Raw genomic sequence first — 115343 nt, forward strand, 5'->3', positions numbered from 1 at the left:
CGCGACGGCGAGATCCAATTCCTCGACGACGGGGTCGGCGGCGCGATGAGCCGCAAGCGCTCATGGTGGACCGAAGCCGGGGCCTGGGCGGTCTACGCGAGCTGACCTACTGTGTAGTACGCAGGTACGAACCGGCATCCGGGGAGGACGTTTCAGTGGCACCGGTGGAGGACGAGGACGCCGACCGCGTCTACGTCCCGGGCACGTCCAGCAACCCCGCGCCACCTGACCGCGACGTGGAGCCGTTCTGGGCGCCGGAGGAACTGGAAGCGCCGGTGCACGGGCGGCCCGTCCCCCACGACACACCGCCGCCCGTTCCGCTGCCGCACTCCCCGAACGGCGCCCCCGGCATGTATCGACCGGGCGAACGGGTGCCGGTCCCACCACCCCATGCCGTACCGGTGCCGCCGCCGGCCCACGTCCAGGTGCCGGCACCCCGCCCGGCCACTCATCCGCCGGGCGCTCATCAGCCTGCCGCGCATCAGCCGCCGGCTGTTCATCAGCCGCCTGCCGCCTATTCGCCGGCCCAGCCTCCACATCAGCCGGGCCCGGCGCCCACGCAGGCCTGGCCCAACCTCGAGCCGCACGTCGAGCCGCCCGCCGCCGAGTCTCCACCCGCCGAGCCGCACCCTCGTGCGGCCGTTCGCCCGGCAGCGGCCCCGGTCTCCGGCTCGGCCTCCGTGCCGCCCTCACCGTCCGTCCCCACCTCGGCCGCCCCCGCCTCAGCAGCGCCCATGTCTCCCGCGGGCTGGGTCGAGGACGAGTCCGGCGTGCACAGTTCACCCGATTCGCCGTGGTCACAGCCACCCCACCGCCCGGGCGCGCAGAGCGCAGCCAGTTCACCCGCGGAGCAACCCCGGCCAGGCGCCACTCAAGTGCCGGCCCAGCGGCCGCCCGGCACCGCCTCGACGCCGGCCCAACGGTCGCATTCCGGTACAGCCTCGACGCCGGCCCCGAGCAACGCCTCCGTACCGGCTCCTCGTCCCGAGCTGAAGACGTCTCCGTCCGATCCCGCCGACGAGGAAGGCTGGGCAACCGGCGCGGAGTCGTCGAACAGCGCGGTCTACCGCCCGGCCGCGCAAGGTGCCGCCGTCGTCCCGCCGCAACCGGGACCGCGTACGCATCCGGACCAACCGGGGCCCCACTCGAGCCCGGACGCGGAGGAGTTGGGCCCCCGGCCCGATCAACTGCGCCCGCACGCCCAGCCCGGTCCCCACCTGCCGCAGCAGGCTGGTCAGCCCGGACCGCACGGGGCACAGACGTACCCGCAGCCGGGACCGCACGCCGCGCAGGCGCAGCCGGGGCCCTACGGGCAGCCGTACCCGCCGCAGAACTACGGGCCGCCACCGGTGCCGCCCGGCCCCTATCCGCCGAGCATGAGTGCGCACCCGCCCGCGCCGGCCCAGCCCGCCACCGACCCGTTCCAGGATCTGCCGTGGGTTTCCGACGGCACGCCCACGGCCGAGGAGTTCGCCCGTCGCCGCATGGCCAAGCCGGCCGACCCGGTGGCCACCCAGGGCGCCCGCGCGATCCTCCGCAAGGGCACGATGGGTCTGGTCAAGCTGGCCCCGGGCAAGCGCGAGCAGGAGTACAAGCAGGACGTCGAGATGGTCCGCCGCAACTTCGGCGGGCTGCGCCAGGTCACCGTGGTCAACCCCAAGGGCGGCGCCGGCAAGACCGTGGCCGTGCTGCTGCTGGCGATGACGTTCGGTCAGAAACGCGGCGGTTACGTGCTGGCCTGGGACAACAACGAGACCCAGGGCACCCTCGGCATGCGCGCCCAGCAGGACTTCCACGCCCGTACGGTGCGCGACATGATGCGTGACCTGCACCTGTTCCGCGGTTCGCACGGGCGGGTCGGCGACCTGTCGCAGTACGTGCGGGCGCAGGGCGAGGGCATGTTCGACGTGCTGGCGTCCGACGAGTCGGCCACGGCGGGCGAGATGCTCACGGCGGACGCGTTCGGCGAGATCCGTGAGATCGTCAGCCGCTTCTACAAGCTGATCTTTGTGGACACCGGCAACAACGTACGGGCGCAGAACTGGCAGGCGGCGATGGACGCCACCGACCAGCTCGTGATCACGATGTCGGCCCGTAACGACTCGGCCGAGACCGCGGCCCGCATGCTCGACCACCTGGAACAGACCGGCCGCCAGCGCCTGGTCCGCCAGGCCGTCAGCGTCGTCTCGATGCCCCCCACCCGCAAGGACATCGACCTGCCGGCGATCCAGCGCCACTTCGCCGCCCGCACCCGAGCCGTCCTGCTGGCCCCCTACGAGAAGCTGATCGATTCCGGCGAGCCCATCCGCTACGGCCACCTTTCGAACAACACCAAGGACGCCTGGCTCAAGATCGCCGCAGCCGTCGCGGAGGGCCTGTAGGAGCAACCGGACCGCGGGGCCGTAGCCGAGGGCCTGTGGAAGCCGAACGGCGAGAGCAGTAGCCACCCGCGATTCGCCGCCGGTGAGTTGGGCCTCGAATCCCGGACGCCCGTCGGTTCTTGCGGGCGGCCGGAAACCGCGGCCCAGCTCACCGGTCCCCAGGCGAATCGCACGCGGAGCGAAGCGAAGCCAGAAAGACAGTTGCGTTCGTAGTCCCCCTACGCCAGGCGTAGCCCCACGTCAGGGCGTGGTCCCCTACGTCAACGCGTCGGCGGCCGCCGGGTCGCTGTCGCGGAGGAACTGGGCGCAGCGGGCTGCCTCGTCGGCCTCACCGATCTCGGCCGCGGCCTGCGAGAGTGAGTGCAGACACCGCAGGAAGCCCTGGTTGGGGGCGTGCGACCAGGGGATCGGGCCGTGCCCCTTCCAGCCGTTGCGGCGCAGCGCGTCGAGGCCGCGGTGGTAGCCCGTGCGGGCGTACGCGTAAGCGGTCACCGGCTCGTCGGCGGCGAGGGCGTCGGCGGCCAGGGCGGCCCAGCCACCGCTGTACGCCGGGTGGGCGGCGGCAACGGTCTTGAGGGCCACGGTGTTGCCGCTGGCAAGGGCGTCGGCGAGGGCCTTGTCGGCTTCGGCGTCGGCGGGCAGCTTGGTGGCCGGAGGCTCTGGAAGCAGGTTCTGCATGACCTTATTCAACCGGTCCGACCCCGATGCATTCCGCCGGGGCACCGGAGATCACCCAAGATTTCGCCGGATGTTCGAGTCGTCCCAGGCGGTGGCGAGGCGGGCGATGCGGTCGGTGTATTCGATTTGGTCACGCCAGGGCGCGGGCCATGCGTCCAGGCCGAGCGCCGCCCCCGCGAACGCCCCGGCCAGGCAGGCGATCGAGTCGGAGTCGCCGGAGGACGCCGCGCCGCGGCCCAGCACGGCCACCGGCTCGTCGGGCGAGATCAAGTAGCAGTACAGGGCCGTGGCCAGCGCTTCTTCGGCGATCCAGCCTTCGCCGGTGGCCAGGCAGGGGTCGCCGGCGAAGTTTCCGGCAGCGAGCGCCGTGCGCACCCGGTCGAGCGCGGCGGCCGTCTCGTCCCAGCCGCGGGCGATGAATTCCGAAGGCGTGCCGACCCCGTGCTGCTGCCACAGGTCGCCCAGCCAGTCCTCGCGGTAGACCTTGCGCTGGCCGTCGCAACGGTCGCGCAGCGCCTCGAGCAGATCACCGGGGGCCAGGCCGTCGGCGAGCCACCGGCACGCGTACGCGGTCAGTTCGCTCGCCGCCAGCCCGGTCGGATGCCCGTGGGTGAGCCCGGCCTGCAACTGGGCGAGGCCGGCGCGCTGGTCGTCGTCGAGCGTGGGGTGCAGGCCGACCGGGGTGACACGCATGTTGGCGCCGCAGCCCTTGGAGCCGGCCACCGTCGCCTGCTGCCACGGCCGCCCGTCGCTCAGCGCCGCGCACGCCTGGAGGCAGGTGTTTCCGGGGGCACGGTTGTTGTCGGGGCTGATCGCCCAGTCGAGGAAGGCCTGACGCAGCAGCGGCTCGATCACCACTGGGGTGATCGACAGCGCGGCCAGCATCGCCTCGCCGACCGCCAGCGCCATCTGGGTGTCGTCGGTGACCAGCGCGGGCCGCCCGGTCAGTTCGCGCGGGCCGCCGGGGCCGTAGCGGGCGACGATGGTGGCGTAGTCCTGGAACTCGGTGGGTTTGCCGAGCGCGTCACCGTAGGCCAGTCCGTAGAGCGATCCCGCGACGTTTTGCACGGTGACTACCCTACGGTCATGCCCGGCGACCCTCTCCAGCCCGTGCTCGGCGGCCCTGTTCCGTTCGACGCCACCGCCTCCGAGGTCGAATCGCGGGCCGAGCTCGATCACCATCTGGCCGAGAAGTCGCTGGCCGACCTGGTGATCCTGGGGCTCCGGCTCGATCTCGACCCGCCCGACCTGACCGACGTCGAGGTGCGGGGCGCCCTGTTCGTGGGTTGCCGGCTGGCCGACGCCGACGTCGAGATCGATCTGATCCGGCGTGGGGCGCACGTGATCCCGCCGTTCACCGCGCGGCCCTATCCGACCCACCCGGCGACGCTGTACACGCCGGAGGACCTGTCGTTCGGGTTCGCCACCGGGGGCTTCGCCGGCATGTACGACACGATGATCTACGACCATTTCCTGGCGCACGGCGGCGCGGCGCCCGACATCCGCGAGGCGATCGCGCAGCGGCTGCACGACGCGGGCATCGACAACGCGCTGGGCAAGGCGCTGGCGGCGTGGGTGCAGGAGAACGGCCGGGCCGGGGCCGTCGGGGTCATGGGCGGGCACGCGGCGGCACGCGGCTCGGCGGCGTACCGGATGGCGGCGAACCTGTCGTGGCGGCTCGCCTCGGCTGGTCGGCTGGTGGTGACCGGCGGCGGTCCGGGGGTGATGGAAGCGGCGAACCTGGGGGCGTACTTCTCGACCCGTACGGCGGACGAGCTCGAGGCGGCGATCGAGCAGCTGTCGGCCGCGCCGCATTTCGCCGATCACGAGCCGTACACTGCGGCGGCCCTCGCCGTACGAGCGAAGTATCCCGCCACCCCGGCTCTGGGGCATGGCGGTTTGGCCCTGCCGACCTGGCTGTACGGCCACGAGCCGGCCAATCTGTTCGCCGGGCAGATCGGCAAGTACTTCTCCAACGCCGTACGGGAGGATTCGATCCTTCGTCTCTCGCGGGGCGGCATTGTGTTCGCGCCGGGGTGGGCCGGCACGGTGCAGGAGATCTTCCAGGCGGCGACGAAGACGTTCTACCGCACCGACGGGCCGTCCGGCGCTTTCGTCTTCCTCGGCGTCGAGCATTGGCGGCAGCTGCCGGTGGAGGAGCTTCTGCGTCCGTTGCTGGCCAAGAGCCCGTACGGGGATCAGTCGCACCTGATCGTGGTCACCGACTCGCTCGACGAGGCGATGAACGCCCTGGCGGCCGGGTCAGGCGACGTGGACGCGCCGCCAGTTGGTCACGGGTAGCTCGTCCTCGGGCACGTCGGTGATGCCGTTCTCGTCCATCGCGTTGTAGATCGCGAGCCGGGCGCCGTCGAACAGGAACTCGACGGCGTGCAGGACCCGGGGCCGCCACTCGGCCACCGTGACCAGCTCGATGATGTTGACCGCGCGCAGGACGCAGCCGCGGGCGTGGCGCAGGGCGGCGTGCGGGTCGGGTCGCCAGTCGAAGTGCTCGTACCAGTCGATCGGCACGTTGAGGTCGATCTGGTCCCAGGTGATGGCGCATTCGTCGAACTTACGATGCGTAATCTCGACGTGGGTGATTCCAAAGTCGAGGATCACCGGGCCGTCGGCGAACCAGCCCCGCTCGGCCATGTCCCACATCAGCCAGCTTGATCGCAACTTACGCCCGATGAGCCGCACAAACCGGGTGCGGTGAACGGCTGCGAGCGCGTCGGCATCATGGTGCCATTCGGGTTCATAACCCTCGATGCCGAGCACGATCTTGATCCTCCTCACCGGGGAAGGATCGATCGTATACATACCGCTGAGTAACCCGGCAACACGAAGACGGCCGGTCCCCCGGGATGGGGACCGACCGTCGTCGCATGATTACTTCGCGAGGGTGGTGCCCGTCGAGCGCAGGTGCTCGCAGGCCTCGACCACGCGCTGCGCCAGGCCGGCCTCGGCCAGCTTGCCCCAGGCGCGCGGGTCGTACGCCTTCTTGTTGCCGACCTCGCCGTCGATCTTGAGGACGCCGTCGTAGTTCTTCATGATGTGGTCGACCACCGGGCGGGTGAACGCGTACTGCGTGTCGGTGTCGATGTTCATCTTGACCACGCCGTAGTCCAGGGCGCCGTGGATCTCGGAGAGCAGTGAGCCCGAACCACCGTGGAAGACCAGGTCGAACGGCTTCTCCTTGCCGTACTTGGCGCCGACCGCGTCCTGGATCTCCTTGAGGATCTCGGGGCGCAGCTTGACGTTGCCCGGCTTGTAGACGCCGTGCACGTTGCCGAAGGTCAGGGCCGTCATGTAGCGGCCCTTCTCGCCCAGGCCCAGGGCGGCCGCGGTGGCCAGGCCGTCCTCGACGGTCGAGTAGAGCTTGTCGTCGATCGCGGCGGAGACGCCGTCCTCCTCGCCACCGACCACGCCGACCTCGATCTCGAGGATGATGTGCGCGGCCGCGGCGTCCTTGAGCAGTTCCTCGGCGATCTGCAGGTTCTCCTCGACCGGCACGGCCGAGCCGTCCCACATGTGCGACTGGAACAGCGGCGCCTTGCCGTTGGCGACGCGCTCCTTGCTCAGCGCGAGCAGCGGGCGGACGTACCCGTCGAGCTTGTTCTTCGGGCAGTGGTCGGTGTGCAGCGCGATGTTGACCGGGTAGTTCTTGGCGACCTCGGTGGCGTACTCGGCGAGCGCGACCGCACCGGTGATCATGTTCTTCACGGTGGGGCCGGAAGCGTACTCGGCGCCGCCGGTGGAGATCTGGACGATGCCGTCGCTGCCTGCCTCGGCGAAGCCCTGCAGCGCCGCGTTGAGGGTCTGCGAGGACGTCACGTTGATCGCCGGATAGGCGAACGCGCCGGCCTTGGCGCGGTCCAGCATCTCGGCGTAGACCTCGGGAGAAGCGATGGGCATCGGTGCGCTCCTTGCTCTTTGCTTAGCTTTCGACTGCCGGAGACAGAGGGCAGGACCGCGCTGTCCTCCAGCTAGCCAGTATTCCGTAGGCGCTGCGACGATGGGAAATGACCCCGGAACCTTCCAGGGAATCCGGCGCACCCGACATAGAGGGCGATTTACGCTCCGTGCATGCAATCGTTCTGCCGGGCGCTCGCGGTCTTGCTGTTCCTGCCTCTGCTGCCGCCGAACCCGGCAACCGCGGCGGCGGCCGAACCCGTGACCGAGCCGCGCCTGGGCCGGATCACGGTGGCCCCGGGCGGCCCGCCCAAGAGCACGGCCCTCACGATCACCATCCGGAACGTCACGCCGGGCACGCCGCACCGGCTGGAGGCGACCATCGACCTGGGCGGGGCGACCGCCTTCGCCGACGTCGCGGCCGGTCCCGGCTACACCGACGCCGCGAGCCTCGCCCGGACCCTCGCCACCACCACCCGGAGCAGCGAGGAACGGTTCTGCCGCCGTACGGGGGAAAGGGTTGTCTGCTCCTGGACATCGACGCTGTCGGACGAGCTGTTCCAGATGCCGACGACCCTCACCGTCACGGCGAAGAAGTCGGCCAAGGCCGGCGACAGCGCGACGGTCACGGTGGCCACGCGAGTCGACAACGGCCCGGAGAGCACCACCCGGTCCCTGATCCAGGTGGGCCAGGGCGTCGACCTCGTGGCGGCCGGCCGCGGAGTCGTCAAGGCGTTGCCGGGGCGGGCCGCCCAATTCCGCCCGCAGGTCCGTAACGACGGATCCGCCCTGGCCACCGGCGTCGTCCTGGCCGTCCAGGCCGACCCACGGCTGCTCCGGAAGACGTCGTTCCGGAACTGCCGCTACGGGTACGCCATGGTGTGCTCGTTCGACGCCTCGCTCGCGTCCGGGCAGGCCTATGCCGTCTCGTCACCGCTCGTGCTGCGGCCGCCGGCCGACACGGTTCCCGGCAGCGCCGCGGTGGTGGCCTCGCAGTGGTTCACCCAGGCCGACCTGGAGGACCACGGATTCGACGACTACGGCGCGGCGGGCACGGGCGCCCCGCTGACCCTGCAGCCGGTCACCGCCGCCCGGAGCACCCCGCAGACCGACGTCGCCACCACGAACGATTTCGTCTTCACCGAGCTCCGGGTCGGTGGCACCCGGCGACCGGCGATCGCCGCGGCCGGCGTCCGGAGCACCGCCACCCTCGGCGATCACCTGACCCTGCGAGCCGGGCTGGAGAACTTCGGGCCGGGCACTTTCCGCCCCAGCCTCTTCCCCAACAACGCGCTGACGGCTGTCGTCGAACTGCCGGCCAACGTCGCGAACCGGAGCGAGCTGGACTGCGACGACGGCTACTGCCAGGTCGAGATGGAGGGTGACCTGGCCGCCGGGCAGCGGGTCACCTTTCCCGTCGAGATCGAGGTCACGACCGCGTGCGGAGAACCCGGCCGGGTCGTGATCGGCGGGGTCGGCGGAGGCACGCTGAGCTCCGCCCCGTTGTCCGTGAACGTCGACGGCGCCACGTGTGCCGCCGTGGCGCTGCCGATCACCGGGCCGGGCGTGGGCCGGACGGCGGTGATCGGTCTCTTGCTGCTCGTGGCGGGAATTGTGCTGACCGTAGTGTGTGCCCGGCGGCCGGTTTGCGAGCATGCTTGAGGGGAATGTTGGCCGGACCGCGATCGGAAGGACGCACCCCTATGACGCAGCCGCGCAACGTCGGCCTGGAAACGCCGGAGGCGGACGCCGCCGAGCAGTGGACCGACGTCGTTCCCGACGACGACGATCGTGCGCCGAACCCGCCCGGCGTCGAGACGCCCGAGTGGGACGCGCAGGAGCAGAACGAGGTCGTCCAGGACGAGGACGAGTACCGCTGATATCGGTCGCCCGGATCGGGGCGAGCGCTCATCATCTAGGGCGTGCTTCTCACCCTGACGACCACGCGCCCGCCGGCCACCGATCTCGGTTATCTGCTGGTCAAGCATCCCGACCGGGTGCATTCGTTCGACGTGCCCACGGGTACGGCGTACGTGATGTACCCCGAGGCGACCGAGGACAGGTGCACGGCGGCGCTGCTGCTCGACGTCGACCCGCAGCGCTTGCGTGGCCGTCAGGACGCCTTCGAGCTGGGCCAGTTCGTCAACGACCGGCCGTACGCGGCGTCCAGCCTGCTCGCGAGCGCGCTGGCCAAGGTGTTCCGCAGCGCGCTGCGCGGCGCCTCCAAGGACCGTCCCGAGCTGGTCACGACTCCCCTGCCGCTGCAGATCCGCGTTCCCGTGCTGCGTGGCTCGTCCGAACTGGCCGCCCAGCTGTTCGAGCCGCTCGGCTGGAGCGTGACGGCCACCGCGATCCCGCTCGAGCCGGCGCTGGGTGGTGACAGCCGCTACGTCGAGCTCGAGCTGAGCGGTGAGCTCACGCTGTCCGCCGCTCTCAACCACCTGTACGTCCTGCTGCCCGTGCTCGACGACGCCAAGCACTACTGGGTGGCGCCCGACGAGATCGAGAAGCTGCTGCGCTCGGGCGCGGGCTGGCTCGCGGGCCACCCCGAGAAGGTGCTGATCGCCCGGCGTTACCTGGCCCACAAGCGCGCCCTGACCACCACGGCCCTGCAGCAGCTGGAGGGTGAGGACGCCGAGGAGCCACCGGCCGAGGAAGATGCGGAACTTCCCGTCGTACGCAAGCAGCCGCTGGCCGAGCAGCGACGCGACGCGGTGCTGGCCGCCCTGGCCGAAGCCGGCGCCACCCGCGTGCTCGACCTCGGCTGTGGCGGTGGCGCGCTGCTCACCGCCCTGCTCAAGGACAGGCGCTACACCGAGATCGTGGGCACCGACGTGTCGGCCCGGGCGCTCGAGATCGCGGCTCGCAAGCTGCGGCTCGACCGGTTGTCCGAGCGGCAGCGGGCCCGTCTCAAGCTGTGGCAGACCGCGCTGACGTACCGCGACGATCGGCTGCGGGGCTACGACGCGGCCGTGCTCATGGAGGTCATCGAGCACGTCGACCCGCCGCGGCTGCCCGCGCTCGAGTCGAGCGTGTTCGGCCACGCGCGTCCCGGCACAGTGATCGTGACCACGCCGAACGTCGAGTACAACGTCAACTACGAGGGCCTGACCGGGCTGCGGCACTCCGACCACCGCTTCGAGTGGACGCGGGCCGAGTTCGCCGATTGGGCCGGGCGGGTCGCTTCGACGTACGGCTATGCGGTTTCCCTGCATCCCGTCGGCGACGACTCCGCGGCCGGCTCCCCGACCCAGCTCGCCCTGTTCTCCCTGGAGGTGACCCCGGCATGATCGAGATTCCGGAACTCGCGCTCGTGGCCCTGGTCGGCATCTCCGGCTCGGGGAAATCCACCTTCGCCCGTACGCACTTCAAGCCCACGCAGGTGCTTTCGTCCGACTTCTTCCGTGGCCTGATCGCCGACGACGAGAACGACCAGTCCGCCTCGTCCGACGCCTTCGAGGCGCTGCACTACATCGCGGGCAAGCGCCTCGCCGCGGGCCGGCTGACCGTGGTCGACGCGACCAACCTGCAGCCGCACGGCCGGGCCGAGCTGGTGCGGGTCGCCCGCGAGCACGACGTGCTTCCGGTTGCGATCGTCCTCGACGTGCCCGAGGCGCTGGCCTGGGAACGCACCGAGGCGCGGGCCGACCGTCACTTCGGCCGCCCGGTGCTCACCCGCATGCACCGTGACCTGCGGCGTTCGCTGGGCTCGCTGGCTCGCGAGGGATTCCGCAAGGTGCACGTGCTGCGCGGACCCGAGGCGATCGCGGCCACCGAGATCCGTTACGAGCGGCTGTTCAACGACAAGCGGGACGTGACCGGCCCGTTCGACATCATCGGGGACGTGCACGGCTGCCGGGCCGAGTTGGAGACCCTGCTCGAACGGCTCGGCTACACCCTCGTACGGGATGGCTCGGGGCGCCCGGTCGACGCCGCGCACGAGTCCCGGACGGCCGTTTTCGTCGGCGACCTGGTCGACCGGGGCCCCGACTCCCCGGGCGTGCTGCGCCTGGTCATGGGCATGGTCGCGAACGGGCATGCGCTGTGCGTGCCCGGCAACCACGAGCAGAAACTGGCCCGCAAGCTCAACGGGCGCAACGTGCAGCTCACCCACGGGCTGCCCGAGACGCTCGAGCAGCTGTCGTCGGAAAGCCCGGACTTCGTGGACTCGGTCAAGACCTTCATCGAGGGCCTGGTCAGCCACTACGTGCTCGACGGGGGCGACCTCGTGGTGGCGCACGCCGGGCTCAAGGAGGCGTATCACGGGCGGGCCTCGGGGCGGGTGCGCAGCTTCGCGCTCTACGGGGAGACGACCGGCGAGACCGACGAGTACGGGCTCCCGGTGCGCTACCCGTGGGCGCGTGACTACCGCGGGTCGGCGGCCGTCGTCTACGGGCACGTCCCGACACCGAAGCCGGAGTGGATCAACAACACGATCTGCCTCGACACCGGTTGCGTCTTCGGCGGCTCGCTGACGGCGCTGCGCTGGCCGTCCCGCGAGCTGGTGTCGGTGCCGGCCGCGCGGGAGTACTACGCGCCGGTGCGGCCGCTGCTGCCGCCCGAGCGCCCCGACTCCGAACTGGACATTTCGGATGTCACCGGCCGGCGGCACCTGGACTACGGGTACGGGCGGGTCACCGTGGCCGCCGAGAACTCGGCCGCGGCGCTCGAGGTGATGAGCCGGTTCGCGCTCGACCCGGCCACCCTGGTGTGGCTGCCGCCGACCATGGCGCCGTGCTCGACGTCGACGCTGGAGGGCTACCTCGAACACCCGGCGACGGCGTTCGAGGACATGCGTTCGGCCGGCGTCACCCGGGTCGTGTGCGAGGAGAAACACATGGGTTCGCGGGCGGTCGTACGGGTGTCGCGCGCGGGAAGCGACCGGGACGCGATCTGGACCCGTACGGGAAGGCCGTTCTTCGGACCGGAACTCGACCAGCCCCTGCTCGACCGGGTACGCGCCGCCTGCTCCGGGCTCTTCGACGAACTCGCGACCGATTGGCTGCTCATCGACGCGGAGCTGCTGCCGTGGTCGGCCAAGGCGGCGGGGCTGATCCGCGACCGGTACGCCGGAGTGGGCGCCGCCGGACGGGCCGCGCTGCCTGCTGCCCTCGACGTGGTCGACCGGGTCGCCGCGCGCGGACTCGACGTGGCGGGGCTGCGGGACCGGCTCGCACTGCGGTCGGCCGAGATCGACGGCTACACGGCGGCCTATCGCTCGTACGTGAAACCGACCGACGGGCTCGAGGGGGTCACGCTGGCGCCGTTCGCCGTTCTGGCCGGCAACGGGATCTCGTACGCGGATCGGGACCACGGCTGGCACCTGGCTCTCGCCGACCGGCTCGTCGCGGCCGACCCGGAGCTGTTCACCCCGACCCGGCGCATGATCGTCGACGTGGCCGACCCGGCGTCGGAGGCGGCCGCGACCCAGTGGTGGCTGGAGCTGACAGCGACCGGCGGCGAGGGCATGGTGGTCAAGCCGTGGACCGGGCTCAAGGCGACCGACGCCAAGGGCCGGCTCATCCAGCCCGGGGTGAAGTGCCGCGGCCGCGAATACCTGCGGATCATCTACGGTCCCGAGTACACCCGGCCCGAACAGCTGGAGCGCCTGCGCCGGCGCAACCTCGGGCGCAAGCGGAACATGGCGCTGCGGGAACACGGGATGGGGCTGGCCGCGCTCGACCGGCTCGCCGAGGGTGCGCCGCTGTGGCGCGTCCACGAGGTGGTCTTCGCGATCCTGGCCACCGAGTCCGAGCCGGTGGACCCGCGGCTGTGAGCCTTTTGGCCGGGTCTTCGCTCACGAACGGCTCTCAGAGGTGTATCAATCTGCCGGTACTCTGACTCCTCGTGGATATCCGCGCTCTGGGCGAGAACCTCGCCTTCAACCCCATGGATCCGAAGGATCTGCTGCACACCTTCGGCCTCATCGGGGTCTGGGTGATCATGTTCGCGGAGACGGGCCTGCTGGTCGGGTTCTTCTTCCCGGGCGACTCGCTGCTGTTCCTCGCCGGGGTCGCCGCCTCCCCGGTGGCCGACTCGATCTTCGGCGAGGGCACCCAGCTCTCGTACGTGGGCCTGCTGATCGGCGCCCCGATCTGCGCGATCATGGGCGCCCAGCTCGGCCACTGGCTGGGAGCGCGTTACGGCACGCGCATGTTCGACAAGCCGGAGTCGAAGCTCTTCAAGAAGGAGTACGTCGAGAAGGCGGAGTACTACTTCCAGAAGTTCGGCCCGGCCAAGGCGGTGGTGCTGGCGCGCTTCATCCCGATCGTGCGCACGTTCCTCAACCCGGTGGCGGGCACACTCGGCATGCCGGCCAAGACGTTCTTCCTGTGGAACGTGGTCGGCGCGATCCTGTGGACCGACGGCATCATCATCGTCGGGCACGCGCTGGCGCAGCAGATCTACGACGCCATCGGCGACCACATCGACCGGTACATCCTGCCGGTGGTGGCGCTGATCGTGCTCATCTCGCTGCTGCCGATCATCATCGAGGTGCTGCGTGAGCGACGTCACAAGAAGAAGGCCGGACCGTCCGCGCCGCCGGAGCCGTCCGCCGCGATCGGCGTCGTGGCCGCAGCAAGCATCGCCGGCCTGGTCGAGGCCGCCCGCCACGAGGACGAGGACGACGACCGCACCCCCCGCTCCCACCGCCGCTCCTGACCCAGAGCCCACCCACGCACAACGCCCGGCGACCCCTCTGCGGGGTGGCCGGGCGTCGGTGTTTGCGGGCCTGATCGGGCCCGTTGGTGGGGATGCAGGTCACGGTCCGGGCCGGGCCCGGGCCGGCCCGTTCGCTCGTGCCCGTCGGGGGCGGGGCAGCGAGCGGCCGGGCTGAGGTCAGACTGTGACGGCGCTGGAGCCGTACAAGCGGTCGAGGAACTCCTCGGGGCAGTCACGGAGGTTTTCCAGGCGGCCCGCGGCGAGCGCCCGGTAGGTGAGCTCCGCCGCTTCCTCGAGGTTGCGTGCGCGTTTGTGCGCGATCTCGATCGAGTCGCCCAGCACCACGCACCCGTGCTGACTCAGCACGAGACAGTCGGTGCCGTCGGCGGCCATCGCGGCTGTCAGCGCCGCCAGCTCGGTCGTCCCGGGCAACCGGAACGGAACTGTCGAGACCCGGCGCAGGTAGTACGCGTGGTCGGTGGTGACTATGCGAATGTGCTCACCCAGCGCATCGAGCAGCAGTGCGGTCTGCGGATGCAGGTGGATGACGGCGTTGACGTCGGGGCGCGCCCGATACAACGCCAGATGCAGCGCGAGTTCGCTGGTCGGTTCGATCGCGGGCGGCGGCACGTTGCCGACCGTCGCGGGCGAGCCGTCCGAGATCCGTACGGCGGCGAAAGTGGCCCGGCTCAACCGGCCCATCCACGAACCGCCGCCGGTGACCCAGATGGCGTCCTCGTCGGGGATGCGAGCGGAAAGGTTCCCGCCCGACCCGGCGACCAGGCCCGCCTGGACCACATCGAAACCCACGAACGCGAGCTGGTCGCGCAGATCGCCGTGGACGTAGTTCACCCGTTACTCCTGAAGGTCCTGGGGGTGGACTTGGAGGCGGAGAGGGTCTGCTGCCTGGCGTCACGCCCCACGTGATGCCGGTGACGCCAGGCGATTCCCTGCGGAGCGGTCAGCGCGCCTTCTTGGTGGCCCGCTTGCGAGGCGGGGTCAACAGGTCCGCGATGGTCGCGATTGCGGTGGGCACGAGGCGGTAGTACGCCCACACGCCCCTCTTCTCCCGCTCGAGCAGTCCGGCCTCGGTCAGGATCCGCAGGTGGTGACTCACCGTTGGCTGAGACAGCCCCAGGGGAGCCGTCAGGTCGCACACGCACGCCTCGCCGTCCGTTGCGGACTGAATGAGGCTGAGAAGCCGAAGCCGCGCCGGGTCGGCGAGGGCCTTGAGTACACCCGCCAGACGCTCGGCGTCGGCACGTTCAATTGGCTCGCCGGCCAGCGGCGAGATCTGAGGCATTGTCATTTCCGCCAACGCAGTTCCCACGATCTCCATCCTTCCACCAACTGCATCGATTCTCCTGCATGTGCGCAGGAACGAACCGGCTAACTTTCAGGCCGTAAGGCCGACGTCGATCACCGGGTCGGTCGGTCCGGAGTGGCCGGCTTCCCGAGCCCTCGAACCCACCGATACCGCCGTACCGACTTCGGTCTCTGCCTCCTGCAACGCCTCAGCCGCCGTCTGGTCGCTGCCCATCCGTGTCGAGGTCTCGCTCCCCGCCCCGGGAGTGAGACGCCCCACATTGTCAATTCCTCGATCTTTTTCGGACCGCTGATCCGTTTCGCCCGAAGCCCGCACCAGCCCTGACGACGTCATCGAACGGTCCCACGTGATCCCCTGGACCGGGCGGCCCGGCGCCAGAAGTTCACGACCCGATGAAAGCACGGCGCCACGCTGCGCGACGGACAATTCAGTGATGAATTTACGCAGGTCGTGGCGTGCTTGCATGTATCGAGCGTACTGGCTGGAACGAAACCGGAACCTTTCGCCCCGGCGGTGCGGAACGTAACTATTGACGCACAGCATTGGGTCGATCTAAAAACAAACCTTACAGATTTGGCGGTCCCTTTCGCCCGTTGCCGGGAACATCGATGCAGCTCAAAGCTCCTATGCCCCGCGTCACATGCCTGATGCCCGACAGATCACCCGGTCGAGGTGCTGAGAAGCTCCTGTGAATCATCGGATGCGACGTTTACCCATCCAGCGAAAAACCCCCTCCGACCGGCCACCGGCGCGCTATCCGGACAGCCGATAGAGGGACGTCTCCGGAGAACAAAGCTACCCGTTCGGGTGACCCATACCCATCAATGTGAGGGGTCACTCCATCAATGTGAGGGGGTAACTGGCCGGTAACAATCGGAGCCCCGCGTGTCCGGAACTCATCATCGGACCGCCGGCCTTGTCCGGACGTCGACACCCTACCCACTCAGCGGCGGGCCGCCCGACCCGACCGGCAGGGGTCGGCGGCCCGGCCTCAGCAGCCGCATAGTCCGGTCTGGAGGGCTTGCGCGGCGAGCTGTTGCAGGGGACGGACGGTCGTCGGATCGGATCCCTTGGAGTCGGCGTTTCCTCAGGGCGTGGGCGGCTTGGGCGTGCCGGCTCCCTGGTCGGCCTCACCAGACGTCGCCTCGCCGGCGGACGGCCGGACCTCGAAAGCCTCGCCCGCATCCGGCTGCTCGACCGCGGAGGGCGGCGTCGGCCCGGCCGGGAGGTCCGCTGCCTCCGCAGCGGGTCGGACCTGACCCGCTGCCGGCGTGGTCTGTGACGCCGCGGGGTCCGTCGTCGGCGCGGGCTGACCTGTGACGGGTACGACCCCTTCGGGCGGCGCAGGTGCTGCTGTGGGCACGGGCCGATCTGCGGCGGATGGCGGAACACCGGGCCCTTCCGGTGCCACGGGTGCTGCCGGCGGCGCGGGGGCGGACTGCGTGTTGGCGGGTGCGGGCGTCGGGCGGGCGTACGGGGAGTTCGGGTCGGCCGGTGGGTTCTGTGACGTCGTGGTGGTGTCCGGGTCCGGCGCGGCCGTGTCCGCATGGGTCTGCGGCCGGGCGTAGGGCGAGTCAGGGTCGGGCGGGGGCGTGGCCGGCATCGGCGGGGCCGCGGGGGCCTGCGACGCGAACGCCGCATCGGGGGCCTGGTCGGCAGGGCGGGCGTAGGGAGACGCGTCCGGGGCGGGCTGGGCGTAACCCGGGGCCGGGTATCCGGCGGGACCGTAGCCGGGGTAGGCCGCACCCGGATGACCGGAGGCCGGTTGCGGGTCCCAAGGATGCTGCGGGCCGGCCGGGTCCCACATCGGCTGGGCGCCGCCCGGCATTGCCGAGGCCGGCGCACCCGGGGGAAATACGGGCGGCAGGTGGCCCACAGACCCGGCACCCGGGTGCCCGGCCGGGTAACCGCCAGAGGCAGCGGCCGGGTAACCGGCGGGGGCGGCCGGGTAACCGACCGGTCGGCCGGGGCCGAAGGCGGGCAGGGAAGCTCCGAACGCCGGAGTCGCGGGCCTGCGGAAGAAGGCGCGCGGCGCGGTGAGGACGAGGATGCCGACCAGCGTGTACCCGAGGATCTGGGCCACCGCGAGAGCCGCGTTGGTGCCGATCCAGCCGCCCGGGTAGGCGTCGGAGAGCTGGGATCCCAGCGAGGACGGGTCCGCGTCGCCGCTTTGCTGGGCGGCGAGGGTCAGGACGGCCGCGCCGCCGCCGAGGATGCCGAGGACGCAGACGACCAGGGTGGTGATGCGGGCCGTGTTGCTGCCCCGGCGCAGCGAGAGACCGACCACGACGAACAGCGCGAAGGCGATGACCGCCAGGGCCAAGGCGACCGCGGCGCCCAGCCAGACCACGGCGACGTAGTACTCCGGGTCGGAGTTGTCGCCGAAGCGCTGGAACGCCTGCGGGTTGCCGGTGACGTCACGGAAGCGGTCGACGGTGCCGGGCACGATCGCCAGGGTCGCGATGGCGTACACCAGGCCGACGCCGGCCATCAGCCAGAGCAGGGCGGCCGCGAAGGCCACCGTGGGCGGCCGGCCCGCCGGGGAGGGCGGTGGCACGGTCGCGGCCGGCGGTGGCTGGACTGCTGGGTATGACATCGACGACTCCCCGCGGTGATCCGTTGCGCCCGAACCTACCCGGACGCAACGGATAGCGGGGTGCGAACCCGGTCAGGCCGGGTCGGTGGGCGGCTTGGGCGGCGGCTGCTCGCCCTCGGGAGGCGGCGGGGGCGTGGACGAGGGCGATCCGGGATAGGGCGGCAGCCCAGGCGCGGGCTGTCCCGGCTGCCCGTGCTGACCAGCACCGAAGCCAGGATCCGAGGGCGTCCCGGAACCAGGACCACCGGGGTAGGGAGGCTGCCCCGGATAAGGCTGCCCGGCGGGAGGCTGTCCGGGATAAGGCTGCCCTGGTGAGGGCTGTCCCGGATAGGGCCCCGGCGCCGGCGGATAGCCCGGCGCCTGCCCCGGGTAAGGCGGATAGGGCACCGACGGATCCCAGGCCGCCGCGGCCGCCGGCTTCCGGAAGAAGTCGTTCGCAGCCGGCAGCGCCAGCAGGATCACGGCGCCCAGGATCGCGAGCAACGCGACGACGGTCAGCGTGGTGGTGGCCGGCGTGAACCAGGAGGGCATGGCCTCCTCGATCCGCCGCTGCACCTCGTCCTGCGAGGGCGCCCCGGTTGTCGTGCCGCCGGCGTCCATGCTGCCCACCAGCGCCGTCCCGCCGAGGTTGATCCCCAGGCAGCAGAGCGAGATGCCGCCGATCACCCAGGTCACGATCCGCGACGCGTTCTTGCCGCGGGAGTCGAAGAACCCGAGCACGGCGAACCCGGCGCCGAGCAGCAGGTTGATCACCGCACCGCCGAGGAAGGCGATGCTCACGATCGACTCGGCCCCCTCGGCCTCCGTGCCCGCGTACACGTCACGGACGGCGTCGGTGAGGCTGCTCGCGATGGAGAAGGTCAGTATCGCGTTGATCACTTGGATCGCGGCCACCACGTACAGCAGGTAGGCCGCCACGGTCACGACGGTCGGGCGCGTTCTCGCGCTGTCGGCTGGGTAGCTCGGAAAGCTCACAATGCCCCCAAATCTTGATCCATTCACGGTATCGGGCGACCGCCAGATCCGCGACCGAGCCGCGGATCGGAGAGGTTTGTGGCAACATCGGACGACGATGCCCGATTTATCCGTAAATAGGTCGCTCGATCAGGGGGCGACACGGGTCGAACGTGGTCCCTACACTTCACCCGTGGCACCGACGCGGCAGCAAAGGCCTTCCGCGATGCCGCCTGCCCGCCTCACGAGTCGCCCGCCCGCCATCCGGGCCGAGGCAGACCGTTCGAGCCGGGCGAAAGTCCCGTTACGCCGGCCGCGTGACCACTCCGCGGCGGCCCCAGACCTGTTAAGGACCGGTGAGTCCCATGCCCCACGCCGACACTCTGACCGTCGTTCACCATGACGACACGAGGACCCGATTCACAGACGTCCGATATCAGCTCCACCGCGACGGCATCCGCATCTGGTCCGACAAGGGGGAGCAGGTCGTCACCGACGTCCTGATGACCCAGGCCTACCGGCAGAGGCCGGCCACAAGTTAATCCACACAACTGAAGACGCGAGGGGCCCCGGGCGATCGAAAGATCAAAACCCGGGGCCTTTTCCCGTACGGGGTCAGCCGCGCGAGACCCGCAGCCCTTCCTTGCTGCCGGCCAGGTCGACCACGACCCTGTCGCCGTCCCTGATCTCCCCGGCCAGCAGCGCCTTGGCCAGCGCGTCCCCGATGGTCGACTGCACCAGCCGCCGCAGCGGACGGGCGCCGTAGATCGGGTCGTACCCGTGCTCGCCCAGCCAGTCGATCGCCGTCCCGCTCACGTCGAGGGTGAGCCGGCGCTCGGCCAGCCGGGTCCGCAGCCGCCCGAGCTGGATGTCGACGATCGCGGCCAGGTCGTCGCGGGTCAGCGCGTGGAACACCACGATGTCGTCGAGCCGGTTGAGGAATTCGGGCTTGAAGTGCCCCCGTACGACGGCGAGCACCTCGTCCCGTCGTTCCTCGTCGCCCATCGTGATGTCGGCCGTCTGCGAGCCCAGGTTCGACGTGAGCACCAGGATCGCGTTGCGGAAGTCGACCGTACGGCCCTGCCCGTCGGTCAGGCGGCCGTCGTCGAGCACCTGCAGCAGCACGTCGAACACGTCGGGGTGGGCCTTCTCGACCTCGTCGAGCAGCACGACGCTGTACGGCCGGCGTCGCACCGCCTCGGTGAGCTGCCCACCCTCCTCGTAGCCGACGTAGCCGGGCGGGGCGCCGACGAGCCGCGCGACCGAATGCTTCTCGCCGTACTCACTCATGTCGATGCGAACCATGGCCCGCTCGTCGTCGAAGAGGAACCCGGCCAGCGCCTTGGCGAGTTCGGTCTTGCCGACGCCGGTGGGGCCGAGGAACAGGAAGCTGCCGGTCGGGCGGTCGGGGTCGGCGATCCCGGCCCGGGCTCGCCGCACCGCGCCCGCCACCGCGGCCACCGCCTCGGCCTGGCCGACGACCTTTTCGCGCAGGGATTCCTCCATCCGCAGCAGCTTGGCCGTCTCGCCCTCCATCATCCGGCCGGCCGGGATGCCGGTCCACGACGAGATCACCTCGGCGATGTCGTCGGCGCCGACCTCTTCCTTGACCATCGGCGGCTCGGCCGCAGCCTCCTCGTCGGCCGCGGAGGCGGTGCCGAGCTCCTGCTCGAGGGCGGGAATCTCCTGATACTGCAGGCGGGAGGCCTTTTCCCAGTCGGCGTCGCGCTGCGCCCGCTCCAGCTCGGCGCGCGTCTCGTCCAGCTGCTTCTTGAGTTCACCGACCCGGTTGAGGCCGCCGCGCTCGCGTTCCCATCGGGCGTTGAGGGCCGTGAGCTCCTCTTCCCGGTTGGCCAGGTCGAACTCCAGCCGGGTCAGCCGGTCGCGGGAGGCGGGGTCGGTCTCCTTCTCCAGCGCCAGCTTCTCGACGCGCATGCGGTCGACCTGGCGCTGCAGCTGGTCGAGCTCGACCGGCCGGGAGTCGATCTCCATGCGGAGACGGGACGCGGCCTCGTCGATCAGGTCGATCGCCTTGTCGGGCAGGAACCGGTCGCTGATGTACCGATCGGACAGCGAGGCCGCCGCGACCAGGGCGGCGTCGGTGATCTGCACCCGGTGGTGCGCCTCGTACCGCCCCTTGAGCCCGCGCAGGATGCCGATGGTGTCCTCCACCGTCGGCTCGCCGACCACGACCGGCTGGAAGCGCCGTTCGAGCGCCGGGTCCTTCTCGATGTGCTCTCGGTATTCGTCCAGGGTCGTGGCGCCGACCATGCGCAGCTCGCCGCGGGCCAGCATCGGCTTGAGCATGTTGCCGGCGTCCATCGACCCCTCGCCCTTGCCGGCGCCGACGACCGTGTGCAGCTCGTCGAGGAACGTGACGACCTGGCCGTTGGAGTTGCGGATCTCTTCGAGGACGCTCTTGAGCCGTTCCTCGAACTGGCCGCGGTACTGCGCGCCGGCCACCATCGCGCCCAGGTCGAGCGAGACGAGCTTCTTGTCCCGCAGGGTCTCGGGCACGTCCCCGGCCACGATGCGCTGGGCCAGGCCCTCGACGATGGCGGTCTTGCCGACGCCGGGCTCACCGATCAGCACGGGGTTGTTCTTCGTACGCCGGGACAGCACCTGCACGACGCGGCGGATCTCGGCGTCCCGGCCGATCACCGGGTCGATCTTGCCCTCGCGGGCCAGCGCGGTGAGGTCGACGCTGTACTTCTCGAGGGCCTTGTACGTCTGCTCGGGGTCGGCGTTGGTGACCCGTCGCTCGCCCCCGCGCACCTGCGGGAATGCGGCGACCAGGGCTTCCTCGGTGGCGCCGACGTCCTTGAGCGCACGGCCGACGGCGCCGCCGACGCGGGCGAGGCCGGCCAGCAGGTGCTCGGTCGAGATGTACTCGTCGCGCAGCGGCTGGGCGATGAGCTCGGCCTCGCCGATCGCGTTCACGAACTCGCGGGAGAGGCTGGGCTCGGCCGTGCTGGCGCCGCGTGCGGAGGGCAGCTGTTCGACGGAGCGGAGCGCGGCCCGGCGTACGTCGGCGGGGTTGGCCCCCACGGCGCGCAACAGGGCCGGGGCCGTGGAGCCGCCGGTGTCCAGCAACGAAAGCAACATGTGCCACGGCTCGACGGTGGCGTGACCGCGCCGCCCGGCGTCGGCGACCGCCCCCGTGATCACGTCGCGGCTCTTGGTGGTCAAGCGTTCGGCGTTCATCTGCTCCCCTGCTCGGAAGACTTGAGCGTACTCAACTCAACTCTATGCCCGCGGCGCCAGAGCGACAACGCAAGGGGGCGAACCAGCCGTGACGGTCGCCACGGACGCCTCTGAACAGCGGGAAGAGCGCCGTACCGTGGCGAATCATGGCCGTGAAACCCCCGGCGCACGACAGCATGTCGCGGCGTCTGCTTCCGCTCGCCCTGGTTTTCGTGGCGGTCGGGATCTCCACCTCCTTCGTCGGCCCTTACCTGGCTCTCTTCCTCAGCGACGCGGTGCACGCCGGCCCGGTCAAGACCACCGTGTTCCTCCTGGTCGCCCCGCTCTCCGGGGTCCTCATGTCGTGGCTGGTCGGCCGCCTGTCCGACCGCCGCCCGATCCGTCGCCGGCTGCTGATGGCGGGCGCGCTGGCCGGGTTCGCGGGCGCCGCGGCGACGGCCTTCGTTCGTGATTACTGGGTCCTGTTCGCGCTCACCGTCACGCTGACCGCCCTCGCCGGCATCCTCTTCCCGCAAGCTTTCGCGTACGCCCGTCAGGTGCTGCAGCAGGGCGACCCGAAACGGGCGGCGATGGGCATCAGCTCGCTGCGCACCCTGTTCTCGGTTGCCTGGGTGGCCGGCCCGCCCCTGGCCGCGCTTGTCCTGGCCGACTGGGGCTTCACCTACACGTACGGGCTGGCCGCGATCATGTACCTGGTCGTCGCGTTCCTCGTGCTGCGCTTCCTGCCCGAGGTGGGCCCGCCCGCCGCGCAGGTCCGGCACGTCGACCGGGCCCCCGCGCCCGAGGCCGGCCGCTTGACGATCATGCTGCTGGTCGCCGGTTTCACCGTCACGCAGACCGCGCAGGTGCTCGGCGTCCAGGCGATGCCGCTGTTCGTGAGCGACGACCTGGGCGGGTCGGTGCGCGACGCCGGCCTGATCCTGGGGCTCTGTGCCGCGATCGAGATCCCGCTGATGCTCGGCTTCGGCATGCTGTCGACCCGATTCCCCGTACGCGGGTTGATCGTGTTCGGCGTGGTCTGCGCGATCGCGTACCAGGCGACCGCGACGCTGGCCGGCTCGGTCTGGGTGCTGGCCGCGGCCCAGGTGCTCAACGCCGCCTTCATCGCGGCCGTCGGCGGGCTCGCCATCTCGTACATGCAGGATCTGCTGCCGGCCCACCCTGGACGAGCCACCACGATGATCACCAACACGTTCCCGATCGGCCAGGTCCTCGCCGCTCCGGCGTTCGGCCTGGCCCAGCATTTCGGCTTCCGGCTCGCGTACGGGCTGAATCTGGCTCTCTGCGTGCTCGGCCTCGCGCTGATCCTGTTCGCCCGGCCCCGCCCCCGGATCGCCCCGGAAGTGCCGGAGACCGCGCTACTGCGTGGACGCGTGTGACGGCTGGGCTACGGTGGTGATCGTGCGTGTACGAGTGGAACAGACTCCGCTGCCGGGTATCGGCGTCCGCCATGACCTGGTCACCTCCTCGGGCCGTACGGTCGGCGTCGTCTCGCACCGCAACGGCCGCCGTGATCTGGTGCTCTACGACGTCGACGACCCCGACGCGTGCCTGGCGTCGATCCCGCTGACCGACGACGAGGCCGAGGCGCTGGCCGACGTGCTCGGCGCCTCGCTCATGCTGGGCCAGCTCGCCGGGCTCCGGCAGCAGGCGTCCGGCCTGCTCACCGAGCAGATCGCCCTGCCCGCGGGCTCGCCGTTCGTGCGCCGCAAGCTGGGCGACACCCGCGCCCGTACGCGCACCGGCGCCTCGATCGTGGCGGTGATGCGCGACCGTGAGGTGATCGCGTCACCCGGGCCCGACTTCGTCTTCGAGGCGAACGACGTCGTGGTCGCGGTCGGCACCCGCTCGGGCCTGGACGGCGTCACCGCCATCCTCGCCGGCGACGACGACGACTGATGCATGGAACGACGCTCCTCCTGATCGAGGTCGGCGCCCTGCTCTTCGCCCTCGGCATGCTCGGCCGGCTCGGCCGCAGCATCGGGCTCTCCCCCATCCCGCTCTATCTGCTCGCGGGTCTCGCCTTCGGTCACGGCGGCCTGGTGCCGCTGTCGGCGAGCGAGGAGTTCATCGAGATCGGCGCCTCCATGGGCGTCATTCTGCTGCTGGTCATGCTCGGCCTGGAGTACTCGGCCGGGGAGCTGATCAGCAACCTGCGCGCGGCCGCCCCCGCCGGGTTGATGGACGCGCTGTTCAACGCCCTGCCCGGCGCCGCGTTCGCGTTCCTGCTGGGCTGGGACTGGCGGGCGGCCCTGGTGCTGGCCGGCATCACCTGGGTCTCGTCCTCGGGCGTGATCGCCAAGGTCCTCGGCGACCTGGGCCGGCTGGGCAACCGCGAGACCCCCGTGATCCTCTCGGTGCTGGTCATCGAGGACCTCGCGATGGCGTTCTACCTGCCCCTGGTCACCGCCGTGCTGGCCGGGGCGGGATTGATCGGCGGGGCGAAGGCTCTGGCCGTCGCGGTGATCACCGTGCTCGCCGTCCTGGTCGTCGCGATCCGCTACGGCCGGCAGATCAGCGCCCTGATCTCGGCCCGTGACGCCGAAGCGCTGCTGCTCGGGGTGTTCGGCCTGACCCTGTTCGTGGCCGGGGTGGCCGAGGAGCTGAACGTCTCGGCCGCTGTCGGGGCGTTCCTGGTCGGCATCGCGATCTCGGGCCCGGTTGCGCATCACGCCACCGAGATGTTGTCGCCGCTGCGTGACCTGTTCGCCGCGGTCTTCTTCGTCTTCTTCGGCCTCTCGACCAATCCGGCCGACATGCCGCCGGTGCTGTTGCCGGCGCTGGGGCTGGCCGTGATCACGATGCTGACCAAGGTGCTGACCGGTTATCTGGCCGCCAAGCGGGTGGGCATCGCGCTGCCCGGCCGGCTGCGCGCGGGTCTGGCCCTGATGCCTCGCGGAGAGTTCTCGATCGTCATCGCCGGGCTGGCCGTCGCGTCGGGGGTCGAACCGCGGCTCGCTCCGCTTGCGACGGCGTACGTGTTGATCACCGTGGTGTCCGGGCCGTTGCTCGCCCGGTTGCCCGATTACGAGTGGTTCAAGACCTTCATCCGCAGGTGGCGGCAGCCGTCAACGCCCGCCGTACGGCCCCTGACGGCCGAGGACTGATCCCCAGGCTGCATTAAGCTACTGACCAGTATCTGATTGTGAGCCCTTGACACTTTCGCAGGACATCAACTTCGCGCTACCGTTCCCTCCCGACAACTGACTGTTATCAGACTTTCTCGGGCGGCGACGTGGCAGTGCGTGAGTCGACTTTTTACGGGTTCGCAAATCCGGTCGATCCTCGGCCGGAGGAGCTACAGGCGTGGGCCTATCACCCCGAGGCAGTTCCGTTGAGCAGCATGCCCCCCGACTGGGACCTGCTGATCTCCGGCGACGTCCTCGCGCCCACCCTCTTCGAGCTGGCCATGGACAGGCAGTGTCCGGCCCGCCGCTTCGCGCAGCACTGCATGTACATCTACGCCGCCGACGGCGTCCGGCAGAACGCGTCCGGCCAGCGCAAACGCCGGCTCAGGAAGTTCGTCGAGCGGGCCGAGGAAGTCGGTGACGAGCCGATGTCGATCTGGGCGCACAACTGCCGCGTGCTGATGAGCCGGCCCGAGATCTTCGAGTACTCGGACTGGATCGAGGGCGGGCTGGTGCGGCACCCCCGGCGGCTCGGACTGTTCAACCGGCGCTGACCCGCGGCGAAAACGGCCCCGCTCGGCGGGGCCGTTTCCTTTATCTCTCGGACGACCGTCTGGGGCGCCAGACGACAAGTGCTGTCGAGGGGCGCTCCTGGCGCACAAGGTCACGTCCGCCGTACGGGTTCTCCAGCTGGGCGATCCGGGTGTAGGCGTCGTTCAGGTCGTGCTCGAGCTCGGCCACCCGCTGCTGCAGGTCGGCGACCAGTTGCTCGAGTCCGATGATGCGTTTGATGCCGGCCAGGTTGACGCCGTCCTCCTGGCTGAGTCTCTGCACCTCACGCAGCAACGCGACGTCCCGCTCGCTGTACCGGCGACCACCGCCGCCGGCCCGTCCCGGCTGCACCAGCCCGAGACGGTCATACTGCCGGAGGGTCTGCGGGTGCATCCCGGCCAGCCGAGCCGCCACCGAGATGATCAGGACCTTGGCGTCGGAGGTCTGCTCGACCGAGAAGCTGATCTCCTCATGCATAATCCACCTCCTCGTCCCCGACCTAACTGTTCCGGCGCACCCGAGCCTCGAGCCGTTCCCGCCCGGCGGGCGGGGTCAGCTTGGCGAACCGCTCCAGCGCGTCCCGGGCCTCCCCCGTGACACCTCCCGGCACCTGCACGTCGACCGTGACGATCAGGTCTCCGGGTGGTCCGTTCTTGCGCATGATGCCCTTGCCGCGCGCCCGTAGCTTGCGGCCGCTCGGCGTGCCCGGCGGCACCCTCAGGGTGACCGGGCCGTCCAGCGTCGGCACGCGCAGATCCGTGCCGAGCACAGCCTCGGCAATGGTGACCGGCACCACCAGGGTCAGATCATCGCCCGTACGCCCGAACAACTCGTCCGGTCGCACACTGACCTGCACGTACAGGTCGCCGGCGGGCCCGCCCCGATCGCCCGGCTCGCCGCGGCCGCTGAGCCGGATGCGCTGGCCGTCGGCGACCCCGGCCGGGAACCGGACGTTGATCGTGCGGTTCTTGGTGACTCCGCCCGTGCCGCGGCACTCCGGGCACTTCTGGTCGACGATCGTGCCCGCGCCCTGGCAGTCGCGGCACGGCTCCGAGAAGCTGAACGACCCCTGGTTGCGCGAGATCAGACCGCTGCCCGCGCACTGCGGGCAGGTCCGCGGCGAGGTGCCCGGTTTGGCGCCGTTGCCGTGACAGGTCTCGCACTCGCCGGCCGAGCGCAGCGTGAGGGGCAACGTCGTGCCCTTCACGGCCTGCGCGAAGTCGAGCGTCACCTCGGTCTCGACATCCCGGCCGCGGCGGGGACCGCCACGGCGTGCGGCGCCGCCTCCAGGGCCGCCGCCCGAGAATATCGAGCTGAAGATGTCCGAGAAGCCGGCGCCGCCGAAGCGCCGGTCGCCGGCGCCGCCCCCGGCCGCCCCGGCGCCGCTGAACCCGCCGAACAGGTCGGACGGGTCGAACTGCGCGCCGCCACCGGACCGTGCGCCGCGACGGAAGGCGCCCGAGCCGAACAGCGAACGCATCTCGTCGTACTCTTTGCGCTTCTTGTCGTCCGAGAGCACGTCGTACGCCTCGGAGGCGGCCTTGAACTTCTCTTCCGCCTCCTTGTTGCCCGGGTTGCGGTCCGGGTGCAGATCACGGGCGAGCTTCCGGTACGCCTTCTTGATCTCGTCGGTCGGAGCGGACTTGGGCACGCCGAGAACGGCATAGAAGTCCTTTTCGAGCCAGTCCTTCGAGCTCATCCCGCCTCCCCCCTCCTGCGGCAGGTCCCGCCCGCCGCAGAGCGGCAGGCGGGACGAACGTGTGAGATCACTCCGGGTCGGCCACCGCGACCATGGCCGGTCGCAGCAGTCGCTCGCCCAGGCTGTAGCCGCGGCGCATGACCTCGACGCAGGTCGGCTCGGTGACGTCCGCGGACGTCTGGTGAGCGACCGCCTCGTGGCGGTTGGGGTCGAACGGGTCGCCCTTCTCGCCGAAGGCCACCAGGCCCAGCTTGCCGGTCACCGTGGTCAGTGACTCGGCCACCGAGGCGAACGGCCCGACCAGGTCGCCGTGCTCGCGAGCCCGGTCGATGTCGTCGAGCACCGGCAGCAGCGAGGTGAGCACCGCGCCGGTGGTCTGCTCGGCCGCCGCGCCCCGGTCGCGGTCGACCCGCTTGCGGTAGTTGGCGTACTCGGCGGTGACCCGTTGCAGGTCGTGGGTCCGCTCCTCGAGCTCGGTCCGCAGCGCCTCGAGTTCGGCGCCCAGGGCCGGCTTCGGCTCCTCGGGCTTCTCAGCGTCGTCGGCGGTCACAGTCGCCTCGTCCTCGGGCTCGTCCTCGGGCTCGGCCGCGCGGTGTGCGCCGACCGTGGCCTTGCCCTTGGCCGTGGGGGCCTTGGACTCGGCCTTCGCATCGATCTTGCGACGGTCCCGGATGACGACCCGCTCGGTCGCCCGACCGTCGTTCTCGTCGTCCGTGGCGGTCACTTCTTGTCGTCCTCCACGATCTCGGCGTCGACGACGTCGTCGGCGCCACCCGCGGTCGGGCCGGCGTTCGAGGCGCCGGCAGCGCCGGCCGCACCGGTCCCACCAGCGGCGCCGGGAGCAGCCTGCGGGCCGTCGGCGCCAGGAGCAGCCTGCGGGGCCTCACCCTGCGAGTACAGCAGCGAACCGGCCTCCTGCGAAACCTGCGACAGACGCTCGTGGGCGGACTTGATCTTTTCGATGTCCGTGCCACCGAGCGCGCCCCGCAGCTCGCCCAGCGCCTCGCCGATCTTGTTCTTGCTGTCCTCGGGCAGCTTGTCGCCGCTCTCGGCCAGGAACTTCTCGGTCTGCCACTGCAGCTGCTCGGCCAGGTTGCGGGTCTCGGCCTCTTCCTTGCGCTTCTTGTCGTCGTCCGCGTGGTCCTGGGCGTCGCGCATCATGCGCTCGATGTCTTCCTTCGGCAGCGCGGAGCCACCGGTGATCGTCATCTTCTGCTCCTTGCCCGTGCCCAGGTCCTTGGCGGACACGTGCACGATGCCGTTCGCGTCGATGTCGAAGGAGACCTCGATCTGCGGGACGCCGCGCGGCGCGGGCGCGATGCCACTGAGCTCGAAGGTGCCGAGCTTCTTGTTGTACGCCGCCATCTCGCGCTCGCCCTGGAAGACCTGGATCAGCACGGAGGGCTGGTTGTCCTCGGCGGTCGTGTAGACCTCGGAGCGGTGCGCCGGGATGGTGGTGTTGCGCTCCACCAGCTTGTGCATGATGCCGCCCTTGGTCTCGATGCCCAGCGAGAGCGGGGTGACATCGAGCAGCAGGACGTCCTTGACCTCGCCCTTGAGCACGCCGGCCTGCAGGGCGGCGCCGACGGCGACGACCTCGTCCGGGTTGACGCCCTTGTTCGGCTCGCGGCCGATCATGCTCTTGACCAGGTCGGCCACGGCCGGCATGCGGGTCGAGCCACCGACCAGGATGACGTGGTCGACGTCGGACAGCTTGACGTCGGCGTCCTTGATCGCGGACTCGAACGGGCCCTTGCAGCGGTCGAGCAGGTCCTGCGTCATGCGCTGGAACTCGGCACGGCTCAGCGACATGTCGAGGTGCAGCGGGCCGTCCGGGCCGGCCGTGATGTACGGCAGGTTGATGCTGGTGGTGGTGGCGGCGGACAGCTCGATCTTCGCCTTCTCGGCGGCCTCGCGCAGACGCTGCAGGGCCATCTTGTCCGAGCCCAGGTCGATGCCGTGCTCGCCGCGGAACGTCTTGACCAGGTGGTCGATGATCCGCTGGTCCCAGTCGTCGCCACCCAGGTGGTTGTCACCAGAGGTCGACTTCACCTCGATGACGCCGTCGCCCAGCTCGAGCAGCGAGACGTCGAAGGTGCCGCCGCCGAGGTCGAAGACCAGGACGGTCTGCTCCTTGGAGCCCTTGTCGAGCCCGTACGCCAGGGCGGCGGCGGTGGGCTCGTTGACGATCCGCAGGACGTTGAGGCCGGCGATCTCGCCCGCCTCCTTGGTGGCCTGGCGCTGGGCGTCGTTGAAGTAGGCCGGGACGGTGATGACCGCGTCCGTGACCGTCTCACCGAGGTACGCCTCGGAGTCGCGCTTCAGCTTCATCAGGACCCGCGCCGAGATCTCCTGCGGGGTGTACTTCTTGCTGTCGATGTCGATCGACCAGTTGGTGCCGACCTCGCGCTTGACCGAGCGGATGGTCCGGTCGGGGTTGGTCACCGCCTGACGCTTGGCGACCTCGCCGACGAGCACCTCACCGTTGCGGGCGAAGGCGACGATGGACGGGGTCGTCCGGGAGCCCTCCGCGTTGGCGATGACGGTGGGCTCGCCTCCTTCCAGAACGCTGACGCAGGAGTTCGTGGTGCCGAGGTCGATGCCGACCGCACGTGCCATGGTTGGTTCCTCGCTTCGGGGTTGCTCAGTGAAGGTTGAGTGCAACGGACTCAATGATGCCACGGGCGCGCACATCGTCAAGTCGAAGTTGAGTCTCCTCGACGCAACTGCCAGGCAGCTCACAGCCCCGCCCGCAGTTCGGTAGATACCTGTCCGGTCACGGCATACCGGCCGCTGTTGTCCCGGATGCATAGATCGGGCACTCTTTACCCGTGACGACGCACGGTGACGCGGTCGGTCCGTCGGCCCTGTCCGCCGCACCCGCCGCCACGCAAGAGCCCGCCTCCGCCCCGGCTGGCTCGGCGGAGGAGAAAGCGCAGGTCAGCGTGATGGCCGCCGATTCAGCAGACCGCTTCGAGGGTACTGAATCCAGCGTGCCCCGCCCACCTCAGGACATCGAGCCCGGAAAAACGGAGACGGCCGACGCCCGTCCCGCCGACCTGGGCGAGGCCGACGCGCGCAAGGCCACCGAGGCGCCCCCGGCGATCAGCCGGCTCGCCGAGGCCCTCAGCGCGCTCCGCTCGGCGATCGGCGGCACGGCGTACCCCCTGGTCATGCCGTCGGCCGAGGAGGCTCAGCGGGTCGGCGCGGCGCTCACCACCCAGCTCGACGACTACCTGCTGCCCCGGCTGGCCCGGCTCGACGCCCCGCTGCTGGTGGTCGTCGGCGGTTCCACCGGCGCCGGCAAGTCGACATTGGTCAACAGCCTCGTCCGCGCCCCCGTCAGCACGGCCGGGGTGCTGCGCCCGACCACACGATCGCCGGTGCTGGTCAGCAACCCCGCCGACCTGCCCTGGTTCCAGCAGGGTCAGCTGCTGCCCGGGCTGGTACGCACCCGCGAGCCCAGCAACGACGCCGGCGCGCTCCAACTCGTCTCCGCGCCCGCGCTCGGCGCCGGGCTGGCCTTCCTCGACGCGCCCGACATCGACTCGGTGGTCGACCGCAACCGCAAGCTCGCCGCGCAACTGCTGGCGGCGGCCGACCTGTGGCTGTTCGTCACCACCGCCGCCCGGTACGCCGACGCCGTGCCCTGGGAACTGCTCACCACGGCCCGCCTGCGCGGCACGGTGATCGCCCTGGTGCTCGACCGGGTCCCGGCCGAGGCCGCCCCCGAGATCGCCACCCACCTGCAGGACATGCTCAACGTCCGCGACCTGGGCGCGGCCCCGCTGTTCGTGCTGCCCGAGACCAGGCTCGACGGCCAGGGCCTGATCAGCGAGGACGTGATCCGCCCGCTGCAGGACTGGTTCGGCCGGCTCGCCGCCGACTCCCACGCGCGCTCGGCGGTGGTGCGTCAGACGCTGGACGGCGCGCTCGCCTCGCTCGGGCCGGCCGTCGAGGGGTTGGCCGACGCGGCCGACGAGCAGGCCCGCGCGGCCAAGGCGCTGGGCGACAGGGTCACCGCGGCTTATCGCACCGGACGCCAGACGATGGCCGACGGGCTGCGCGACGGCCGCCTGCTGCGGGGCGAGGTGCTCGCCCGCTGGCAGGAGTTCGTCGGCACCGGCGAGTTCCTGAAAACCCTGGAGAGCAAGGTCGGCCAGATCCGCGACCGGTTCGTGGCCGCGCTCACCGGGCGGCCGGCGCCGGGGCGCAACCTGCAGATGGCGCTCGAGTCCCAGCTGGTCACGCTGCTGCGCGGCATCGCGGCGGACGCGGCCGAACAGGCGTACTCGGCCTGGCAGGCCCACCCGGCGGGGGCGGCTCTGCTCGACGCCGGGCTGCAACGCCCCGCCGCCGACCTGCCCGAGCGGGCCGATCGCCTGGTGCGCGACTGGCAGCAGTGGGTGCTCGGCCTGGTGCGGGCCGAGGGAGCCGACAAGAGGGTGGTGGCACGCGGGGCGGCGTACGCGGTCAACGGGGCCGGCCTGGCCGTGATGATCGCCGTGTTCACCTCGACCGCCTTCATCCCGACCGGGCTCGAGGTCGCCGCGGGCGCCGGCAGCGCGGTCGCCGCTCAGAAGGTGCTCGAGGCGATCTTCGGAGACCAGGCCATCCGTACGCTCGCCACCCAGGCCCGCGAGGATCTGCTGCTCCGCACGGACAAGCTGCTCGACGAGGAGGCCGCGCGTTTCACCGACCGGCTCGCCGCCGTCGGCCTGGACGCCGAACCGGGGGCCCGCCTGCGACAGGCCGCCGCCGATGTGGAGACTGCCCGTACCGAACTGGCGTTGACGGGGAGCGCATGAGCCTGGTGAAAGACGTTCGCGACGACAAGCGGGTCGACTCCGAGCGGCTGGTGCAGCGGCTCGAGGCACTGAGCCGTTTCCTGCGCCTGGTCGACCCGCATCTGCCGGACAACGACCTGGTGGCCGCGCACACGCTCGTCGAGCGGGCCGGCAACCGGCTGGCGCTCTCGCGTGACCACACCGTCGTCGCGCTCGCCGGCAGCACCGGCAGTGGCAAGTCCAGCCTGTTCAACGCGCTGGCCCGGCTCAAGCTGTCGCCGGTCGGCGTGCGGCGGCCGACCACCGGCGTCGCTCACGCCTGTGTCTGGGGCCCCCTCGAACCGGCCAACAAGCTGCTCGACTGGGTCGGCGTGCTCCCGCGGCACAGGTTCATCCGCGAGAGCGCGCTCGACGGCGACGACGAGGCCTCGCTGCGCGGGCTGGTGCTGCTCGACCTGCCCGACTTCGACTCGGTCGAACGTGGGCACCGCCTCGAGGTCGACCGCCTGCTCGGCCTGGTCGACCTGATCGTCTGGGTGGTCGACCCGCAGAAATACGGCGACCGGATCCTGCACCAGGCCTACCTGTCGCAGTTCCGCTCGCACGCCGCGGTCACCGTCGTCGTGCTCAACCAGGCCGACCGGCTGTCCACCCAGGACACCGAGCTGGTGCTGAACGATCTGAAGCGCCTGCTCACCGAGGACGGGCTGGACGAGGCGCCGGTGCTGGCCACGTCGGCCAAACAGCCCGGCATGCTGGCCGAGCTGCGCGGGTCGCTCGAGACCACGGTGGCCGAGCGGCAGGCCGCGCTGCGCCGGGTTGCCGGCGACGTCGAGACCGTGAGCGAGCCGCTGACCGCCATGATCGGCCCGCCCGCGGCCGAGGACGAGGTCGACCGGGCCACCGTCCGCCAGCTGACCGACGCGCTCGCCGTCTCGGCCGGGGTCGGCGCGGTCTCCGACGCCACCGCGGCGGCCTATCGGCACAGGGCCGCGGCCGCCACCGGCTGGCCCCTGACCCGTGGCCTGCGCCGCCTGCGTCCCGACCCGTTGCGCCGGCTGCACTTGTCGGACAAACCCGCCGAGAAAGTTGCCGACGACGACGCCCCGCGCGTGCCGTCGACCGAGCTCGTGCCGCGCACGTCGCTGCCCGAGGCCGACGCCGCGCAGCGGTCCGCGGTCAGCCTGGCCGTACGGGCCGTCTCCGACCGGGCCGCCGCTCCGCTGCCCGAGGTGTGGAAGCCCGCCCTGACCAACGCCGCCCGCTCCCGGGCAGCCGACCTGTCCGACGCGCTCGACCGCGCGATCGGCACGACCGACCTCGGTGTGGCCAGGACGCCGCTGTGGTGGCGGGTGGCCGGGGCGCTGCACTGGTTGTTCCTGGCGGCCGCGGTCTTCGGCCTGGGCTGGCTGATCCTGGGCTACGCCCTCCGGGCACTCGGACTGCCCGAAATGGACGATCCGCAGATCGGCGTGATGCCGCTGCCGACCGCGCTGATGCTCGGCGGCCTGCTCCTCGGGGTGCTGTTGTGGCTGCTCCTGCGCCCGGCAGTGGAGTGGGGCGCCCGGCGCGCCCGGCGCCGGGCCGAGCAGCGCCTGCGGGCCTCGGTGACCGAGGTCGGGCGGGAATACGTGGTCGCCCCGGTGCGCGAGGTGCTGAACTCGTACGCACAGGCGCGTGAAGCTCTGACCGCCGTGCGTTCGTAGTAGTCCCAGCACGCACCGTGGCGGGTAGGCTCGCGACATGCCCGCACCACAGACTCCGTACGAGGCGGTCCTGCACGCGGCCCGTGACGTGGCGAAGCTCGACTGCGCGCTGGACGCCGAGATGCTGGGAACGGCTCTGCTCGGCAGTGTCTACTCCGTGGCGCACGACGACCGCGCTGCCGCCGTCCGCCGTTTCGTCGGCGAGTTCCTTTCCGCGACCACTCGCCGGCGTACAGCGTCGGCCACCACGATTCGCGAGGTCTTCGCCGTTCTCGTGCCCGACGCCGAGGGCGCTTCCGGGGTGCGGCGGGGGCCTCAGACGCCGGCGTGGGCCGACCAGCTCGGCCGCGTCCGTCCCACCGGCTGTTACGCGTACGGGGATGTCTTCGGTGATCAAACGTCGTACCTGGTGACCTTCGCCTACGACGACGAGCGCGACGGCGGTCCGGAACACGCGGTCGTCGCGCTGGTCGACCACAACATCGGCATCACGAAAGACATCTATGTCGGGCCCTCGGCCGAGCGCATCCTCGCCCAGGTGCGCCAGATGTGCGCGGGCGACGAGCTGACCTGGTTCCGCGAGGAAGATCCGGGCCGGCTGCGGGGCGAGATCGATCGCCACCTCGAGATCACCGACGCCCTGGGCGACCTGCCGAGCGAGGGCTCGCTGGCCACCGACCGGGCCCTGGCCGGCGCGCGGCTGGCCCTGCTGCCGGCGGCCACCACCCCGCCGCTGACCGAACCACCCGCGGTCAACAGCACCGATCTCGTACGGGATTTCCTCGCCTCACCCGAAGCGGCGCGTTTCGGCCTCGACCGGGTGCACGCCGACGACGAGCTGGCGTCGCTGCACTTCTGCCTGAGCCTGATCCTCGACCACGCGGCGAGCCTGCCCGACCCCGATCCGCTGCGCTGGAGTCCCGCCGTGGCCGGGCTGTTCCTGCTCGACTGGGTGCACCGGCGCGCTGTCCTCGACATGGACGACGCGGCGATGCTGCCCCGGGTGACGCGGGGCTGGTCGGCCTACGCGATTCGGCGGCGCGACCTGCCCGGGGCCGCGGCCGACCAGACCGACCAGGTGGTCGAGGAGATGATCCCCGAGTTCGCCCGGCTTTACGCGACGGGCGAGAAACGCAGCCCGGCGACGGCGGCGGTGGCGCAGCTGATCTCCGAAGGGGTCGACCCCAACGACAGCGACGCGATCGACGCCTGGATCGAGGCCAACCGCCACCGTCTCGACGACGCCTGAGGTCACCAGCGCCCGGTCAGATCCTCGCTGTGCTCGGCGTGGTGCCGGCCCACCCGGGAACTGCGCTGCTGCTCGGGGGTCGTCCGGTCGTCGGCGTGGTGCTGGCTGCTCGCCCGATGGCTGCCGCGGTAGGAGCGGTTCTGGTTCTCGTCCGCACGGTCCTGGAGGACGATACGGCCGTGATGCCCGCCCCCGGTGTTGGCGTAGCTGCGCTCGATGATGCTGGACGGTCGGATGTTGTTCGAACGTTCGGCCACAGCTGACCTCCGGCTGTGTTCGGACCGGCCACGTGACCGGTGACGGGCTGTCTTCTTGCTGTGCTTGTTCTCTTCGCACCCGCGGTGGCGGGGCCGGTCGGCGGGCTCGCGATCATGCCGCCGGGACGGCTCGGAGTCGGCGGGGTCGCGGTCGTGACGACCGGTGGGCTCGGCGTCACCGGGATCCTCATGGTCGTCACTCGCACCGTTGTCGCCCGGCACGTCGCTGTCGCCCGGCATATCGCTGTCGCCCGGCATATCGCTGTCGCCCGGCGCATCGCTGTCGACCGGCACGTCGCTGTCGACCGGCACATCGCTGTCGACCGGCACGTCAGGGAGGCCGGGCACGGTCGGCGCCTCGACCTCCGCTTCGTCCTGCTCGTCGGGCTCAGGCACGGGCGGCAGTCCGGGGACGAACGGTTTCCTGCCCCAGTGCGCCGGGTCGTCCCGCCCAGCGCCGGGCTTGCCGCCGCCATCGGACAAACCACCACCATCCCGTACGCCTCCCGGCGCCCCGCCCCTGGAAGGCCGGCCGACACTAGGGCCGTCGTGCCCGGACCCGCCCCCCGAAGAAGGTCGACCATCGCGGGGGTCGTCGTGGGCCGACCCGCCCCCGGGAGGCCGGCTACCGGGGCTGTCCTGGTCCGACCCGCCCCTGAGAACTCGTCCGGTGCCCGAGTCGTCATCGTGCGACCTGCCCCCGGAGGACCAGCCGCCGCCGGATCGGTCACGCTGCCGGGGGCCGCTGTGCTTCCGGCCCGGGTCGACGCGGGGGCCGCCGGACGGCGCGGGACCCGCTTGGCCGAGCAGCTTCCCCGCCCGTACGGCGGCATCGGCGCCCTTCAAGGCCCCACGGACAGCGCCGCTCACCGAATCGGGCGACGGCGACGGGTCCCGCGGCGGCTGTTGCCGGACCGGCCCCGAGGAGGTCGGCGGCAGGAAAGGAATGTCCATGGTGTCCGTTCGCCCGCCGGAAAGCTCGCGCGACCCCGCGGTAATGGCGGCCAGGGTCGGTACCGACGCCAACCCCACCAACATCGCCACGATCAGCACATAACGACGCGTCGGCCCGGAGAACCCGGTGTCGGCCCGGTAGACCCCGTTGAGCCGCTTGCGCATCACCTTCATCGGCGGCACGAGGTGGTCGTCGTCGCGCTGGTCCGGCACGGCCGGGCTCCCCCTCTGCGTCGGCATCAACGGGCCGCGGCCGGCTGCAATGATCAACATTGATCGACCGCGGATACCGAATGAACGACGCATGGGCATGAAGGCAGCGGCGAACATTGCCCGTTCGTACGGTAGTGACCGTACGAAAGCCGCTTATTCGGACAAATAAGGGCACCGATATGACGGACGAATTTCTCGACTGTGATCGACCTGGCCTGTAACGGGGCTCACGTTCTCTGTCAGGATGGGGGCGACGGCACCGCCGCCGTCGCTTCGCCGACCCAGCGGGGCAAGGTGGGGGCCGTCACTCCCCGGCGGGGTCCAGGCCCGCGCCGATACGCCGCGCGGCAACCTCACCCGGGCCAGGCGCGGTGACCAGCGGTCCGCCGCGCGTACGGGTAACACCCGTCGCGGCGCAGAGATGAACAGGGAGACTCGATGGCGAACGGCGAAAGCACGGCTGCGCCGCTACCAAAGCCAGGTCCTTCGGACGGCTTGGAGAACCAAGGCATGGGCGGAGCAGACGCACCGGCAGGCGGTTTCGTCCAACTGCTCACCCCCGACGGTGAACGGATCGACAGCGTCACCACAGCTGACGGCACCACGTACTCCGTCGACTTCACCGACGACGAGTACCGCGAGCTGTACCGCGACCTGGTGACGGTCCGCCGGCTCGACGCCGAGGCGACCGCCCTGCAGCGGCAGGGCGAGCTGGGGATCTGGGCGAGCCTGCTGGGCCAGGAGGCGGCTCAGGTCGGTTCCGGCCGGGCGATGCGCCCCCAGGACATGGCGTTCCCCACCTATCGCGAGCACGGCGTCCTCTACACCCGCGGGATCGACCCGATCATGCCGTTCGGCCTGTTCCGCGGCGTCGACCAGGGCGGCTGGGACGCGAACGAGCACCGCTTCAACGGCTACACCATCGTGATCGGGTCGCAGACCCTGCACGCGACCGGTTACGCGATGGGCGTGACGATGGACGGCAAGACCGGCGGCCCCGACGGCGAGGCCGTGATCGCGTACTTCGGTGACGGCGCGACCAGCCAGGGCGAGGTCAACGAGGCGTTCGTCTGGGCCGGTGTGTTCCACGCCCCGATGGTCTTCTTCTGCCAGAACAATCAGTACGCGATCTCCGAGCCGCTCGAGCGTCAGACCCGCATCCCGCTCTACCGCCGGGCCGCCGGTTACGGCTTCCCGGGCGTACGGATCGACGGCAACGACGTGCTGGCCAGCTTCGCTGTCACCCGGGCGGCGCTCGACAACGCGCGCAACGGCCAGGGCCCGACGCTGATCGAGGCCTACACCTATCGCATGGGCGCGCACACCAGCTCGGACGACCCGACCCGTTACCGCATCGCCAGCGAGGTCGAGTCGTGGAAGGCCAAGGACCCGATCTCCCGTCTCCGCGCCTTCCTGGCCAAACAGCAGCTCGGTGACGACGCCTTCTTCGACGAGGTCGACGAGGCGGCCAAGAAGCTCGCGCTCGACCTGCGCGAGCGCGTGCTGGCGATGCCCGACCCGCAGCCGGTCTCGATGTTCGACCACGTCTACCCGAACGGCTCGCCGGAACTCGAGGCGCAACGCGCCCAGTTCGCCGCCTACCACGCCTCGTTCGAGGGGAGTGACCACTGATGGCGGAAACGATCACCATCGGCAAGGCCCTCAACCACGGTCTGCGCCGCTCGCTCGAGCACGACTCCAAAGTCGTCATCATGGGCGAGGACGTCGGCAAGCTCGGCGGCGTCTTCCGCATCACCGACGGCCTGCAGAAGGACTTCGGCGAGGACAGGGTCATCGACACCCCGCTGGCCGAGGCCGGCATCGTCGGCACCGCGGTCGGCCTGGCCATCCGCGGGTACCGCCCGGTCTGCGAGATCCAGTTCGACGGGTTCGTCTTCCCGGCCTACAACCAGATCGTCGCCCAGGTCGCAAAGATGTTCTACCGCTCGAAGGGCAAGGTGCGGCTGCCCATCGTCATCCGGATCCCGTACGGGGGTGGCATCGGCGCTGTCGAGCACCACTCGGAGTCGCCCGAGGCGTACTTCTCGCACACGCCCGGTCTCAAGGTTGTGACCTGCTCGAACCCGGCCGACGCGTACTGGATGATCCAGCAGGCGATCCGCTCGGACGACCCGATCGTCTTCTTCGAGCCCAAGCGGCGCTACTGGGAGAAGGGCGAGGTCGACCTCGACGGCGACCTGGCCGGGGCGTACCCGCTGCACGAGGCACGGGTGGTCCGCGAGGGCACGGACGCGACACTGCTGGCGTACGGGCCGATGGTTCGCACCGCGCTCGACGCGGCCACCGCGGCCGCTGAGGACGGGCGCAACCTGGAAGTCATCGACCTGCGCACACTGTCCCCGGTCGACTACGAAAAGATCTATTCCTCCGTACGCCGGACAGGCCGTGCCGTCGTCGTGCACGAGGCGCCGGGCAACATCGGTCTCGGGGCCGAGCTTGCCGCGCGCATCACCGAGCACTGCTTCTACTCGCTGGAAGCGCCCGTGCTGCGGGTGACCGGCTACGACATCCCGTACCCGGCGGCCCGGGTCGAAGAGGAGTATCTGCCCGACCTTGACCGGGTGCTGGACGCCGTCGACCGTTCGTTCGGGTGGTGACGCCGATGTCGCGGATCAAGGAGTTCACCCTGCCCGACCTGGGCGAGGGCCTGACCGAGGGCGAGATCCTGGCCTGGCTGGTCAAGGTGGGCGACACGATCGAGTTGAACCAGCCGATCGTCGAGGTCGAGACGGCCAAAGCGGCCGTGGAGATTCCGGCCAAGTGGGGCGGGGTCGTCTCGCGCATCTACGTCGAGGCCGGCACCACCGTCGAGGTCGGCGCGCCCATCGTGGCGATCGACACCGACCCGTCGGCCGGGCCGGTGCCGAGCGATCAGCCGGGTCCCGCGCCGTCGGCCGAGTCGCTGGCCGCGGTCGAGATCGCTCCGACCGAGGGCGCTGTCGAGCCGGGTCTGATCGGTGGTCCGGCGCCGGGCGGCCGTACGGCGGTGCTTGTCGGTTATGGGCCGAAGGTCACCACTGCCAAAAGGCGGCCCCGCGTCGGTACGGCCCCGGCTGCTGTTTCTTCGCCGCCGGTTGTTCCCGATGCCCCCGCGCCTCCCGTTGCTCCTCCGCCACCGCCGCCGGTTGTTCCCGCCGCTCCGCCGGCTCCGGCCGGCCGGACGAATGGGCCTGTGCTGGCCAAACCGCCGGTTCGCAAGCTCGCCCGCGACCTCGGCGTCGACCTCGCGACGATCACGGGCACGGGGCCGCTGGGGTCGGTGACCCGGGACGACGTACACCGGGCCGCCGCAGGCGCGACTGCGGCCGAGGTCGCCGTACCCACCGTGACCACCGCTCCGGCCGCGTTCGACGCGAGTCGCGAGCAGCGGATCCCGGTCAAGGGCGTCCGCAAGCTGACCGCGGAGAACATGGTGGCCTCCGCGTTCACCGCGCCACACGTCACGGAGTTCCTCACCGTCGACGTGACCCGCACCATGAAGACGATCGAGAAGCTGAAGGAGCGGCGGGAGTTCCGGGATGTCCGGATCTCGCCGCTGCTGCTGGTGGCCAAGGCCGTGCTGCTCGCGGTCAAGCGTCACCCGATGGTCAACTCGTCCTGGTCGGCGGCGACCAACGAGATCGTCGTCAAGAACTACGTCAACCTGGGTATCGCGGCGGCCACCGAGCGTGGCCTCATCGTGCCCAACGTGAAAGACGCGGGACGGCTCTCGCTGCGGGAGCTGGCCGAGGCGCTCAACACATTGGTGCAGGTGGCGAAGTCGGGGAAGACCCCGCCGTCCGATATGGCCGGTGGGACCCTTTCCATCACTAATGTCGGAGTGTTCGGCGTGGACACGGGCACGCCGATCCTTCCGCCGGGCGAGTCGGCGATCCTGGCGTTCGGCGCGATCCGGCCGACGCCTTGGGTACACAAGGGGAAGATCAAAATTCGCCAGGTCACCACCCTCGGGCTCTCGTTCGACCACCGGATCATCGACGGCGAACTGGGCTCGAAGTTCCTGCGGGACATCGGCGACTTCCTCACCGACCCCGAGGGGACCCTGCTCACCTGGGCTTAGAATTTGTTAGGCGAAACACGGAAGTGAACCTACGATCCTTAGGCAGGTGCTGCGCGTCACCCCCGTAATCGTTGGCAACTCGTCCCGTTTCGGCGCACAATGGAGTCACACGGGACGAGTACCACGATGAGCCGGCGATCCCGGCTCGAAGGAAGTGACAGAGCAGATGAGCATCGTCGACCGCGTTCGTCAGCGCCGGTTGATCAACCGTCAGAACCGCGCCATCGACCGGGCCTGGATGACCGCTCCCACCCAGTCCATGCGCGATGAGATTGCGATCTTCGCCCAGCGCAAGACCTTCTGACGACCACAGCGCCCACGGCCCGCCCGGAACCCCCTTCCGGACGGGCCGTTCGCATTTTCAGGTCACGCTTAAAGATCTTTTGTTGGTCCCCTTCGGGGCGTACACCGGGATTCCTCAGGCCGCCATCGCCCGGTACGGTTGGGCACGGCATCGAGCCGGCTCGGCCGGTCGGCGCGAGGCCGGGGCTCGACCGAAGCGATTCGGGGTGCCCCGCACGGCCTGGCCTCAGAGCTGGGCACGACGCCGGAGTCTGTCCGCCGTCAGTGCAAAGCTGGCACGGCCGCATGGAATGAGGAGGCGCTCATGACGTCCGAGGGGCACTACGCCGGCTCACAACCGGCCGAGGCCACGTCGGGCGGACCGACGTCGGACGGCTTCCCGCCGGACTCCGACGGCCAACGGGTCTCGGCCCGGGCTTCCGCCCAGCCGCCCGCCGAGGGTTTCCCCAGCTCCTACGGTCCACCACCGCAGGCCACGCCCAACGGCGGGTCGCCGTTCGTCGTTCCCGCCGTGCCCACGTTCGGCCAGGGTCCCGACGCCCCGCGCCCGGCCACCGGCACCTCCTACGGATCGGCTCGCGTGCCCGGCACCGGCCCCGACCTGGGTTCCGCTTCTGGTTCCGGTTCCGCTTCCGCTTCCGCTTCCGGTTCTGGTTCTGGTTCTGGTTCTGGTTCCGGTTCTGGTTCCGGTTTCGGTTCCGGTTCCGCCGAAGGCAACGGGCTGCCGCAGCGCACCCCGGCGCCCGCTCCCGAGGGACTGCCGCAGCGCGGCGCCGCCTCGCCCTACGGGTCGGTCACCCCCGGCAGCGACGGCTCCTACGGCTCGGCCTCGGCGTCGTCCCCGTTCGGCCCGGCCCAGAGCGGCGGCCCGTCCTCTGTCTTCGGCGCTCCGCCCTCCCAGGCTCCGCCGGCTCCCGCGGCGAGCGCCCCCGAGCAGCCGCCGGCCGCGTGGGCCCCGCCGCCCTCCGCGGAGCAGAGCTTCATCCAGCGTCCCGGCGCCCCGCTGCCCCAGCGCAACGCCAATCCCGCCGGCACGGTCGACAGTCTCGAGGGATTCAACGGCTTCGCCCCTCCCGCCGGCCGAGGCACACCCGAGCCGCAGCCGTCGGCAGATCCGTCGGTCGATCCGTCCACCGGCCGTCCGCCCGGCGTCTCCGCCTTCGGCGACCAGCGTGTCCGTGTGCCCGGCGCCACCCTGACCGGCCTGCCCGACGCTCCGCAGCCGAGCCGCTCCGGCGACAGCGGCGGCTTCCCCCTGCGCGGCGGTGGCAGCAGCGGCTCCGCCTTCCCGACCCGCGGTGGCGGCAACGGCGCCTTCCCGCTGCGCGGCACCCCCGGCAACGAGCCCGAGCATCCTTCGGCGGGCCAGTCATCGCCGTTCGCGCCCCAGGCGCCCCTGTCGTCGCATCCTCAGCCGCAAGCCGGCCAGCCGTCGCCGTTCGAGCAACAAGCCAGCCAGCCGTCGCCGTTCGAGCAACAAACCGGCCAGCCGTCGCCGTTCGAGCAACAAACCGGCCAGCCGTCGCCGTTCGAGCAACAAACCGGCCAGCCGTCGCCGTTCGAGCAACAAACCGGCCAGCCGTCGCCGTCGAGCAACAAACCGGCCAATCGTCGCCGTTCGAGCAACAAACCGGCCAATCGTCGCCGTTCGAGCAACAAACCGGCCAATCGTCGCCGTTCGAGCAACAAACCGGCCAATCGTCGCCGTTCGAGCCTCAAGGGGTCCAGTCGTCGCCTTTCCCGCCACAAGCGGGCCAGTCGACGCCGTTCCAGCCGGCCGCGCCTCAGCAGGCCGGTACCCCGCCGCAGGCGCCCGGTGAACTCCCGGTGCGCGGCCAGCAGCCTTTCGGCGCTCCTCAGCTGCCCCCCGCGTCCAGCGACTTCAGCGCGTTCGGCCCGTCCGCCTCCGCGGAAAGCGCGCCGCACCCCTACGGCCGTTCCGAGCCCTTCGCCGACCCGTTCGGCCGCACTCCCGCGGGCGGCTCGCCCGACGCCCTCCACCCCGGCGAGCAGCAGCGCAACGGCCTGCCCGACCCGTTCGGCCGTGGCTCCGGCGAGTCCGCGGGCCAGCCGCCGACGTCCGGCTCGGCCTATGGCAGTGCCCGCCCCGCCGCCCTGTCCGACGCCGACCGTCCGTCGTCACCGGCCTTCGGCTCGGCGCGCCCGGCCGGTGGCCCCTTCGGCCAGTCCGAGGGCAACCCGTCCGACCAGCGTCCAGCCGATCCGTTCGGCCGCTCCGACAACGACGGCAGCGCCTACGGCACGGCTCGCCCCACCTCACCCGCCAGCGGCGCCGCCCGCCCGGCTGGACACCCCTTCGGCCAGCCTGAAGGCGATTTCGGCGGCCGGCCGCAGTCCGAGTCCGGTGCCTTCGGCGCAGCCCGTCCTCCGGGCCAGCGCGAACCCGGTTCCGGCGTCTTCGGCTCGGCCCGTCCCACCGGCGGCCCGTTCGATTCGTCCGGGGGCGAGTCCGACTCCGCCCGGCCGGCCGACCCGTACGGTCGCTCCGGCCACGACGGCAACGCTTTCGGCACGGCTCGCCCGATCTCGCCCGCGAGCGGCTCTGCCCGGCCGGCCGGGGGTTCGTTCGGCGCGCCCGAGGGCGACTCCAGCACACCGTCCCCGTTCGCCCCGCAGGGCGACGGTTACGGCTCGGCTTTCGGCTCCGCCCGTCCCGATGCGGCCTTCGGCGGTGGCCAGCCCGACGACAACGCCTCGCAGTTCGGACCGCGGGCTGAGGGATCGCCCGAGTCCCAGCAGCCCTCCTCGCCGTTCGGCGTGGTGCGCGAGCCCGGCGCGGCTTACGGCGCGGCCCGGTCCGCTTCCCCGTTCGGTCCCGGCGCCGACGATCAGCCCGGCCACGACGACCACGCGCAGTACAGGCGCCCCGAGCCCCCAGCCGAGGACAACTCGGGCGGATACCCCCAGCGGGTGCCGGGTGCCGCGCTCGGGGCGATCGGCTCCCCCGCGTCGGCCGACAACCGCAACGGCTCCGTGCCCGCGCCGCGCGAGCCGTCCGAGAACCCGGGCGCGGTCGGGTCGGCCCGTCCCGTCACGGCCAGCGCCTCCGTGCCCACCACCAACCGCACGGCCCCGGTCGAACCGTCCGAGCTCCCGCCCCCGGCCGCCGCGCCGCAGGCCCGCGTCTACGGGCGACCGGCTCCGGCCGAGCCCGCCGAGGAGGAGCCGTCGCGCGACGCCGAGTCGTCGTTCGGTGCCGGCTCCCCGTTCGGTCCACCACCCGGCGACGACCCGTTCGGCGGTGAGCGTCCCGCGGGCGGGTTCGGCTCGAAGGCGTACGAGCGCCTCTCGGGCGACCACGACGGACCCGGCAGCGAGCCTCACGCGCCCGGCGGCGAGCCGGGCGTGGCTGGTACGCCTGGCGTCGCCCCGCAATCGCCCGCACGCGCCAGTGCCCGCGCCTCGGCCAGTGCCCGCGTGGCCCCGCCCACCCAAGGTGGACCCGGCGGCGCCCTCGGCGGACCCGGTGAGTTCGGCGCCTCGGGCGGACCCAGTGGACACGGCGGCCCTGGTGGGCCCGGTGGGCCCGGCAACCCGCCGACCGGCATGGCTTCGGCTCCGGCCCTGCCCGGCGCGGCGCCTGAACCAGCCTCGCCCGGCTCCCCCTACGCCGACCGTCCCGGAAGCGCCCTCGGCGGTGGCCTGGGAGGCGGACCGGCCGGTGGGCCCGGCAACGGGCGGCCCGGTGAGCCGTACAGCGAGCTGACCACTGACATCGCCGGTCGCGAGCAGCCCTACGTGCCCGCGCCGGCTCTGCCCCCGATGCCCCCCGGCCTGAACGGCTTCGACCCGGCCACCCAGCCGCGCTCGAACAGTTTCGGCCCGCCCGCGCAGCAGCCGTCGAGCAACTTCGGCCCCGGCGACAACGGCGGCTTCCCTAGTCCGGCCAGCCGGGCCACGGTGACGCCACCCACTCCGGAGGAGACGACCAGCTGGCCGGGTGTCGAGGCCGACCAGGGCCGGTTCGACAGCTTCAAGGCGGAGGAAAAACCTGCCAAGCCGGCGACACCCCACGTCCGCATGCTGCCGATCCTGATCTCGGTCGTCGTGGCGGCCGTCCTGTTGCTGGGCATCGGCTTCGGCATCGTCTATCTGGTCGCCGGCGGCAACGACAAGTCGCTGTCCGTGATCCAGGGCGAGTGCGTGAAGCGCGAGGGTGAGTCCGCGGTCAAGACCGAGTGCTCCGAGTCCGGGTCGTACCAGGTGACCTCCATCGTGGCCGACAAGGCCGAGTGCGCCGACCCGGGCCAGCCGCACGTGGTCAACAAGACCACCGACGGCAAGACCCAGGTGCTGTGTCTCAAGCAGAACTGACGGCAGTGTCATCCTGACCACCTTCGTGCCGTGCCGGAACCATGGGTACGGCACGATGGTGTGATGACTGGACGTGTGCGGGCGCCGGAGCTGCGGGGCCGGGGCTGGTTGAACACCGGCGGCAAGGACCTGACCCTGGCCGACCTGCGCGGCAAGATCGTCCTGCTCGACTTCTGGACGTTCTGCTGCATCAACTGCCTGCACGTTCTCGACGAGTTGCGCCCGCTCGAGCAGAAGTACGGCGACGCCCTGGTGGTCATCGGCGTCCACTCCCCGAAGTTCGAACACGAGCGCGACCCGAAGGCGCTGGCCGCCGCGGTGGAACGCTACGGCGTGCACCACCCGGTCGTCGACGACGGCGACATGCACCTCTGGCAGCAGTACGCGGCGAAGGCCTGGCCCACGCTCGCGGTGATCGACCCGACCGGCTATCTGGTCGCCTCGATGGCCGGCGAGGGCCACGCCGAGGGCCTGTCGCGGCTGGTGGACGAGATGATCGAGAAACACACGTCCGACGGCACCCTGCACCGCGGCGACGGCCCGTACGTTCCGCCCGCCCCCGCCGACACGGTGTTCCGCTTCCCCGGCAAAACTATCGAGCTGCCCGACGGCCACCTGCTGGTCAGCGACTCGGCCCGGCACTCCGTGGTCGAGGTCGAGGCCGACGGCGAGACGCTGGTCCGTCGCTTCGGCAGCGGTGAGCGGGGTGACCCGTTCAGCGAGCCGCAGGGCCTGCTGCTCCTCCCCGCCGAGGTCGCGTCCACGGTCGGCTATGACGTGGTCGTCGCCGACACGGTCAACCATCAGCTGCGCGGTCTGCGCCTGGCCGACGGCGAGATCACCCTGGTCGCGGGCTCGGGCCGCCCGTGGCGCTCGACCGTCGACGGGCACGCGCACGACGCCCTGGCCGCCGACCTGTCGTCGCCGTGGGATCTCGCCTGGTACGACGACCGCGTGATCATCGCTATGGCCGGCATCCACCAGCTGTGGTGGTTCGACCCGATCAAGCGCACGGTCGGGGTTTACGCCGGCACGACAGTCGAGTCCCTGCGTGATGGTCCGATTCCCGACGTGTGGATGGCCCAGCCGTCCGGCCTGTCGGTGGGCGGCGACCGGCTGTGGATCGCCGACAGCGAGACCTCGGCGCTGCGTTACATCGAGGCCGGGGTCCTGCACACCGCGGTCGGCCAGGGGCTTTTCGACTTCGGCCACGTCGACGGCCCGGCCAAGGAGGCACTGCTGCAGCACCCGCTGGGTGTGGCCGCACTCCCCGACGGCTCGGTCCTGGTCGCCGACACCTACAACGGCGCGGTCCGCCGCTTCGACCCCCAGGCCGACGAGGTGTCCACGGTCGACTCCGGTCTGGCCGAGCCGAGTGACGTGCTCGTGACCGCCGCCGGCGACGTCCTCGTCGTCGAGTCGGCCGCGCATCGCCTGACCCGGCTTGCCCCAGGCGCCGTGCGTACGGTGGCTGGGGAACGCCACCGGACCGAGCGCCCCGCTTCCCCTCTCGCGCCGGGCGAGGTGACCCTCGACGTGGTCTTCAGCCCGGCGCCGGGCCAGAAGCTGGACACCCAGTTCGGCCCGTCCACCCGCCTCGAGGTCTCGGCCTCCCCGCCCGAGCTGCTGCTCTCGGGGGCGGGCGTGACAACCGACCTGTCCCGCCCGCTGGTGATCAACCCGGACGTGGCGAAGGGTGTGCTGCAGGTGGTGGCCCAGGCCGCGACCTGCGACGTCGACGTGGAGTTCGCCGCCTGCCACCTGACCCGCCAGGACTGGGGCGTCCCGATCGTGGTGACCACGGATGGCCCGGCCCGCCTCCCGCTGATCCTGCGAGGCATGGACGACAACTGAACGGCTTCCGCCTGCGCTGCTCGACATGGACGCATTCTGACGATCCCCACAAGATCATCAGAGTTATCCACATTGCAGGGTTATCCACAAGCGTCCCCGCCAAGATCGGCCGCAGCCACTAAAATGGGCGAGGGTGGGGGTCCCCCGGTGGGGTGGGACTCTGTTCACAAGGGCTATGGCGATCAAGTCACAAGGGGCTGTGGCGATCAAGCAAAAGCGCTGATCAGGCCGCCGTGACGAAGGGACCGACCACCAGGCCGGCAGCCGTCAACCCGGCCCGCACCCGCCCAGCCAGCCGCACAGCCCCCGCGGTATCCCCATGCACACAGATCGACCCCACCGGAGCCGTCACCACCGATCCGTCCCCGGCAACAACCTCACCGTCGACGGCCATCCGCACAGCGCGCTCGACCACCACGTCAGCGTCGTACAGCACGGCCCCGGCCACCGACCGCGGCATCAGCGTCCCGTCGCCCCGATACCCCCGGTCGGCGAACCCTTCCCCCACCACCGTCAGCCCGGCCTCGACCGCCACCCGGGCCAGCGTCGACCCCGGCTGGCACAGCAGCGGCAGCCTCTCGTCGTACGCCCGGACAGCCGCAACCACCGCCCCCGCCTGCCCTTCCTCCACAGCGGCCGTGTTGTAGAGCGCGCCGTGCGGCTTCACATAGCCAACCCGCCCACCCGCGACCCGGCAAAACGCCTCAAGCGCCCCGATCTGATACAGAATGTCGTCCCGCAACTCATCCAGGTCGTAGTCGATCCTTCGACGACCGAACCCGGCGAGATCGCGGTAGCCGACCTGCGCGCCGATCGTGACCGACCGTTGGACCGCGGCCGCGCAGATCCGGCGCATCGTGGACGGGTCGCCCGCGTGGAAGCCGCAGGCCACGTTGGCCGAGGTCACGATGTCGAGCAGCGCTTCGTCGTCGCCGAGGGTCCAGCGGCCGAAGCCTTCGCCGAGGTCGGCATTGAGGTCAATGGAGGGCACGGAACCGCACCGTACTACCCGGCCGGGCCTGCGCGAGCGGTGTCACGTCCTCGACCACGCCGATCACGGGGTAGCCGCCGGTGGTCGGATGGTCGGCCAGGAAGATCAGCGGTTGCCCGTCGGCCGGCACCTGGATCGCGCCCAGCACCACACCTTCGGGTGGCAGTTCACCGCCCCGCGACCGCCGCAGCGCGTCACCCGAGAGCCGGCAGCCGACCCGGTTGCTCATCGGGCTGACCGTGTACGGGTTCTCGAACAGCTCATTCCCCTCGAACCAGTCGTCGCGCGGCCCGAGCCACACCCCAAGCTCCAAGTCGGATAAGTCGTATAAGTCGTGTACGTCGATGGACAGCGAGTGCCCCGTCGAGCTCGCATCCCCGACGGGCAAGCTCATTCCGTCCACCAACCGAGGCGGCCCCAACCCCGACAACGTGTCGGTCGAGCGACTACCCAGAACAGGCTCAACCTCGATCCCCCCGGCGACAGCCACATAGGACCGTACGCCCCGAGTAGCGCGCCCTACCTCCAGAACCGCCCCCGCCGGCACGTCGACCACACCCGAAACCGGCACCTTGTCGACCTTGATGACGGCCACAGCGCCCGTGACCGCAACCCGTCCCGCCCGCTCGAACCGCAGAGCGCACCCCATCAGGGTCGTCTCCAGCCCCGCCGCGTCGACCGGGTTCCCGACCAGAGCGTTGGCACGACGCAGGGCCCCGGTGTCGAGCGCTCCCGATCGAGGCACACCCAGATGCGCGTACGCGGGCCGCCCTTGATCTTGAATGGTGGTCAGCGGCCCGGCCCGGACGACGGTGATCACGCCGCCACCAGACGCACACGGGTGCCTGGCGTGAGGCGGGCCGGGGGGTCTCGGCGTACGTCGAAAAGGGTCTCTGACGTGCGGCCCACCAGCCGCCACCCGCCCGGCGAGGCAGTGGGATAGATGCCGCAGTATTCGCCGGCCAGCCCGATCGAACCGGCCGGCACCCGGGGCCGGGGAGCGTCCAGCCGGGGGACGGTGAGCCCGTGACCGCGCATGTAGGCGAAGCCCGGCGCGAACCCGCAGAACGCGACGGTGAACTCCGTTCCGGCGAGCCGCGCGATGACACCGGAGGGGGACATGCCCAACAGCGACGCCACGTCTTCCAAGTCGCCGCCGTCGAACACCGCCTGGATCTCCACCAGAGGCGCCGGCCGATGCGCGGAAGCCGCCCCGCCCGAGAACGACCATGCGGACACCACAGCCTCTGCGCCGGGCTCCACGCCGTCGAGCAGCAGGGTCCGCGCACCCGGAACGATGTCGATCACACGCAGTTCACCCGTGTCGCGGCGGCGGCAGGCCTCGCGTCGCCAGGCCTCGACCTCGGCACCGTCGCGGCACTCGATCAGCAGCGCGGAGGCGCCGGCCCGTCTCAGCCTCATGGCCTTATCCTGCCAGTGCCACAGCTCACCACCGCCGAAATACTGCCGGGTAACTTACGATACCGTAACCTGGATTTCGTGACGACCTCCGCTCCGTTCCGGATGAAGCCGACCGACCTCGGCAAGCCGCGGCTGCGCGGCCGGCTTCATCAATACGCGTTCTTCGTCGCGCTGGTTTGCGGCATCGTGCTCTGCTCGATCGCCCTCAGCCGACCGGGCATCGAGCCCTTTCTGAGCGTCCTGATCTACAGCCTCACCGTGTGCGGCCTGTTCGGCATAAGCGCGCTCTACCACAGGCGGGTCTGGAGCGAGCGTGGCTACCAGATCATGCGCCGGGCCGACCACTCGATGATCTTCATCTTCATCGCCGGCACCTACACCCCGTTCTGCATCGAGCTGCTGCCGACGGGTAAGGCGACGCTGATGCTGAGCCTGATCTGGGGTGGTGCGCTCGGCGGCGTGGCGCTCAAAACGATCTGGCCGCACCTGCCCCGCTGGGCCGGCGCGCCGCTCTATCTGGCCCTGGGGTGGGGCGCCGTCGCCATCCTGCCCGACGTCTTGCACCGCGGCGGCGTCACCACGCTGGTGCTGCTGGCCGCGGGTGGCGTGATCTACAGCGTCGGCGCGGTCTTTTACGCCCTGCGCCGGCCGAACCCGTGGCCCGAGGTGTTCGGCCACCACGAGTTCTTCCACGCCTGCACGCTGGTGGCCGCCGTCTGCCACCACATCGCGATCTATTTCGCGCTGTACGCCTAGACCTTGACGCCCGGGTTGTCGTAGGCGGCCCGGGCGGCCTGCACGTCCTCGATGTGCATCTCGGCCCACTTCTCCAGCGCGCCGACCAGGTCGAGCAGGCTGCGGCCGAGCTCGGTGAGCTCATAGTCGACCCGGGGTGGTACCTCGGCGTGCACCGTGCGCCCGATCAGGCCGTCGCGCTCGAGCCCGCGCAGGGTCTGCGTGAGCATCTTGGGACTGACCCCCTCGATCCGCTTGGCCAGCGCCGAGTAACGCTGCGGGCCATCGGCGAGCATGATCACGACCAGGACGCTCCACGTGTCGCCGATGCGGTCGAGGATCTGTCGGCTGGGGCAATCTTTCGCGTACGCGCTGACCTCCACCTGGTTACTATCCCTCAGGTGAGTACTGCACTTCAAGGTGCCTTCTATCGTCTGGGAAGTGCGCTCTGAGCAGTGGTGTTAGGACTGGTGGTGCAAGCATTGACTACCAGGAGGACCACCATGACCATCGTCGTGACAGGCGCCACGGGCCACCTCGGCCGGCTCGCCATCGAGTCGCTGATCGCCAAGGGCGTACCGGCGAGTGAGATCGTCGGACTCGGCCGCCAGACCGACAAGATCGCTGACCTGGGCGTCACCGCGAAGCATGCCGCCTACGAGGACAGGGCCGGGCTCAAGGCCGCGTTCGAGGGCGCCGACAAGGTCCTCTTCATCTCGGGCAGCGAGGTCGGACAGCGGATCGAGCAGCACCGCAACGTCGTCGACGCGGCCAAGGAGGCCAACGTGGGCCTGCTGGTCTACACCAGCGCGCCCAAGGCCGACACCACGGATCTCAAGCTCGCCGGTGAGCACAAGGCCACCGAACAGATGATCAAGGACTCCGGAATCCCGTACGTGATTCTGCGCAACAGCTGGTACGTCGAGAACTACAGCGTGCAGCAGGCGATCGAGCACGGCATGTTCGGAGCGGCCGGCGAGGGGCGGATCAGCGTGGCCCCGCGAGCTGACTACGCCGAGGCAGCCGCGGCGGTGCTCACCACCGAGGGGCACGAGGGCAAGGTCTACGAGCTGGGCGGCGAGGCCGTCACGCTCTCCGAGCTGGCCGCCGAGATCGCCCGGCAGTCCGGCAAGCCCGTCACCTACACCGACCTCGGCGAGGAGAAGTACCGCGAGATGCTCGTGGGTGTCGGACTGCCGGAGGCGGCCGCCGCGGTGTACGCGGACGCCGACCGGGCCGCGTCGACCGGCGCGCTCTTCGTGCCCCGCGACGATCTGGAGGCGCTGCTGGGCCGCCCCGCGACGCCGGTGTCCGAGTCCATCGCCGCAGCGCTGAAGGCCTGAAGCTCGGACGCGCGACGCCGGCAGCCGTAGGGGGAGGGGCGGCCGCCGGCGTCGCGAGTCGGTGCGGAGTTACTGGTAGGCGGGCGGCGGGGGCGGCGGAACGTCCTCGCGGCGGGTCTCCCGGTATTCGCTACGGACCTGCTGGTTCGGGTACGCCGAGGCGCCCGCGACCGGCTCGGCCGTCTGGCGCGTCACGACGGTGCGGCGCCGGCTGTTCCAGAACCAGAGCGTGATGACCAGGCCGATCAGGCCGGCCGCCATCAGGATCCAGCCGATGACGTTGATGTCGATCCCGCTGATGTTCGCGTTGACGGCGAACGCCAGGATCGCGCCCAACGCCAGCAGGAAGATGCTTCCGCCGATGCCCATCACGGGCCTCCTTGATCTTCACCGTGGTCAATGCGTCGCTGTGGGGTTTACCCACCCGCTCTCGTCCTCAATCAGGCAAGCTGGACGCATGACCGTCAGGACGCTCGTGCTCCTCCGCCACGCCAAGGCCGAGACGCCCGGTGAGGGCCTCGATTTCGACCGTTCGCTGACCCCGCGCGGAGAGAACGACGCCGACGCGGCCGGAGCCTGGATGGCCGACGAGCGGCTCCATCCGGACCTGGTGCTCTGCTCGTCCGCTGCACGCACTCGGCAGACCTGGCAAGGTGTCTCGATCGCGCTGGCTCAGGCTCGGCAGGGCGGCGGCGCCCCCGAGGTCCGTTACGAGCAGAGCCTCTATCACGGCGGCCCGACCGAGGTTTTCGACCTATTGCGCAAGGTGCCGGACCAGATTCGTACGGTGCTGGTGGTGGGCCACAACCCGACGATGTCCGAGGTGTCCATGTTGCTGCTTCCCGACGACCAGTACGACGGCATCGACGTGATCATGAGGACGTCAGGCCTGGCGGTGCACCGCGCAGACGGCTCGTGGTCCGGCACCGAACCGCGCTCCATGCGCCTGGTCGAGAGGCACACCGCACGGGCCTGAAAAACGGTGAAGGCCGGCGGACGTCATTGTCCGCCGGCCTTCACCGTTTTTCAGGAGAGTGGGCAAAGCGTGGAGGGTGAGGGGGAGCGGGGCGGCTCCCCCTCACCATGGGGGGGTCACCTCAGAAGGCGTCCTCGGAGATGTCCATGATGTCCAGCGTGGCGTTCTCGATGATGCGCCGGTCGGAGCCGATCCGCGGCAGCACCTCGCGGACGAAGAAGCGGGCCGCCGCGACCTTGCCCTCGTAGAAGTTCTTGTCGGCCGCCGAAATGTCGCCGCCGAGCGCCTTGAGGGCCACCTCGGCCTGACGCAGCAGCAGCCAGGCCAGCACCACGTCGCCGAGCGCCAGCAGGACGCGTCGCGAGCTCAGACCCACCTTGTACAGCTCGCGGGTCTCGCCGCCCTGCACCGCGCCCAGCCAGCCCATGGTCGCGCCCAGGATCTGCTGCATCTCGCCGAGCGCCTTGCCCAGCCCGAGCCGCTCCATCTTGAGCTGACCGTTGCCGGCCTCGCTCTCGACGAACGCCTGCATCTCGCCGGCCAGCGTGGCGAGCGCGACGCCCTGGTCCTTCACGATCTTGCGGAAGATCAGGTCGAGGCTCTGGATCGCGGTCGTGCCCTCGTACAGGGTGTCGATCTTCGCGTCCCGCACGTACTGCTCGAGCGGGTAGTCCTGCAGGAACCCGGAACCGCCGAACGTCTGCAGCGCCTCGTGGCCGAGCATCTCGTACGCCCGCTCGGAGCCCACGCCCTTGACGAGCGGGAGCAGCAGGTCGTTGACCTTGCTGGCGGCCTCGGCGGCCTCGCTGTCCCCGGCGGCCCGCGCGATCGCGACCTTGTCCTGCCACGTGCCCGTGTAGACGACCAGCGCGCGCAGTGCCTCCGAGTACGCCTTCTGCAGCATCAGCGACCGGCGTACGTCGGGGTGGTGGGTGATCGTGACCCGAGGCGCGGCCTTGTTGTCGTTCTGCACCAGGTCGGCGCCCTGTACGCGGTTCTTGGCGTACTCGAGGGCGTTCAGGTAACCCGTCGACAGGGTGGCGATCGCCTTGGTTCCGACCATCATGCGGGCGTACTCAATGATCATGAACATCTGCCGGATGCCCTGGTGCTTCTCGCCGAGCAGCCAGCCCTTGGCCGGGGTGCCGTGCTCGCCGAAGGTCAGCTCGCACGTGTTCGAGACCTTGAGGCCCATCTTGTGCTCGACGTTGGTCGCGTAGACGCCGTTGCGCTCGCCCAGTTCGCCGGTCTCGGGGTCGAAGTGGTACTTCGGCACGATGAACAGCGACAGGCCCTTGGTGCCGGGACCGCCCACACCCTCGACGCCGACCGGGCGGGCCAACACGTAGTGGATGATGTTGTCGGTCAGGTCGTGCTCACCCGAGGTGATGAAGCGCTTGACGCCCTCGATGTGCCATGAGCCGTCGGGCTGCGGGATCGCCCGGGCCCGGCCGGCGCCGACGTCCGAACCGGCGTCCGGCTCGGTCAGCACCATCGTGGAGCCCCACAGCTTGTCGACGAAGAGCTTCGCCCACTTCTTCTGCTCCTCGGTGCCCTCGGCCTCGACGACGGAGGCGAAGGACGGGCCGGAGGAGTACATCCACACCGGGGCGTTGGCGCCGAGCACGTTCTCGGCCAGGGCCCACCAGAAAGCACGCGGAGCCAGGGTGCCGCCCAGTGAGGACGGCAGGTCGAGACGCCAGAACTCGCTGTCCATCCACTGCTGGAACGACTTCTTGAACGACTCCGGCAGCGGTGCGGTGTGCGTTGCGGGGTCGAACACGGGCGGGTTGCGATCGGCCTCGACATAGCTGGCGGCGAGGTCCTCGGTGGCGAGGCGGTTGACCTCGGTGAGCACATCGCGTGCGGTGTCCGCGTCGATGTCCTCGTACGGAGCCTGACCGAACGCCTGGTCAGCCCCGAAGACCTCGAAAAGGTTGAACTGGAGGTCCCGAAGGTTGCTCTTGTAGTGACTCATCGTGCTTGGCCCCGCTCTCCGAACGCCGCCGGTGTCTGGAGTTACCCGTCAGTAACACCACTGTATTACCGATCGGTAGGAGCGGACAAGCCACGAGCTGTTTCGTGACCAACCACCCTCTTGCGGGGTCTGTCCGTCGGTTCGCACATCAAACGCCTCCGATCGGATGGCCCGCAGGATGGCCGTTCGGCTATTTGCCGACTCCCCTGCGGTCCTTCACGTATCGGTGCGCGACGCGGCTCGTTGCTCCGGATAGACACGAAGCTTTCGCCTTCGCCAGCCGCCAAAGGGGGCGCGCCATGTTCGCCACGATCAAGAGCCTCATTCCGGAGCCCCGCCAGGCGGACCAGCCGCGCCACTACGTCGGGCGACACCGTCGGCCCGAACCGGTGCCGGCCCCGGTCTCGCCCGCTCCGATGGTCACCACGCCGTCCGAACCGTCCTCGCCGTCCGCAGATGTCGCCGCGGAGGACGAGACGAAAGAGATCGCGGCCTAGCTTCCCGCTGCTCCCACTTCCCAGCTCGGGATCGGCACCGCCGCGTCGTCGTCCCGGCCGGTGTACTCGAGCAGCACCAGCGCGATGTCGTCCTCGAGGCGGCCGTGCACCCAGTCGACGAGGGCCGTCTCAAGCGAGGCCAGCCCGTCGCCGACCGTGCCGTGACCCAGCAGACGCCACGCACGGTCGGCGGTCGGGAAGAACTCGCCGTCCCGTCGCGCCTCGCCCAGCCCGTCCGTGAACAGCAGCAGCCTGTCGCCCGGCTCGAGCCGTTCGACGCGGGCCTTCACCTCGGGCATGAACCCCAGCGGGGGCGCCGGGGCAGGGGGTTCCAGCGAAATGACCTGGCCGCGGCGCAACAACAGCGGCGCCGGGTGTCCACAGTTGACGATCGTCAGCGTGCCGCCGCGCTCCTCGACCAGGGCCGCCGTCACAAAATCCTCGTCGCCGACACTGCGGGCCACGGCCCTGTCCAGGTCGGCCACCATCGCCTTCAGATCGGCCCGCTCGTACGCCACGTGCCGATAGGAGCCCAGCACGATGCTGGCCAGCCGTACGGCGTCCAGACCCTTGCCGCGCACGTCGCCGATGATGATCCGGACCCCGTACGGGGTGTCGAGCGCCTCGTAGAGGTCACCGCCGATGTCAGCCGCGGCCGTGGCCGAGATGTAGCGGCCCGCCACCGCCAACGCACCCACCTGCGGCCCGACCGGTCGTAGCACCGCCTGCTGAGCAACCGCGGCGAGGCGTTGCAGCTCAGCGATCTTTTCGGCCTGACGTTGACGCGTCGTGGCCACCGCGGCGGCGATGCCGGTCGCAAGCAGCACGCCGAGAATGTTGACCGTCCCGGCCAGGTCGGGCGGCCCGGCCGCCCCGACGAACACCATCCCGACGATCGTGGCGAGCACCCCGACGACGGTCACGGTCTGCCAGAACGCGAAGACCGCGGCGAGGAACGGAACGGCTGCGAACAGCCCGACGAAGTCGGCGTCGCTGTTGTCGGCGAGCTCCACCGCGGACACGACAGCGAGCAGCACAATGGCCGCGCCGAGTCCGGCGCGGGATCCAGGGCTCAGCGGGCGGCGGCCCGGCGGCAGATCAGGCATGGCTACGCGGAACAGCATGCCCGATCGAGGCGACAGACTGCACTAACTTGACCCGTAGTCTGAGCGGGTTCTGACCGCGCGGCCCAGTGCGACCCCCACGCGGTGACAGGATGTCCGCGTGACGACCGATCTGCGTGATCATCTGAGGGCCGAATTCCGCTGGACCGACCCCGGCGAGGGCTACCTCGTGAGCGACCGCTCCGGTTGGTGGCGCTCCCCCGCCATCCTCGCCGGCCTCGGCGACGGCCTGGCTGATCTTTTCCGGGCCGAGCGCCCCACCGTGGTCGTCTCCCCCGAGGTCACCGGCTTCCTGATCGGCCCCCTGGTCGCCCGGGCCCTCGGCGTCGGTTTCGTCGAGGCCTACCGCGCCGGCGCCCGGCTACCCATCGCCGAGCCCATGATCTGGGCCGAGGTCCCCGCCGACCATCGAGGTCAAAAACAGCAACTGGGTGTACGCCGTGAGCTGATCACGCCTGAGGACCGCGTGCTCGTGGTCGACGACTGGGCGGCCACCGGAGCCCAAGCGCGGGCCCTGCGTTCCCTGTTCCCCCGTGGCTACGTCGGCACCGCCGTGATCGTCAACGAATGCCCACCCGCCGTGACGGGCGAACTGACCCTGCGCGGCCTGCTCACGGCCGCCGACATCGAGCCGGTCTAGGCCTTCGGATAGTCCTTCAACGCCCCGCGCGCCGGAACCCACCCGGTAGCGGTGTACTCGGCCAGGTTCTGCACCACGTACGGATCCCCAGCCATGATCTCCCAGGCGCGCGCCTCGTCCTCGACGTTGAGCACCACCACCCCGCCGTTCGGAGGGTCCTGCCGCCCGGCCGTCACCACAAGGTTCTGCGCCTCAAGACCCTCCAAAAAGGCCAGGTGCGCCTCCCGAACCGCATCCACCTGCTCCAACGGCGCCAGATACTTCGAGATCATCAAATACACACCCCCAATCCTACGGCCGAATCCTGAATCGCATGACAAGACCGATCGGACGCCTGGAGTTGAGTCCGGGCTCCCTTGAGACGACCATCGATGCGTGTCCGCCAAGCGTGCGATGAAAGCTGAGGTGGCCGGTGAACGGGGTGCAGGATCTCCTGATCAACATCATCGCGGCGGTGATCGTCTTTCTGGCCGGCGTGGGTGTTCGAGGGCTGGTCGGTTTCGCCCGCTCCTGGCGCGGACGCGCGTTCTGGGGTCGGACGATGCTGCACGGACGCACTTATCTTCTCGTCGGCGCTTTGACACGCTTCAAGCACTTGGAACCGACCGACTTCGTCGGCGGTGGTGACAGCCGCGCGGTCCACGAGCTGGCGACAATGATCGGAAAGCTGGGTTCGTCGTTCGAGGTGACGAATGCCGGACGGATAACGGACGGCCTGCAACGGGAGAACCTCATTCTCCTCGGCCTGGAGCAGGTCAACACCCTGGTTCCGAATGTGTTCGAGAAGATCGGGGTCGGCTACGAGGTGGACGTCCCGTCGATGACGATCACGGATCGCGTCTCAGGCGAGACCTATACGCCACAGTGGGAAATCGACCTTCTGCAGGACAATGCCGCGCGCGACCTCGATGGGAGCTGGTTCATTCACACCGATCAGGACGGCGTACGAAGCGTACAGAGCTTCCGCATCGACTACGGCATACTCGTCAGAGGGCAAAATCCATACGCACCCAAACGAGGCCTCGTTGTCATGGCCGGCCTGTACGGATTTGGAACGTGGGCGGCCGCACGATTACCGCTGGACGAAGAGTTCCTTCGTCTCTGTGCCGGATTTCGCAACTTCGAGTGCTTGTTCCGAGTGGAAGTGCACCAAGAAATAATCCTGTCCACCTCCATCATCTCCATACGCTCACTCCCCGATCTGACCACCAAGTTCGACCTGGAGGCGCCGAGTCCACGGCCTTCGACTGACAGCGTCACACCTCGAACAGAGCATGAGCCTGCCGAAGGGCCCCCGACCTCCAGGGTCGATGATCGGCCGGGCCACTGAGTCCTCGTAGCTGCCTTCCATGGTCCGGCACGGGGGAGTTCGGCTTACGCGGTGGGCCAGACGCGGAAGTTGTGCGCCGAGCGGCTCGGGGTCGGGCCGCGTTGGCCCTGGTAGCGGGAGCCGTAGACGGCGGAGCCGTACGGGTGTTCGGCCGGGCTCGACAGGCGGAAGATGCAGAGCTGGCCGATCTTCATGCCGGGCCAGAGCTTGATCGGCAGGTTGGCCACGTTGGACAACTCAAGGGTGACGTGGCCGCTGAAGCCGGGGTCGATGAAGCCCGCTGTCGAGTGGGTGAGCAGGCCGAGGCGGCCCAGGCTGCTCTTGCCCTCGAGGCGGCCGGCCAGTTGCTCGCCCAGCGTGATCACCTCAAGGGTGGACGCGAGGACGAACTCGCCCGGGTGAAGCACGAAGGGCTCACCGTCGGTCACCTCGACGAGGGCGGTGAGGTCGTCCTGCTGTTCGGCCGGGTCGATGTGGGTGTAGAGGTGGTTGTTGAACACCCGGAAAAAACGGTCCAGCCGCACGTCGATGCTGGACGGTTGCAGCAACGCCGGCTCGAAGGGCTCCAGGGCCAGATCGCCCGACTTGATCTCGGAGACCAGGTCACGGTCGGAGAGCAGCATCGGGACACCATACCTACCTGCCCGTTCGGCGTGTTTTAGTGGGCGTGTCGAACGTATGTTCGATAGAATGCCGTCATGCCTTCCTGGTCCGATTTCCTCGCCGCCGAACCCACTCTCGCGGCGGGCATCCGCGCGCTTCTCCAGCAGTACGGTCCCGGCCTGGCCTACCTGGCCACCGTGCGAGCCGACGGCAGTCCACGGGTTCACCCGGTGTCACCGGTGATCACCGACGAGGGCCTCTACTGCTTCATCATCGACTCACCCAAACGACGCGACCTGGAACGCGACGGCCGCTACGCGCTGCACTCCTTTCCCCCGGAAGAGAACGACGACGAGGCCTTCCTGACCGGCCGGGCCATCCCCGTCCACGACCCCCGGGTGATCGCCGACCTGTCCTCCGCCTTGCACGCCTCCCCCGACGTCAACTGGCGCCTGTTCGAACTCACCATCGAGCGGGCAACCCTCCGCACCCACGGCCCCGCCGGCGCCCTGCCCCTGGCCGCGCTGCCGATCGTGACCCCGATGACCCGCACATGGCGCGCCGAGTTATCCCGCCCGCTGGCCGCGGTGAGTTAGTGGCGAGGCAGTGCTCTCCGAGCGGCCCCAATCAGGTACAGTGGTGCCGCCGCGGGTGTAGTTCAATGGCAGAACATCAGCTTCCCAAGCTGACAGTGCGGGTTCGATTCCCGTCACCCGCTCACGTACGGAGGCCCTGGTCGGGACGCATGTCCCACCAGGGCCTCCGTGGTTTGGGTCATACTGAAACAGGCATGGGCCATTAACGGGTCATTAGCTCGCTTCGGCGGCCGGTCTTTCGCCCCGATCCACCCGCTTCGCCTTCCGTTTGCTCGGCTTGCGGCGGGCCGTCTTCACCGCCTGGTCCATCGCATCGACGATCCCGTGGTCGGCGCCTCCCTGTTGGTGTGCTGGTAGATCAAGGCAGCGCGCGGGCTGTCGTGTCCCATCCGCGGCATGATGTCCCGCAGGCTCCCAGAAAATGGCTACCCGTCTTCGTCGCTCCCCAGGGACCTCCGACCGAGCGGCCGGCAACGACGCGGCGCCGTGGTGGCGGCCTGGCCACGCGCAAACAGAGACTGTGGAGGTCAGCGGACCGGGATGCCGTTGGCGAGCGCTGTTGTCAGCACCTCGTGGATCTGCTGGGGGCTGAGCCCTCGCGTGGGCACGTGGACCGATCGGGAGCCGCCCAGGTTGAACACCAGCCGGCCGGCCCGGTGGTCGACGTTTTCAAAGGCGTTCCACCCGTACGTGTGCCGGCTGTCCGCCGTCGACCAGGCCAGCCCGCCGTCGGTGATCTCGATGGTTGCGGGCCCGCCGTCGCGAAACGCTCGCCGGGCGCTTTGGTTGATCAGGAGCATGGGCACCGCAACGGCCAGCACCGCCCCGGCCAGCAGCAACGTGACGTTGAGCCCTTGACCGCTCATCTGGAGCAGCACGGTCAGGCCGAGCAGCGCCCACCCGCCGGCCCGGGCCAGCATCACGGGCCGCCGCGTGTCGTGCCGGGCGGCCGCCGCGGCCAGGTGGGGGTCCCGCTGTGCGGTGATCTGCAGAAACACTCCTGAAAAGTAACTTTTGCGCTACCCGGCGACCATCGTCCGCTAGGCCGACCGCCACCGCTCCGGACAGCAGGGCATGAGGACTGTTTCGCCAGCTTGCAAGCCGACCAGCCATGATCGCCGCAGGGCGGGCAGGGTCTAGGGTGTGCCGTTATGGGCGCGATCAAACCTTGGCACCTGCTGATCCTTTTCAGTTGCTTCATCGCGGTTGCGGGCATCGTCGCGGCCGTCGTCTTTGCCTGGACGCAGAGCCGGCGCAAGCAGGGTGACGACAAGAACCCGCCGACGCTGTAGGTGCTCAGCCGATCTGGATGAAGACGTCGTCGATGGCCCCGGCGAACTGATCGTTGCTCTTGCCGGTGCCTTTGCCGCCGACTCGCAGCGGCTCGGCGTTCGCGATCGACAAGTCCGCGGGCACGGCGACCGCAGCGGCCGGCTTCCCGTCGACGGCCAGCGTCAGTCTGTCCCGCGTACGGGTGCAGGTCAGCGTGTGCCATTTGCCGTCGGCCACGTCGACGGCGGGTTCGGCGCGATGGATGCGGCCCTCGCCGGCCAGCACGCAGCTCGGGTGGCCGAGGCGATGGTCGACCTGCAGTTTGTACTGGCTGATCCCGCCGACCGAGAAGCCCTTCTGCACCACGTTGGCGCCGTCGGCGAGGTCCGCGTACGTCATCCGCACCGAGGCGCCGTACCGGAGCGGCCTTGTCCCGGGGTTGAGCGAGTCATCCCGTACGCCTTCGAGGATCGCTCGCGGGCAGTCGCGTTCGCGGGCCATGCGGCACCGGGCGGGATAGGAAACGGCCAGACCCGACCCCTGCGGCACAAGGCGCAGTGTGCCCCCATTCTGCCCGAGTGGCCGCAACTCGTGGCGACCGCGGTGGTCGGTGATCGGCCGCCCTGTTCCCCCGTCGAAGTCGTAGCGCACGGACACCGGCCCGCTCGCGGTTCTGACGGCGCCGGGTGGCGGCGAGGAGTTCTGCTCGACCGGTTCCCTCATCGGCAACAGGCCGGCCAACGCTCGCACGCCGCCCGATTTGTGTCGCACAGAGGGAGCTTCCCCCAAATTGAACGGAGGGGATCCGGACGGCTTGATCACCGCGAAGGCCGGTCCGGACGACGGCCGCTGAGCGTGCGCCACAGTGCCGACCAGAACCAGCAACCCCGCCAGGGCCAACCACCACCGTTTGCGGAACATAGGGCTATTGTCCGAAATGGCCATCCGACGATCGAATCCGGCCCGCCGAAACCCGGATGCAGCCGGCCGCGTACGCCGAACCGGCCCGATTTGTCGAGACATGTGGCAGCGGACGAGCAGGCCACGGAAGGCCCGATCGCGACCATCGTCATGCCGGTGCCGGCCACCTCGTTGATGAGGGAGTTGGCCCAGGACCCCGCCGCGGGCGCCCGCCCCCGACTTGCCTGCCCGCAGGGCCTGGGTGAGGCGGTGCGAACCCTACGGCCCGAGAACCGGCCCTGACGCCGTCAGCGTGCCGCCGCCGGTGGGGCGATCGGGTGGGCCGGCTCGCCGACCACGGCGTGGATGACGTCATCCAGGGTGATCACGCCGAGTGGGCGGCGGCCGTCGCTGACCAGCACGATGTGCAGGCGGTCGCGGCGCATGGTGAGCAGCAGGTCGGCCAGCGTTGGCTCCGGCGACACCACCGCCAGCGGGCGGATGATCTCGGGCGGGATGGGCCGGGTGCGGCGTTCCGCGGCGTACCCGAGGATGTCCTTGACGTGCACGAACCCGAGCACGCGGCGGGTCTCGCGCTGCACCACGGGAAACCGCGACCGGCCCGTACGGGTCGCTACCGCCTCGACCGTCGCCGGGGACACGTCGTCGGCGATCGTCGTCACGCTTGACCATGGCCGCAGGGTGTCGGCAGCCGTCTTGCTCTGCAGTTCGAGCGCGGCGTGGATCCGGGCGTACTGTTCCGTGCCGAGCAGGCCCTCGCTGCGCGCCTGCGTCACCATGCCGGCCAGTTCCTCGGCCGTGAAGACGGTCTTCACCGAGTCCGTCGACTCGATCGACCAGATCCTCAGCACCAGCCGGGCCGCCCAGCGCATCGCGTTGAGCAGCGGCTTCGTGGCCGTGCAGAACGCCAGCATGAAGGGGCCGAGGATGAGGGCCGCCCGTTCCGGCCCGGCCAGCGTGATGTTTTTCGGCACCATCTCGCCGATCACCGTGTGCAGGAACACGACCACGCCCAGGGCCAGCACGAACGCGACCGGGTGAATGGCGCTCTCGGGCAGGCCGATCGCGTGGAACGGGCCCTCGAGGAAGTGGGCCAGTGCCGGTTCGGCCAGCGCGCCCAGGCCCAGCGAGCAGATCGTGATGCCCAGCTGGGCACCGGCGATCATGAGCGGGATCTGGCTCATGGCCGACAGGGCCCACCGGGCGCGTTGACTGGTCGGGGCGAGCGGTTCCAAGGCCGTACGCCGGGAGGCGATCAGCGCGAACTCACCGCCCACGAACAGCCCGTTACCGATCAGCAGCACCGCGGTGACCAGTAGCTCAGTCATCGGCGGGCTCCGGCGGCACGGACACCCGCACCTGTTCGATGCGGTGCCGGTCGACCGCCATCACGGTGAATTCCCACCCCGCGGTCTCGTACGACTCGCCCACCACCGGGATGTGGCCGAGCCGTGACAGCAGAAAACCCGCGAGCGTCTCGTACGGGCCCTCGGGCAGGACGAATCCGGTCTGCTCCATCAGCTCGTCCTCGCGGAGCAGACCGTCGACCAGGTACGACTTCTCGCCATCGGGCGCCGTGAGCTCCTGCGTCGAGGTCTCGGCCGGCTCGACGTCGTACTCGTCGGCGATCTCACCGACCAGCTCCTCGATCAGGTCCTCCGCGGTCACGACGCCATCGGTGCCGCCGTACTCGTCGACCACGATCGCCAGGTCGGCGTTGGCCTCGCGCAGCGCCGACAGCACCTTGTCGAGGCCGAGGCTCTCGGGGACGTACACGGGCTCGCGGGCGATCGTCGCGACCTGGGTGGCGCCCCGGCGTTCGGGCGGCACGCCCAGGGCGTCGGGCACCCCGACCACGCCGATGACCAGGTCGATCGTGTTCTCGTAGACCGGGAAGCGGGTGTGCCCGGTCTCGCGCGCGACGACGATCAGCTCCGCCACACTGGCCGTGGTCTTGAGCCCGACCACGTCGACCCGCGGTGTCATGGCCTTGGCCGCGCGTTTCTCGCCGAAGCGGATCGTGCGGCGCAGCAACAGGGCGGTCTCGGCGGGCAGCGCCCCGGCGTCGGCGCTGATCGCGGCGAGCAGGCCGAGCTCCTCGGGGGACCGGGCGCTGGCCAGTTCCTCCTGCGGCTCGATGCCCATCCGGCGGACCAGCCAGTTGGCCGACCCGTTGAGGCCGCCGATGAGCCATTTGAAGAGCTTGGAGAAAGTACGCAAGGGGGCGGCGGTCAGCAGCGCGGCGCGCATCGGGCGGGCCAGTGCCGCGTTCTTGGGCACCAGCTCGCCGAAGAGCATCGAGATCAGCGTGGCGACGACCAGGGCGAGCGCGTGCGTGATGCCGTCGGTGGCGTCGCCCGCGATCGGCTCGACGGCCGGGTTGAACAATTTCGAGAGGGCGGGCTCGGCCAGGTAGCCGGTGAGCAGCGCGGTAAGGGTGATGCCGAGCTGGGTGCCGGAGAGCTGGAACGACAGCTCGTGCAGAGCGTGCTGGACCGTGCGCGCTCGGCGATCACCCGCAGCGGAGCGGGCGGCGATCTCGGCACGATCGACGGTGACCAATCCGAACTCGGCAGCCACGAAGAACGCGTTGCCCGCCGTGAGCAGGGCAAACGCTGCTAGCGGGAGCGCCGCGGTCAGGAGTAGGCCGTCCATGATCGGTTCACCTCGCCCTCATTGTGCCGGACCGGGGCGAACCCGGCGTGCCCACCCGAGGTGAGGATTGGCACCACCCGATTCGGGAAATCTTCGGGGAATGAATCTGGTCGAAGAGTTCACGCTGCTCGCGTACGACGACGACGGCACGCCGCTGACCGACGGCACCCACCTGGACCACGGCCTGGGCGGTGGGCTGCTGCTCGAGCTGGCGATGGCGGGCCGGGTCGACGTCGTCGACAAGAAGGTGGTCGCGCTCGACATCAGCCCGACCGGCGACCCGCTGGTGGACGGGGCCCTGATGCGAATCGTCGCCGAGGACAAGCCACGCAAGCCCGGCCACTGGGTGTCGAAGTTCGCCAAGGACACGCGGCCCCAGGTGCTCGGCAAGCTGGTGGACGAGGGCATCCTGCGCGCCGAGAAGGACAAAGTGCTGTGGGTGTTCCCGCGGACGAAGTATCCGGCCGCTCACGGCGTCGAACCCGTGCAGGAGACCGCGGCGCGCGACCGGATGCGGCGCGCTGTACTCGGCTCGGGTGCGGTCGAACCCCGTACGGCGGCGCTGTGTTCGCTTGTCGCGGCGACCGACCTGGACAAGAAGGTCTTCGGTGACCTGGACCAGAAGGTCGTGAGGGCGCGGCTGAGGGAGATCAGCGAGGGGGCCTGGGCGGCCGAGGCCGTGAAGCGGGCCATCGACGAGATCCAGGCGGCCGTGATGGTCGCGATCGTCGCCTCGACCACCGCGGCCACCGCCGGCACGTCCTCGTAGGCCCTAGACCTCCTGTTTCAGCGAGCGCAGGAGGACCGTCGCCACGTCCACGACCTCGACGTTCTCCTGCTCGCCCTTGCCGGTGACCCCGTCGCCGATCATCGTGTAGCAGAACGGGCAGCCCACGGCGATCGTCTTCGCACCGGTGGCCAGGGCCTCCTCCGTACGCTCGACGTTGATCCGCTTGCCGATCTTCTCCTCCATCCACATGCGGGCGCCGCCGGCCCCACAGCAGAAGGAGCGTTCGGAGTTGCGCGGCATCTCGGTGAGCTCGCCGGCCGCCGAGCCGAGCACCTCCCGCGGGGCGTCGAAGACCCGGTTGTGCCGGCCCAGGTAACAGGGGTCGTGGTAGGTCACGCCGCCGTCGACCGGCTGCACGGGCGTCAGCTTGCCTGTCGCCACCAGGTGGGCCAGCAGCTGCGTGTGGTGCACGACCTCGACCTTCAGACCCAGCTGCTCGTACTCGTTGCCCAGCGTGTTGAAGCAGTGCGGGCAGGTCGCCACGATCTTCTTGACGGGGCGGTCCCCGAACGCCTCGTTCAGCGTCTCGACGTTCTGCTGGGCCAGCATCTGGAAGACGAACTCGTTGCCGATGCGGCGCGCGGGGTCACCCGTGCAGGTCTCGCCCTCGCCGAGAATCGCGTAGTCGACACCGGCCTCGTGCAGCAGCTTCGCGACCGCGCGGGTGGTCTTCTTGGCCCTGTCCTCGAACGCGCCGGCGCAGCCGACCCAGAACAGGTACTCGAAGTCCTCCTTCTCGCCGACCCGCGGCACCTCGAAGTCCAGGCCCTTGGTCCAGTCCTCCCGGGTGTTCTGCGGCGCGCCCCACGGGTTGCCCTTGTTCTCGAGGTTGCGCAGCATCACGCCGGCCTCGGCCGGGAAGCTCGACTCGATCAGCACCTGGTAGCGGCGCATGTCGACGATGTGGTCGACGTGCTCGATGTCGACCGGGCACTGCTCGACGCACGCGCCACAGGTGGTGCACGACCACAGCACGTCCGGGTCGATCACGCCCTGCTCGTCCTCGGCGCCGATCAACGGGCGGTTACCCTCGGCCAGCGCCAGCACATCGAGGTGGGCCAGTTGGGCCTCGGTCGCCTTCTCCTCGCCGGTGAGGTCCTTGCCTCCACCCGCCAAGAGATAAGGCGCTTTCGCGTACGCGTGGTCGCGCAGACTCAGCACGAGAAGCTTGGGCGACAGCGGCTTGGCGGTGTTCCAGGCCGGGCACTGCGACTGGCACCGCCCGCACTCGGTGCACGTCGAGAAGTCGAGCAGACCCTTCCAGGTGAATTGCTCGACCTGCGCCACACCGAACTGGTCCTTCTCGGGGTCGGCCTCCTCGAAGTCGAGCGGCTTGCCGTCGCTCATCATCGGCCGCAGCGCGCCCAGCCCGGAGCCCGCCGGCTTCTCGGGCGCGCGTTTGAAGAAGATGTTGAAGAAGGCCAGGAAGCGGTGCCAGGCGACGCCCATCGTCGGATTGAGCGCGATGGTGATCAGCCAGCCCATCGAGATGACCAGCTTGACCAGCGCCACCCAGGTCGGGCCGTCGTGCGCGGCCGGCAGCAGCGAGCCGACGCCGTGCGACAGCGGGGTCGCCCATTCGGGGTATTCGAAGGTGTCGTTGGCCACCTTGAACCCGCGGATGAGGAAACCGCAGACCAGCACGCCGAGGATGACCGCCTCGACGACGTAGGCCTGCCACATCGTCGAGCCGGTGAAGCGGCTGCGCTTCTGCCGCAGGCTGCGCTGCCGCACGAAGATCAGGTAGAGGATGCCGGCCAGGCCGAGGATCCCGATCCACTCGGTGACCAGCCCGTACACGACCCAGTGCCCGATGATCGGGAGCCCGCCCTCGGGGTCGACGACCTCGAAGTACGCCTCCACGACCAGCAGGAACAGGATCATGAAGGACACCATCACGAGCCAGTGAGCGGCGCCGATCGTGCTCCACTTGAGCATCCGCGTGTGACCCAGCGTCTCGACCAGCATGGTCTTCGTACGGGTCGGCTTGTCGGCGAAGCGCGCCGGGTCGGGCTTGCCCTGCCTGATCACGGCCGTGATGGTCAGGACGGCGCGAACGGCGAGCACGACCGCGACGATGGTGATGGCGCCGGCCAGCACGGTGGCGATGATCTGCGCGATGCCCATCTGCGTTGTGCCTCCTTGATCGGCTGTCCGCCGCGGCCCATGTTACCCACGAGTAATAGACGGGCGCACGCCACCGGGTCAAGTGAGGCCGGGCCGTGGGCACGAAGCGCACCCCGGCCACCGGCGCGGGGTGCGCTTTAATCGGACAAAGTCACACTACCCGCGCGTAAGCGGGATCACGGGCTTAACGCCAGCGGGACAGGATGCCCAACGAGGCGACCATGCACCCGAAACCGATCGCCAGATTCCAGTACCGCAGCGACTCCACCGGGTACTGCTGGGACGACAGGTAGTACACGACCAGCCAGGCGATGCCGATCACGATCAGCGCCACAGCACTGATCGGCAGCCACATCGGGCTGGGCTTCTTCGACGCGGCTGTAGCCGCCGGACGGATGTCCGTCGGCGGTGTGTAGACCTTCTTCTTGCGGACCTGAGACTTCGGCACGGTGCTCTCCTGAAGGGCAACAAGTGGTGAACAACCCCACCGCTGAGCGGCTCCGGAGACCCCGAATGCTGCCCGTGGCGATTAATGTTCGACAGCTAGCGTAGTCAAGGCAGCGGGCAGACAGGCACCCGCCGGGCGAGGAAAATGTCCGGCGCGGTTATTTCGAGGGGATACGAGGACGTGGAATACACCACCGGCACGCCCTCGTGGCGGCTCGTTCTGCGGCGCGCGTGGCGTGGGCTCCGGCCCCATCGCCCGACCCTGCGCATGGGCGGCTGGTCGTCCGGTGTCCCATTGATCGCCCTCGCTGCAGGTCTGCTCTTCACCACCTCGGCCACGACGGCCGACGGCACCGCCCTGCGCGACGACAGGCGGCCCCAGCTCACCCAACTGATCGCCGACAAGCGCGACAGGCTCAAGGCCCGTGAGGAAGCTGCGGGCCGGCTGCGCGCCGCCGTCGACCAGGACACGGCCCGCCTGGCGGAGGTCGACGGCCCGGTCGGCGCGGCCCGCAAGACGGCCGAGGGCCTGCGTACGCCCGCGGGCTTCACCGCCCTGCAGGGCCAGGGGCTGACCGTCACGCTCGACGACTCCCCCCGCCGCAGCAACGACTTCGTCGCGGCCAACGCCCCCGACAACGACGACCTCGTGGTTCACCAGGGCGATGTGCAGGCGGTGGTGAACGCTTTGTGGGCCGGCGGGGCCGAGGCAATGTCGATCATGGATGTCCGCGTGATCTCGACCAGCGCGGTACGCTGTGTCGGCAATACGCTGCTGCTTCACGGCCAAGTTTTCTCCCCGCCGTTCAAGATCACAGCAATCGGCGAACCCACAGCCATGCGTCGCGCGTTGGAGTCCGCGGAAGGGGTCAGGCAATTCAGGGACGCGGTCGCTGACTTCGGCCTCGGCTATACGGAAACCGTCGAGAGGAACGTGACAGTGCGGGCGTACGACGGGTCGAGTGACCTTCGATCGGCGCGGGTTGCCGGGTAATGGCCGACAACCCACCCGCGGGGCCCGGCTCTGGACGCCACCGCGCCCCGGACGCCGACGCCCAGACGGCCTACATCCCACGCATCACCGACGCCTCGCCCGACGGCGTGCCCGGGGGTCCCCTGGCGCCGCAGATCGGCCTGGGCGCCGCGCCGACGCTGCCACCGCCGACGCCCTCGGCCGCCGAGACAGCGGTGCTACGCACCGACGAAGAAGTGCAGCAGCGATCGACCGCCGGCGGGTCCCTGGGCGCCGCCGCGCGAGCCCTGAGCCCGGCCTCACCGCCGCCCGGCCGCCAGGAGTTCGACTTCTTCGCCGCCGCCGAGCAGCAGCAGGCGCCCCAGCGCCCGCCGACCGCACCGCCGCCGACGGGCTCGCCCGTGCCCCCGACCGGCGTGGCATCGGCTCCGGCGACCGGCACGGCTTCCGCGCCACCGGCTTTCGCGCCATCGCCCCCCGGCCGGGCCTCCGCGCCGCCGCCCAGCGGCACGGCTTTCCCCACGACGCCTTTCGACTCACCCGTGCCCAGCAGCCCTGCGTCCGGCCCCGTACCGACCGGCTCGCCCGCGCCGCCCTCAGGCCGCGGACAGCTGCCGCCCCCGGGACGGGGGGACGTGCCGCCTTCGGGACGGGGGGACGCGCCGCCCCCGGGACGGGGACACGCGCCGCCTTCGGGACGGGGGGACGAGTGGCCGCACGCTCAGCACGAGCACGGCATGCCGGTCAACGGCCCTCACTACACAGCGTCCTCCAGCGGGTCGCCCGTTGCGGCCGAGCCGCCGTTCCGAGCCGCTCAGCCCACCCGTACGCCGTTGACCGGCGCCGGGACGGCCGGCACCCCACTCGGGTCCCCACGGCCCGCTGACGGGCCGTACGGCGGCGGCGAGCGGGCCTTCGCCCCCGGTGGCCAGGCCTACGGCGAGCCGCGCGCTCACGACCGCCAGTTCGGCAGCTCCCGGCAGGACGGGCGCGCGGCGGACGGGCGTACGGGCGCAAACGGGTTTTTCCCCGGCGCACCCCAAGGGGGATCCGGATTCGGCGAGACCGCGACACCGGCTCCCGCTCAGGCGTTCCGTCCGCCCGCCACCACCGGCCACAACTCGGGCGCCTTCCCGACCGACGGCACGGGCCTCGGCGAGCAGGTGCGCCCGAATGTCCCGGTCAACCCCGGGCCCGCCGTCCGAACCCTGTCGAACTCGCCGCGCGATCCCGGTGAGACTGCCGTGATCCGTACGTCGGACGCACCGACCGGCCTGCTCCCGGCGATACCGCGCCCCGACGAGCAGCCGTCCCCGATCAAGGCACCCACCGCGCTCCTTTCCGCTGTTCCGGGCGTCGCCGCCCAGGCCGCAAAGGCGAAAGCCGATCCCGACGCCGCCCTGGGCGCCGCCTCCGTCTCCCCGGCCGGGCCAGGCGTTCCGAAGCCCCCGGCCGAGGACGAGGTGGCGCCGGAAGCGCCCAGGCGTGGCGAAAAAGTCGTCAAGCTGCGGCCGGAGCAGACCGACGAGGGTTACAAGAGCGTCTACTCCGAACTGACCAGGCCGACGCTCGGCTCACGCATTCGCGGTGCGATCCGCGTCTCGGGCGAGCTGATGATCACCTTCGGCCTGATCGTTCTGCTGTTCGCCGGCTACGAGGTCTTCGGCAACTCGGCCAAGGTGCAGGACGAGCAGAACGCGCTCGACAGCGAGCTCGACCAGGTGTGGAACGACCCGACCGTGGGCCCGACAGCGGCTGCGCCCACCAAGGGCCCGGTCGCGCCCGGGTCCAACCTGGTCGGCCGCCTCTACATCCCGAAGTTCGACAAGCAGTGGGTGGTCGTCGACGGCGTGCAGCCGGACGACATCCGCTACGCGCCGGGCCACTACCCCGACTCGGCCAAGCCGGGGCAGGTCGGCAACTTCTCGGTGGCCGGTCACCGGATCAGAAAGATCTTCTGGCGGCTCGACGAGCTCAGGAGCGGCGACGTGATCGGTGTGGAGACCCGCACCAACTGGTACGTCTACAAGGTCTACCAGCAGCAGGTCGTCAAGCCGAGCGCCGTCGAGGTGGTCGCGCCCGTGCCCGGCAAGCCCCGGGCCGAACCGAAACGGTCGCTGCTCACGCTGACGACGTGCAACCCGAAGTACAACAACTACGAGCGGCTCATCATCCACGCCGAGCTGGTCTCGACGGCCAAGCGTGACCAGGCCCTGCCCGACGCCGGCATGCCGGCCGAGATCAAGGGGGCCTGACCCGGATGTACGCCTGGATCTGGCGCAAGCTCCCCGGCGGGATCTGGGGCAAGCTGGTCGGCTCGCTCGGCCTGATCGCCGCCACCACCGCGCTGCTCTGGTACGTGGTTTTCCCGTGGGCCACGCCGCTGCTGCCCTTCGACGACGTGCAGGTCGGCTCCGGCACCGAGCAGCAGGGCCCGAGCGGCGGCGACGCCGACGACGTGACCAACCCGGACAGCCCCGATCACGAGGGGCCGGACGAGATCCCGTACAGCACCGAGTCCAACCAGCCACACCCCTCCGACGCCGCCCAGATTCCCGGTGATTGACGTGCGCATCCTGGTCATCGACAACTATGACTCGTTCGTGTTCAACCTGGTGCAATACCTGGGTCAGCTCGGCGCCGACTGCGAGGTGCGGCGTAACGACGAGATCTCGGTGGCCGACGTGGGGACGTTCGGCGCGGCGGGTGTCCTGCTCTCACCGGGACCGGGCACGCCGGAACGCGCGGGCATCATGATGGACGTCATCCGGGCGTACGCGGGGAAGGTTCCGATGTTCGGGGTCTGCCTGGGTCATCAGGCGATCGGCGCCGCGTTCGGGGCGACCGTGACCCGCGCGCCGGAACTGCTGCACGGCAAGACCTCCGAGGTGCATCACAGCGGGGCCGGGGTGCTGGCCGGGCTGCCCGAGCCGTTCACGGCGACGCGTTACCACTCGCTCGCCGTCGTGCCAGAGACGCTGCCGGCCGAGATCGAGGTGACCGGCCGTACGGAATCCGGGGTGGTCATGGCGATGCGCCACCGTGACCTGCCGATCGAGGGCGTGCAGTTCCATCCCGAGTCGGTGCTGACCGAGGGCGGGCACACCATGCTGGCCAACTGGCTCGCCTCGTGCGGCCTGCCCTCCGCACTCGAGAAGGCGCCGCCGCTGGCCGCCGAGGTCGAGACCCGGCGTCGCGCCGCTTTCGCCACTGCATGACAGAACGGCCGCCCCCATCTCGGGGCGGCCGTTCTGTGTGGTTGTCAGTCGCGGCGGGCCGGGGTGATCGGGTAACCGATCAGGCCGTTCGTGCCCTCGCCGGAGCCCGACCCGGATCCGCCGCCGGCGCTGCCGCTGCCCGGGGACTCGGTGTCGTCCGGGTTGGGCTCGGTGTCGTCCGGGTTGGGCTCGGCCACGACGGTAAGGGTGACTTTGTCGCCCTTGGTGACCGTGGCGTTCGCCCTCGGGTTCTGCTCGATCACGGTGCCCGGGACAGCGTTCGGGTCCTGAACCTCGACAGTGTTGATGTTGAACTGGCCGGCGTTGTCGAGGATGCCCTGCGCAGTGGCCAGTGGCTTGCCCACCACGTCCGGCATCTTCGTCTGCCGGCCGTTCGAGATCTGCACGGTCAGGGTCTGGCCGGGGTTGACCTCCTGGCCGGCCTTCTCCACCTTGACGACGGTGCCCTCGGGCTTGAGGCTCGGCACCTCTTCGAAGTTGACCCGGAAGCCGAGACCCTCGAGCGCGCTCTTGGCCGCGTCCTGCGTCGAGCCGACCAGGTTGTCGGGCACCTCGACCTTTTCCGGCTTCTGGCAGAGCTGGTAGCTCACCTTGGCCTCGGCGCCGACCGATTCATTCGGCTTGGGATCCTGCGCGATGACCGTGCCGTCGCAGTCCTGGCGGATCTCCGGCTTGTCGCGCGAGATCTGGGATTGGGTGATGCCCGCGCTGCGAAGGAGCGCCAGGGCCTCCTCGTCGGTCTTGCCCTCGAGATCGGGCATCGTGTACGTCACGGGCGCCGAGGTGGGCGCGTCGCCGGCGTTGGTGTTGTTCGCGTTCTGGCGTGAGTTGGCCAGCGCGACACCGAGCACGATCACCACGAGCACGCCGAGGGCGGCCAGCGACGCCCACACCCAGGTCGAGCGGCGTTCCGGCGGGCGCGCGCCACCCCCGACGGGACGCTGCATCGTCGTGGCGGCCTGGGGCTGCCACTGCCGCGACGGCGGGCCCTGCATCGCCATCGTCTCGGCCTCGGACATCACCGGGGTGGCCAGCACCGGACGACCCGCGACGGCGCGCAGGGCGTCGGCACGCATCTCCTGAGCGCTCTGGTAACGGTTCATCGGGTTTTTGGCCAGCGCCTTGAGGACGATGGCGTCGACATCCGGCGGGACCTCGTGGTTGATGTCGCTGGGAGCGCGCGGCTCCTCCCGTACGTGCTGGTAGGCCACGCTCACCGGGCTGTCGCCGACGAACGGCGGGTGGCCCACGAGCAGCTCGAACAGCACACAGCCGGCTGCGTACACATCGGAGCGAGCGTCCACGGACTCGCCGCGGGCCTGCTCGGGCGACAGGTATTGCGCCGTGCCGATGACCGCGCTGGTCTGCGTCATGGTCGTGGCGCCGCTGGCCAGGGCTCGGGCGATGCCGAAGTCCATGACCTTGACCTGGCCGTTCTGCGTGATCATGACGTTGCCGGGCTTGATGTCCCGGTGGATGATCCCGTGCCGGTGGCTGAACTCCAGGGCGGCGCAGATGTCGGCGATCATCTCGAGGGCCCGGCGCGGCGGGATGCGCTGCTCCTGGGCCAGAACTTCCTTGAGGGTCCGTCCGTTGACGAACTCCATGACGATGAACGGCAGCTTCTCGCCGGTCGACGAGATCTCTTCGCCGGTGTCGTAGACGGCGACGATCGCGGGGTGGTTGAGGGCGGCCGAGTTCTGCGCCTCGCGGCGGAAACGCTCCTGGAACGTCGCGTCGCGGGCCAGGTCGGTGCGCAGCATCTTGATGGCCACGTCACGGCCGAGCCGGAGGTCACGTCCGCGGTGCACCTCGGCCATGCCGCCGTAGCCCAAGAGCTCGCCGACCTGATACCTGCCACCGAGCAGGCGGGCCTGCGCCGTCATAGCGTCTGTCGTCCTTCGTTAGCTTTGATCCAGCCGGGGGTCGCGCCCGCCTGTGTGATTAGACGGTACGACGCCACCGATGGCTCCCCGCCGGTGACGCCCGTGTCGGCGATAGCTGCGTTTCCCCTGCCCAACGCGCCGTTTTTCTGCTGGTTGTAGAGGAACGAGATCACCCCGGCGCAGAGCAGGACCAGCAGCGCCAGCACCACAGCCAGGACGATCAGCACCTGTCGCCCGCCGGAGCTCTCCGGCTTGGCGGCCGGTGCCGGCTGTGGTTGATACGGCTGACGGTAGGGCTGCGGTTGAACGGGCGGACCAGAGGGTACCGAAGCCGCCCCGCGCGCCCCCGAGACGGGCCGGGGCACCGGCGGGTACGGCGGACGAGCCCCGCCGGCCATCGGTGAGCCCGGCATCGGGGCGCCGCTGGACGGGCGCCCGCCGTTCTGCGGGTGGACAGGCGCGGGGCTGACCGGGCCGGCCGCGCGTGCCGGGGCGCCGGTGGGCGCCTGCGCCTGGGCCGGGTGGGCCAGCGAGGCGGCGGCCTGCCGGGCCACGGCGGCCAGCGCCGACGCCGACGGCCAGCGGGCGTTCGGGTCCTTGGCCAAGGCACGGTCGACGATCGCGCGGACCTGCGGCGGGATGTCACCGGGCAACGGGCGCGGTGTCTCCCGTACGTGCTTCATGGCGATTTCCATCGGCGTCGCGCCGTCGAACGGCCGATGCCCGGAGAGGCACTGATAGGCGACCACGCCGAGCGCGTAGACGTCGGAGGCGGGTGTCGCGACCGCGCCGGAGGCCTGCTCGGGCGAGATGTACGACGCCGTGCCGAGCACCGAGCCGGCCACGGTGAGCTGCCCCACCAGGGCGGAGCGGGCGATACCGAAGTCGGTCAGCACCAGGGTGCCGTTAGGGCGTACGAGAAGGTTGCCGGGCTTCACGTCGCGGTGCACGATGCCGTTCGCGTGGGCGGCCTGCAGCGCGTCCGCCGCCTGGGCGATCAGCGCCATCGTCCGGGCCGGGGTCAGCCGGCCGACCCGGCTCAACGTGCGCGAGAGAGCGTCGCCCTCGACGTACTCCATGACCAGGAACGCGAGCTGCTGATCACTGCCGTAGTCGTAGACGTCGACAACCCCGGGGTGGTTGATCGTGGCCATCGTGCGGGCCTCGCCCCGGAACCGCTCGGCGAAGCCGGGCTCGTCGAGCAGCGCGGGCAGCAGGATCTTGACAGCCACCGTCCGGCCCAGCACCTCGTCGGTGCCGCGCCAGACGTCGCCCATCCCGCCTCCGGCGATCCGCTCGTCGAGAACGTATCGGCCGCCAAGGGTCACCCCAGGGCTGATCATGCTCAGTCCCCTCCCCGACCTGCCGCGGCCTTCATGATGAGCCCGGCGATCCGGGCCGCCTCGGCGCTGGCGTGGCCACCCGGCACGTTCTCAAGCATGACGCACACCGCCGAGACCGCCTCACCCTTGTCGTTGAAGGCGAAACCGATGAACCAGCCGTGCGGATCGGCGCCCTCAGCGTTCTGGGCCGTTCCGGTCTTGCCGCCGACCTCCATGCCCGAGATACGGGCGCGACGGCCGGTGCCGTTCTGGACGACGCTGACCATCATCTCCTTCAGGTCGCCGGCGACCTGACTGTTGATCGGCGTGCGCAGCGTCTTCGGGTCGGCGGAATAGATCGTCCGAAGATCCGGGCTGGTGAGCTTCTGCACCAGGTAGGGGCGCATCTGCTTGCCGTCGTTGGCGACCGTCGCGGCGATCAGGGCGCCCTGCAGCGGGGTCATCCGGACATCGCGCTGGCCGAGCGACGACTGGGCCAACGCGCCCTTGTCGACGCCGCCGTCCGGGTTGGCGATCTTGCCGGTGTCGCTCATCGCGACCGGCAGGCCGCTGCCCTCGAGGTTGCCGACGGTCAGCTGGTCGTCCTGGAAACCGAAAGCCTTGGCCGTGTCGATCACCTTGTCGCGGCCGAGCGTCACGCCGAGCCGGGCGAAGCCGGTGTTGCAGCTGGTGGTCAGCGCATCCTTCAGATCAATGCGGCTACCAGGGCAAACTTCGTCCTCGGAGTTGCGGATGACCGCCCCGCTCTCGCGGTACTCGCGACCCGCTTCGATCTCGGTCTCAGTTGTATAACCGTTTTGCAGGGCGGCAGCCGAGATGATCACCTTGAAGACCGAGCCGGGCGGCTTGGTCTCGGCGGTCGAGCGGTTCAGCAGCGGCTGGTCCGGGTCCTTGTTGAGCTTGTTGTACGCCGCCGCGGCCGCCTTCTCGTCGTGGCTGACCAGCGGGTTCGGGTCGAAGCTGGGCATCGACACCATGGCCTGCACGGCGCCCGTACGCGGGTCGATCGCGATCGCCGCGCCCTTGTCGACGCCGCGCTCGTTGTTGTTCAGCTCTTTCCAGGCCGTTTCCTGAGCCTTGGTGTTGAGCGTCAGCAGCACGTTGCCGCCACCGGTGTTGTTGCCGGTGAACATGTCCTTGACCCGGTCGGCGAACAGCTTGTCGCTCTCACCCGAGAGGAAGTCGTTCTCGGCGTTCTCGATGCCGGTCGCGGCCAGGCCGACGGGCCTGTACCCCAGCACCGGCGCGTAGACCTCCTTACGCGGATAGACGCGCAGGTACTTCAGGGCGTCGTCGGTGACCTTGTTGGTCGCGACCCCCTGACCGCCGGCCTCGATCACGCCCCGGGGTCGCTCGTACTGGGCGACCACCACACGACGGTTGTAGTCGTTGGTGCGGTAGTCGTCGGCCTTGTACGCCTGCACCCAGTTGAGATTCGCGAAGAGCAGCCCGAACAGGACGAGGATGACCACGCCGGCCCGTCGAAGTGGTGCGTTCACGGCTTGATCACCTCCGTCATGGCGCCGTGCAGTTGAACTGGTGCTTTCTTTGCTCCGCCACCGGCCCTGTCCGACCCGCTGCCGCTGGCCGCCGGGCCACGGGCCGCGTTCGAGATCCGCAGCAGCATCGCGATCAGCAGCCAGTTGGCCATCAGTGACGACCCGCCGGACGACAGGAACGGCGTCGTCTGACCGGTCAGCGGGATCAGCCCGGTGATACCACCCAGGATGACGAAGATCTGCAAACCCAGGGTGAACGACAGACCGCCCGCGACCAGCTTGCCGAACGAATCACGTACGGCAAGGGCCGAGCGCAGGCCCCGCTCGACGATCAGCAGGTAGAGCACGAGCAAGGCGGACAGGCCGAAGAGCCCGATCTCCTCACCCATGCCGGCGAAGATGAAGTCGTTCTGCACCTCGGGCACGAACCGCGGGGAGCCACCACCCGGGCCGGAGCCGAACAGGCCCCCAGTGCCGAGCGAGAGCAGACCCTGCACCAGCTGATAGCTGCCGCCGAGCCGCTCGTAGTTGGCGTTGTTGAACGGGTCGAGCCAGACCTCGGCGCGGTCGTAGAAGTTCGCGAACGGGCCGCCGACCGAGGCGCCGAGCAGGTACGCCACGTAGACGCCGCCGAAGAACAACAGCAGACCGATGATCAGCCAGCTGGATCGTTCGGTGGCGACGTAGAGCGTCACGATGAACAGCCCGAAGTACAGCAGCGCGGTGCCGAGGTCCTTCTCGAAGACCAGCACCAGCAGGCTGAGCAGCCAGACCGTGACGACGGGGCCGAGGTCGCGGCCGCGCGGGAAGTCGATGCCGAGGAAACGGCGGCTCGCCAGCGACAGCACCTCTCGCTTGCGGACCAGGTAGTACGCGAAGAACGAAACCAGGGCGATCTTGGCGAACTCACCGGGCTGGATCGAGAACGAGCCGATGCGGATCCACAGCTTGGCGCCGTTGACCTCGGAGATGCTGCCCGGGAGCACGGCCGGGATCATCACCAGCACGATGCCGGTCAGGCCCAGGGTGTACGCGTACCGGGAGACGACCTTGTGGTCGCGTACTACCAGCAACAGGACCGCGGCCAGGATCAACGCGATCAGGGTCCACGCCAGCTGGCGGCCGCCGATGCCGGAGAAGATACCCGGGATCGGCTGCTTCTCGGAGAGCGCGTCGCCGATGTCGAGCCGCCGCAGGAAGCCCACGCCCAGCCCGTTGATCAGGGCGACCGCCGGGATGAGCACGGGATCGGCGTACGGCGCGGTGTAGCGCACCACGAAGTGCAGGCCGAGGAACAGGACGCTCAGCAGCGCGGCCGGCACCCAGAACGTCGGGGTGATCTCGCCGATCCGGCCGGCCTCGACAGTCGCCCCGTACGCCGCCACCAGCACCATGGCGAACGCGAGCAGACCCAGCTCGGCATTGCGCTGGGTCTTCATTCCCGGGATACGCGCCATCTCACCCGTGGAAGCGGGCGAGAGTGGAGGCACGGCGGGCGAGGTCAAGAAGGATCCCCAGACATGGTCGAGCCGAAGCTCAGTTGACGGTCCGGCACCCGACCGGATCGGCAGCGGGCGCAGACTCGGAAACCTGAGCGGACGGCGTGTTCGCGGGCACGGAGGTGGGCGCCGACCCGTTGGCGCCGGCAGCGGTGCTGCCGGTCCGGGTGCCACCGGCGGTGGTGCTGCCGGGGACGACCGACCGGTTGGTGGCGCCGGCGCTCGGCAGGACCGGCGGCGCCGTCGTCGGCGACGGGGTCGCGGTGTCGCACAGCGGTTTGAGGTTCGGGTTGGTCGGGGTCTCGTCGGTCAACTCGGCCAGCATGCGCTGGGCGTCCGGCCGGTCGTTGGCGTGGATGCCCTCTTTCACCCTTTCCTGGGCGACCGAGGTGAGGTCGTCGAGGCGGGACGGGCTGGTCTCGTTGACGCTGGACAGGTCGAGGCCGGCGATCTGGCCGGGGACGCCGCGGAAGATCGCGAGCTGCCCCGCCTCGGTGGCCCCGACGTAATACTGCTTCTGCGTGTACTGATAGCCCAGCCACAGGCCGCCGCCGAGCACCCCCAGCAGCACGAGCACGAGCAGCGTGGCCCGCACCGGGTGGCCCTTGGGCTCCGGCTCGGCATAGGTGTCTCGCTCGGGCTGCGGCTGAGCCGGGCGCGGCGCCTGCAGAGCGGCGGCCCGAGCGGCCGAGGTCGAGCTGTCGGCCACGGTGTTGTTACCCCGGTCGATCGCCGCGGCGCCACCGACGATCGGCGCCTGCTCCATGATGTCGCCGTCGGTCGCGTCGGCGATGACGACGGTGATGTTGTCCGGCCCGCCGCCGCGCAGGGCGAGCTGCACCAGCCGCTCGACACAGGCCTGCGGGTCGGTGAGCTCACGCATCGTCTGCCCGATGGTGTCCGCGCTCACCACACCGGAGAGGCCGTCACTGCAGATCAGATAGCGGTCGCCCTTGAGCACCTGACGCACGGAGTATTCCGGGTCGATGTCGCGGCCGTCGAGCGCCCGGGTGAGCAGCGACCGCTGCGGGTGGCTGCTCGCCTCCTCGGGGCTGACCCGGCCCTCGTCGACCAGCATCTGGACGTACGTGTCGTCCTTGGTGATCTGGGCGAACTCGCCCCCGCGCAGGAGGTAGGCCCGGCTGTCGCCGATGTGCACCATGCCGAACTTGCTGCCCGAGAAGAGCACCGCGGTCAGCGTGGTGCCCATGCCCTCGAGCTGCGGGTTCGCGTCGACGGTGTCGCGTAGCTGTTGATTGGCCGTTCCGACCGCGTGGCGTAACGCGTCCACCAGAGCGTCGCCGGGGACGTCCTCGTCGAGCGGCGCCATCGCGGCGATGACAATGTTGGACGCGACGTCACCAGCGGCCATGCCGCCCATGCCGTCGGCGACAGCAAGCAGCCGCGGCCCGGCGTAGACGGAGTCCTGGTTCAGGTCTCGGATCAGACCGCGGTCGCTCTGAGCGGCATAGCGCAGGGTCAGGGTCATGGCCGTAACTCGAGAGAAGTGCGACCGATACGGATCGGTACGCCAAGGGGGACGGGAGTAGGTCCGGAGACCTTACCGCGGTCGAGATAGGTTCCGTTCGTCGAGCCGAGATCCTCGACGAACCACTGGCCGTCCCGCGGAACGAGCCGCGCGTGCCGAGCCGAGGCGAAGTCGTCGGTGATGACGAGAGTCGAATCCTCAGCGCGACCGATAGTGATCGGCGCTTCACTCAATGTGATGCGCGTGCCGGACAGCTGCCCGGCCGTGACCACCAGCTGCCGCGCCGCCTTACCGCGCTTCGCCTTCGCGGGCCGGCCCTCGGGCACCGCGCCACCCACCCCCCGAGGGCTGGCGACGATGCTCTTGGACCGGACCCCAGCGAAGAGATCCCGGCGGATCACTCCCACCACCGTGAACACGAAGATCCACAGAAGGATGAGGAAGCCGAACCGGGCGACGGTGAGGACGAATTCGGGCAAGGTGGTTAGCCGTCCACTCGGAACGTCAACGTGGTGGTGCCCAGCTGGATCATGTCGCCCGGGTTGAGCGCCACGGCCGAGACGCGCTGGCCGTTCACCATCGTGCCGTTGGTCGAACCCAGATCGGTCAGGACGACCTGGTTGCCGTCGTAATCCAGGCGGGCGTGCCGGCGCGAGATGCCGACGTCGGGCAGGCGCAGGTTGGCCTGGTCACCGCGGCCGATCACCGTCGAGCCCATCTGCAACGGATAAGTGCGGCCGTCACCCGAGATGAGGCCCACCCCACCGCGGCCGTTGGGCGCGCCGCCGTGCGGCGGCGGGTAGCCACCCGGCTGCTGCTGCTCGTACGGCGGGTACTGCGGGCCTGCGTCATACGCCGGCTGCTGCACCGGGGCGACCTCGCCGCCGGTGTAGACCTCGGCGGTGACCCGGAACATGCCCGTGTCGAGCCCGTCACCACGCTCGATCTCGACGATCACGTCGCCGTAGACCGTCCACGCCTGCTCCCCGATGAACTCGGCCTGGGACTGCGCCAGTTCCTGGGCGAGCGCGGCGGCGTAGGGCGCCAACCGGCTGTGGTCGTAGGGCGAAAGGTCGATCACGTAGCGGTTCGGCACGAGAGTCCGGCCACCGGCGAGGATGGCCTTGTGTGCCTCGGCCTCCCGCTGCATGGCATTCAGGATCTCCACCGGGTGCACGACACCCTTGAACACCTTGGCGAAGGCCCCTTCGACCAGGCCTTCCAATCGCTTCTCAAAGCGCTGCAGCACGCTCACCGGCTCCTCCTCGGCTTCCGAGGACATGATGGTATCCGGCCGCCGCTTGCGCATCTGTTGCACAAGAGCGACCGGCACTTCTGACCCTCGTATGACACCCGTAGACGCCGTGCTAGTCTTCCCTGGCGTCACGGGCGATATCAACTCGCTTGGTGACGTGCGACAGCGTAGTCTGTCGCAGCCAGTAACAAAAAGGCAGGCCTCCGGGCCGGTCTCATAAAGCCGCGGGGATGTGGCGGAATGGCAGACGCGCACGGTTCAGGTCCGTGTGTCCGAAAGGACGTGGGGGTTCAACTCCCCCCATCCCCACGAGTCACAGGAGCCCCTGTCCGCTGAGAAGCGCGGACCGGGGCTCCTCGTTATGCCTGCCCCGGGGCCGAGCCCCGGGGACCCCACGGTGCGGTGGTCGCGGCGGTGCGGTGATCATCACGTTGGTGCGGGTTTTCGGCTTCGCTGGGAGACAAAAAGCACAAATTTCGTTGCTGTCCGTGATCATCACGGTGTGGTTCCAACATTGTGTCGGGCCAGCAACGGAGGTCGGCGAAGACCTTCCAGTGACGCTTCGAGCCGCCATGTGACCGTCTGCGGCCACGACACCGAACGCGCACCGGCCGGCACTACCTCACCAAGCGCACCAAGCGCACCAGCCCGATGATCAGCCCGATTGTTCGGGGCCTCACCTTCGATCATGAGCGACGGCTTCCCCGCCATCACCGGCGGCGTCTTCATGATCGAACTCGGCGTGGGCCGTTCGAACTCTGGCGAGTCGCGCTCAAGCGAGTCGACCCCTTGCGAGTCGCGCTCGGGCGGGTCGGATCAGGCGGGTCGGATCAGGCGGGTCGGACTTGGGCGGATCGGACTTGGGCGGATCGGACTTGGGCGGATCGGACTTGGGCGGATCGGACTTGGGCGGATCGGACTTGGGCGGGTCGCGCCCGGATACGTTGGGCGCGGGTGGGTTCCGGGTGGGGTGAGCGCTCCGAATGGGTGATAGGGGTGTGGCCGCTATGCTCGGCGGCGGAAAATGATGAGACGCCGAGACTGAGGATGCCTTCGTGAGTGCCGGACAAGTTGCGACTCAGAGCGGCAAGCGCAGTGTGCTCGGGGTGCTGGTCGACGTCACCGACTACGCGGACGCCACCGCGCGGATCATGGAGGCGGCGCGCGAACGCCGGCCGTACGCGGTGACCGCTCTGGCCGTGCACGGGGTCATGACGGGTGTGCAGGACAAGGCGCACAACGCGCGGCTCAACTCGTTCGACCTTGTCACCCCGGACGGGCAGCCGGTGCGGTGGGCGCTCAACCTGGTGCATCACGCGGGGCTGACCGATCGGGTCTACGGGCCCACGCTGACCCTCAAGGTCGTGGAGCAGGCGTCGGCCGAGGGGCTTCCCATTTACCTGTACGGGTCCACCCAGCCCACGCTCGACCGGCTCGTGCCCGCGTTGGAAAAGATGTTCCCCGCCCTCAAGATCGCCGGTGTGGAGGCGTCGAAGTTCCGGACGAACCAGCCGGGCGAGGCCGAGGAGATCGCCGAGCGGATCAAGGCCTCGGGCGCGCGGGTCGTGCTCGTGGGCTTGGGGTGTCCGCGGCAAGAAATCTTCACGTACGCGATGCGTCCGCTTCTTGACATGCCACTGCTCGCCGTGGGGGCCGCGTTCGACTATCACGCGGGCCTGCTCAAGAACCCGCCGGCGTGGATGCAGAAGTATGCCCTCGAGTGGCTGTGGCGCCTGGGGCTCGAGCCGAAGCGGCTCTGGAAGCGATACGTCCTGCTCAACCCGGCTTACCTGACCCGGCTCGCGGCTCAGCGCAGTGGACTGTGGAAGGCGACTCCGCCCGCCCCGGCCACAGAGCCGGTCACCACATTCGCCGTCTAGAGCCACACAAGGATCCGTACAAATAGGACAGGCTCAGGGTTGTCGCCCGCATCCCCTACGGGTCCTGTCGGGTAGAAACCCGGTTTCGCGCCGGCGCTCCCAGGTGAACGCTGTTCATGTGAACATCGTCGCGGACCTCATTCTCGCCGGCGCCCTCGTCGCCGTCTGGCTCACCGCCGGGCTGCTGGCGGACTCGCTGTCGTCGGCGCCCTCGGCTCCGGCTCTGCGCCGCCGGGCCGGCCTGATCACCCTGTTGATCGCCGCCGGCGCGACGGTGTTCGTCGCCATCACGATCGTCACCGCCCTGATGCCGGGCGAGTCGGCAGCCCCCGCCGCGGCGCTCGCGCCGGCCGTTCCGGCCCTGATCGTCCTGACCGCCGGGCTGCGCCGGGTGGCCCAGGTGCGCCGGGGCGCGGGAGCGTTCGCCACCGCGCCGCAGACCCCGGTGCCGCCGGCTCTCCGCGCGGCCGCAGCCCATCCCCTGATCCTGGTTCCGTTGCAGGTCACCGGTCTGGCCACCCTGCTCAGCGTGCCGATCGCCGGTGGCCTGGTCGAGGTTCCGGGCGCCGATCTGGCCGGCATCGCCATCACGGTGGTGGGCGTGGCCGTGCTGGCAATCGGCATTCGGGCCGGGTTGCGGCACAGCAGGCTCAGCGTGCTGGCGCTGGCCCCGATCGGGCGTAACCGGCCGCGGGTGCCGGTCGACAGCCGCTGACGGTCAGCTCTTCTTGGCTTCCTGCACGTAGAGCAGCTCGAGGATCGAGCGGGCAGCCTCGAACCAGCGGTCCAGCCAGTCCGAAGTGGGCAGTGTGCCGCGGGCGGGCAGTTCGAGCAGCAGTCCCCGCAGCAGCGGGTGGTCGGCCATCGACTGCGACGAGCCGGAGTCGGTGTCGGGCCAGCCGCTCGACGGGAAGACCGGCTCAGTCAGTCCTTGCAGGTCCAGCGACGGTAGCTTGGCCGCCCGGTCGAGCGGGCTGATCGGCTCGATGCTGTGGTTCCGGCCCGGCGACCGGGTGGGCAGGCCCGAGGAACTGCTGCGCGACACCAGTTCACCGTCCCCGGCGTCGGCGGCCAGCGCGGCCTCGCGCCGGTTCTGCCGGTAGGCGCTCACCCCGCCGCTGAAGCGGTCCTGCGCCGTCGAGGAGTTGCTGAGGTTTTCCGAACCCATCGTCATCTGTCTGCCTTGCCTCGCTCGGGGGAAGCGACCCCGTCGGTGTTACGCGGTCCGGGCCGCGCTTCTGCCGTTCAACGAGGCGAGCGGAGAAATGACTACGGCCGGCCCTCCCGCGCCGCTGCGGGAGGGCCGGCCGTAGTGCGACGAACCTTGAGGCTCAGAGGTCGAACTCGCCGTCCTTGGCGCCGCCGACGAACGCGTCCCACTCAGCGGCCGTGAAGATCAGCGCCGGTCCGTGCGGGTTCTTGGAGTCACGCACCGCGATCGCCTCCTCCACGAAGGCCACCTCGACACAGTTGTCGGAGTTGGGCCCGCTACGAGTGCTCTTGAACCACTGTGCCCGGCTCAAATCGATCCGGAAACCCTTCGCTTCGACTTCCACAATGGCTCCTCTACCAGCATTTCAATCATCCCGATGGACTCCTCCGGAGGGAGGGCCGACGTCCGGATGGCCTCGAAGATGGAGATGTACTTGCCCAGTTCCTCGACCTTCTCGAGAAACAGGCCACCGGTCGCATTCTCGGTGAACACCACGTCCGCATCGCCCTCCTCCTCGAACTCGAGAATGGCGAACGTGCCGTCCATCCCGGCGTGCGCACCCGCCGCGAAGGGCAAGATCTGCAACGTGACGTTCGGCAACCGCGCCGTCGTGATCAATCTGGCTAATTGATCACGCATGACCTCGTCGCCACCGACCGGCCGGCTCACCACCGCCTCATCGAGCACCACCCAAAGATCGATCGGATCGTCCTGAATCAATAACGACTGTCTTTCCATCCGGACGCGCACCCGTTGCTCAATTTGCTGGTCGCTGTCCCCCAGTCGGGCGGCCCGAATCATCGCAATTGCATACGCTTCGCTCTGAAGCAGACCGGGAATGACCTGCGACTCGTACGTGCGGACGGACCGGGCGGCCGCCTCCAGTCCCACGTAAGCGCCGGTGAGAACGGTAGAAAACGGATGCCACCACCCTTTTTGCCGCGCTTCTCGGGCAATTTGGACAAGCTCCCGCGTCACGGCGTCCGGTACGCCGTAAATGGTCAACATGGCCGCAACATCGCTCGGGCTGGCGCTGGTGTGCCCCGTTTCGATACGGGATACTTTCGACGTCGAACAGCCCAATCGCTCCGCGACCATGTCGATCGTGACCCGGGCGCCCTCCCGATGCCGGCGCAACTCGACCCCGAGCCGGCGGCGGCGAATGGTGGGACTGCGACGTTGATTCACAACCCCAGTCTCCTGTCGATCATTTAGTGATTCAAGTTTCCAGCATCTACCAACCGGTAATCACTAAGGGCTGACATGCAACTTGCATCGACCGGACTCGTAGTGCAATCTTTTCGGTATGGCTCGCGTCACTCACCCCGGACGGGGCAAGACGACCGAGTCCCGCTCAACGTACCGATACGTCACCGTTAACGGGGTCCCGGTCTTTCGCGCTGTCCGAGGTGGACTGATCCACTTCCGGCCGGTCGGCGGATCGGTGGCGGTGACGTTCCGCAACGCTTTTGATGATTGGCATCGTTGGAAGTTTGCATAGGCGTTAACGCCGGGCACACTGGTGCTTTCGTGTCAAGGTTTCAGGGCAGGAGATGACGTGCTTCCTCGGTCCGGTGATGTCATACACGTGACGAAGGCGGCGAGCGTCCAGTTCGCGGCGCCGATGCTGTTCCGTGTCATCCGGGTCCACGACTGGCCGACGTACGAGGGCTGGATCTGGCTGGACGGCTATGAACTCAACGCGTCGGGCGATGCCGTGGAGCGTCGTTCGATCTTCGTCCAGGTCAGTGGTCTGCGTGCCGTCGGCAAGGCGCCCGACCCCCGGGCGCGCAACGGCCGCCAGCCGGGCCTGGTCAGCGGCACGGTTCAGGCCCGTACGGTCCGTACGAACCGCTGATCCCTCCGGCTAGTTGCCTTCCGTGGGCTCGGCTGTGCCCGTCGGACCGGTCGTCGGCTGCGCCGCGATCACCAAGGTGACCGTCGTGTCCGGTGGGACTTCCTGCCCCTCTACCGGATCGCTGTCGATCACCGTGTCCGGCGGCACGTCCGGCGCCTGACGATAGATCAACCGGTAGTTCAACCCGGTCGTCCGCAGCGCCTCCTGGGCGTCGGCCAGCGCCAGCCCCCGCAGCGCCGGGACGGTGATCTCGGACGTGGACGGGTCGGTCGTGGACTGGGTCGGCTCCGGCGAAGGCGAGGGCGAAGTGGTCGTCGGCGTCACGGTCGGTGAGGTCGTTCCGGTCGTGACCGTCTCGGCAGGCGTGGCCGAAGTGCTCGTCACCGGCGCGGGAGTCTCGTCCTCCGAGTCCTGCAGGATGAGATAGATCGCCCAGCCCAGCACGCCGAGCAGGATCAGCGCCACGATGCCGACCACGATCGGCATCCACCATCTGTCCCGCGAGGTGGACGGGGTGGACGCGGTCCAGTCGACCTCGGGATAACCCCGGCCCGGCTGAGGCGGGCGCACCTCGGCTCGTCCCGACCACGCGGGATTGGCCCGGCTGGGGGCCCAGTCGTCATCACTGACCGGCGGCATGATCGCGGTCGAGCCGGGCTTGTTCGTGACCACGGTGGGCTCGTCCCGGATCGCCGGCACGGTACGGACGTCGTCCAGGGTGTCGTCGTCTCCGCGCCGAACGCCGTCCAGCGTGTCGTCGTCTCCGGGCGGCGGCACCGAGGCCCGGCCGACCGTCACCTCTGGCACATCGCCGTCAACCAGCGTCGCATCCGGATCAGCGGCCGACCCACCAGCCGGCGGCGCGTCCGGATCGGCGGCGGAACCACTGACCTGGGTGGCGTCCAGGTCGTCCGCCCTGGGCTTTTCGCCCGGGGAGTCCGGCTTCTCGGGTTTATCCGCCTCGGAGGACGGGTCCTCGGCGTCGTCAGGCGAAGAACGTCGCGTCTCGTCGCTCTCGTCCGACATCGCCTCTCCTCCGGCTCGTTCACCCGCATGGGTCAACGTATCGAATCTTGCGGGACATGTCTGGCCTCCGCAGGACAAACAAACCAGGTGGCTACAGGTGAGAGACGCACGCGAGCATCGGCGCACCGATTCGCAGGCATCGGCAGGTGCCGCTACAGTGCGGCGCATGGCCGAGAAGGGCTGGACGGCGCGCGTAGCCACCGCGGCAGGAGCCGCAGCGGGCACGGGCGCCGCGCAATTGGGTCTGGGCTACGGCCTGGGCGTGGTCGTCTGGCCGGTGACGCCGACCCCCGACGACAGCGCCTGGCTGGGCAGTCTCGGCTGGGCAACCTGGATCACGGCGAGCGCCACGGTGTTCGGCGCCGTCCTCGGCAGCCGTTTTCGGGGCGGCCCCGGGCCACGCACCAGCGGCCCCTGGCGGTTCGCCTTGGCTGCCTGCGCGGCGGTGGGCGCGCTGGTGACGGTCGCGCTCATCGCGCTTCCGGCCCGCTCCGCCGTACGCTTCGACACCGCGAACCCGCAGGTCGTGGCGGCTGGCTACGCCGTGGCCGGCCTTGCGCTGGGCTTGATCATCGCGTTCTGGGCGGTGTCGTCCCGGGCGGTCGCGGCCAATCTGATGGCCACCGGGGTCTGGCTGTGGGCCCTGGCCATCGCGGCGATCGTGGTCGAGCTGGCCGTCAACCGCGAGTCCGCGACCTATCTGACCAGCTGGCAGTTCGCGGAGGTGGCCAACAGCGGGCTGTACGGCACGATCTACTGGCCGAGCGCCCTGCTCACCCTGGCCGCGGCCTTCCTCGTCGGCGCCCTGACGGCCGTGCCCGCTGCCCGCCGCGGCGATGCCGGCACGGGCGCGGCGACCTCGGGTGTGGCCGGCCCGCTCCTGGTCGCGTTCGTTTTCCTGGCGCTGGCGCCGCGCTTGACCGGCGCGCTCGGGCCCATAGAGTCCGCATACCTGATCGCGCCGTACGCCGTGCTGGCCGGCCTGGCCGGGTCCGTTCTCGCGGTGGCCGTCACCCGCACGCTGCAGGAGCAGCGGTCCCGCCGCGCGGGCGCCACGGTCACCGGCACAGCCCGCGTCCCGGAGGCCCCCGCCCTCGAGCCGCCGTCGTCCGGACGCTCAACTCCACCCCGCGACCAGGGCGCAACCGCCACCACCGCCCAGCTTCCGGCCGCGGCCGGGGATCCTGAGTCACCCTCCCTCCGCGGTACAAAATCTGCGAAAGGGATGCCGGAGGGGGGTGACGAGGAAGGTGGGCACCCGGATGAGCCGGCGAAACCGAGGTCATGGCTCTTCGGCCGCCGAAAGAAGCCCGCTCCCGAACCCGCAGCGTCGTCCACGCCGGGAACCGCACCCCGACCCGCAACCGGAGCTGCAACCGCGCCGTCACCGGTGACCGGGAAGGGGGCTGCCACCGCGCCGTCCTCCCGCCGACCGTCCGAGCGGGACAGTCCCGGACCTGACAAAGCGGACAAAGACCAGCGTACGGGTGTCGAGCCCGCCCCGGTCGACGCGGAGATCGCCGCCGCCGCCCGGCCGGCCCCGAGACCGCGCCCCAGGAAAGCGGCGGAGCCCAAGCCGGCCAGGTCCACTGTGACCCCGCCGCCCACAGCCCCGGCCGTAGCACAGATCAACCCGAAACCCGCCCAAGCGCCGCCGAAGGCTCCACCCCCGTCGAACCCGAAACCGCAGGCGAAGGGCTAGTACGCCGGCCAGGTGTGCACGGGATCGTTGGTGCTGTGCAGCTCCCGGTAACGCAACAGCATCGAGTGCAACGCCTCGTCGCGGGACATGCCGCGCCGCTCGGCCGCCCGTACGGCCTCGGTCTGCCACGACGCGCCGTTGCGGCCCAACCGGCAGCGCTCGTCGATCACCCGCAACAACCGATCGCGTACGGGTGGCGCGACACCGAACCGGTCCAGCCCCTCGTACGCGCGGGGCAGCAGTTCCGTCCGCACCAGCTCGGTCACCGGAACCGTGCCCACGCCCGGCCAGAAGGCCGTGGCCTCGATGCCCTCGACCGCGCCGGTGTGGAAGTTCTCGCGGGCGGCTGCGAACGGCAGACGCGACCAGACCGGACGCTCGTCCTCGGCCAGCTGACGGACCAGGCCGAAGTAGAACGCGGCATTGGCCAGCAGGTCGATCACAGTCGGCCCGGACGGCAGCACGCGGTTCTCGACACGAAGGTGCGGCCGCCCCTCCGTGACGTCGTAGACGGGCCTGTTCCAGCGGTACACCGTGCCGTTGTGCAGGCGCAGCTCACCCAGGCGAGGGATGCCGCCCGCGCGCAGCACCTCGGCCGGGTCCTCGTCGGAGAGGAACGGCAGCAGCGGGGCGAAGAACCGTACGTTCTCCTCGAACAGGTCGAACACCGAGGTGATCCATCGTTCCCCGAACCAGACGCGGGGGCGTACGCCCTGGGCCTTGAGCTCCTCCGGCCGGGTGTCGGTGGCCTGCTGGAAGAGCGCTATCCGCGTCTCGGCCCACAGGCGACGGCCGTGCAGGAACGGGGAGTTCGCGCCGACCGCGACCTGCACGCCGGCTATCGCCTGGGACGCGTTCCAGAAGCGGTCGAACCGGTCGGGCGGCACCTGCAGGTGGAACTGGACGCTCGTGCAGGCGGCCTCGGGCGCGATGGAGTCGCTGCTGCTTCGCAACCGTTCGACGCCCCGGATGTCGAGGTCGAACCGCTCGCCGCGGGCGCCGGCCATCTCGTCGTTGAGCAGCCGGTACCGCTCGTTGGCACTGAGGTTTTCGAGCACCAGGTGCTCGGCGGTGAGGGTGGGGAGCATGCCGATCATGACGAGCCCGCAGTCGGTCTTGTCGGCGGCCCGGCCCAGGCTTTCGAGCAGGTCGTTCTCATAGTCGGCGAGTCCCCAGCCGGCTATCGACCGCGGCGCCATGTTGAGCTCGAGGTTGAACTGGCCGAGCTCGGTCTGGAACAGCGGGTCGCCGAGACGGTCGAGGACCTCGGCGTTGCGCATGGCCGGCCGGGCCGCCTCGTCGATGAGGTTGAGCTCGATCTCGAGCCCGGTGGTCAGGTCGTCGCGATCCTCGAAGATGTGCTGGTCGAGCATCTGCGTGAAGACGTCGAGACATCGGCGCACCTTGTCCCGATAGGTGACGCGGTCTTCCGGGGCGAAGACGACGGTCGCGAGATCCTTGCCCACTTACCCTCCTGGGGCGGCCAGGCACAAAACGGACGTCGATCACCACTCTGTGAGCGAACGCGTGCGCTCGGTCTACCTTGCCACCCGTACCGGAGTCGCGCCACACAACAGCGAGCCGCCGCCCAGGAATCCGGGCGGCGGCTCGCTTGTGGACCTCGGTGCGGTCAGGCGCGACGGATGGCCTCGCCCTCGATCTCGATCTTGATCTTCTTGCTGACCATCACGCCGCCGCTCTCGAGGGCCATGTTCCAGGTCAGGCCCCACTCCTCGCGGTCGATCTCGGCGGTCGCGCTGAAACCGAAGACGGCCTGCCCGTACGGGCTGGTGCCGGCGCCCTCGAACTCGACGACCAGCTCGACCGGCCGGGTGACGTCCTTGATGGTGAGCTCGCCGTCGAGAACGAACTCGGCGCCCGCGTGGCTCTTGATGCCGGTGCTGCGGTAGGTCATCGCGGGGTACTTCTCGGACTCGAAGAAGTCACCACTGCGCAGGTGGTTGTCCCGGTCGACCTGGCCGGTCTCGATGCTGGCGGTGTTGATGGTCGCTTCGACGGAGGAGGTCAGCGGGTCCTCGCCGATGGTGATGACGGCGGAGGCGTCCGCGAACTGCCCGCGGACCTTGCTGACCATGAGGTGTCGCGCCACAAAGCCGACCCGCTTGTGCGCGGCGTCCAGGTCGTACGTGCCGGCGGCCGGGATCTGCAGACCCTCGTACGTACGGGTGGTGGCGACGGACTCGGTCATGACTTTTCCTTCTCTCAAGCACTGTGATCGGTATTTGTGTGACGGAGCAACTATATGCCAAGCAATATTCCCCGTGTCAAGAGTCCGAGGTAGGATGTACCCGTGAGTACGGACCTGGATGACCCCCGCTTCACCGCCTTCGGGCTCTTCGCCGAGGCGTTCACCGGGCTGAGCAACCGCTTCAACGCCCAGTTCGACCAGCACCGCCTCTCCGCCGTCGAGTTCGAGGTGCTCATGCGCCTGGCTCGCTCCCCCGGCCACCGGCTCCGGATGACCGACCTCGCCGGCCAGACCTCCCTGTCGACCAGCGGGGTGACCCGGGTCGTCGACCGCATGGACCGCGACGGCCTGATCCGGCGCGAGGCCTGCCCGAGCGACCGGCGCAGCTCGTTCGCCGTGGTCACCGACGCGGGCCTCCGCCGGCTCGACGAGGTCCTGCCCGGCCACCTCGAGCTGCTTCAGCAGTGGTTCATCGGACAGTTGAGCCCGGCCGAGCTCGACGGCATGCTCGCCTCACTCCGCAAGATTCGCGACGCGGTCAACCCGTGCGCGACGGCCGGCACCGACGGGGAACGCTCCGCCGCCTGAGCAAGCATTACGCAACCCGTCGAAGTCGGAACAAAGCCGTCCGTGAGCACCGTGCCGGAAGGCTTGGGGTAAACCGGCAGAACTACCGGCAGAATCGGGCGACGCGGCGGTCCAAACGGACAAATCTCCCGGGCTGCGCGGTCCTGTGTGGCTACTGTGATCCGCGCAGGGGGATGCGGCGCGACCGAGGCGACGGCGGGGCTCGACGGGGGAGCTTCGTTCTCGCCGCTTGACTGGCGGGCGTGGCGGCGGCCGGCGCGTGGGGGGCACGCTACGCCGGCCGACCACGCCCGGCCAGGACCCTGACCTTCAGCCTTCCAGCACCCGGGCCAGCCGCTGCGGTCCGAGCTTTTCGCGCTCGCGCGGCAACAGCGTGATCCCGCCCGAGCGGCACAAGAGCCCCAACCGCCGTACGGCCGACTCGCGCTCATCCTCGTCCGGGGTGCTCACGATCAGCCCGACAAGAGCCTCCACCACATCGCGGGGATCATGAATCCCGTCGTACGCCTCGGCGGCCCGGGCATAACACTCGGCCGCCCGCTTCGGCTCGCCCCGGCTCAGCGCGACGGCCGCCTCGACCACCGCGGCCGGCCCGTCCATGGCGTCGTCGTCCTCCTCGGGGTGAAGCTGCTCGAGCACCACCGCCGCCTCGTCCACCCGCCCCGCCTCAGCCAGCGCCAGCCCGATCGTCGCGAGCAACCGGCGCTGATGCCCGGGGTCGCCCAGCTTGATCAGCTCGGTCATGGCACGCCGGCCCACCCGTGCCGCCTCGTCCGGAAGCCCGTCCAGCCGCTGCACCTCGGCCAGGTTCGCCTGGGCCAGCGCCCGCAGCCGCCGCTCGCCGCAGCGCCCGGCCTGCTCGTGCACCACGGCCAGCCGCTGCCGCGCCGCCCGCAGGTCGCCCTGACGGATCTCGTGCCAGACCAGGTTGTTCTCGGCGACCGCCAGGTCACGCGCCTGACCGGTACGCCGGGCCAGCGCCAGGGCAGCCTCGCCGTGCTCACGGGCCCGGTCGAAGTCGCCCGCGCTCATCCACAGGCCGGCCAGCTGGGCGTGCGCGGTGAGCTGCCCCGCGACCTCGGCGAGCCGCTCGAACTCGGCCAGGGCCTCGGACGCCGACTCGATCTCCCGAGCGCTGTCGCCGTGCTCGCGGGCGAGCTGGGCCATCCCGATGCGCGCCCACGCCCGGACGGACGGGTCGGCGTCGGCGGTGCGGGGGTCGTCGAGCAGCCGGCGCAGCCATCGCCGGCCGGTCTCGGCGCGGCCCCGGAACCGCCACCAACGCGGAAGGGCGGCCGCAAGGCGCAGGGCAGTGTGCGGATCCTCCGCCGCCGCGTAGGCCAGCGCCGTGCCGAAGTCGCCGGCCACGTCGTCGAGACGCCCCGCCGCCTCGGGCAGGCTGGCGCCGGTCAGGTCGGGCCAGATCTGGTGGGCCAGGTCGGCGAGCACCTCAGCGTGCCGCCGGCGATTGTCGTCCAGTTCACCCTCGGCCGCCGCGCGCTCGGCCGCGTAGTCGCGCACCACGTCGAGCAGGCGGAACCGGAACGTCCGGCGGCCGCGCACGCTGAGCAGGCCGAGTTCGAGCAGGCGGTCGAGCAGGTGCACGACGTCGGCGCGCGGGTTGTCGATGAGCTGCTCGGCAAGACCGATCGACCAGCGGTAGCGGAACATCGCGAGCCGTCGCAGCTCCCGCTGTTCCTCGGCGTTGAGCAGGCGATAGCTGGCCGCCACGGCATCGCGCAGGCTGACCAGCGGCTCGCCCGAACCGGGCCGGTCGAGGTCGAGCACGCGATCGCCGTAACGGTCGAGGATCTCGGGGATCGTCAGCACGCGACCACGCGCCGCGGCCAGCTCGATCGCGAGCGGCAGACCGCCGAGCCGCCGGACCAGCGTGGCCAGCGGCGCGATCTCGTCGGGCTCCGGCTCGGTGTGGCGGACCTGACCGAGTCGTTCCAGAAACAGAGCCACCGCCGGGTACGCCGCCACGTCAGCCAGCGTGCCGGCGGTGTCGGGCGGAGGCGCGGTGAGCGGGGCGAGCGGCCAGACCCTTTCCGCGGGCAGGCCGATCGGGTGCCGGCCGGTGGCCAGGAACCGCAGCGTAGGCAGACGTTCGAGCAGGCGGGTGAGCATCTCGGCGGTCGCGTCGGCGGAGCGTTCGACGGCGTCGACGAAGACCAGGGCGGCCCGGCCCGCGAAATGCGCGGGCAGGTCGTCGGGGCGGCCGACACCGAATTCGGCCGCGATGCTGCCGAGCATCTCACCGACCGTGGCGCCGTCGGTGACCACGATGCCGGCGACACCGCCCGGATAAGCCGCGGCCGCCCGGTGGGCGGCCACGAATCCCAGGCTCGTCTTGCCCACCCCGGCCAGGCCGACCAGGGTTGTGCCGCGCGGGCCGTCGGTCGCCGTGAGCTGCGCGGTCATCTCGGCCAGATCGTCGTCGCGGCCGATCAACTCGATCGTCGGCAACACCCTGAGAAAGCCGGTGGGCGGCAGACCGTCCTCGGTGGACTGGCCTCGCGCCGCGGCCAGGAACGCCTCTCGATCCGCGCCGCTCAGACCCAGCGCGGCCGCCAGCAGCTCGACCGTGGTGCGCTGGGGACGTGACGCCCGGCCCCGTTCGAGGTCACGGACCGTCCGCACGCCGACGGCGGCCCGGGAGGCCAGCTCCTCCTGTGTCAGGCGAGCGCGCTGCCGCTCGCGGCGAAGCACGGCGTCGAACCCGGATACGCCCTGGTCCGGCGCGTTTTCAGCCCCCATGACACAGAACTTAAGGCTGGTTCAGAGACGCGGCGAGCAGAGATCCGCTCTTGTCGGATTGCGGACCGAAAGCCGAGGTGCAAATGCCGCTAAAGACCCAGCCCGCGGGCGATCAGCATGCGCTGGACCTCGGACGTTCCCTCGCCGACCTCGAGAATCTTGGCGTCCCGATAGAAGCGCCCGACCGCCGACTCGTTCATGAAGCCGTACCCGCCGTGCACCTGCGTGGCCCAGCGGCTGTTCTCCATGGCGGCGTTGCTCGCGTTCAGCTTCGCGATCGCGGCGTACCGCTTGAAGTCCTGACCGGCCAGCATGCGGGCGGCGGCGTCGTAGTAGCCGACCCGCGCGATGTGCGCCCGCATCTCCATGTCGGCGATCATGAACTGGATGGCCTGGTAGTTGCCGATCGGCCGGCCGAAGGCCTCACGCTGCTGGGCGTAACGCACCGACTCGTCGACACAACCCTGGGCGAGGCCCACCGACAGCGCGGCGATCGCGATCCGGCCCTCGTCGAGGATGCGCAGGAACTGGGCGAAGCCACGGCCGCGCTCGCCGAGCAGGTTGGCGGCGGGGACGCGTACGTCGTCGAAGGAGAGCTCGTGGGTGTCCGAGGCGCACCAGCCGACCTTGGAGTAGCCCGGCGCAACGGTGAAGCCCGGGGTCCCCGACGGCACGATGATGGTGGACAGCTCCTTGGACCCGTCCGGGTTGGTGCCGGTGACCGCCATGACCGTGACCAGGCAGGTGATGTCGGTGCCGGAGTTCGTGATGAACGCCTTGCTCCCGTTGATCACCCACTCGTCGGTGGCCTCGTCGAAGACCGCGCGGGTCTGGGTGCCGGCCGCATCCGAACCTGTGCCGGGCTCGGTCAGGCCGAACGCGGCCAGCGCCTCGCCCGAACAGAGCCGGGGCAGCCACTGCTCCTTCTGTTCCGGCGTGCCGAAGCGGTGGATCGGCATGGCGCCGAGCGAGACCGCGGCCTCCAGGGTCACCGCGACCGAGCTGTCCACTCTGGCCAGTTCCTCCAGGGCGATGCACAACGCGAAGTAGTCGCCGCCCATGCCGCCGGACTCCTCGGGGAACGGCAGGCCGAAGAGCCCCATCTTGCCCATCTGGCGAATGACCTCGTACGGGAAGGTCTTGTGCTCGTAGTGCTCGGCGATCACCGGCGCCACCTGCTCACGGGCGAAGTCCCGGACGGTGACGCGCAGCGCCTCCTGCTCCTCGTCGAGCTGGAAGTCGACCATGGTGTGCTCCTGTCAGACGGGCGTGACGCCGTGGCGGCGCTTGGCGAAGAAGCGCTCCTTGCCGCGTGCGGCGCGGTAGCGGCGGATGAGTTCGTCGCGCAGGTCGCCCGGCTCGACGACGGTGTCCACGACCAGCTCACTGGCCAGCCGCATGATGTCGATGTCCTGCTCGTACTCGGCGCGACGCTCGGCCACGAACGCGGCCCGCTCCTCGTCGTCGGCGATGGCGGCGATCTTGTTGGCGTAGACGGCGTTGACCGCGGCCTCGGCGCCCATCACCGCGATCTTGGCGGTGGGCAGCGCGATGGTGGCCTCGGGATCGAAGCTCGGACCGGCCATGGCATAGAGACCGGCCCCGTACGCCTTGCGCACCACCACACAGATCTTGGGCACCGTGGCTTCCGAGATCGCCGTGATCATCTTGGCGCCGTGGCGGATGATGCCCTGTTTCTCGACCGCCGAGCCGACCATGAAGCCGGGCACGTCACAGAGGAAGAGCAGCGGGACGTTGAAGGCGTCGCAGAGCTGCACGAACCGGCTCGCCTTGTCGGCCGAGTCGCCGAAGAGCACGCCGCCCTTGAACATCGAGTTGTTGCCGACGACGCCCAGCACCTCGCCGTCGAGGCGGGCGAACCCGATCGTGAGCTCCTTGGCCCACAGCGCCTGGATCTCGAAGAACGACCCCTCGTCGACCAGGCCCTTGACGTATCGCCGCATGTCGAAGGCTTGGCGCTCGCTGGCCGGGACCATCGCCCCCAGGTCGGCCCCCGATGAGCTCTTCGGCGTGGCCGTGGGCGGGTTCTGCTCCCAGTTCGACGGCAGATAAGACAGATAAGCCCGTACGGTGTCGAGCGCGTCCTGCTCCGTCTTGCAGAGGAAATGGCCGACGCCGGACTCGGCGCAGTGCACACGCGCGCCGCCCATCGCCTCGAGCGTCGTCTTTTCGCCGGTGACCATCTCGACCATGCGGTCGGAGCCGAGATACATGCTCGCGTTACCGTCGACCATGGCGACGATGTCGCAGAAGGCCGGTATGTACGCCCCGCCGGCCGCCGACGGGCCGAACAGCGCGCAGGCCTGCGGGATCGCGCCGGACGCCTTGACCTGGGTGTGGAAGATCTTGCCGGCGCCGCGGCGGCCCGGGAACAGGTCGACCTGGTCGGTGATGCGGGCGCCGGCCGAGTCGACCAGGTAGATCATCGGGACGCCGTACTGCACCGCCCGCTCGATGATGCGGATGATCTTTTCCACCGTACGGGCGCCCCAGGAGCCCGCCTTGACCGTCGAGTCGTTCGCCATCAGGCAAACCTCACGGCCGTCGACCCGGGCAATCCCGGTGATCACGCCATCGGCCGGCAGCCCGTCGGCCAGGCTGTTGGCATAGAGCCCGTCCTCGACGAAGGAGCCCTCGTCGACCAGCAACCCGATCCGTTCGCGGGCGAAGAGCTTGCCCTTCGCGGCATTGGCCGCATGGTAGCGCTCCGCGCCGCCGGCCAGCACCCGCTTGCGGACCTGCGCAAGCGCCTCGTCGTCGGTCGCCACGTCGCCTCCTTGCGAGGGTCGTCCTGAACGCTCGTTCAAGCTTAACGAGCGTTAGGGTAGCCCATCGCCCAGCGGGCGGCAACGACGAACGGGAGTCCCCGCCGGCTGCGGGAACTCCCGTTCTATTCACTGCTTCCGGCGCCGTGGAGGGGCACCGGTCAAACCACGGCGCCTCCTGGCACCGCTCGGGTCGCACCCGGGACCGGCGCGACCCGGTCTTTCGCTAACCCCCGTGGGAAAGCGGGCTTCAGCGCAGGGTGTTGAGCAGACCCAGGCTGCCGACGCCACCCAGGCTCTCGGTCAGGCCCGAGATCGGGGAAGCCTCGGTCGGCTCGCCACCACGGCCGCCCTTGGAGTTGCTGTCCGAACCAGCCGCGGCCGGCTTGGTGTAGCCGTCCGCCGCGGGCTCCTCGTCGTTGGTGTCGTCCTGGACGTCGCCGTAGCCATCGTTGGTCGCCGGCTTCTCGCCGCCGTCGCCCTTGTAGTCGTCGTCGTCGACGTCGCCGTTGTCGCCACCGAAGTCGTCGTCATCCTTGCCGGGGCCGTGGCCGTGACCCGGGCGGCCGCAGTCGCGGTCCCAGCCGTGGCCCGGGCGGTCGCAGTCGCGGTCACGGTCCCAGCCGTGGCCGCCGAAGTGATCGTCGTCGTTCAGGCAGGCCGCGGCCGAGTGCGCCGCGCCCAGGATGCCGAGCGAGTTGCCGCAGACGTTGATCGGAACGCTGATCGGCACGGCGACCTGGGTGCCGTTCAGGATGCCGTTGTTGGCGCCGGTCGCCTGCACGAAGTCGTTGCCGTGGGCCGACTCGTTGCGGGAGATCGCCCGGCTGTGCGCAGCGCCGAGGACGGCGGCCGAGTTGCCCGACAGGTTGATCGGCAGGCTGATCGGCGCGTACAGCTGGGTGCCGTTCAGGATCCCGTTGTTGACGCCGGTCGCCTGGACAGCGCCGCGGCCACCGCGGTGACCCTGCACGCTCTCCTTCTTGCCCCACTTGCCACCGTGGTGGAAGTGCCGGGAGCCGCGCACGTCGTTCGAGCAGATCGCCTGGGAGTGGGCGCCGCCGAGGATGGCGAGCGAGTTGCCGCAGACGTTGATCGGGACATCGATCGGCGCGTAGATCTGCGTGCCGTTCGCGATGCCGTTGTTGGCACCGGTGACCTGGGCATCGCCCCAGCCGTGCTCGGTCGTGCGCTTGCTCTCGGCCTTGCGGCCGTTGACCGCGACGCCGGAGGCGCTGGCGTGGCCGAGCACCGCGGCCGAGTTGCCGGCCACGTTGACCGGAACACTGACCGGCAGGTACGCCTGGGTGCCGTTCGCGATGCCGTTGTTGACCCCGGTCACCTGGGCGTCGCCCCGGCGGCCGCTCTCGGTGGTGCGGTTGATGCCCACACCCTGCGCGTCGGCCACGCCGAGGATGCCCAGCGAGTTGCCGACGACGTTGATCGGGACGCGGACCGGCACGGCGATCTGGGTGCCGTTCAGGATGCCGTTGTTGGCTCCGGTGACCTGCTTGCTGTCGGCCTGCGCGGCGGCCGGGGCGAACAGCAGGGCGCCGGCGGCCAGGACGCCGACACTCAGAGTCTTGCGAACCCAAGTCTTCATGAGAAAAGAAATGCCTTTCAATAATGTTTCGGCAGTGGTGTGGCTTATTCAGTTGGCAGGTGTTCCGGAACTGCATTCGGGCGCAGCGGCGCCCTGGCGCGATGTGTTTCTGCCCTGACCCGCTTGCCGATGTGCGCCCCACTGGCGCTTCGGTGCGATGCGTGTGATTCAGGCGTGGTTGATTCGCCGCTCGTTCGCGAGCGGTTCAGGAATCGTGGCCGGAACGCGGACACAGAAGCCGGTGCCGGGCCGGTTGACCGGCGGTCGGGCGGACCACCGGACGCCATCACTCAGTCAGGTGAGACGGTCGGCGCCTCGGCGTCGTGCCGCCGGGCCTCGACGTCGGACGCGATCGCAGCCGCATGGCTCGCCATGGTGCTGCTCGCGATCGCAGCCGGCAGGAAGGCCGCGGAGCCACCTTCCGTCGGAGTCCCCGACCAGCTGGTCGGGGTGCCGCTGACGTCCCCGAGGTGCAGCCGCAGAGGTGCGGCCGGTCCGTCGTTCCCGGGGGTGCTGCCCTTCGCCTCCGTCGCCGGCGCCGCGCTGACCGCGTGAGCGGTGCGGTGGTGCCGGTGGGCGGACGGTGCGGAGGAGGCCTTGCCGCGCTTGACCGCGGTCACGGCGTGGTGACCTGCGGCTGGAGCGGGCCGGGCCTGACGGATCGGTGCTCGGCTCGGCTGCTCCTGCTGCGGCTCGCGTGGGAGGGCCGATTGGTCCTCGTGGTCCCGCGGAGCAGCGGCCGGCTCGTCCGCCGCGTGCTGCGGCGTCTCTTCCCCAGCCGGGAGCTCTGAGCTTTGCTGGTCGGAACTGTGCTGGTCGGACGCCGTTTCGCCGGTGAGGCGGAGTGGAGCGTCGACCTCCGCCGGAATCGTGTCGGCGCCGGGCCAGGCGTCGTCCACAATGGTCCGGGGGGTGTCGTGGGCGTCGTCGCGCGTCCGGACCGGGTGGGCCAGGGCCTGCCGGGGGACGTCGAGGATGTCGGCCACGACATGGCGATCGTGGTGCGCCGGCCGGGTGTTCTCCAGCGGCTGGACGGCCGCCTGCAGGAGACCGGTGACCGGCGAGGTGACGTCGGTGCCCGTCACGGAGCCGAGCAACGAGCCGTCCGGCCCGTCGGCACGGTCCGCGGCCTGGGCCGCGGCGCCGGTGAGCAGCCAGGCCGCACCGGCCAGGCCGCCGACGACGAGCACACGCAGGCCCCATCGGGCTCCGGTGTGTTGTGCACGGTTCCCCGGCCACCGCTCCGCCTCCTGGATGTGAGGCGGCAAGGGTGTGGGGTCGCCGTCAGGCGGAGCCGACAGCGACGGGTACGCCACGCGCGATGCGCGTCCGGCCCCCAGTCCCGTCATGGATCCGCCCCTCGTCGTTTCGGCTGAACCGATGGCCGCATTCCTTCGCCGGGTGGTGTTTCTGTGAACCGGCGATATCGGCCACTCGATATTGGTAACGAAACGACGGGGAGCGGGTCACGCGGCCAAATAGGAAAAATGATCGCGGGTCGGTGCGCGAGAAATCACACCAGCCTGGTTCGCGGCCCCGCTCGCAGGACACCCGACGGAAGGGTGCGGCCCAGCAGCTTCTCGGCTGTTTCGGCCGTGCTGATCAGACGATCGAGATCGATTCCGGTGCCGATGCCCATGTCGTGCAGCATGTGGACAACCTCCTCGGTCGCCACGTTGCCCGAGGCGCCCGGGGCGTACGGGCAGCCGCCGATCCCGCCGACACTGGCGTCGAACTCGGTGATTCCCAGCTCGAGAGCGGTCAGGATGTTGGCCAGACCCGTGCCCCTGGTGTTGTGGAAGTGCAGCAGGTCCGGGCGTACGGCGGACAAAAGGTCACGGACCCGGCGCGGCGTGGCCATGCCGGTCGTGTCACCGAAAGCGATGCGGTCGGCGCCGTCACCGCGCACCCGGGCCACGAGACCCGCCACCCGATCGGGGTCGATGTCACCCTCGAACGGGCACCCGAAACTGGTCGCGACGATCACCTCGACCGTCGCGCCGGCCTCGTGGATCAGCGGGATGAGCGAGGCGATGTCGTCGAGCGACTCGTCGGTCGAGCGGTTCAAATTGCGCCGGTTGTGAGTGTCCGATGCGGACACCACCACCTCGATCTCACGGAAACCCGCGGCCAGGGCCCGCTGCGCGCCCCGAGTGTTGGGTATCAGCGCCGAATAGCGGATGTCCGGGTGACGATTGACCCGGGCCCACACCTCGTCGGCGTCGGCCATCTGCGGGATCGCCCGGGGATGCACGAACGAGACAGCCTCGATCCGTCGTACGCCGGTCTCGCTCAGCTCGTTGATCAGCCGAACCTTCGCGTCGGTCGGGACGGGTTCCTCGTTCTGCAGGCCGTCGCGGGGCGCCACCTCGCGAATGCTCACTCTCACGTCCGTCACCTCATCCGGGAGACGATGCCGGTGTCGTAGTCGCCCGACAGGAACTCGTCGTTCTCGAGCAACTCGGCGAAGAAGGGCAGATTGTTCTTGGGGCCGGCGATCCGGAACTCGGCCACGGCGGCGCGGGCCCGCGCGATCGCCTCGTCACGGTCGGCGCCGAAGACGATCAGTTTGGCCATCAGCGAGTCGTAGGACATGCCGACCGTTGTGCCCTCGGCGTAGCCGGAGTCGACCCTGATGTGCTCGCCGACGGGCTCGACCCAGGTGGTGACCTTGCCGGGGCCGGGCAGGAAGCGTTTCGGATCCTCGGCGTTGACCCGCAGCTCGATCGCGTGACCGCTGGTGGCGGTGTTGATCGTGGGCTCGAGCCCGGAGGCGATGAGCAGCTGCTGCTCGACCAGGTCGATGCCGTGGATGAGCTCGGTGATCGGGTGCTCCACCTGCAGGCGGGTGTTCATCTCGAGGAAGAAGAACTCGCCGGAGGCCGGGTCGAGCAGGCACTCGACGGTGCCGGCGTTGCGATACCCGACCGCCTCGCCGGCCTTGACCGCGGCCGCCAGGAAGCGTTCGCGCAGCTCGGGACCGACGGCGGGACTCGGCGCCTCCTCCACCAGCTTCTGGTTGCGGCGCTGCACGGAGCACTCGCGCTCGGACAGCGCGATCACCCGGCCGTCGGCGAGGCCGAGGATCTGCACCTCGACGTGGCGTACGCGGGGGAAGTAGCGCTCGATCAGCACATCGCCGCTGCCGAACATCCGCTCGGCGAACGTCCGCACCTTTTCCAGCTCACGGCGCAGCGCGTCCTCGTCGTGCGCGACCGCCATACCCATGCCGCCGCCGCCCGCGGCCGCCTTGACCATCACCGGGTAGCCGATCTTCGTGGCCGCGTCGACGGCCGCGCCCTCGGTGGCGACCGGCTCCCGCGTGCCGGGAGCGACCGGAACCCCGGCCGCGGCCATCAGGTTCCGCGCGTTGATCTTGTCGCCCATCGCCTCGATCGCGTCGGGGCTCGGGCCGACCCAGATCAGGCCGTTCTGCTCGACCATGCGGGCAAAACCGGCATTTTCGCTCAGGAATCCGTAGCCGGGATGGATGGCCTGGGCGCCGGTTCGCTTGGCGGCGGCCAGGATCGCCTCGGTGTTGCGGTAGCTCTGGGCCGGGTTGGCCGGGCCGACGCAGACCGCCTCGTCGGCCTCCAGCACGAACGGCATGCCCTCGTCGGCGTCGGAATGGACCGCGATCGTGCGGATGCCGAGCCGTCGTGCGGTCCGGATGATCCGGCGGGCGATCTCCCCCCGGTTGGCGATGAGCAGCGAGTCGATCATCGTTGACCTTCTCTTCTCTTTGGTTGTTCGCCCTTGTGGGGCGCCTTCGACCTCGTTACCGCCCGATCGGGCGGCCTGGGTGGCCTTGTTGACCGCTGTCGACGGGCCACGATCGTGGCCGTTCCACTGCCGTTCTTCGTCACCGCCTGCGCCCCGTGCCGCACGCCCGGTTCCCTTGCCGTCGTTCTCCGCCCGGCCCGCGCCTGCCGTCGTTCTCCGCCCGGTCTGCGCCGTTTGCCGGTCGGTGAATCCCGTTATCGCCCGGTCAGGGCGTGGATCGTGGCTTCGCGCAGCAGGGCCGCGCGGCGGCGGCGGTCGACCTCGCCGCCGAGGAAGGGCGTCGAGTTCATCAGGCCGAACGCCGAGTGGGCGAGCACCCGGGCCTCGGCCGCCTCGAGCTCGGGGCGCAGGGTGGCCAGCACACCCACCCACTCCTCGACATAGAGGCGCTGCAGCCGGCGGATCTGGCGACGCGGCTCCTCGGGCAGGCGGTCGAGCTCGTGCAGGTGCAGGGCGATGACGGCCGGGTTGTTCAGCGCGAACTCCACGTGGAAGTCGATCAGGTCGGCCAGCGCGGCGCTCGCGTCCCCGGGATGTTTGGCCACCCGCGCCTCGCCACCGTGCAGCAGGCTCTCGCTCACCGGTATCAGGGCGGCGACCAGCATCGCTTCCTTGCCGGCGAAGTGGTGATAGAGCGCCGGCCCGGTCACGCCGGCCGCGGAGCCGATATCGTCCATCGAGACACCGTGATAGCCACGGGCCGCGAAGAGTCCGACCGCGATCTCGAGGATCTCGTCGCGGCGCGACCGTCGCCGGGGGGCGGGCGGGCCCGGGCGCTGCTGCTGATCAACCGTTGTCACGTGGTCACTTTAACCCGCTGTCAACCCCAGGACTTAACGGACGTTCAGGATGTGGAACGGCCCTCCATGGCGGCCACCGCCTCCTCGTGCACCCGCTGGGCCACCTCGCGGCTCGGGGAGTCGTCGGACATGCGCTCCAGCAGCGCCCGCAGCAGCGCCTCAGCCTCGGTGACCTGGCCGGAACGCAGCAGCGCCTCACCGAGCATGCCCTCGATGCGGTCGGCCTGATCGGTCGCGCCGATCGCGGCCAGCCGCTCGGGAGCGCCGCGCAGATGGGGCAACGCCTCCGCGTAGCGTCCACGGGACATCAAGAGATTACCGGCCTCGTACGCGGTCATCGCATGCTGGAAGATCGCGTTCGGCTCGGCGGCGAGTTCGGGCGGCAGCGCGTCGAACTTCGCACCGATCCGGCCGATCACCTCCTCACCGCGTTCGGGCTGGTCGGAGTAGTGCAGGGCACTGACCGCCCGGCGCAATGCCCGCAGCTCACCGATCGGGTCGTCCGCCTCGTGCAGCGCCGAAGCCGACGCCAGGAAGGTCTCGGCCGCCTCGGCGTCACGATCGAGGTCGAAGAGCAGGCCGGCCGTGTCCTCGGCGATCTGGCCCCGGCCCGCCGGGTTGCCGGCCAGCCGCCCGATCAGCGTGCGATAGAGGCCGAGGGCGCCGTCCGCATCGCCGATCTGACGGTAGAGCCCGGCCAGCAGGTAACGCGCGTTGTCAGCCGCGTCGTCGTCGCCGAGTTTGTCGAAGCGGGCGAGCGCTTCCTCGGCCACCTCGGCCGCCTCGACCGGACGGCCGGCCATGCGATACGCGTTGGCCAGATCGTTGCGGGCGTGTGCCCCGGCGGTGTCGAGGCCGGCCTCGGCGCACAGGGCGACCGCCTCGACCAGGTCGACGATCGCCTCCTCGGGCCGGCCCAGCCGCAGCAACGCGGTGCCCCGGCCGACCCGCGAGGGCAGAGCCTTGTCGGCCTCGCCGGTGGCGATCACGGCGCTGAACACCTCGACCTGCTCGGCCGGATCGTCGAGCGCGTGACCATAGATCGTGCCCGCCTCGGCGACGCGACGTGCGGGGCCGTGCTCGCGATAGAACTGCCACGCCTCACGGGCCGCGGCCAGCGCCTCGTCGTGCCGGTGAGCCGCCATCCGGTTGCGGGCGCGCAGCATCCCGTGCATCGCCACCATGCGCGGGTCACCGGTCTGAGCGGCGAACCCGTCGGCCCGGTCACCCGCCTCGTTCGCCTCGTCGGCACGCCCGTTCATGAGATGCGCGATGGACAGCCGGGCCCACGCGTTGGCCTGCTCGAACGCGCTGCCATGCTGCTGCTGAAAGGCGACGTCCGCCTGGATCGCCGCCTCGTCGACCGGCTCACCGGAATATGCCCGGTCGAGCGCGATGCGAGCCCGCAGAGCACTCGCCTCACGCCCGGCGGCCGCCGCCCTTTCCGCGTCACGCCCAGATCCGGCCACCGTGTCGCGCGCCGAAGCCTCGCCCTGGTGCCGCCGCGCCGCGCCATCCGCCGAATCGACGCCGCCGTCCACGGCCGCGTCGGCGGCACCGCTCAGGGCCGCATCCGGGTCGCTGACGCTCGCGCCTGCTCCGCCTTCCGCGCGGATCGAGCCCTCGGTGGCAGCCCCGCCGCCGATCACTGCTTCGAAAAGGTCGACCGCCCGTGACCAGTGCTCGCCGGCACCGGCCGATCGCAGCTGGTTGCCGCGCATCACCTCGCGACGGGCCGCCAGCAGTGGGTCGTCGAGCCGGGGAAAGCGCGCGTCCAGCGCCGCGAGGGTGGCGCTCAGCGCGGCATCCCGGTCATCACGCCAATGCCGCCGGGCCAGCTCGAGCAACTCGGCCGCGCTCACCTCGGCTGGCACCTCGGGTTCGACGGGCTGCTCGGCGAGGCCCGGGACGGCAACAGTCGCGGACTGCTCCACCGAGGGAGCCGCACGGCGGGCGGTCGGCGAGAGGGGCAACACCACGTCGTAAGGCTCGGCGGCCAAGGAATCGGCGATCGATCGGCTCTGGTGGTCGGTGCCGTTACGCTCGTCGAACTTCTTGGCCAGTTCGGTCGCCCGGGCCGCCAGTTCGATTTCGAGGGCCGCCGCGGAGATGTCGCCGTGCTCGCGCCGCCGAATGATCGTGTCGCCGTGGCCCAGCTCGGTCAGCCGGCGCAGCAGCATCGCGGCGTCGGCCGAGAAGTGCATGTCGGCGGCGGGCGACGGCGCCTTGTCGAGCCAGTCGATGTGCCGCTGCAGGATTTCCAGACCGCGGTGCTCGTTGCCGGTGCGCGCGCAGAACGCCAGGTGGGTGCCGAGATTCCACAGGTCGGCCAGGTTGCCGCGTTCCAGGCGATACGACCGGCGGTGGGCGTCCGACGCCGCGTCGGGGCGGCCGGTACGCAGATAGGCCACCATCAGCTCGCGCAGGATGCCTTGCGGCTGCTCGCTGCAGGTGAGCTCGCCGGCCAGCACGGGCTCGGCGGTCGCGACGACGTCGGCGAAACGGTCGCGCTCGTTGTAGTAGGCGGCGACCGAGGACGGGTCACAGCCGATGCAGTCGGACAGGTCGTCGCGCGGCGCGGCCTGCCAGCGGGCGAACCACTCGTCGGCCTCGGGCGAGCCGATATGCGTGGCCACGAGATAGCGGTGCTTGTAGACGGCCTGCATGCTGTGGCCGTCCTCCCGGTAACGCCTTTCCATGTCGTCGAGCACCGCCCGGGTGCGGTCGAGCGGGATCTCGGGGAAGTTGGTCATCGCGTTGACCATGGTCTTGAAGTGCCACAGCAGGGTGTGTTTGCCGTGGGCGTGGTGCGGCCCGGGATTGCGGTCGAAGTCGGCGAGGGCCCAGGCGAACGTGACGAACGCCTTGGCCGGCTCGCCGCCGTACGTGTAGGCGTTGGTGGCCAGCAGCCGGCTGGTGAAGGCCAGCCGTGGGTCGCCGATCGCGTCGGCGTGCCGGATCACCTCTTCGACCAGGGCGATCTGCGCGGCGCCGTGGGGCAGCACACGGGCCTGCTCGTAGAGCTCCCACAGTTCGTCGGCGGTCTTCACCTGTCCTCGCCCTTCTCTTGAGGGACGGCCCTGTCCAGCAGGCCCATGAACGAACTGGTCAGCAACGCGGCGTCGGCCGGGCGGATCGGGTGCTGGCCGAGCATGAGGGCCTGGCCGTAGAGCGACTCGACGGCGAGACCCGCGAGCTCCGGGTCGCCGAGCGCGGTGATCCGGCGTACGAGGGCATTGCGGTGGTTGAGAACGAGCTGGGGACGGTCGACCGTCGTGACCCGGGACAGCGCGTCGAGCACCCCGCCCCAGAGATCGTCGGCGGCGTCGCGGCTCTGGGTGAACTGCTCGTTGAACGCGGCGGCGCGGCTCACCAGATAGAGAGCGGGGACCCCGGCCGGGTCGAAACCGCGCACCACCACCTCGCAACCGAGCCTGTCAAGGCGGCGCTGGGCGGCGGCCAGGAAGGGGCGCAGGCGCAGCTCGGTATCGGTGTCGACGGCCGAGAACCGGGCCGCGACATCGGAAGGCTCGAGCCGCTCGACCCGCACCTCGGGATCCACCGTGGCCAGACGCTCGACGATGTCGGCGTGGTAGACGATGCCGCCGTTGATCACCCCGAGCTCCTGCGCGGCGGCGATCGACGCGAGCTGCCGGAACTCGTCGTGACCGGCGGCGTACCGCAGCACGCCGTGGCGCTCGCGGAACTCGGCCAGCGTGACGAAGCCCATGTTGGTCTCGAGCGGCACCCACTGCTCGACCAGGCGCAACATCTCGTCGTCGTGCAGGGCCAGCGCCTTGACGCCGAGATGGTGGATCGAGAGGAACTCGCCCAGCCGGCGCGGATCGGTCGTGGCCAGCCGCACCAGCCAGCCCCGCAGCTGGTCGGCGATGGCCTCGCGGGTGTCGGCGAGCAGGCTGTCGTCGTAAAGCGCCTCGCGGCTCGCCGTCGGACGCAGCTCGGTGCTGTCGACCACGCAGCGCGCGAAGAACGCCCACTCGGGCAGCAGGCCCTCAACGCTCTCGGCCAGCAGCATCCGCTTCAGATAGACCCGATGACCACCGCGGGCGGCCGGGTTGACCGGGGTGGGCAGCACGAAAGCGACACCGGTGAGGCCGGCCTCGGGCACGTCGAGCGGCACCACGTCGAGCGGGCGAAACCCGAAGACCGATTGGGCGTACGCGTGCAGATCGTTGCCCGCCGCCCACGGGAGCCCGCCGGTCGTGACGTCGAACGAGTCGACCTCAACCCGTACGGGAAGAAGGGATCCGTAAAGGCCGGCGAGCTCACGCACAGTCTCGGCGGAAAGAAGGTGTTCGGAGCCCCGCCGGGGCACGAGGGTGACGGTGGTGCCCGGTTCGCGGTCGGCGCCGGCGCGGACGTCGTAGCGCCCGTCGGAATAACCCGTCCACAGCACGGGCTCGGCGCCGGCCCGGCGGGTGTGCACGCGGATCTCGTCGGCCACCAGGAAGCAGGAGAGCAGGCCGATGCCGAACTGACCCAGGAACTCGTGGCGGGCGAAGCCCAGCTCGTCGCGTTTGGAGCTGCGGCCGATCGTGGCCAGTAGCTCGTGCACCTGAGCCTCGGTCAGGCCGACGCCGTTGTCGCTCACCCGCAGGGCGTCGGCGCCGGTGGTGATCGACACCAACCCGGGCGTGCCGGCCGCGGTGATCGCGTCGACCGAGTTCTGCAGCAGCTCGCGCACGTAGACACGCGGGCTGGCATAGAGGTGATGGCTGAGGAGATCGACGATGCCACGAAGATCGACCTGGAACGTGTTGCTCACGGCGGAGAAGGTACCGCGAACGACCGACAAAAACGGGGCGGTTTCCGGCCGCCCCGTTCATCTCGTCAGCTCAGGCCGCCCGGCTCGGGGCCCGTGGCGATCGGGGCGCGCACCAGGTTGCCCCACTCGGTCCACGACCCGTCGTAGTTGCGGACCTGCGGATATCCGAGCAGGTAGCGCAGCGCGAACCAGGTGTGGCTGGACCGCTCGCCGATCCGGCAGTAGGCGATGATGTCGTCGCCCGATTCCAGGCCCAGCTCGTCGCGATAGATCTTGGCAAGCTCGTCGGCCGGCTTGAACGTGCCGTCCTCGTTGGCCGCCGACTTCCACGGCTTGCTCCTCGCGCCCGGGATGTGGCCGCCGCGCAGGGCGCCCTCCTGCGGGTACGCCTCCATGTGCGTCAGCTCACCCGTGTACTCCTGCGGCGAGCGCACGTCGACCAGTGGACGCCCGCTGCTGATGTGCCCCATGACCTGGTCACGGAAGGCCCGGATCTCGGCGTCGTTGCGTACGGGAACCGGGTATTTCGCCGTGGGACGTTCAGTACGTTCCCGGGTCAGCTCGCGCCCCTCGGCGGCCCATTTCTGGCGCCCGCCGTCGAGCAGGCGCACGTCACGGTGGCCGAAAAGGCTGAAGACCCAGAGGGCGTACGCGGCCCACCAGTTGAAGTTGTCACCGTAGAAGACGATCGTGTCCTCCCGGCCGATGCCCTTGGCCTCGCAGAGCGCGGCGAAGGCGGCCGGGTCGAGGTAGTCGCGGGTGACCTGGTCGTTGAGCTCGAGGTGCCAGTCGACCTTGACCGCGCCGGGGATGTGCCCGGTGTCGTAGAGCAGCACGTCCTCGTCCGACTCGACAACCACCAGGCCGGGCGTGCCGAGGTTGGCGGCCAGCCATTCGGTGGTGACGAGCTTGTCGGGATGCGCGTACGCCTGGAGCTCAGGCGATGGATCGTTCGCAACAGACATGATTGCCACGCTAGCCCTTAAAAGCCGCTGCCGATGGGCGCCAGCTCAGGTCGCTTCGGGGTGATCGAATCGCCGGAGGACTGGCCGCGCAGGTGACGGCCCACCCAGGGCGCCAGGTGCTCACGGGCCCAGCGCAGGTCGGCGCCGCGGGCGAGCAGCCACGGCGTGGGCTCGGGGGCGGGCGGCACCAGCATCCAGTCCTCGTTCACGCCGACGCCGAGCACGTTGAGGACATGACCGGCCGTACGGCGGTGCCCGGCGGGCGAGAGGTGCAGGCGGTCGGCGGCCCACATGTGCGGGTGGTGGAACGCGTTGTCGCCGAACAGGTCGACCAGGTGGGCGCCGTAGCGCGCGGCCAGCATGCTCGCGCCGTCGTTGAGCACCGCGGCGCGCCGCCCGAGAATGGCGGGCAGGTGCATTGTCACGTCGGCGAACCGGAACAGGATCACTTCGGCGCCCGACTCGCGCAGCCGGCGGACCACGCCGTCGAGCTGACGCACCAGGGCGTGCGGGTCGACCCGTACGCGCAAGGCGTCGTTGCCGCCGGCCGCGATGCTGACCAGGTCGGGCCGCATGGCGAGGGTCGGTTCGAGCTGTTCTTCGATGATCTCGTGCATGACCTTGCCGCGGATCGCGAGGTTGGCGTACCCGAAGTCGGGCCCGGAGTCGACGGCGAGCCGGGCGGCCACCAGGTCGGCCCAGCCGCGGAAACTGCCGTCCGGGTACGCGTCGTTCAAGCCTTCGGTGAAGCTGTCCCCCATAGCAACGAAGCTGCGGTACGCCATCGCCGCCCCCTTAACGCGCCGTCAGTTTTGCTCGTGGGGAACACATTTCCACCGGATCAAACCTCTGGGTAGCGTGACGATGACGACACCCGAAAAGGGAATGCCGGCGGTGGTGGGACTTCCCTACGCTGCTGCGCATGCTGCTACGAATGTCCACCTTGCTTCTCAAGACCCTGCGTGAGGAGCTGGCGGACGCGGAGGTGCCGAGCCATCGGCTGCTGCTGCGCGCCGGGTTCATCCGTCGCGCCGCCCCGGGTGGTTACACCTGGCTCCCGCTCGGCAAGCTCGTGCTCGACCGGGTCATCGCGGTTCTGCGGGACGAGATGACCGCCGTGGGCGGGCAGGAGGTGTCGTTCCCGGCGCTGCTGCCGCGCGAGCCGTACGACGTCAGCAACCGGTGGACCGAGTACGGCGACGACATCTTCACGCTGCGGGACAGGCGCGGTGGCGACTACCTCCTCGCGCCCACCCACGAAGAGATGTTCACGCTGCTGGCGCAGGACATGACCAGCTCGTACAGGGATTTCCCGCTGCTGCTGTTCCAGATCCAGACGAAGTACCGTGACGAGGCCCGGCCCCGGGGCGGGCTGCTTCGGGGGCGCGAGTTCCTCATGAAGGACGCGTACTCGTTCTCGCTCTCCTCTGCCGGGTTGGAAGAGGTCTACGCCGAGATGCGCGGGGCCTACGAGCGGGCCTTCGCCCGGCTGGGGTTGTCGCACACGATCGTTTCCGCCGTGTCGGGCGCGATGGGCGGGTCGGCGTCCGAGGAGTTCCTGGCCGAGTCCGAAGTGGGCGAGGACACGTTCGTCGGCTGCACCGCGTGCTCCTATGCCGCCAACACCGAGGCGGTTGTCTTTCAGTCACCAGTCTCACATGCGCAGCACCCGCCGATGGAGGTGCACGACACCCCGGACACCCCGACGATCGCCTCGCTGGTCGAGCTCGCCAACGCGCGGGCGCTCGGCGGGCGTACGGACTGGACGGCGGCCGACACCCTCAAGAACGTGGTGGTCACCGTGCACCGGCCAGGCGCCGACGACGAGGTGCTGGTCATCGGCGTGCCCGGTGACCGCGAGGTCGACCTCAAACGGCTCGACGCCTCGCTGGCGCCCGCCACGGCCACACTGTTCGACGACTTCGCGGCGCGGCCCGACCTGGTCAAGGGTTACATCGGACCGCAAGGCATCAAGGCCCGTTACCTGGCCGACCCGCGTGTCGCGCCCGGCACGGCCTGGCTGACCGGGGCGAACGAGCCGGGACGGCATGCGATCAACGTGGTGGCGGGCCGCGACTTCGAGATCGACGGCACCATCGAGGCGGCCGAGGTGCGCGCGGGCGACCCCTGCCCGGCCTGCGGGTCGGGGCAGCTGACCATTCGCCGGGGCATCGAGATCGGGCACATCTTTCAACTCGGCCGCCGATACACCGACGCGTTCAAGGTCGACGTGCTCGGGGTAGACGGCAAACCCGCGCGGCCGACCATGGGGTCGTACGGGATCGGGGTGTCACGGGCCGTTGCGGCGATCGCCGAACAGCATCACGACGAGCGGGGGCTGCTCTGGCCGGACGAGGTGGCGCCGGCCGACGTGCACATCGTGGCGGCGGGCAAGGACGGGCAGGTGGCGGCGGCCCTTGCGCTTGCCGAGGAGCTGGTCGCGTCGGGACTGCGGGTGCTGGTGGACGATCGGCCCAACCTGTCGGCCGGCGTGAAGTTCACCGATGCGGAGCTGATCGGCGTCGCCCGGACGGTCGTGGTCGGACGCCGGCTGACCGAGGGATTCGTCGAATTTCGCGACCGCCGCACAGGGGAACGAAATGACGTGGCAAGGACGGACATACCACGTGTAATCGCTACTTCACTCGGGTAACTCCAGTCCCAACGGAGGTGTATGCGCATGGGCAGGCCGCTGGTCACGTCGGTCGCCGAGGTGATGACCCGGCAGGTGGTCTACCTGCCGGAGGCGACGATGCTCGACGAAGCCGCGCAGGTGATGCGCGACCGCAGCATCGGCGACGTCGTGGTGACCCGAGGGCCGACGATGATCGGTGTGGTCACCGACCGGGACATCGTCGTGCGGGCCATCGCCGAGGACCTGCCGCCCAAGACGACGTCGCTGGGGGAGATCACGTCCCACGAGCTGATCATGGTTGAGCAGTCGGCGACCGTGGACGAGGCGGTGCAGGCCATGCGCGAGCGGAATGTGCGGCGGTTGCTGGTGTGCGACGCGGACCGCAAGGTGGTCGGGATCCTGAGCCTGAGCGATGTCGCCCTGCTCCCGAGCTCGACTGCGGCCTGAGACCCCATTCCCGTACGCGGTCCCGGCCCGTTCCCCGTACGCGGTCGCGGCTTGTTCGTGCGCGGGGTCGCGATTCATTCGGTACGGGGTCGCGGTTCGTTCGGGGCCGACATCGGGTTATTTCCGTACGGGGCCCGGGCTTTGATCTTGTACGGGGGCGTTGCTCGCTTTTGCGCGTTAGGGTCGGAGCCGTGACCGACATGCCCCCGAAACTCGCCGAGATCGTCGACGAGTTCGCCTCGGCGCCGCGTGAGGTGGTGCTCGAGATGCTGCTCGAGTTCGCCGACGCCATGCCGCCGCTGCCGCCCGACATGGCCGGGCACGACGGCATGGAACAGGTGCCCGAATGCCAGACCCAGTTCTTCCTCAAGGCGACAGTGCGTCCCGACGACACGGTCGAGGTCTTTTTCGACTGTCCGCCCGAGGCCCCGACCACCCGCGCCTTCGCCGGCATCCTGGCCGAAGGCCTCGAGGGAGCGAAAACCGCCGAGATCCTCGCCGTTCCCGACGACCTTTACGCCCGCATGGGCCTGGCCCAGGCGATCAGCCCGCTGCGCATCCGGGGCGGCACGGCCATCCTCGCCCGGCTCAAACGTCAGGTGGGCGCGCAGCTCGCCGCTCTTCCCTGAGTCAGCTGCCGTGGACATTCAGGTGTGGTCCGATGCCGTCTGCCCCTGGTGCTACCTCGGCAGACGCCGCCTCGAACGGGCGATCACCCGCCTCGGTCAGCCGGTGTCCGTGACGTTCCGGGCGTTTCAGCTCGACCCGTCGCCGGTGCCGAACGGTGTGCCGATCAAGGAAGCGCTGGCCGCACAGCTGGGTGACCGGGCGCGCGCCGAGCACATGTTCGCCCACGTCACGGCCATCGCCGCCGGTGACGGGCTGGCACTCGACTTCGGCCGGGCGATCGCGGCCAACACGTTCGACGCTCACCGCTTGCTGGTCTGGGCCGCGGGGCAGCAGCGGCAGGTCCAGATGCTGGAGGTGCTGCAGCGGGCGCACTTCAGTCTCGGCCTCGACATCGGTTCCCGGGCCGTGCTGGCCGAATTGGCCCGCTCGATCGGGCTCGACGCCACGGCTTACCTCGCCTCCGAGGCCGGCACCGGCGCCGTCGAGGCGGATCTCGCCGAGGCCCGTGAGCTCGGCATCACCAGCGTCCCGTTCCTGATGATCGACGGGAAGTACGCGGTGCAGGGTGCGCAGGCGCCGGAGACGCTGGTGGAAGCCTTGACCGAAATCGCCCGGCGCGAGGCGTTGGACGCCGGCTTCCACGTCGTCGACCCGGCCTCCGCGCCCTAGTCCTCGGCCGCCACGGCGGGTCTACCGCCACCCGCAACGCCGCGGACTCCTTCGCGTTGCGGTGGCCTCGTGGGACGTTGCTCGCGCTACCACCCAGGCCCCTCGTCGCGACGTCACGCCCCCCGCACCGCACACGTAGCTCTCGATCGATGGCGTTCCACGTGAAACGACATCGATCGACATCGCTCCCTACCCGATCGGTTTGGCCAGGTCTTCGATCACTTCGGCTCCCGGCAGGGCGCCGAGGGCCGGCCCAGCAATGGCGATCTTGCTGTGGCGTACGCCCGAACCGATGATCACGTGCGGGGTGGCGGCCACGCGTGAGTCGACCAGGATCGGCCAGTCGACGGGCAACCCGATCGGGGTGATCCCGCCGTACTCCATACCCGTGATCCGCACCGCGTCCTCCATCGGCGCGAAGCTGCACTTGCGCACGTTCAAGCGCCGGCGCACCACACCGTTCACGTCGGCGCGCGTCGTGGCCAGCACGATGCACGCTGCGTACCGGGTCTCGCCGTCCCGCTTGCCCGCAACGATCACGCAGTTCGCCGAGACGTCCAGCCCCACGTCGTACGCCTCACAGAACGCCGCCGTGTCCGCCAGTTCCGCGTCGATCGGCGCCACCATGACCTGATCCGCGTCGATCGGCGCGTCCTCCGGCCATACCGTCAGGGCCTTGGCGACAGGACCGGCCAGCAGGTCGGTGCGGGTTTGAGCGGGCTCGAGCTTCAAGGTTCCCATCACGCCCGCAATCCTTACCCAATACCGGGCCTGCAGGTAGCCCTCCCACGAACGGATCCCCGCGGGCGCCATGCCCGCAACACACTGTCATCACGGCCCCACGAGTCGCTGTGATGCCCGCCATTGATCAGGCGCCGGACGTGAACCGACCGCTCGGCGCCACTCACGCCGGCGAGGGAGTCGTCACCCTCAAGGAAATCCGGAGCAACCAAGTTGTGACGTGGGTTGCTCACATCCTCAGGAAGCAGCGTTCCCTGCCGACCATCGAATGATGTGAGGGAGCGTCGGGAAGGCCGGGTTGGAACCGTCAGCGGGCTGGCAGTACTCGTGGGTGGCACGGCCCTGGCGGCATCGATCGGCGGCGATCACCAGTCGCTGTACGCGTCGCTGTTGCTGGGCGGCCTGGCCCTCGGTCTCGGCCATTCGCTCCTCGAGGAGATCAAGCGCCAGGCTCGCCGCACGTCGGCCACCTGGTCCCGCTCCGACTCCACCAACGTTGTTGTGCTCGGTGCCGGGGCCGAGGTCGCGCTGCTCGCCAGCATCCTGGTGCTGCACACGCCCGCGACCCGCGCTGTGGGCCTGGTGCTGGCCGTCGCTTACGCGGCCGCGTGCGGCTACTTCGTCACCGAGCGCCGCCGGGCTGTCGCCGACGCCAAGGCCGCGAGAGATACGAGGTCAGCGGCCACAGGCGTCGAGGAGCACTTCCCGACTTTGGAACTCGGCGTGATCTCCCCGCCCTCCCCCACCTCCACCGCCGTTTTCAGCGATTCGGGCCAACCGGACCGCAGCCCGTACGAGCACATGGCCGCTCCCGTCCACGACATCGACGCCACCGGCACCGTCGTGCACAGACGCCACCCCGCCGGCAGTGGCCACGCCCCCACCGCAGCTCACCCGACACAGGGACGCATCTCAGCAGCTCACCCCACCCCAGCTCACCCCGCAGGCGGTTCCACGCGACCGCTCTCCCCCGGCCAGGCGACCCACAGCCACCCGGCCTGCCACACGCACCCGGCCTGCCACAGCCACCCGAGCCCGCACAGCCACCCCAGCCCCTGCCACCCCAGCCCGCACAGCCACCCCAGCCCCCACAGCCACCGGAAACCCAGCAGCCACGGCCCACAGAACCACCCACCAACAGCCACGCAACCATCGCACGAGCACCCGACCGACAATCGCCGGAAGCCCCCTCCGGGCACGCATCAGCGCCCGCCCTACGACGACAATCACCGCGCAGCGCTCGTCCCTCAAGGGCATCCGGCCGATGGCCGCCCAACACCCAGGGCCGCCACCCAGAGCTCGGCCAACGACCGCCCCTTGTCCCTGCCGACCGGCCACGACCGTCCGGTGGCGCACGCCCCCGCCGCCCACGTCTTCGCCGGTGTCCCCGACACCGCACAAACTAGCGACGCCGCCTGACATTCGGCCCCACTCGTCCACAGGCCGCCCCGAGTTATCCACAGGACCCGGTGTCTTCCCAGGTCAGGAGCCGGGAATCAGCTCAGCTCGGCAGCACCACGATCAACGGAGGGACGGGGACACCACCGGATGTCGGCAGCTCAGGGGCCGGCAACCAGTCGAGCCCCAGCATCTCCGGCCCGAAGCCGTCGTCGACGCCGATGCGGGGCTCGCCGTCGGCCACCTTCACGGCGAACACCGAGGTCATACCCGACGGGTACGGCATCTCGAGCACGTAACGGGCATCGCTGACCACCAGGCCGGTCTCTTCGAAGACCTCACGCCGGACGGCCTCCTCCGCGGTCTCCCCCGGTTCGAGGCCACCACCCGGCAAGGTCCAC

General features: G+C 70.1%; 104 protein-coding genes and 2 tRNA genes (2 of these 106 only partly in view). 47 read left to right on the top strand and 59 right to left on the bottom strand.

Annotation, left to right across the window (positions count from 1 at the left end; translation table 11 throughout):
* Positions 1 to 105: the 3' portion of a diacylglycerol kinase family protein gene (locus C8E87_RS15155; RefSeq protein WP_133873698.1), read on the top strand. 852 nt of this gene lie to the left of the window's left edge; the window shows 105 of its 957 coding nt (coding positions 853–957); the start codon falls outside the window, past its left edge; it ends in the stop codon at positions 103 to 105.
* Positions 106 to 155: 50 nt separating this feature from the next.
* Positions 156 to 2381 carry a MinD/ParA family ATP-binding protein gene (locus C8E87_RS43700; protein WP_438866062.1) on the top strand — a complete coding sequence of 742 codons (2226 nt, stop codon included), beginning with the start codon at positions 156 to 158 and terminating at the stop codon, positions 2379 to 2381.
* A gap of 255 nt (positions 2382 to 2636) precedes the next feature.
* On the opposite strand, the gene C8E87_RS15165 is transcribed toward C8E87_RS43700, so the two are convergent.
* Positions 2637 to 3059, bottom strand: a complete 423-nt coding sequence (locus C8E87_RS15165) for a DUF3151 domain-containing protein (protein WP_133873699.1) — start codon at positions 3057 to 3059, stop codon at positions 2637 to 2639.
* Positions 3060 to 3110: 51 nt separating this feature from the next.
* Positions 3111 to 4127: an ADP-ribosylglycohydrolase family protein gene (locus C8E87_RS15170; protein ID WP_239080647.1), complete on the bottom strand. Its 1017-nt coding sequence runs from the start codon at positions 4125 to 4127 to the stop codon at positions 3111 to 3113.
* Positions 4128 to 4145: 18 nt separating this feature from the next.
* On the opposite strand from C8E87_RS15170, the gene C8E87_RS15175 reads away from it, so the two are divergent.
* Positions 4146 to 5360: an LOG family protein gene (locus tag C8E87_RS15175; RefSeq protein WP_133873701.1), complete on the top strand. Its 1215-nt coding sequence runs from the start codon at positions 4146 to 4148 to the stop codon at positions 5358 to 5360.
* On the opposite strand, the gene C8E87_RS15180 is transcribed toward C8E87_RS15175, so the two are convergent.
* Positions 5322 to 5855 (bottom strand): hypothetical protein, encoded by a 534-nt coding sequence (locus C8E87_RS15180; RefSeq protein WP_239080646.1) that lies wholly within the window; start codon positions 5853 to 5855, stop codon positions 5322 to 5324. The genes C8E87_RS15175 and C8E87_RS15180 overlap by 39 nt on opposite strands.
* 93 nt (positions 5856 to 5948) lie before the next feature.
* Positions 5949 to 6974 carry a class II fructose-bisphosphate aldolase gene (fbaA, locus tag C8E87_RS15185; RefSeq protein WP_133873702.1) on the bottom strand — a complete coding sequence of 342 codons (1026 nt, stop codon included), beginning with the start codon at positions 6972 to 6974 and terminating at the stop codon, positions 5949 to 5951.
* A gap of 171 nt (positions 6975 to 7145) precedes the next feature.
* On the opposite strand from fbaA, the gene C8E87_RS15190 reads away from it, so the two are divergent.
* The 5 genes from C8E87_RS15190 to C8E87_RS15210 all read left to right on the top strand — a co-directional run bounded on the left by C8E87_RS15190 (position 7146) and on the right by C8E87_RS15210 (position 13634).
* Complete coding sequence (locus C8E87_RS15190; RefSeq protein WP_133873703.1) at positions 7146 to 8633, top strand: hypothetical protein; 1488 nt, start codon at positions 7146 to 7148, stop codon at positions 8631 to 8633.
* Positions 8634 to 8674: 41 nt separating this feature from the next.
* Positions 8675 to 8851: a hypothetical protein gene (locus tag C8E87_RS15195; RefSeq protein ID WP_203720974.1), complete on the top strand. Its 177-nt coding sequence runs from the start codon at positions 8675 to 8677 to the stop codon at positions 8849 to 8851.
* A gap of 42 nt (positions 8852 to 8893) precedes the next feature.
* Positions 8894 to 10261, top strand: coding sequence for a 3' terminal RNA ribose 2'-O-methyltransferase Hen1 (locus C8E87_RS15200; protein ID WP_133873705.1), 1368 nt, complete (start codon positions 8894 to 8896; stop codon positions 10259 to 10261).
* Positions 10258 to 12747 carry a polynucleotide kinase-phosphatase gene (locus C8E87_RS15205; RefSeq protein ID WP_133873706.1) on the top strand — a complete coding sequence of 830 codons (2490 nt, stop codon included), beginning with the start codon at positions 10258 to 10260 and terminating at the stop codon, positions 12745 to 12747. Before C8E87_RS15200 ends, C8E87_RS15205 begins: the two co-directional genes overlap by 4 nt.
* Positions 12748 to 12818: 71 nt before the next feature.
* A complete protein-coding gene (locus tag C8E87_RS15210) occupies positions 12819 to 13634 on the top strand; it encodes a DedA family protein (RefSeq protein WP_239080645.1) in 816 nt (271 codons plus the stop codon).
* Between the two features lie 177 nt (positions 13635 to 13811).
* Here the strand turns inward: C8E87_RS15210 and C8E87_RS15215 are convergent, their stop codons facing one another.
* The 6 genes from C8E87_RS15215 to clpB all read right to left on the bottom strand — a co-directional run bounded on the left by C8E87_RS15215 (position 13812) and on the right by clpB (position 21715).
* Positions 13812 to 14486 carry a class II aldolase/adducin family protein gene (locus tag C8E87_RS15215; protein ID WP_133873707.1) on the bottom strand — a complete coding sequence of 225 codons (675 nt, stop codon included), beginning with the start codon at positions 14484 to 14486 and terminating at the stop codon, positions 13812 to 13814.
* Positions 14487 to 14595: 109 nt separating this feature from the next.
* Positions 14596 to 14973: an ArsR/SmtB family transcription factor gene (locus tag C8E87_RS15220; protein WP_014440216.1), complete on the bottom strand. Its 378-nt coding sequence runs from the start codon at positions 14971 to 14973 to the stop codon at positions 14596 to 14598.
* A gap of 57 nt (positions 14974 to 15030) precedes the next feature.
* Entirely contained in the window at positions 15031 to 15426 is a 396-nt protein-coding gene (locus tag C8E87_RS15225) for a hypothetical protein (protein ID WP_133873708.1), read from the bottom strand.
* Positions 15427 to 16048: 622 nt separating this feature from the next.
* A complete protein-coding gene (locus tag C8E87_RS15230; protein ID WP_133873709.1) occupies positions 16049 to 17557 on the bottom strand; it encodes a hypothetical protein in 1509 nt (502 codons plus the stop codon).
* 72 nt (positions 17558 to 17629) lie between these two features.
* Positions 17630 to 18475, bottom strand: coding sequence for a hypothetical protein (locus C8E87_RS44585; RefSeq protein WP_203720973.1), 846 nt, complete (start codon positions 18473 to 18475; stop codon positions 17630 to 17632).
* 651 nt (positions 18476 to 19126) lie between these two features.
* On the bottom strand, positions 19127 to 21715 hold the full coding sequence (gene clpB / locus C8E87_RS15240) for an ATP-dependent chaperone ClpB (RefSeq protein WP_133873710.1): 2589 nt from the start codon (positions 21713 to 21715) through the stop codon (positions 19127 to 19129).
* Between the two features lie 146 nt (positions 21716 to 21861).
* On the opposite strand from clpB, the gene C8E87_RS15245 reads away from it, so the two are divergent.
* The 4 genes from C8E87_RS15245 to C8E87_RS15260 all read left to right on the top strand — a co-directional run bounded on the left by C8E87_RS15245 (position 21862) and on the right by C8E87_RS15260 (position 25397).
* Positions 21862 to 23094, top strand: a complete 1233-nt coding sequence (locus tag C8E87_RS15245; RefSeq protein ID WP_133873711.1) for a sugar efflux transporter — start codon at positions 21862 to 21864, stop codon at positions 23092 to 23094.
* 22 nt (positions 23095 to 23116) lie between these two features.
* Positions 23117 to 23614: a cation:proton antiporter regulatory subunit gene (locus C8E87_RS15250; RefSeq protein ID WP_133873712.1), complete on the top strand. Its 498-nt coding sequence runs from the start codon at positions 23117 to 23119 to the stop codon at positions 23612 to 23614.
* On the top strand, positions 23614 to 24822 hold the full coding sequence (locus tag C8E87_RS15255) for a cation:proton antiporter (protein WP_133873713.1): 1209 nt from the start codon (positions 23614 to 23616) through the stop codon (positions 24820 to 24822). Before C8E87_RS15250 ends, C8E87_RS15255 begins: the two co-directional genes overlap by 1 nt.
* Before the next feature lie 128 nt (positions 24823 to 24950).
* Positions 24951 to 25397 carry a hypothetical protein gene (locus C8E87_RS15260; protein ID WP_133873714.1) on the top strand — a complete coding sequence of 149 codons (447 nt, stop codon included), beginning with the start codon at positions 24951 to 24953 and terminating at the stop codon, positions 25395 to 25397.
* Between the two features lie 40 nt (positions 25398 to 25437).
* On the opposite strand, the gene C8E87_RS15265 is transcribed toward C8E87_RS15260, so the two are convergent.
* From C8E87_RS15265 to dnaK, 4 genes are all read right to left on the bottom strand, one after another.
* Positions 25438 to 25872 (bottom strand): heat shock protein transcriptional repressor HspR, encoded by a 435-nt coding sequence (locus tag C8E87_RS15265; protein WP_133873715.1) that lies wholly within the window; start codon positions 25870 to 25872, stop codon positions 25438 to 25440.
* Positions 25873 to 25894: 22 nt separating this feature from the next.
* Complete coding sequence (gene dnaJ, locus C8E87_RS15270; protein ID WP_133873716.1) at positions 25895 to 27094, bottom strand: molecular chaperone DnaJ; 1200 nt, start codon at positions 27092 to 27094, stop codon at positions 25895 to 25897.
* A 67-nt stretch (positions 27095 to 27161) separates the two neighbouring features.
* On the bottom strand, positions 27162 to 27818 hold the full coding sequence (gene grpE / locus C8E87_RS15275) for a nucleotide exchange factor GrpE (protein WP_133873717.1): 657 nt from the start codon (positions 27816 to 27818) through the stop codon (positions 27162 to 27164).
* Positions 27815 to 29713: a molecular chaperone DnaK gene (dnaK, locus tag C8E87_RS15280; protein ID WP_133873718.1), complete on the bottom strand. Its 1899-nt coding sequence runs from the start codon at positions 29711 to 29713 to the stop codon at positions 27815 to 27817. Before dnaK ends, grpE begins: the two co-directional genes overlap by 4 nt.
* A gap of 554 nt (positions 29714 to 30267) precedes the next feature.
* On the opposite strand from dnaK, the gene C8E87_RS15285 reads away from it, so the two are divergent.
* The 3 genes from C8E87_RS15285 to C8E87_RS15295 are packed head-to-tail and all read left to right on the top strand — an operon-like array spanning position 30268 to position 34836.
* The gene (locus tag C8E87_RS15285; protein ID WP_239080653.1) at positions 30268 to 31902 is read left to right on the top strand and encodes a GTPase domain-containing protein; all 1635 of its coding nucleotides are present in this window, start codon (positions 30268 to 30270) and stop codon (positions 31900 to 31902) included.
* Positions 31899 to 33587 (top strand): GTPase, encoded by a 1689-nt coding sequence (locus tag C8E87_RS15290; protein ID WP_133873719.1) that lies wholly within the window; start codon positions 31899 to 31901, stop codon positions 33585 to 33587. The genes C8E87_RS15285 and C8E87_RS15290 overlap by 4 nt, the downstream gene beginning before the upstream one ends.
* A 37-nt stretch (positions 33588 to 33624) precedes the next feature.
* Positions 33625 to 34836, top strand: a complete 1212-nt coding sequence (locus tag C8E87_RS15295) for a hypothetical protein (protein WP_133873720.1) — start codon at positions 33625 to 33627, stop codon at positions 34834 to 34836.
* A 2-nt stretch (positions 34837 to 34838) separates the two neighbouring features.
* On the opposite strand, the gene C8E87_RS15300 is transcribed toward C8E87_RS15295, so the two are convergent.
* A complete protein-coding gene (locus tag C8E87_RS15300; protein ID WP_166661172.1) occupies positions 34839 to 35576 on the bottom strand; it encodes a hypothetical protein in 738 nt (245 codons plus the stop codon).
* Positions 35577 to 36770: 1194 nt separating this feature from the next.
* Between C8E87_RS15300 and pdhA the strand changes: the two genes are divergently transcribed.
* The 4 genes from pdhA to C8E87_RS43705 all read left to right on the top strand — a co-directional run bounded on the left by pdhA (position 36771) and on the right by C8E87_RS43705 (position 40645).
* Positions 36771 to 37892 carry a pyruvate dehydrogenase (acetyl-transferring) E1 component subunit alpha gene (gene pdhA / locus C8E87_RS15305; RefSeq protein ID WP_133873722.1) on the top strand — a complete coding sequence of 374 codons (1122 nt, stop codon included), beginning with the start codon at positions 36771 to 36773 and terminating at the stop codon, positions 37890 to 37892.
* Positions 37889 to 38878 (top strand): alpha-ketoacid dehydrogenase subunit beta, encoded by a 990-nt coding sequence (locus C8E87_RS15310; RefSeq protein ID WP_166661329.1) that lies wholly within the window; start codon positions 37889 to 37891, stop codon positions 38876 to 38878. The genes pdhA and C8E87_RS15310 overlap by 4 nt, the downstream gene beginning before the upstream one ends.
* Positions 38879 to 38883: 5 nt before the next feature.
* Entirely contained in the window at positions 38884 to 40341 is a 1458-nt protein-coding gene (locus C8E87_RS15315) for a dihydrolipoamide acetyltransferase family protein (protein WP_133873724.1), read from the top strand.
* Between the two features lie 166 nt (positions 40342 to 40507).
* Positions 40508 to 40645, top strand: coding sequence for a hypothetical protein (locus C8E87_RS43705; RefSeq protein ID WP_166661173.1), 138 nt, complete (start codon positions 40508 to 40510; stop codon positions 40643 to 40645).
* Between the two features lie 815 nt (positions 40646 to 41460).
* On the opposite strand, the gene C8E87_RS15320 is transcribed toward C8E87_RS43705, so the two are convergent.
* Together C8E87_RS15320 and C8E87_RS15325 are read right to left on the bottom strand one after the other, a co-directional pair.
* On the bottom strand, positions 41461 to 41679 hold the full coding sequence (locus C8E87_RS15320) for a hypothetical protein (protein WP_133873725.1): 219 nt from the start codon (positions 41677 to 41679) through the stop codon (positions 41461 to 41463).
* 375 nt (positions 41680 to 42054) lie between these two features.
* Positions 42055 to 42363: a hypothetical protein gene (locus tag C8E87_RS15325; RefSeq protein WP_133873726.1), complete on the bottom strand. Its 309-nt coding sequence runs from the start codon at positions 42361 to 42363 to the stop codon at positions 42055 to 42057.
* A 108-nt stretch (positions 42364 to 42471) separates the two neighbouring features.
* On the opposite strand from C8E87_RS15325, the gene C8E87_RS46345 reads away from it, so the two are divergent.
* Positions 42472 to 44979 carry a hypothetical protein gene (locus tag C8E87_RS46345; protein ID WP_133873727.1) on the top strand — a complete coding sequence of 836 codons (2508 nt, stop codon included), beginning with the start codon at positions 42472 to 42474 and terminating at the stop codon, positions 44977 to 44979.
* Positions 44980 to 45042: 63 nt separating this feature from the next.
* The gene (locus tag C8E87_RS15335) at positions 45043 to 46833 is read left to right on the top strand and encodes an NHL domain-containing thioredoxin family protein (protein ID WP_133873728.1); all 1791 of its coding nucleotides are present in this window, start codon (positions 45043 to 45045) and stop codon (positions 46831 to 46833) included.
* 223 nt (positions 46834 to 47056) lie between these two features.
* Here the strand turns inward: C8E87_RS15335 and C8E87_RS15340 are convergent, their stop codons facing one another.
* From C8E87_RS15340 to C8E87_RS45540, 3 genes are read right to left on the bottom strand one after another with little or no spacing between them, the layout of a single operon-like run.
* On the bottom strand, positions 47057 to 47815 hold the full coding sequence (locus C8E87_RS15340) for a LamB/YcsF family protein (protein WP_133876842.1): 759 nt from the start codon (positions 47813 to 47815) through the stop codon (positions 47057 to 47059).
* On the bottom strand, positions 47811 to 48644 hold the full coding sequence (locus C8E87_RS15345; protein WP_239080656.1) for a 5-oxoprolinase subunit C family protein: 834 nt from the start codon (positions 48642 to 48644) through the stop codon (positions 47811 to 47813). Before C8E87_RS15345 ends, C8E87_RS15340 begins: the two co-directional genes overlap by 5 nt.
* The gene (locus tag C8E87_RS45540; protein WP_239080657.1) at positions 48641 to 49246 is read right to left on the bottom strand and encodes a 5-oxoprolinase subunit B family protein; all 606 of its coding nucleotides are present in this window, start codon (positions 49244 to 49246) and stop codon (positions 48641 to 48643) included. The genes C8E87_RS15345 and C8E87_RS45540 overlap by 4 nt, the downstream gene beginning before the upstream one ends.
* A 78-nt stretch (positions 49247 to 49324) precedes the next feature.
* Here C8E87_RS45540 and trhA point away from each other — a divergent pair, with 78 nt between their 5' ends.
* Positions 49325 to 50002, top strand: a complete 678-nt coding sequence (trhA, locus tag C8E87_RS15350) for a PAQR family membrane homeostasis protein TrhA (RefSeq protein ID WP_133873730.1) — start codon at positions 49325 to 49327, stop codon at positions 50000 to 50002.
* Here the strand turns inward: trhA and C8E87_RS15355 are convergent.
* Entirely contained in the window at positions 49999 to 50364 is a 366-nt protein-coding gene (locus C8E87_RS15355) for a winged helix-turn-helix transcriptional regulator (RefSeq protein ID WP_133873731.1), read from the bottom strand. The two genes, trhA and C8E87_RS15355, sit on opposite strands and share 4 nt — an antisense overlap.
* A gap of 120 nt (positions 50365 to 50484) precedes the next feature.
* Between C8E87_RS15355 and C8E87_RS15360 the strand changes: the two genes are divergently transcribed.
* The gene (locus C8E87_RS15360; protein ID WP_133873732.1) at positions 50485 to 51324 is read left to right on the top strand and encodes an SDR family oxidoreductase; all 840 of its coding nucleotides are present in this window, start codon (positions 50485 to 50487) and stop codon (positions 51322 to 51324) included.
* Positions 51325 to 51393: 69 nt separating this feature from the next.
* On the opposite strand, the gene C8E87_RS15365 is transcribed toward C8E87_RS15360, so the two are convergent.
* Positions 51394 to 51693, bottom strand: coding sequence for a DUF6458 family protein (locus tag C8E87_RS15365; RefSeq protein ID WP_133873733.1), 300 nt, complete (start codon positions 51691 to 51693; stop codon positions 51394 to 51396).
* Positions 51694 to 51781: 88 nt separating this feature from the next.
* Between C8E87_RS15365 and C8E87_RS15370 the strand changes: the two genes are divergently transcribed.
* Entirely contained in the window at positions 51782 to 52300 is a 519-nt protein-coding gene (locus tag C8E87_RS15370) for a SixA phosphatase family protein (RefSeq protein WP_133873734.1), read from the top strand.
* Positions 52301 to 52421: 121 nt separating this feature from the next.
* Here C8E87_RS15370 and C8E87_RS15375 read toward each other — a convergent pair whose 3' ends face one another.
* Positions 52422 to 54278 carry an acyl-CoA dehydrogenase gene (locus tag C8E87_RS15375; RefSeq protein WP_133873735.1) on the bottom strand — a complete coding sequence of 619 codons (1857 nt, stop codon included), beginning with the start codon at positions 54276 to 54278 and terminating at the stop codon, positions 52422 to 52424.
* Positions 54279 to 54577: 299 nt separating this feature from the next.
* Between C8E87_RS15375 and C8E87_RS15380 the strand changes: the two genes are divergently transcribed.
* Positions 54578 to 54775, top strand: coding sequence for a hypothetical protein (locus tag C8E87_RS15380; RefSeq protein WP_133873736.1), 198 nt, complete (start codon positions 54578 to 54580; stop codon positions 54773 to 54775).
* Here the strand turns inward: C8E87_RS15380 and C8E87_RS15385 are convergent.
* Complete coding sequence (locus tag C8E87_RS15385) at positions 54772 to 55899, bottom strand: PP2C family protein-serine/threonine phosphatase (RefSeq protein WP_133873737.1); 1128 nt, start codon at positions 55897 to 55899, stop codon at positions 54772 to 54774. The genes C8E87_RS15380 and C8E87_RS15385 overlap by 4 nt on opposite strands.
* A 100-nt stretch (positions 55900 to 55999) precedes the next feature.
* Here C8E87_RS15385 and C8E87_RS15390 point away from each other — a divergent pair, with 100 nt between their 5' ends.
* Positions 56000 to 56539, top strand: a complete 540-nt coding sequence (locus tag C8E87_RS15390; RefSeq protein WP_133873738.1) for a phosphoribosyltransferase — start codon at positions 56000 to 56002, stop codon at positions 56537 to 56539.
* On the opposite strand, the gene C8E87_RS15395 is transcribed toward C8E87_RS15390, so the two are convergent.
* Positions 56536 to 56811 carry a YciI family protein gene (locus C8E87_RS15395; protein WP_133876843.1) on the bottom strand — a complete coding sequence of 92 codons (276 nt, stop codon included), beginning with the start codon at positions 56809 to 56811 and terminating at the stop codon, positions 56536 to 56538. The genes C8E87_RS15390 and C8E87_RS15395 overlap by 4 nt on opposite strands.
* A 140-nt stretch (positions 56812 to 56951) precedes the next feature.
* Between C8E87_RS15395 and C8E87_RS15400 the strand changes: the two genes are divergently transcribed.
* Positions 56952 to 57869, top strand: coding sequence for a hypothetical protein (locus tag C8E87_RS15400; RefSeq protein ID WP_133873739.1), 918 nt, complete (start codon positions 56952 to 56954; stop codon positions 57867 to 57869).
* 44 nt (positions 57870 to 57913) lie between these two features.
* Here C8E87_RS15400 and dcd read toward each other — a convergent pair whose 3' ends face one another.
* The gene (dcd, locus tag C8E87_RS15405) at positions 57914 to 58492 is read right to left on the bottom strand and encodes a dCTP deaminase (protein WP_133873740.1); all 579 of its coding nucleotides are present in this window, start codon (positions 58490 to 58492) and stop codon (positions 57914 to 57916) included.
* A gap of 75 nt (positions 58493 to 58567) precedes the next feature.
* Here dcd and C8E87_RS15410 point away from each other — a divergent pair, with 75 nt between their 5' ends.
* Complete coding sequence (locus tag C8E87_RS15410) at positions 58568 to 59068, top strand: pyridoxamine 5'-phosphate oxidase family protein (RefSeq protein WP_133873741.1); 501 nt, start codon at positions 58568 to 58570, stop codon at positions 59066 to 59068.
* A gap of 51 nt (positions 59069 to 59119) precedes the next feature.
* Positions 59120 to 59190: transfer RNA gene (locus C8E87_RS15415), tRNA-Gly, on the top strand.
* Between the two features lie 405 nt (positions 59191 to 59595).
* Here C8E87_RS15415 and C8E87_RS15425 read toward each other — a convergent pair.
* Positions 59596 to 60066, bottom strand: coding sequence for a YcxB family protein (locus C8E87_RS15425; RefSeq protein WP_133873742.1), 471 nt, complete (start codon positions 60064 to 60066; stop codon positions 59596 to 59598).
* Positions 60067 to 60219: 153 nt separating this feature from the next.
* Between C8E87_RS15425 and C8E87_RS43710 the strand changes: the two genes are divergently transcribed.
* The gene (locus C8E87_RS43710; RefSeq protein WP_166661174.1) at positions 60220 to 60360 is read left to right on the top strand and encodes a hypothetical protein; all 141 of its coding nucleotides are present in this window, start codon (positions 60220 to 60222) and stop codon (positions 60358 to 60360) included.
* Between the two features lie 4 nt (positions 60361 to 60364).
* On the opposite strand, the gene C8E87_RS15430 is transcribed toward C8E87_RS43710, so the two are convergent.
* The 3 genes from C8E87_RS15430 to C8E87_RS15440 all read right to left on the bottom strand — a co-directional run bounded on the left by C8E87_RS15430 (position 60365) and on the right by C8E87_RS15440 (position 63916).
* Entirely contained in the window at positions 60365 to 61111 is a 747-nt protein-coding gene (locus tag C8E87_RS15430) for a LamG-like jellyroll fold domain-containing protein (RefSeq protein ID WP_243755150.1), read from the bottom strand.
* 437 nt (positions 61112 to 61548) lie between these two features.
* Positions 61549 to 62589 carry a hemolysin family protein gene (locus tag C8E87_RS15435; protein ID WP_133873743.1) on the bottom strand — a complete coding sequence of 347 codons (1041 nt, stop codon included), beginning with the start codon at positions 62587 to 62589 and terminating at the stop codon, positions 61549 to 61551.
* Positions 62582 to 63916, bottom strand: coding sequence for a hemolysin family protein (locus C8E87_RS15440; protein ID WP_133873744.1), 1335 nt, complete (start codon positions 63914 to 63916; stop codon positions 62582 to 62584). Before C8E87_RS15440 ends, C8E87_RS15435 begins: the two co-directional genes overlap by 8 nt.
* A 100-nt stretch (positions 63917 to 64016) precedes the next feature.
* Here C8E87_RS15440 and C8E87_RS15445 point away from each other — a divergent pair, with 100 nt between their 5' ends.
* Positions 64017 to 64685 (top strand): GOLPH3/VPS74 family protein, encoded by a 669-nt coding sequence (locus C8E87_RS15445; RefSeq protein WP_133873745.1) that lies wholly within the window; start codon positions 64017 to 64019, stop codon positions 64683 to 64685.
* 3 nt (positions 64686 to 64688) lie between these two features.
* Here C8E87_RS15445 and C8E87_RS15450 read toward each other — a convergent pair whose 3' ends face one another.
* Both C8E87_RS15450 and C8E87_RS15455 read right to left on the bottom strand, forming a co-directional pair.
* Entirely contained in the window at positions 64689 to 66833 is a 2145-nt protein-coding gene (locus tag C8E87_RS15450; RefSeq protein ID WP_133873746.1) for a (Fe-S)-binding protein, read from the bottom strand.
* A 184-nt stretch (positions 66834 to 67017) separates the two neighbouring features.
* A complete protein-coding gene (locus C8E87_RS15455) occupies positions 67018 to 67281 on the bottom strand; it encodes a cell division protein CrgA (RefSeq protein WP_133873747.1) in 264 nt (87 codons plus the stop codon).
* Positions 67282 to 67461: 180 nt separating this feature from the next.
* Here C8E87_RS15455 and C8E87_RS15460 point away from each other — a divergent pair, with 180 nt between their 5' ends.
* The 4 genes from C8E87_RS15460 to C8E87_RS15475 are packed head-to-tail and all read left to right on the top strand — an operon-like array spanning position 67462 to position 71471.
* On the top strand, positions 67462 to 68274 hold the full coding sequence (locus C8E87_RS15460; RefSeq protein ID WP_133873748.1) for a DUF881 domain-containing protein: 813 nt from the start codon (positions 67462 to 67464) through the stop codon (positions 68272 to 68274).
* Positions 68274 to 70508 (top strand): class E sortase, encoded by a 2235-nt coding sequence (locus C8E87_RS45545; protein WP_239080658.1) that lies wholly within the window; start codon positions 68274 to 68276, stop codon positions 70506 to 70508. Before C8E87_RS15460 ends, C8E87_RS45545 begins: the two co-directional genes overlap by 1 nt.
* A 5-nt stretch (positions 70509 to 70513) precedes the next feature.
* Positions 70514 to 70819, top strand: a complete 306-nt coding sequence (locus C8E87_RS15470; RefSeq protein WP_133873749.1) for a hypothetical protein — start codon at positions 70514 to 70516, stop codon at positions 70817 to 70819.
* A 1-nt stretch (position 70820) separates the two neighbouring features.
* Positions 70821 to 71471 (top strand): aminodeoxychorismate/anthranilate synthase component II, encoded by a 651-nt coding sequence (locus C8E87_RS15475; protein ID WP_133873750.1) that lies wholly within the window; start codon positions 70821 to 70823, stop codon positions 71469 to 71471.
* A 44-nt stretch (positions 71472 to 71515) separates the two neighbouring features.
* Here C8E87_RS15475 and pknB read toward each other — a convergent pair whose 3' ends face one another.
* From pknB to C8E87_RS15510, 7 genes are read right to left on the bottom strand one after another with little or no spacing between them, the layout of a single operon-like run.
* Positions 71516 to 73378, bottom strand: a complete 1863-nt coding sequence (pknB, locus tag C8E87_RS15480; RefSeq protein WP_133873751.1) for a Stk1 family PASTA domain-containing Ser/Thr kinase — start codon at positions 73376 to 73378, stop codon at positions 71516 to 71518.
* The gene (locus C8E87_RS15485; RefSeq protein ID WP_133873752.1) at positions 73375 to 74721 is read right to left on the bottom strand and encodes a serine/threonine-protein kinase; all 1347 of its coding nucleotides are present in this window, start codon (positions 74719 to 74721) and stop codon (positions 73375 to 73377) included. The genes pknB and C8E87_RS15485 overlap by 4 nt, the downstream gene beginning before the upstream one ends.
* Before the next feature lie 2 nt (positions 74722 to 74723).
* Positions 74724 to 76220: a penicillin-binding transpeptidase domain-containing protein gene (locus C8E87_RS15490; protein WP_133873753.1), complete on the bottom strand. Its 1497-nt coding sequence runs from the start codon at positions 76218 to 76220 to the stop codon at positions 74724 to 74726.
* Positions 76217 to 77725, bottom strand: coding sequence for an FtsW/RodA/SpoVE family cell cycle protein (locus tag C8E87_RS15495; protein ID WP_438866064.1), 1509 nt, complete (start codon positions 77723 to 77725; stop codon positions 76217 to 76219). The genes C8E87_RS15490 and C8E87_RS15495 overlap by 4 nt, the downstream gene beginning before the upstream one ends.
* A gap of 31 nt (positions 77726 to 77756) precedes the next feature.
* Positions 77757 to 79208, bottom strand: coding sequence for a PP2C family serine/threonine-protein phosphatase (locus tag C8E87_RS15500; RefSeq protein WP_133873755.1), 1452 nt, complete (start codon positions 79206 to 79208; stop codon positions 77757 to 77759).
* Positions 79205 to 79687 carry an FHA domain-containing protein FhaB/FipA gene (locus C8E87_RS15505; RefSeq protein WP_133873756.1) on the bottom strand — a complete coding sequence of 161 codons (483 nt, stop codon included), beginning with the start codon at positions 79685 to 79687 and terminating at the stop codon, positions 79205 to 79207. The genes C8E87_RS15500 and C8E87_RS15505 overlap by 4 nt, the downstream gene beginning before the upstream one ends.
* Before the next feature lie 5 nt (positions 79688 to 79692).
* Positions 79693 to 80490, bottom strand: a complete 798-nt coding sequence (locus C8E87_RS15510; RefSeq protein ID WP_133873757.1) for an FHA domain-containing protein — start codon at positions 80488 to 80490, stop codon at positions 79693 to 79695.
* A gap of 199 nt (positions 80491 to 80689) precedes the next feature.
* Here C8E87_RS15510 and C8E87_RS15515 point away from each other — a divergent pair.
* From C8E87_RS15515 to C8E87_RS15530, 4 genes are all read left to right on the top strand, one after another.
* A tRNA-Leu gene (locus tag C8E87_RS15515) sits at positions 80690 to 80772 on the top strand.
* 536 nt (positions 80773 to 81308) lie between these two features.
* Positions 81309 to 81437 carry a hypothetical protein gene (locus C8E87_RS46805; RefSeq protein WP_369076869.1) on the top strand — a complete coding sequence of 43 codons (129 nt, stop codon included), beginning with the start codon at positions 81309 to 81311 and terminating at the stop codon, positions 81435 to 81437.
* Between the two features lie 81 nt (positions 81438 to 81518).
* Positions 81519 to 82343, top strand: coding sequence for a WecB/TagA/CpsF family glycosyltransferase (locus C8E87_RS15525; RefSeq protein ID WP_133873758.1), 825 nt, complete (start codon positions 81519 to 81521; stop codon positions 82341 to 82343).
* A 118-nt stretch (positions 82344 to 82461) separates the two neighbouring features.
* On the top strand, positions 82462 to 83058 hold the full coding sequence (locus C8E87_RS15530) for a hypothetical protein (protein ID WP_239080659.1): 597 nt from the start codon (positions 82462 to 82464) through the stop codon (positions 83056 to 83058).
* 3 nt (positions 83059 to 83061) lie between these two features.
* Here the strand turns inward: C8E87_RS15530 and C8E87_RS15535 are convergent, their stop codons facing one another.
* From C8E87_RS15535 to C8E87_RS15545, 3 genes are all read right to left on the bottom strand, one after another.
* Positions 83062 to 83517, bottom strand: coding sequence for a hypothetical protein (locus tag C8E87_RS15535; protein ID WP_133873760.1), 456 nt, complete (start codon positions 83515 to 83517; stop codon positions 83062 to 83064).
* 157 nt (positions 83518 to 83674) lie between these two features.
* Positions 83675 to 83899 (bottom strand): DUF397 domain-containing protein, encoded by a 225-nt coding sequence (locus tag C8E87_RS15540; protein ID WP_133873761.1) that lies wholly within the window; start codon positions 83897 to 83899, stop codon positions 83675 to 83677.
* Positions 83863 to 84744 (bottom strand): helix-turn-helix domain-containing protein, encoded by an 882-nt coding sequence (locus tag C8E87_RS15545; RefSeq protein WP_133873762.1) that lies wholly within the window; start codon positions 84742 to 84744, stop codon positions 83863 to 83865. Before C8E87_RS15545 ends, C8E87_RS15540 begins: the two co-directional genes overlap by 37 nt.
* 370 nt (positions 84745 to 85114) lie before the next feature.
* On the opposite strand from C8E87_RS15545, the gene C8E87_RS15550 reads away from it, so the two are divergent.
* Complete coding sequence (locus C8E87_RS15550; protein ID WP_133873763.1) at positions 85115 to 85414, top strand: hypothetical protein; 300 nt, start codon at positions 85115 to 85117, stop codon at positions 85412 to 85414.
* A 9-nt stretch (positions 85415 to 85423) separates the two neighbouring features.
* Here the strand turns inward: C8E87_RS15550 and C8E87_RS15555 are convergent, their stop codons facing one another.
* Positions 85424 to 86440 carry a PASTA domain-containing protein gene (locus C8E87_RS15555; protein ID WP_166661175.1) on the bottom strand — a complete coding sequence of 339 codons (1017 nt, stop codon included), beginning with the start codon at positions 86438 to 86440 and terminating at the stop codon, positions 85424 to 85426.
* A gap of 166 nt (positions 86441 to 86606) precedes the next feature.
* On the opposite strand from C8E87_RS15555, the gene C8E87_RS15560 reads away from it, so the two are divergent.
* Positions 86607 to 88142, top strand: a complete 1536-nt coding sequence (locus tag C8E87_RS15560; protein ID WP_133873765.1) for a Hansenula MRAKII killer toxin-resistant protein 1 — start codon at positions 86607 to 86609, stop codon at positions 88140 to 88142.
* On the opposite strand, the gene C8E87_RS15565 is transcribed toward C8E87_RS15560, so the two are convergent.
* Both C8E87_RS15565 and C8E87_RS15570 read right to left on the bottom strand, forming a co-directional pair.
* Positions 88139 to 89608, bottom strand: a complete 1470-nt coding sequence (locus C8E87_RS15565) for a glutamate-cysteine ligase family protein (protein ID WP_133873766.1) — start codon at positions 89606 to 89608, stop codon at positions 88139 to 88141. The two genes, C8E87_RS15560 and C8E87_RS15565, sit on opposite strands and share 4 nt — an antisense overlap.
* A 164-nt stretch (positions 89609 to 89772) precedes the next feature.
* Positions 89773 to 90351 carry a YceI family protein gene (locus tag C8E87_RS15570; protein ID WP_133873767.1) on the bottom strand — a complete coding sequence of 193 codons (579 nt, stop codon included), beginning with the start codon at positions 90349 to 90351 and terminating at the stop codon, positions 89773 to 89775.
* 102 nt (positions 90352 to 90453) lie between these two features.
* Between C8E87_RS15570 and C8E87_RS15575 the strand changes: the two genes are divergently transcribed.
* Positions 90454 to 90939, top strand: a complete 486-nt coding sequence (locus C8E87_RS15575; protein WP_133873768.1) for a MarR family winged helix-turn-helix transcriptional regulator — start codon at positions 90454 to 90456, stop codon at positions 90937 to 90939.
* A 309-nt stretch (positions 90940 to 91248) separates the two neighbouring features.
* On the opposite strand, the gene C8E87_RS15580 is transcribed toward C8E87_RS15575, so the two are convergent.
* From C8E87_RS15580 to C8E87_RS15635, 12 genes are all read right to left on the bottom strand, one after another.
* Positions 91249 to 93699 carry an ATP-binding protein gene (locus tag C8E87_RS15580; RefSeq protein ID WP_133873769.1) on the bottom strand — a complete coding sequence of 817 codons (2451 nt, stop codon included), beginning with the start codon at positions 93697 to 93699 and terminating at the stop codon, positions 91249 to 91251.
* Positions 93700 to 93788: 89 nt separating this feature from the next.
* Positions 93789 to 94946: an acyl-CoA dehydrogenase family protein gene (locus tag C8E87_RS15585; protein WP_133873770.1), complete on the bottom strand. Its 1158-nt coding sequence runs from the start codon at positions 94944 to 94946 to the stop codon at positions 93789 to 93791.
* A gap of 12 nt (positions 94947 to 94958) precedes the next feature.
* Positions 94959 to 96488 (bottom strand): acyl-CoA carboxylase subunit beta, encoded by a 1530-nt coding sequence (locus tag C8E87_RS15590; protein ID WP_133873771.1) that lies wholly within the window; start codon positions 96486 to 96488, stop codon positions 94959 to 94961.
* 247 nt (positions 96489 to 96735) lie between these two features.
* A complete protein-coding gene (locus tag C8E87_RS15595; RefSeq protein ID WP_133873772.1) occupies positions 96736 to 98088 on the bottom strand; it encodes a chaplin family protein in 1353 nt (450 codons plus the stop codon).
* A 290-nt stretch (positions 98089 to 98378) separates the two neighbouring features.
* Positions 98379 to 99278 (bottom strand): flagellar biosynthesis protein FlhF, encoded by a 900-nt coding sequence (locus tag C8E87_RS15600; protein WP_133873773.1) that lies wholly within the window; start codon positions 99276 to 99278, stop codon positions 98379 to 98381.
* Positions 99279 to 99601: 323 nt separating this feature from the next.
* Positions 99602 to 100471 (bottom strand): hydroxymethylglutaryl-CoA lyase, encoded by an 870-nt coding sequence (locus C8E87_RS15605; protein ID WP_133876846.1) that lies wholly within the window; start codon positions 100469 to 100471, stop codon positions 99602 to 99604.
* Between the two features lie 11 nt (positions 100472 to 100482).
* Positions 100483 to 101811 carry an acetyl-CoA carboxylase biotin carboxylase subunit gene (locus C8E87_RS15610; RefSeq protein ID WP_133873774.1) on the bottom strand — a complete coding sequence of 443 codons (1329 nt, stop codon included), beginning with the start codon at positions 101809 to 101811 and terminating at the stop codon, positions 100483 to 100485.
* 254 nt (positions 101812 to 102065) lie between these two features.
* Positions 102066 to 102671, bottom strand: coding sequence for a TetR/AcrR family transcriptional regulator (locus C8E87_RS15615; RefSeq protein ID WP_133873775.1), 606 nt, complete (start codon positions 102669 to 102671; stop codon positions 102066 to 102068).
* 44 nt (positions 102672 to 102715) lie between these two features.
* The gene (locus tag C8E87_RS15620) at positions 102716 to 105721 is read right to left on the bottom strand and encodes a tetratricopeptide repeat protein (protein WP_133873776.1); all 3006 of its coding nucleotides are present in this window, start codon (positions 105719 to 105721) and stop codon (positions 102716 to 102718) included.
* A complete protein-coding gene (locus C8E87_RS15625; RefSeq protein ID WP_133873777.1) occupies positions 105718 to 107457 on the bottom strand; it encodes an HSP90 family protein in 1740 nt (579 codons plus the stop codon). The genes C8E87_RS15620 and C8E87_RS15625 overlap by 4 nt, the downstream gene beginning before the upstream one ends.
* Before the next feature lie 65 nt (positions 107458 to 107522).
* Positions 107523 to 108422, bottom strand: a complete 900-nt coding sequence (locus tag C8E87_RS15630; protein ID WP_133873778.1) for a sulfurtransferase — start codon at positions 108420 to 108422, stop codon at positions 107523 to 107525.
* A 17-nt stretch (positions 108423 to 108439) separates the two neighbouring features.
* Complete coding sequence (locus C8E87_RS15635) at positions 108440 to 109207, bottom strand: SGNH/GDSL hydrolase family protein (protein ID WP_133873779.1); 768 nt, start codon at positions 109205 to 109207, stop codon at positions 108440 to 108442.
* Between the two features lie 137 nt (positions 109208 to 109344).
* Here C8E87_RS15635 and C8E87_RS15640 point away from each other — a divergent pair, with 137 nt between their 5' ends.
* The 4 genes from C8E87_RS15640 (at position 109345) to C8E87_RS15655 (ending at position 112803) form a co-directional block, all read left to right on the top strand.
* Positions 109345 to 111075 carry a proline--tRNA ligase gene (locus C8E87_RS15640; RefSeq protein WP_133873780.1) on the top strand — a complete coding sequence of 577 codons (1731 nt, stop codon included), beginning with the start codon at positions 109345 to 109347 and terminating at the stop codon, positions 111073 to 111075.
* A gap of 27 nt (positions 111076 to 111102) precedes the next feature.
* Complete coding sequence (locus tag C8E87_RS15645) at positions 111103 to 111504, top strand: CBS domain-containing protein (protein ID WP_133873781.1); 402 nt, start codon at positions 111103 to 111105, stop codon at positions 111502 to 111504.
* Between the two features lie 191 nt (positions 111505 to 111695).
* Complete coding sequence (locus C8E87_RS15650; RefSeq protein WP_133873782.1) at positions 111696 to 112133, top strand: SufE family protein; 438 nt, start codon at positions 111696 to 111698, stop codon at positions 112131 to 112133.
* Positions 112134 to 112143: 10 nt separating this feature from the next.
* Complete coding sequence (locus tag C8E87_RS15655; protein ID WP_133873783.1) at positions 112144 to 112803, top strand: DsbA family oxidoreductase; 660 nt, start codon at positions 112144 to 112146, stop codon at positions 112801 to 112803.
* A gap of 189 nt (positions 112804 to 112992) precedes the next feature.
* Here C8E87_RS15655 and C8E87_RS15660 read toward each other — a convergent pair whose 3' ends face one another.
* On the bottom strand, positions 112993 to 113544 hold the full coding sequence (locus C8E87_RS15660; RefSeq protein WP_133876847.1) for a YbaK/EbsC family protein: 552 nt from the start codon (positions 113542 to 113544) through the stop codon (positions 112993 to 112995).
* Between the two features lie 327 nt (positions 113545 to 113871).
* Between C8E87_RS15660 and C8E87_RS15665 the strand changes: the two genes are divergently transcribed.
* Complete coding sequence (locus C8E87_RS15665; protein WP_133873784.1) at positions 113872 to 114963, top strand: hypothetical protein; 1092 nt, start codon at positions 113872 to 113874, stop codon at positions 114961 to 114963.
* Positions 114964 to 115045: 82 nt separating this feature from the next.
* Here the strand turns inward: C8E87_RS15665 and C8E87_RS15670 are convergent, their stop codons facing one another.
* Positions 115046 to 115343, bottom strand: the 3' portion of a protein-coding gene (locus C8E87_RS15670) for an NUDIX domain-containing protein (RefSeq protein WP_133873785.1). 95 nt of this gene lie beyond the right edge of the window; 298 of the gene's 393 nt are visible here — the last part of the coding sequence; the start codon falls outside the window, past its right edge; the stop codon is at positions 115046 to 115048.

Origin of the sequence: Paractinoplanes brasiliensis (assembly GCF_004362215.1) — a bacterium.
Taxonomy (GTDB): Bacteria; Actinomycetota; Actinomycetes; order Mycobacteriales; family Micromonosporaceae; genus Actinoplanes; species Actinoplanes brasiliensis.

Coding starts and splice junctions, on each gene's coding strand:
- C8E87_RS15165 (WP_133873699.1), bottom strand. CDS start 3,059: ATGCAGAACCTGCTTCCAGAGCCTCCGGCCACCAAGCTGCCCGCCGAC.
- C8E87_RS15175 (WP_133873701.1), top strand. CDS start 4,146: ATGCCCGGCGACCCTCTCCAGCCCGTGCTCGGCGGCCCTGTTCCGTTC.
- fbaA (WP_133873702.1), bottom strand. CDS start 6,974: ATGCCCATCGCTTCTCCCGAGGTCTACGCCGAGATGCTGGACCGCGCC.
- C8E87_RS15190 (WP_133873703.1), top strand. CDS start 7,146: ATGCAATCGTTCTGCCGGGCGCTCGCGGTCTTGCTGTTCCTGCCTCTG.
- C8E87_RS15195 (WP_203720974.1), top strand. CDS start 8,675: ATGACGCAGCCGCGCAACGTCGGCCTGGAAACGCCGGAGGCGGACGCC.
- C8E87_RS15205 (WP_133873706.1), top strand. CDS start 10,258: ATGATCGAGATTCCGGAACTCGCGCTCGTGGCCCTGGTCGGCATCTCC.
- C8E87_RS15220 (WP_014440216.1), bottom strand. CDS start 14,973: ATGGAGATCGTGGGAACTGCGTTGGCGGAAATGACAATGCCTCAGATC.
- C8E87_RS15225 (WP_133873708.1), bottom strand. CDS start 15,426: ATGCAAGCACGCCACGACCTGCGTAAATTCATCACTGAATTGTCCGTC.
- C8E87_RS15230 (WP_133873709.1), bottom strand. CDS start 17,557: ATGTCATACCCAGCAGTCCAGCCACCGCCGGCCGCGACCGTGCCACCG.
- clpB (WP_133873710.1), bottom strand. CDS start 21,715: ATGAACGCCGAACGCTTGACCACCAAGAGCCGCGACGTGATCACGGGG.
- C8E87_RS15245 (WP_133873711.1), top strand. CDS start 21,862: ATGGCCGTGAAACCCCCGGCGCACGACAGCATGTCGCGGCGTCTGCTT.
- C8E87_RS15255 (WP_133873713.1), top strand. CDS start 23,614: ATGCATGGAACGACGCTCCTCCTGATCGAGGTCGGCGCCCTGCTCTTC.
- C8E87_RS15265 (WP_133873715.1), bottom strand. CDS start 25,872: ATGCATGAGGAGATCAGCTTCTCGGTCGAGCAGACCTCCGACGCCAAG.
- dnaJ (WP_133873716.1), bottom strand. CDS start 27,094: ATGAGCTCGAAGGACTGGCTCGAAAAGGACTTCTATGCCGTTCTCGGC.
- dnaK (WP_133873718.1), bottom strand. CDS start 29,713: ATGGCACGTGCGGTCGGCATCGACCTCGGCACCACGAACTCCTGCGTC.
- C8E87_RS15285 (WP_239080653.1), top strand. CDS start 30,268: ATGCCGTCGGCCGAGGAGGCTCAGCGGGTCGGCGCGGCGCTCACCACC.
- C8E87_RS15290 (WP_133873719.1), top strand. CDS start 31,899: ATGAGCCTGGTGAAAGACGTTCGCGACGACAAGCGGGTCGACTCCGAG.
- C8E87_RS15295 (WP_133873720.1), top strand. CDS start 33,625: ATGCCCGCACCACAGACTCCGTACGAGGCGGTCCTGCACGCGGCCCGT.
- pdhA (WP_133873722.1), top strand. CDS start 36,771: ATGGGCGGAGCAGACGCACCGGCAGGCGGTTTCGTCCAACTGCTCACC.
- C8E87_RS15315 (WP_133873724.1), top strand. CDS start 38,884: ATGTCGCGGATCAAGGAGTTCACCCTGCCCGACCTGGGCGAGGGCCTG.
- C8E87_RS43705 (WP_166661173.1), top strand. CDS start 40,508: ATGAGCATCGTCGACCGCGTTCGTCAGCGCCGGTTGATCAACCGTCAG.
- C8E87_RS15335 (WP_133873728.1), top strand. CDS start 45,043: ATGACTGGACGTGTGCGGGCGCCGGAGCTGCGGGGCCGGGGCTGGTTG.
- C8E87_RS45540 (WP_239080657.1), bottom strand. CDS start 49,246: ATGAGGCTGAGACGGGCCGGCGCCTCCGCGCTGCTGATCGAGTGCCGC.
- C8E87_RS15360 (WP_133873732.1), top strand. CDS start 50,485: ATGACCATCGTCGTGACAGGCGCCACGGGCCACCTCGGCCGGCTCGCC.
- C8E87_RS15365 (WP_133873733.1), bottom strand. CDS start 51,693: ATGGGCATCGGCGGAAGCATCTTCCTGCTGGCGTTGGGCGCGATCCTG.
- C8E87_RS15370 (WP_133873734.1), top strand. CDS start 51,782: ATGACCGTCAGGACGCTCGTGCTCCTCCGCCACGCCAAGGCCGAGACG.
- C8E87_RS15375 (WP_133873735.1), bottom strand. CDS start 54,278: ATGAGTCACTACAAGAGCAACCTTCGGGACCTCCAGTTCAACCTTTTC.
- C8E87_RS15380 (WP_133873736.1), top strand. CDS start 54,578: ATGTTCGCCACGATCAAGAGCCTCATTCCGGAGCCCCGCCAGGCGGAC.
- C8E87_RS15385 (WP_133873737.1), bottom strand. CDS start 55,899: ATGCTGTTCCGCGTAGCCATGCCTGATCTGCCGCCGGGCCGCCGCCCG.
- C8E87_RS15395 (WP_133876843.1), bottom strand. CDS start 56,811: ATGATCTCGAAGTATCTGGCGCCGTTGGAGCAGGTGGATGCGGTTCGG.
- dcd (WP_133873740.1), bottom strand. CDS start 58,492: ATGCTGCTCTCCGACCGTGACCTGGTCTCCGAGATCAAGTCGGGCGAT.
- C8E87_RS15410 (WP_133873741.1), top strand. CDS start 58,568: ATGCCTTCCTGGTCCGATTTCCTCGCCGCCGAACCCACTCTCGCGGCG.
- C8E87_RS43710 (WP_166661174.1), top strand. CDS start 60,220: ATGGGCGCGATCAAACCTTGGCACCTGCTGATCCTTTTCAGTTGCTTC.
- C8E87_RS15435 (WP_133873743.1), bottom strand. CDS start 62,589: ATGACTGAGCTACTGGTCACCGCGGTGCTGCTGATCGGTAACGGGCTG.
- C8E87_RS15440 (WP_133873744.1), bottom strand. CDS start 63,916: ATGGACGGCCTACTCCTGACCGCGGCGCTCCCGCTAGCAGCGTTTGCC.
- C8E87_RS15445 (WP_133873745.1), top strand. CDS start 64,017: ATGAATCTGGTCGAAGAGTTCACGCTGCTCGCGTACGACGACGACGGC.
- C8E87_RS15450 (WP_133873746.1), bottom strand. CDS start 66,833: ATGGGCATCGCGCAGATCATCGCCACCGTGCTGGCCGGCGCCATCACC.
- C8E87_RS45545 (WP_239080658.1), top strand. CDS start 68,274: ATGGCCGACAACCCACCCGCGGGGCCCGGCTCTGGACGCCACCGCGCC.
- C8E87_RS15470 (WP_133873749.1), top strand. CDS start 70,514: ATGTACGCCTGGATCTGGCGCAAGCTCCCCGGCGGGATCTGGGGCAAG.
- pknB (WP_133873751.1), bottom strand. CDS start 73,378: ATGACGGCGCAGGCCCGCCTGCTCGGTGGCAGGTATCAGGTCGGCGAG.
- C8E87_RS15485 (WP_133873752.1), bottom strand. CDS start 74,721: ATGATCAGCCCTGGGGTGACCCTTGGCGGCCGATACGTTCTCGACGAG.
- C8E87_RS15500 (WP_133873755.1), bottom strand. CDS start 79,208: ATGACCCTGACCCTGCGCTATGCCGCTCAGAGCGACCGCGGTCTGATC.
- C8E87_RS15510 (WP_133873757.1), bottom strand. CDS start 80,490: ATGTCCTCGGAAGCCGAGGAGGAGCCGGTGAGCGTGCTGCAGCGCTTT.
- C8E87_RS15535 (WP_133873760.1), bottom strand. CDS start 83,517: ATGACGATGGGTTCGGAAAACCTCAGCAACTCCTCGACGGCGCAGGAC.
- C8E87_RS15555 (WP_166661175.1), bottom strand. CDS start 86,440: ATGTCGGACGAGAGCGACGAGACGCGACGTTCTTCGCCTGACGACGCC.
- C8E87_RS15560 (WP_133873765.1), top strand. CDS start 86,607: ATGGCCGAGAAGGGCTGGACGGCGCGCGTAGCCACCGCGGCAGGAGCC.
- C8E87_RS15570 (WP_133873767.1), bottom strand. CDS start 90,351: ATGACCGAGTCCGTCGCCACCACCCGTACGTACGAGGGTCTGCAGATC.
- C8E87_RS15580 (WP_133873769.1), bottom strand. CDS start 93,699: ATGGGGGCTGAAAACGCGCCGGACCAGGGCGTATCCGGGTTCGACGCC.
- C8E87_RS15585 (WP_133873770.1), bottom strand. CDS start 94,946: ATGGTCGACTTCCAGCTCGACGAGGAGCAGGAGGCGCTGCGCGTCACC.
- C8E87_RS15595 (WP_133873772.1), bottom strand. CDS start 98,088: ATGAAGACTTGGGTTCGCAAGACTCTGAGTGTCGGCGTCCTGGCCGCC.
- C8E87_RS15610 (WP_133873774.1), bottom strand. CDS start 101,811: ATGATCGACTCGCTGCTCATCGCCAACCGGGGGGAGATCGCCCGCCGG.
- C8E87_RS15630 (WP_133873778.1), bottom strand. CDS start 108,422: ATGTCTGTTGCGAACGATCCATCGCCTGAGCTCCAGGCGTACGCGCAT.
- C8E87_RS15635 (WP_133873779.1), bottom strand. CDS start 109,207: ATGGCGTACCGCAGCTTCGTTGCTATGGGGGACAGCTTCACCGAAGGC.
- C8E87_RS15640 (WP_133873780.1), top strand. CDS start 109,345: ATGCTGCTACGAATGTCCACCTTGCTTCTCAAGACCCTGCGTGAGGAG.
- C8E87_RS15645 (WP_133873781.1), top strand. CDS start 111,103: ATGGGCAGGCCGCTGGTCACGTCGGTCGCCGAGGTGATGACCCGGCAG.
- C8E87_RS15660 (WP_133876847.1), bottom strand. CDS start 113,544: ATGGGAACCTTGAAGCTCGAGCCCGCTCAAACCCGCACCGACCTGCTG.